This window comes from Desulfoluna sp. CLI2B (assembly GCF_056847375.1).
This window is the reverse complement of record NZ_CP186557.1, coordinates 5,904,986-6,019,985: the sequence shown is the minus strand read 5'-3', so window position 1 is coordinate 6,019,985 and position 115,000 is coordinate 5,904,986. Positions and strand designations below refer to the sequence as shown.

Annotated in this window: 101 protein-coding genes and 5 pseudogenes (1 of these 106 only partly in view); 49 read left to right on the top strand and 57 right to left on the bottom strand. The window is 58.7% G+C overall.

Annotated elements, in window-relative coordinates; translation table 11 throughout:
- The 5 genes from fabG to ACOYW2_RS27855 form a co-directional block, all read right to left on the bottom strand.
- Window positions 1-685 carry the 5' portion of a 3-oxoacyl-ACP reductase FabG gene (fabG, locus tag ACOYW2_RS27875; protein WP_482768705.1) on the bottom strand. 35 nt of this gene lie to the left of the window's left edge, so 685 of the gene's 720 nt are visible here — the first part of the coding sequence; the start codon lies at window positions 683-685; the stop codon falls past the left edge of the window.
- 17 nt (window positions 686-702) lie between these two features.
- Window positions 703-2,205: an acyl CoA:acetate/3-ketoacid CoA transferase gene (locus ACOYW2_RS27870; protein WP_482768704.1), complete on the bottom strand. Its 1,503-nt coding sequence runs from the start codon at window positions 2,203-2,205 to the stop codon at window positions 703-705.
- A 72-nt stretch (window positions 2,206-2,277) separates the two neighbouring features.
- Entirely contained in the window at window positions 2,278-3,633 is a 1,356-nt protein-coding gene (locus ACOYW2_RS27865) for a GntP family permease (RefSeq protein WP_482420889.1), read from the bottom strand.
- 267 nt (window positions 3,634-3,900) lie between these two features.
- On the bottom strand, window positions 3,901-4,413 hold the full coding sequence (locus tag ACOYW2_RS27860; protein ID WP_482768703.1) for a hypothetical protein: 513 nt from the start codon (window positions 4,411-4,413) through the stop codon (window positions 3,901-3,903).
- 243 nt (window positions 4,414-4,656) lie between these two features.
- Window positions 4,657-6,243 carry a sigma-54 interaction domain-containing protein gene (locus tag ACOYW2_RS27855; protein ID WP_482768702.1) on the bottom strand — a complete coding sequence of 529 codons (1,587 nt, stop codon included), beginning with the start codon at window positions 6,241-6,243 and terminating at the stop codon, window positions 4,657-4,659.
- Window positions 6,244-6,753: 510 nt separating this feature from the next.
- Between ACOYW2_RS27855 and ACOYW2_RS27850 the strand changes: the two genes are divergently transcribed.
- The 6 genes and pseudogenes from ACOYW2_RS27850 to ACOYW2_RS27825 all read left to right on the top strand — a co-directional run bounded on the left by ACOYW2_RS27850 (window position 6,754) and on the right by ACOYW2_RS27825 (window position 10,043).
- Window positions 6,754-7,077, top strand: a complete 324-nt coding sequence (locus ACOYW2_RS27850; RefSeq protein WP_482414458.1) for a LysO family transporter — start codon at window positions 6,754-6,756, stop codon at window positions 7,075-7,077.
- The gene (locus ACOYW2_RS27845) at window positions 7,067-7,567 is read left to right on the top strand and encodes a LysO family transporter (protein ID WP_482768701.1); all 501 of its coding nucleotides are present in this window, start codon (window positions 7,067-7,069) and stop codon (window positions 7,565-7,567) included. Before ACOYW2_RS27850 ends, ACOYW2_RS27845 begins: the two co-directional genes overlap by 11 nt.
- On the top strand, window positions 7,537-7,659 hold the full coding sequence (locus tag ACOYW2_RS27840; protein WP_482768700.1) for a LysO family transporter: 123 nt from the start codon (window positions 7,537-7,539) through the stop codon (window positions 7,657-7,659). The genes ACOYW2_RS27845 and ACOYW2_RS27840 overlap by 31 nt, the downstream gene beginning before the upstream one ends.
- Window positions 7,660-7,714: 55 nt before the next feature.
- A complete protein-coding gene (locus ACOYW2_RS27835; RefSeq protein ID WP_482768699.1) occupies window positions 7,715-8,542 on the top strand; it encodes an AraC family ligand binding domain-containing protein in 828 nt (275 codons plus the stop codon).
- A gap of 476 nt (window positions 8,543-9,018) precedes the next feature.
- A pseudogene (locus ACOYW2_RS27830) lies at window positions 9,019-9,471 on the top strand (AzlC family ABC transporter permease); the annotation flags it as partial.
- 251 nt (window positions 9,472-9,722) lie between these two features.
- On the top strand, window positions 9,723-10,043 hold the full coding sequence (locus ACOYW2_RS27825) for an AzlD family protein (protein ID WP_482771097.1): 321 nt from the start codon (window positions 9,723-9,725) through the stop codon (window positions 10,041-10,043).
- A 198-nt stretch (window positions 10,044-10,241) separates the two neighbouring features.
- Here ACOYW2_RS27825 and ACOYW2_RS27820 read toward each other — a convergent pair whose 3' ends face one another.
- From ACOYW2_RS27820 to ACOYW2_RS27800, 5 genes and pseudogenes are all read right to left on the bottom strand, one after another.
- Window positions 10,242-11,339, bottom strand: a complete 1,098-nt coding sequence (locus ACOYW2_RS27820) for an efflux transporter outer membrane subunit (RefSeq protein WP_482771096.1) — start codon at window positions 11,337-11,339, stop codon at window positions 10,242-10,244.
- Window positions 11,324-11,641 (bottom strand): hypothetical protein, encoded by a 318-nt coding sequence (locus tag ACOYW2_RS27815; protein WP_482768698.1) that lies wholly within the window; start codon window positions 11,639-11,641, stop codon window positions 11,324-11,326. Before ACOYW2_RS27815 ends, ACOYW2_RS27820 begins: the two co-directional genes overlap by 16 nt.
- Window positions 11,642-14,770: pseudogene (locus ACOYW2_RS27810) on the bottom strand (efflux RND transporter permease subunit).
- A gap of 119 nt (window positions 14,771-14,889) precedes the next feature.
- Entirely contained in the window at window positions 14,890-16,047 is a 1,158-nt protein-coding gene (locus ACOYW2_RS27805) for an efflux RND transporter periplasmic adaptor subunit (protein WP_482420879.1), read from the bottom strand.
- A gap of 351 nt (window positions 16,048-16,398) precedes the next feature.
- The gene (locus tag ACOYW2_RS27800) at window positions 16,399-16,809 is read right to left on the bottom strand and encodes a MarR family winged helix-turn-helix transcriptional regulator (protein WP_482414450.1); all 411 of its coding nucleotides are present in this window, start codon (window positions 16,807-16,809) and stop codon (window positions 16,399-16,401) included.
- Between the two features lie 373 nt (window positions 16,810-17,182).
- On the opposite strand from ACOYW2_RS27800, the gene ACOYW2_RS27795 reads away from it, so the two are divergent.
- Complete coding sequence (locus tag ACOYW2_RS27795; RefSeq protein ID WP_482768697.1) at window positions 17,183-18,088, top strand: alpha/beta fold hydrolase; 906 nt, start codon at window positions 17,183-17,185, stop codon at window positions 18,086-18,088.
- 59 nt (window positions 18,089-18,147) lie between these two features.
- Here ACOYW2_RS27795 and ACOYW2_RS27790 read toward each other — a convergent pair whose 3' ends face one another.
- The gene (locus ACOYW2_RS27790; protein WP_482771095.1) at window positions 18,148-19,263 is read right to left on the bottom strand and encodes an NYN domain-containing protein; all 1,116 of its coding nucleotides are present in this window, start codon (window positions 19,261-19,263) and stop codon (window positions 18,148-18,150) included.
- Between the two features lie 577 nt (window positions 19,264-19,840).
- Here ACOYW2_RS27790 and ACOYW2_RS27785 point away from each other — a divergent pair.
- Window positions 19,841-20,458, top strand: coding sequence for a LysE family translocator (locus tag ACOYW2_RS27785; RefSeq protein WP_482768696.1), 618 nt, complete (start codon window positions 19,841-19,843; stop codon window positions 20,456-20,458).
- Between the two features lie 6 nt (window positions 20,459-20,464).
- Entirely contained in the window at window positions 20,465-21,283 is an 819-nt protein-coding gene (locus ACOYW2_RS27780) for a hypothetical protein (protein WP_482768695.1), read from the top strand.
- On the opposite strand, the gene ACOYW2_RS27775 is transcribed toward ACOYW2_RS27780, so the two are convergent.
- The 3 genes from ACOYW2_RS27775 to ACOYW2_RS27765 all read right to left on the bottom strand — a co-directional run bounded on the left by ACOYW2_RS27775 (window position 21,246) and on the right by ACOYW2_RS27765 (window position 23,474).
- Window positions 21,246-22,052, bottom strand: coding sequence for an SDR family oxidoreductase (locus ACOYW2_RS27775; RefSeq protein WP_482768694.1), 807 nt, complete (start codon window positions 22,050-22,052; stop codon window positions 21,246-21,248). The genes ACOYW2_RS27780 and ACOYW2_RS27775 overlap by 38 nt on opposite strands.
- A gap of 112 nt (window positions 22,053-22,164) precedes the next feature.
- Window positions 22,165-22,878, bottom strand: a complete 714-nt coding sequence (locus ACOYW2_RS27770) for an enoyl-ACP reductase FabI (RefSeq protein ID WP_482423854.1) — start codon at window positions 22,876-22,878, stop codon at window positions 22,165-22,167.
- Window positions 22,794-23,474: an ecotin family protein gene (locus ACOYW2_RS27765; RefSeq protein WP_482420874.1), complete on the bottom strand. Its 681-nt coding sequence runs from the start codon at window positions 23,472-23,474 to the stop codon at window positions 22,794-22,796. Before ACOYW2_RS27765 ends, ACOYW2_RS27770 begins: the two co-directional genes overlap by 85 nt.
- Window positions 23,475-23,704: 230 nt before the next feature.
- Between ACOYW2_RS27765 and ACOYW2_RS27760 the strand changes: the two genes are divergently transcribed.
- On the top strand, window positions 23,705-25,117 hold the full coding sequence (locus ACOYW2_RS27760; RefSeq protein ID WP_482768693.1) for a hypothetical protein: 1,413 nt from the start codon (window positions 23,705-23,707) through the stop codon (window positions 25,115-25,117).
- Window positions 25,118-25,182: 65 nt separating this feature from the next.
- Here the strand turns inward: ACOYW2_RS27760 and ACOYW2_RS27755 are convergent, their stop codons facing one another.
- The gene (locus ACOYW2_RS27755; RefSeq protein ID WP_482768692.1) at window positions 25,183-26,034 is read right to left on the bottom strand and encodes an acid phosphatase; all 852 of its coding nucleotides are present in this window, start codon (window positions 26,032-26,034) and stop codon (window positions 25,183-25,185) included.
- An 849-nt stretch (window positions 26,035-26,883) separates the two neighbouring features.
- Between ACOYW2_RS27755 and ACOYW2_RS27750 the strand changes: the two genes are divergently transcribed.
- Window positions 26,884-27,543 (top strand): RIO1 family regulatory kinase/ATPase domain-containing protein, encoded by a 660-nt coding sequence (locus tag ACOYW2_RS27750; protein ID WP_482414440.1) that lies wholly within the window; start codon window positions 26,884-26,886, stop codon window positions 27,541-27,543.
- Between the two features lie 20 nt (window positions 27,544-27,563).
- On the opposite strand, the gene ACOYW2_RS27745 is transcribed toward ACOYW2_RS27750, so the two are convergent.
- Together ACOYW2_RS27745 and ACOYW2_RS27740 are read right to left on the bottom strand one after the other, a co-directional pair.
- Window positions 27,564-28,151: a methyltransferase family protein gene (locus ACOYW2_RS27745; protein WP_482768691.1), complete on the bottom strand. Its 588-nt coding sequence runs from the start codon at window positions 28,149-28,151 to the stop codon at window positions 27,564-27,566.
- A 231-nt stretch (window positions 28,152-28,382) separates the two neighbouring features.
- A complete protein-coding gene (locus ACOYW2_RS27740; RefSeq protein ID WP_482414438.1) occupies window positions 28,383-29,513 on the bottom strand; it encodes an alpha/beta fold hydrolase in 1,131 nt (376 codons plus the stop codon).
- Between the two features lie 872 nt (window positions 29,514-30,385).
- Between ACOYW2_RS27740 and aqpZ the strand changes: the two genes are divergently transcribed.
- From aqpZ to ACOYW2_RS27725, 3 genes are all read left to right on the top strand, one after another.
- Complete coding sequence (gene aqpZ, locus ACOYW2_RS27735) at window positions 30,386-31,075, top strand: aquaporin Z (RefSeq protein ID WP_482768690.1); 690 nt, start codon at window positions 30,386-30,388, stop codon at window positions 31,073-31,075.
- Window positions 31,076-31,150: 75 nt separating this feature from the next.
- A complete protein-coding gene (locus ACOYW2_RS27730) occupies window positions 31,151-32,800 on the top strand; it encodes a sulfatase-like hydrolase/transferase (RefSeq protein WP_482768689.1) in 1,650 nt (549 codons plus the stop codon).
- Window positions 32,801-33,057: 257 nt separating this feature from the next.
- Window positions 33,058-33,939, top strand: a complete 882-nt coding sequence (locus ACOYW2_RS27725) for a DMT family transporter (RefSeq protein WP_482768688.1) — start codon at window positions 33,058-33,060, stop codon at window positions 33,937-33,939.
- Between the two features lie 94 nt (window positions 33,940-34,033).
- Here the strand turns inward: ACOYW2_RS27725 and ACOYW2_RS27720 are convergent, their stop codons facing one another.
- Window positions 34,034-34,822 (bottom strand): iron-containing alcohol dehydrogenase, encoded by a 789-nt coding sequence (locus ACOYW2_RS27720; protein ID WP_482768687.1) that lies wholly within the window; start codon window positions 34,820-34,822, stop codon window positions 34,034-34,036.
- A 10-nt stretch (window positions 34,823-34,832) separates the two neighbouring features.
- A complete protein-coding gene (locus ACOYW2_RS27715; protein ID WP_482768686.1) occupies window positions 34,833-35,201 on the bottom strand; it encodes an iron-containing alcohol dehydrogenase in 369 nt (122 codons plus the stop codon).
- A gap of 188 nt (window positions 35,202-35,389) precedes the next feature.
- On the opposite strand from ACOYW2_RS27715, the gene ACOYW2_RS27710 reads away from it, so the two are divergent.
- Entirely contained in the window at window positions 35,390-36,301 is a 912-nt protein-coding gene (locus tag ACOYW2_RS27710) for an AraC family transcriptional regulator (protein WP_482768685.1), read from the top strand.
- On the opposite strand, the gene ACOYW2_RS27705 is transcribed toward ACOYW2_RS27710, so the two are convergent.
- The 6 genes from ACOYW2_RS27705 to ACOYW2_RS27680 all read right to left on the bottom strand — a co-directional run bounded on the left by ACOYW2_RS27705 (window position 36,250) and on the right by ACOYW2_RS27680 (window position 47,843).
- Entirely contained in the window at window positions 36,250-37,389 is a 1,140-nt protein-coding gene (locus tag ACOYW2_RS27705) for a YibE/F family protein (protein ID WP_482768684.1), read from the bottom strand. The two genes, ACOYW2_RS27710 and ACOYW2_RS27705, sit on opposite strands and share 52 nt — an antisense overlap.
- 285 nt (window positions 37,390-37,674) lie before the next feature.
- Window positions 37,675-39,126 carry an alkaline phosphatase gene (locus ACOYW2_RS27700; protein WP_482768683.1) on the bottom strand — a complete coding sequence of 484 codons (1,452 nt, stop codon included), beginning with the start codon at window positions 39,124-39,126 and terminating at the stop codon, window positions 37,675-37,677.
- Between the two features lie 193 nt (window positions 39,127-39,319).
- The gene (locus tag ACOYW2_RS27695) at window positions 39,320-41,338 is read right to left on the bottom strand and encodes a methyl-accepting chemotaxis protein (RefSeq protein WP_482768682.1); all 2,019 of its coding nucleotides are present in this window, start codon (window positions 41,336-41,338) and stop codon (window positions 39,320-39,322) included.
- Window positions 41,339-42,021: 683 nt separating this feature from the next.
- Complete coding sequence (locus tag ACOYW2_RS27690; protein ID WP_482768681.1) at window positions 42,022-44,040, bottom strand: methyl-accepting chemotaxis protein; 2,019 nt, start codon at window positions 44,038-44,040, stop codon at window positions 42,022-42,024.
- 363 nt (window positions 44,041-44,403) lie between these two features.
- Window positions 44,404-46,386, bottom strand: a complete 1,983-nt coding sequence (locus ACOYW2_RS27685; RefSeq protein ID WP_482768680.1) for an acyl CoA:acetate/3-ketoacid CoA transferase — start codon at window positions 46,384-46,386, stop codon at window positions 44,404-44,406.
- A gap of 215 nt (window positions 46,387-46,601) precedes the next feature.
- Window positions 46,602-47,843, bottom strand: coding sequence for a NupC/NupG family nucleoside CNT transporter (locus ACOYW2_RS27680; protein ID WP_482768679.1), 1,242 nt, complete (start codon window positions 47,841-47,843; stop codon window positions 46,602-46,604).
- Window positions 47,844-48,089: 246 nt separating this feature from the next.
- Between ACOYW2_RS27680 and ACOYW2_RS27675 the strand changes: the two genes are divergently transcribed.
- On the top strand, window positions 48,090-48,608 hold the full coding sequence (locus ACOYW2_RS27675; RefSeq protein WP_482768678.1) for a nitroreductase family protein: 519 nt from the start codon (window positions 48,090-48,092) through the stop codon (window positions 48,606-48,608).
- 396 nt (window positions 48,609-49,004) lie between these two features.
- Here ACOYW2_RS27675 and ACOYW2_RS27670 read toward each other — a convergent pair whose 3' ends face one another.
- The 7 genes from ACOYW2_RS27670 to ACOYW2_RS27640 all read right to left on the bottom strand — a co-directional run bounded on the left by ACOYW2_RS27670 (window position 49,005) and on the right by ACOYW2_RS27640 (window position 54,794).
- Entirely contained in the window at window positions 49,005-49,748 is a 744-nt protein-coding gene (locus tag ACOYW2_RS27670) for an IclR family transcriptional regulator (protein WP_482768677.1), read from the bottom strand.
- A 588-nt stretch (window positions 49,749-50,336) separates the two neighbouring features.
- Window positions 50,337-51,062 (bottom strand): aspartate/glutamate racemase family protein, encoded by a 726-nt coding sequence (locus tag ACOYW2_RS27665; protein WP_482768676.1) that lies wholly within the window; start codon window positions 51,060-51,062, stop codon window positions 50,337-50,339.
- A 469-nt stretch (window positions 51,063-51,531) separates the two neighbouring features.
- Complete coding sequence (locus ACOYW2_RS27660) at window positions 51,532-52,917, bottom strand: FAD-dependent oxidoreductase (RefSeq protein ID WP_482768675.1); 1,386 nt, start codon at window positions 52,915-52,917, stop codon at window positions 51,532-51,534.
- A complete protein-coding gene (locus tag ACOYW2_RS27655) occupies window positions 52,914-53,207 on the bottom strand; it encodes a (2Fe-2S)-binding protein (RefSeq protein ID WP_482768674.1) in 294 nt (97 codons plus the stop codon). The genes ACOYW2_RS27660 and ACOYW2_RS27655 overlap by 4 nt, the downstream gene beginning before the upstream one ends.
- Before the next feature lie 7 nt (window positions 53,208-53,214).
- Window positions 53,215-53,400 carry a hypothetical protein gene (locus ACOYW2_RS27650; RefSeq protein WP_482420853.1) on the bottom strand — a complete coding sequence of 62 codons (186 nt, stop codon included), beginning with the start codon at window positions 53,398-53,400 and terminating at the stop codon, window positions 53,215-53,217.
- The gene (locus ACOYW2_RS27645; RefSeq protein WP_482771094.1) at window positions 53,397-54,326 is read right to left on the bottom strand and encodes an NAD(P)/FAD-dependent oxidoreductase; all 930 of its coding nucleotides are present in this window, start codon (window positions 54,324-54,326) and stop codon (window positions 53,397-53,399) included. Before ACOYW2_RS27645 ends, ACOYW2_RS27650 begins: the two co-directional genes overlap by 4 nt.
- Window positions 54,327-54,413: 87 nt before the next feature.
- Window positions 54,414-54,794: a RidA family protein gene (locus tag ACOYW2_RS27640; RefSeq protein WP_180137486.1), complete on the bottom strand. Its 381-nt coding sequence runs from the start codon at window positions 54,792-54,794 to the stop codon at window positions 54,414-54,416.
- Between the two features lie 425 nt (window positions 54,795-55,219).
- Here ACOYW2_RS27640 and ACOYW2_RS27635 point away from each other — a divergent pair, with 425 nt between their 5' ends.
- Complete coding sequence (locus ACOYW2_RS27635) at window positions 55,220-56,662, top strand: sodium:solute symporter family protein (RefSeq protein WP_180137487.1); 1,443 nt, start codon at window positions 55,220-55,222, stop codon at window positions 56,660-56,662.
- A 475-nt stretch (window positions 56,663-57,137) separates the two neighbouring features.
- On the opposite strand, the gene ACOYW2_RS27630 is transcribed toward ACOYW2_RS27635, so the two are convergent.
- Window positions 57,138-58,064, bottom strand: coding sequence for a cation diffusion facilitator family transporter (locus ACOYW2_RS27630; RefSeq protein WP_482768673.1), 927 nt, complete (start codon window positions 58,062-58,064; stop codon window positions 57,138-57,140).
- A 288-nt stretch (window positions 58,065-58,352) separates the two neighbouring features.
- Here ACOYW2_RS27630 and ACOYW2_RS27625 point away from each other — a divergent pair, with 288 nt between their 5' ends.
- The 4 genes from ACOYW2_RS27625 to ACOYW2_RS27610 all read left to right on the top strand — a co-directional run bounded on the left by ACOYW2_RS27625 (window position 58,353) and on the right by ACOYW2_RS27610 (window position 61,823).
- Complete coding sequence (locus tag ACOYW2_RS27625) at window positions 58,353-58,826, top strand: beta/alpha barrel domain-containing protein (RefSeq protein ID WP_482768672.1); 474 nt, start codon at window positions 58,353-58,355, stop codon at window positions 58,824-58,826.
- Complete coding sequence (locus ACOYW2_RS27620) at window positions 58,711-59,571, top strand: oxidoreductase (RefSeq protein WP_482768671.1); 861 nt, start codon at window positions 58,711-58,713, stop codon at window positions 59,569-59,571. Before ACOYW2_RS27625 ends, ACOYW2_RS27620 begins: the two co-directional genes overlap by 116 nt.
- Window positions 59,572-59,729: 158 nt before the next feature.
- On the top strand, window positions 59,730-61,037 hold the full coding sequence (locus tag ACOYW2_RS27615) for a DUF945 family protein (protein WP_482420846.1): 1,308 nt from the start codon (window positions 59,730-59,732) through the stop codon (window positions 61,035-61,037).
- Between the two features lie 63 nt (window positions 61,038-61,100).
- A complete protein-coding gene (locus tag ACOYW2_RS27610) occupies window positions 61,101-61,823 on the top strand; it encodes an alpha/beta fold hydrolase (RefSeq protein ID WP_482768670.1) in 723 nt (240 codons plus the stop codon).
- Window positions 61,824-62,091: 268 nt separating this feature from the next.
- Here the strand turns inward: ACOYW2_RS27610 and ACOYW2_RS27605 are convergent, their stop codons facing one another.
- Window positions 62,092-64,029, bottom strand: a complete 1,938-nt coding sequence (locus tag ACOYW2_RS27605; RefSeq protein ID WP_482768669.1) for a [Fe-Fe] hydrogenase large subunit C-terminal domain-containing protein — start codon at window positions 64,027-64,029, stop codon at window positions 62,092-62,094.
- 250 nt (window positions 64,030-64,279) lie between these two features.
- On the opposite strand from ACOYW2_RS27605, the gene ACOYW2_RS27600 reads away from it, so the two are divergent.
- The 4 genes from ACOYW2_RS27600 (at window position 64,280) to ACOYW2_RS27585 (ending at window position 67,194) form a co-directional block, all read left to right on the top strand.
- On the top strand, window positions 64,280-65,137 hold the full coding sequence (locus ACOYW2_RS27600; RefSeq protein WP_482768668.1) for a rhomboid family intramembrane serine protease: 858 nt from the start codon (window positions 64,280-64,282) through the stop codon (window positions 65,135-65,137).
- A complete protein-coding gene (locus tag ACOYW2_RS27595) occupies window positions 65,134-65,961 on the top strand; it encodes an endonuclease/exonuclease/phosphatase family protein (RefSeq protein ID WP_482768667.1) in 828 nt (275 codons plus the stop codon). The genes ACOYW2_RS27600 and ACOYW2_RS27595 overlap by 4 nt, the downstream gene beginning before the upstream one ends.
- A 108-nt stretch (window positions 65,962-66,069) precedes the next feature.
- Entirely contained in the window at window positions 66,070-66,618 is a 549-nt protein-coding gene (locus ACOYW2_RS27590) for a YceD family protein (RefSeq protein ID WP_482414413.1), read from the top strand.
- Window positions 66,619-66,621: 3 nt separating this feature from the next.
- Window positions 66,622-67,194, top strand: a complete 573-nt coding sequence (locus tag ACOYW2_RS27585) for a hypothetical protein (RefSeq protein ID WP_482420842.1) — start codon at window positions 66,622-66,624, stop codon at window positions 67,192-67,194.
- A 58-nt stretch (window positions 67,195-67,252) separates the two neighbouring features.
- Here the strand turns inward: ACOYW2_RS27585 and ACOYW2_RS27580 are convergent, their stop codons facing one another.
- From ACOYW2_RS27580 to ACOYW2_RS27570, 3 genes are all read right to left on the bottom strand, one after another.
- Entirely contained in the window at window positions 67,253-68,152 is a 900-nt protein-coding gene (locus ACOYW2_RS27580; protein ID WP_482420841.1) for a TIGR01777 family oxidoreductase, read from the bottom strand.
- A 165-nt stretch (window positions 68,153-68,317) separates the two neighbouring features.
- On the bottom strand, window positions 68,318-68,509 hold the full coding sequence (locus ACOYW2_RS27575; protein WP_482420840.1) for a ferredoxin: 192 nt from the start codon (window positions 68,507-68,509) through the stop codon (window positions 68,318-68,320).
- 378 nt (window positions 68,510-68,887) lie between these two features.
- Window positions 68,888-69,121 (bottom strand): hypothetical protein, encoded by a 234-nt coding sequence (locus ACOYW2_RS27570; RefSeq protein WP_180137499.1) that lies wholly within the window; start codon window positions 69,119-69,121, stop codon window positions 68,888-68,890.
- Window positions 69,122-69,653: 532 nt separating this feature from the next.
- Between ACOYW2_RS27570 and ACOYW2_RS27565 the strand changes: the two genes are divergently transcribed.
- Window positions 69,654-71,099 carry an aspartate aminotransferase family protein gene (locus ACOYW2_RS27565; protein WP_482768666.1) on the top strand — a complete coding sequence of 482 codons (1,446 nt, stop codon included), beginning with the start codon at window positions 69,654-69,656 and terminating at the stop codon, window positions 71,097-71,099.
- Window positions 71,100-71,102: 3 nt separating this feature from the next.
- A complete protein-coding gene (locus ACOYW2_RS27560; protein WP_482768665.1) occupies window positions 71,103-72,344 on the top strand; it encodes a class-III pyridoxal-phosphate-dependent aminotransferase in 1,242 nt (413 codons plus the stop codon).
- Window positions 72,345-72,346: 2 nt separating this feature from the next.
- Here ACOYW2_RS27560 and lgt read toward each other — a convergent pair.
- The 5 genes and pseudogenes from lgt to radA all read right to left on the bottom strand — a co-directional run bounded on the left by lgt (window position 72,347) and on the right by radA (window position 77,047).
- Window positions 72,347-73,129, bottom strand: a pseudogene (gene lgt, locus ACOYW2_RS27555) (prolipoprotein diacylglyceryl transferase).
- Between the two features lie 694 nt (window positions 73,130-73,823).
- The gene (locus ACOYW2_RS27550) at window positions 73,824-74,063 is read right to left on the bottom strand and encodes a YebG family protein (protein WP_482768664.1); all 240 of its coding nucleotides are present in this window, start codon (window positions 74,061-74,063) and stop codon (window positions 73,824-73,826) included.
- 225 nt (window positions 74,064-74,288) lie between these two features.
- Complete coding sequence (locus ACOYW2_RS27545) at window positions 74,289-75,023, bottom strand: YebC/PmpR family DNA-binding transcriptional regulator (protein WP_180137504.1); 735 nt, start codon at window positions 75,021-75,023, stop codon at window positions 74,289-74,291.
- Between the two features lie 129 nt (window positions 75,024-75,152).
- On the bottom strand, window positions 75,153-75,779 hold the full coding sequence (locus ACOYW2_RS27540) for an RlmE family RNA methyltransferase (RefSeq protein WP_180137505.1): 627 nt from the start codon (window positions 75,777-75,779) through the stop codon (window positions 75,153-75,155).
- Entirely contained in the window at window positions 75,779-77,047 is a 1,269-nt protein-coding gene (radA, locus tag ACOYW2_RS27535) for a DNA repair protein RadA (protein ID WP_482768663.1), read from the bottom strand. Before radA ends, ACOYW2_RS27540 begins: the two co-directional genes overlap by 1 nt.
- 171 nt (window positions 77,048-77,218) lie before the next feature.
- Here radA and ACOYW2_RS27530 point away from each other — a divergent pair.
- The 4 genes and pseudogenes from ACOYW2_RS27530 to ACOYW2_RS27515 form a co-directional block, all read left to right on the top strand.
- A pseudogene (locus tag ACOYW2_RS27530) lies at window positions 77,219-77,509 on the top strand (PHP domain-containing protein); the annotation flags it as partial.
- Window positions 77,510-77,546: 37 nt separating this feature from the next.
- On the top strand, window positions 77,547-78,032 hold the full coding sequence (locus ACOYW2_RS27525; protein ID WP_482771113.1) for a PHP domain-containing protein: 486 nt from the start codon (window positions 77,547-77,549) through the stop codon (window positions 78,030-78,032).
- Window positions 78,029-78,937, top strand: coding sequence for a lytic murein transglycosylase (locus ACOYW2_RS27520; RefSeq protein WP_482768662.1), 909 nt, complete (start codon window positions 78,029-78,031; stop codon window positions 78,935-78,937). Before ACOYW2_RS27525 ends, ACOYW2_RS27520 begins: the two co-directional genes overlap by 4 nt.
- A gap of 65 nt (window positions 78,938-79,002) precedes the next feature.
- Window positions 79,003-79,152 carry a PLDc N-terminal domain-containing protein gene (locus tag ACOYW2_RS27515; protein ID WP_482768661.1) on the top strand — a complete coding sequence of 50 codons (150 nt, stop codon included), beginning with the start codon at window positions 79,003-79,005 and terminating at the stop codon, window positions 79,150-79,152.
- Window positions 79,153-79,378: 226 nt separating this feature from the next.
- Here the strand turns inward: ACOYW2_RS27515 and ACOYW2_RS27510 are convergent, their stop codons facing one another.
- The 8 genes from ACOYW2_RS27510 to yedF all read right to left on the bottom strand — a co-directional run bounded on the left by ACOYW2_RS27510 (window position 79,379) and on the right by yedF (window position 84,448).
- Window positions 79,379-79,909 (bottom strand): hypothetical protein, encoded by a 531-nt coding sequence (locus ACOYW2_RS27510; RefSeq protein ID WP_482768660.1) that lies wholly within the window; start codon window positions 79,907-79,909, stop codon window positions 79,379-79,381.
- A complete protein-coding gene (locus ACOYW2_RS27505) occupies window positions 79,867-80,340 on the bottom strand; it encodes a hypothetical protein (protein ID WP_482768659.1) in 474 nt (157 codons plus the stop codon). Before ACOYW2_RS27505 ends, ACOYW2_RS27510 begins: the two co-directional genes overlap by 43 nt.
- On the bottom strand, window positions 80,313-80,630 hold the full coding sequence (locus ACOYW2_RS27500; RefSeq protein WP_482768658.1) for a hypothetical protein: 318 nt from the start codon (window positions 80,628-80,630) through the stop codon (window positions 80,313-80,315). Before ACOYW2_RS27500 ends, ACOYW2_RS27505 begins: the two co-directional genes overlap by 28 nt.
- Window positions 80,631-80,756: 126 nt before the next feature.
- The gene (locus ACOYW2_RS27495) at window positions 80,757-81,017 is read right to left on the bottom strand and encodes an FmdB family zinc ribbon protein (RefSeq protein WP_482768657.1); all 261 of its coding nucleotides are present in this window, start codon (window positions 81,015-81,017) and stop codon (window positions 80,757-80,759) included.
- 376 nt (window positions 81,018-81,393) lie between these two features.
- On the bottom strand, window positions 81,394-81,735 hold the full coding sequence (locus ACOYW2_RS27490; protein WP_482768656.1) for a hypothetical protein: 342 nt from the start codon (window positions 81,733-81,735) through the stop codon (window positions 81,394-81,396).
- Window positions 81,732-83,093 (bottom strand): DNA repair protein RecN, encoded by a 1,362-nt coding sequence (locus tag ACOYW2_RS27485; protein WP_482768655.1) that lies wholly within the window; start codon window positions 83,091-83,093, stop codon window positions 81,732-81,734. Before ACOYW2_RS27485 ends, ACOYW2_RS27490 begins: the two co-directional genes overlap by 4 nt.
- A gap of 191 nt (window positions 83,094-83,284) precedes the next feature.
- Window positions 83,285-83,638, bottom strand: a complete 354-nt coding sequence (locus ACOYW2_RS27480; protein ID WP_180137512.1) for an Hpt domain-containing protein — start codon at window positions 83,636-83,638, stop codon at window positions 83,285-83,287.
- A 216-nt stretch (window positions 83,639-83,854) separates the two neighbouring features.
- Window positions 83,855-84,448, bottom strand: a complete 594-nt coding sequence (gene yedF / locus ACOYW2_RS27475; protein WP_482768654.1) for a sulfurtransferase-like selenium metabolism protein YedF — start codon at window positions 84,446-84,448, stop codon at window positions 83,855-83,857.
- A gap of 402 nt (window positions 84,449-84,850) precedes the next feature.
- Here yedF and ACOYW2_RS27470 point away from each other — a divergent pair, with 402 nt between their 5' ends.
- Both ACOYW2_RS27470 and ACOYW2_RS27465 read left to right on the top strand, forming a co-directional pair.
- Entirely contained in the window at window positions 84,851-85,783 is a 933-nt protein-coding gene (locus ACOYW2_RS27470; RefSeq protein WP_482768653.1) for a tetratricopeptide repeat protein, read from the top strand.
- Between the two features lie 46 nt (window positions 85,784-85,829).
- Window positions 85,830-87,008, top strand: coding sequence for a TraB/GumN family protein (locus tag ACOYW2_RS27465; protein WP_482414396.1), 1,179 nt, complete (start codon window positions 85,830-85,832; stop codon window positions 87,006-87,008).
- A gap of 199 nt (window positions 87,009-87,207) precedes the next feature.
- Here the strand turns inward: ACOYW2_RS27465 and purN are convergent.
- Window positions 87,208-87,873, bottom strand: a pseudogene (purN, locus tag ACOYW2_RS27460) (phosphoribosylglycinamide formyltransferase).
- A gap of 356 nt (window positions 87,874-88,229) precedes the next feature.
- On the opposite strand from purN, the gene ACOYW2_RS27455 reads away from it, so the two are divergent.
- The 8 genes from ACOYW2_RS27455 (at window position 88,230) to ACOYW2_RS27420 (ending at window position 97,203) form a co-directional block, all read left to right on the top strand.
- Window positions 88,230-89,348 (top strand): EAL and HDOD domain-containing protein, encoded by a 1,119-nt coding sequence (locus ACOYW2_RS27455; protein ID WP_482768652.1) that lies wholly within the window; start codon window positions 88,230-88,232, stop codon window positions 89,346-89,348.
- A gap of 508 nt (window positions 89,349-89,856) precedes the next feature.
- Window positions 89,857-90,183 (top strand): thioredoxin, encoded by a 327-nt coding sequence (gene trxA / locus ACOYW2_RS27450; RefSeq protein WP_482414393.1) that lies wholly within the window; start codon window positions 89,857-89,859, stop codon window positions 90,181-90,183.
- Between the two features lie 179 nt (window positions 90,184-90,362).
- Complete coding sequence (gene trxB, locus ACOYW2_RS27445; protein WP_482768651.1) at window positions 90,363-91,283, top strand: thioredoxin-disulfide reductase; 921 nt, start codon at window positions 90,363-90,365, stop codon at window positions 91,281-91,283.
- A gap of 3 nt (window positions 91,284-91,286) precedes the next feature.
- Window positions 91,287-91,955, top strand: a complete 669-nt coding sequence (locus ACOYW2_RS27440; RefSeq protein ID WP_482414391.1) for an outer membrane protein assembly factor BamD — start codon at window positions 91,287-91,289, stop codon at window positions 91,953-91,955.
- Between the two features lie 278 nt (window positions 91,956-92,233).
- On the top strand, window positions 92,234-92,428 hold the full coding sequence (gene rpmB / locus ACOYW2_RS27435) for a 50S ribosomal protein L28 (RefSeq protein WP_180137520.1): 195 nt from the start codon (window positions 92,234-92,236) through the stop codon (window positions 92,426-92,428).
- Window positions 92,429-92,946: 518 nt separating this feature from the next.
- The gene (parE, locus tag ACOYW2_RS27430) at window positions 92,947-94,860 is read left to right on the top strand and encodes a DNA topoisomerase IV subunit B (protein WP_482768650.1); all 1,914 of its coding nucleotides are present in this window, start codon (window positions 92,947-92,949) and stop codon (window positions 94,858-94,860) included.
- A gap of 64 nt (window positions 94,861-94,924) precedes the next feature.
- Window positions 94,925-96,283 (top strand): DNA topoisomerase IV subunit A, encoded by a 1,359-nt coding sequence (gene parC / locus ACOYW2_RS27425; protein ID WP_482768649.1) that lies wholly within the window; start codon window positions 94,925-94,927, stop codon window positions 96,281-96,283.
- Between the two features lie 95 nt (window positions 96,284-96,378).
- On the top strand, window positions 96,379-97,203 hold the full coding sequence (locus ACOYW2_RS27420; protein WP_482768648.1) for a DNA gyrase C-terminal beta-propeller domain-containing protein: 825 nt from the start codon (window positions 96,379-96,381) through the stop codon (window positions 97,201-97,203).
- Window positions 97,204-97,456: 253 nt separating this feature from the next.
- Here the strand turns inward: ACOYW2_RS27420 and ACOYW2_RS27415 are convergent, their stop codons facing one another.
- Window positions 97,457-98,347 (bottom strand): DMT family transporter, encoded by an 891-nt coding sequence (locus ACOYW2_RS27415; protein ID WP_482768647.1) that lies wholly within the window; start codon window positions 98,345-98,347, stop codon window positions 97,457-97,459.
- A gap of 411 nt (window positions 98,348-98,758) precedes the next feature.
- On the opposite strand from ACOYW2_RS27415, the gene ACOYW2_RS27410 reads away from it, so the two are divergent.
- The 3 genes from ACOYW2_RS27410 (at window position 98,759) to ACOYW2_RS27400 (ending at window position 102,450) form a co-directional block, all read left to right on the top strand.
- A complete protein-coding gene (locus tag ACOYW2_RS27410; protein ID WP_482768646.1) occupies window positions 98,759-100,957 on the top strand; it encodes a DUF4388 domain-containing protein in 2,199 nt (732 codons plus the stop codon).
- Between the two features lie 351 nt (window positions 100,958-101,308).
- On the top strand, window positions 101,309-101,599 hold the full coding sequence (locus ACOYW2_RS27405) for a DUF8180 domain-containing protein (protein WP_482768645.1): 291 nt from the start codon (window positions 101,309-101,311) through the stop codon (window positions 101,597-101,599).
- Window positions 101,596-102,450, top strand: coding sequence for a 50S ribosomal protein L11 methyltransferase (locus ACOYW2_RS27400; RefSeq protein WP_482768644.1), 855 nt, complete (start codon window positions 101,596-101,598; stop codon window positions 102,448-102,450). The genes ACOYW2_RS27405 and ACOYW2_RS27400 overlap by 4 nt, the downstream gene beginning before the upstream one ends.
- Here ACOYW2_RS27400 and ACOYW2_RS27395 read toward each other — a convergent pair.
- Complete coding sequence (locus ACOYW2_RS27395) at window positions 102,432-103,667, bottom strand: PAS domain-containing sensor histidine kinase (protein ID WP_482768643.1); 1,236 nt, start codon at window positions 103,665-103,667, stop codon at window positions 102,432-102,434. The two genes, ACOYW2_RS27400 and ACOYW2_RS27395, sit on opposite strands and share 19 nt — an antisense overlap.
- On the bottom strand, window positions 103,600-104,106 hold the full coding sequence (locus ACOYW2_RS27390; protein WP_482768642.1) for a hypothetical protein: 507 nt from the start codon (window positions 104,104-104,106) through the stop codon (window positions 103,600-103,602). Before ACOYW2_RS27390 ends, ACOYW2_RS27395 begins: the two co-directional genes overlap by 68 nt.
- A gap of 641 nt (window positions 104,107-104,747) precedes the next feature.
- On the opposite strand from ACOYW2_RS27390, the gene ACOYW2_RS27385 reads away from it, so the two are divergent.
- From ACOYW2_RS27385 to ACOYW2_RS27375, 3 genes are all read left to right on the top strand, one after another.
- Complete coding sequence (locus ACOYW2_RS27385) at window positions 104,748-106,247, top strand: DUF1254 domain-containing protein (RefSeq protein WP_482768641.1); 1,500 nt, start codon at window positions 104,748-104,750, stop codon at window positions 106,245-106,247.
- 168 nt (window positions 106,248-106,415) lie between these two features.
- Window positions 106,416-107,282, top strand: coding sequence for a hypothetical protein (locus ACOYW2_RS27380; RefSeq protein WP_482768640.1), 867 nt, complete (start codon window positions 106,416-106,418; stop codon window positions 107,280-107,282).
- 505 nt (window positions 107,283-107,787) lie between these two features.
- Window positions 107,788-109,110, top strand: a complete 1,323-nt coding sequence (locus ACOYW2_RS27375; RefSeq protein ID WP_482768639.1) for an MATE family efflux transporter — start codon at window positions 107,788-107,790, stop codon at window positions 109,108-109,110.
- 94 nt (window positions 109,111-109,204) lie between these two features.
- Here ACOYW2_RS27375 and ACOYW2_RS27370 read toward each other — a convergent pair whose 3' ends face one another.
- The 3 genes from ACOYW2_RS27370 to ACOYW2_RS27360 form a co-directional block, all read right to left on the bottom strand.
- Window positions 109,205-110,101, bottom strand: a complete 897-nt coding sequence (locus ACOYW2_RS27370) for a cyclase family protein (protein ID WP_482768638.1) — start codon at window positions 110,099-110,101, stop codon at window positions 109,205-109,207.
- A gap of 245 nt (window positions 110,102-110,346) precedes the next feature.
- Window positions 110,347-110,637 (bottom strand): type II toxin-antitoxin system RelE family toxin, encoded by a 291-nt coding sequence (locus tag ACOYW2_RS27365; RefSeq protein WP_482768637.1) that lies wholly within the window; start codon window positions 110,635-110,637, stop codon window positions 110,347-110,349.
- Complete coding sequence (locus ACOYW2_RS27360) at window positions 110,627-110,878, bottom strand: type II toxin-antitoxin system Phd/YefM family antitoxin (RefSeq protein ID WP_482414378.1); 252 nt, start codon at window positions 110,876-110,878, stop codon at window positions 110,627-110,629. Before ACOYW2_RS27360 ends, ACOYW2_RS27365 begins: the two co-directional genes overlap by 11 nt.
- 1,312 nt (window positions 110,879-112,190) lie before the next feature.
- Here ACOYW2_RS27360 and ACOYW2_RS27355 point away from each other — a divergent pair.
- Window positions 112,191-112,976: a hypothetical protein gene (locus tag ACOYW2_RS27355; protein WP_482768636.1), complete on the top strand. Its 786-nt coding sequence runs from the start codon at window positions 112,191-112,193 to the stop codon at window positions 112,974-112,976.
- 357 nt (window positions 112,977-113,333) lie between these two features.
- A complete protein-coding gene (gene dgt / locus ACOYW2_RS27350; RefSeq protein ID WP_482768635.1) occupies window positions 113,334-114,710 on the top strand; it encodes a dGTP triphosphohydrolase in 1,377 nt (458 codons plus the stop codon).
- The last annotated feature ends 290 nt before the right edge of the window (window positions 114,711-115,000 follow it).

Below are 115,000 nucleotides of genomic sequence, written 5' to 3'. Positions count from 1 at the left end.
GCCCCGTGATAAAGGAGGCCTCATCCGACGCCAGGAAGAGGCAGGCGCTGGCGATCTCTTCGGGCTCACCAAGACGGCCCAGCATGGTCTTCCGGCGAATGGGGTCCAGCACTTTATCGGGAACGGTCTTCATCATCTCGGTATTGATGTATCCCGGCGCCAGGGAGTTCACCCGCACGTTGGCGCCTTTTCGGGCAAACTCTTTGGCCCAGCTTTTGGCCATGGCGATGACGCCCGCTTTTGTGGCGGCGTAATTCGTCTGACCGACGTTGCCGTACTCGCCCACCACCGATGAAATGTTCACGATGGAGCCTGTGCCCTGGTCGATCATCAGGGGGCCCACCAGCTGGGTGAGGTTAAAGACCCCTTTCAGGTTCACGTCACACACCAGGTCCCACATCTCTTCCGTCATCTTCTGAAGCAGGGCGTCCCGTGTGATACCGGCGTTGTTGATGAGCACATCGACCTTGCCGAATGTCCCCACGATATCCTCCACAAAGGCTTTGAGGCCTTCCCGGTCGGTGACGTTGCAGGTGTATCCGAAGATGCCTTCGCAGTCGTAGTCGGGCTTGGTCATGTCCACCGCGATGACGGTGGCGCCTTCTCTTGCAAAGGTTTCTGCAATGACGCGGCCGATGCCTTGTGCGCCACCGGTGACGATGGCTGTTTTTCCACTCAATCTCATATCAACCTCCACGTGGGTTACTTGGATGGTGTGTCCAGGGTCAATCCCATGAGTCCCGGCTGAAAAATGGCCGGGTTCATGGTTTTCAGGGGATCGGCAATGGCGGGTTTGAACCCCATGTGCCGCAGAATGTCTTTTTCAAGGTCCATGCCCGGGGCGATCTCCGTTAAGGTGAGCCCCTCTTCCGTCAGTTCAAATACGGCCCGTTCGGTGACGTAGACCACCTTCTGGCCCATGCGGTGGGCATACTCACCCGAGAAGGTGACCTGTTCCACCGCCTCCAGAAACTTGCTGCCACGCCCCTCCTCCTCAATGATCAGCTTTCCATCGGCCACAGAGGTCTTCAAACCGCCCACGGTGAAGGTGCCGCAATAGACCACCTTTCCGGCATTCTGGGAAATGTTGATAAAGCCTCCGCAGCCGGCTACTTTCGTCCCGAACCGAGAGACATTCACATCCCCTTTGCCATCGCACTGGGCCAGGCCGAGAAAGGCCACATCCAGGCCACCGCCGTCGTAAAAATCAAACTGCGCCGGCTGATCGATAATGGCCGATGGGTTGATGGCGGCCCCAAAGCTCAGGCCGCCTGCGGGCACCCCTCCGATGGCCCCGGCCTCGGTGGTGAGCACCAGGTTGGTGACCCCCTCTTCATTGGCCACCATGGAGACCCCTTCGGGCATGCCGATGCCCAGGTTCACGATGGCATCGGGGACCAGCTCCATGGCCGCACGGCGGGCGATGATCTTGCGTTCTCCCAGGGGCAGGGGAGGAATGCTCTTGCTGGGAATGCGGATCTCGCGAGAGTAGGCGGGGTTGTACTGCTCGGCAAAGGTCTGCATGTGCTCGCGGGGTTCCGCCTCCACAATGGCATCCACATAAATGCCTGGAATGCCCACCCGGCTGTGATCCAGGGTCCCGTTTTCCACAACCCGCTCCACCTGAAGGATCACCTTTCCCCCGGAGTTTTTGGCGGCCTGGGCAATGGCCAGCATCTCAAGGGTCAGGGCCTCCTTCTCAAAGGTGCAGTTGCCCTCACTGTCCGCATAGGTCCCGCGGATCAGGGCCACATCGATGGGCAGGGCGTGGTAGAGGAGCCACTCTTCGCCATGGATACTCACCACCTCCACGAGGTCTTCTCGGGTCACCTCGTTGAGCTTGCCGCCATCCATGCGAGGGTCCACAAAGGTGTGCATGCCCACCTTGGTGAGCACCCCTGGCTTTCCGGCGGCAATCTCCCGGTAGAGATGGGAGATGGCCCCTTGGGGAAAGTTATAGGCCTCGATTTTGTTCTCAAGGGCCAGGGTTCCCAACTTGGGGGCAAGCCCCCAATGGCCGCCGATGACCCGGCGAACCAGCCCTTCGTGGCCGAAGTGGTTCAGGCCGCGCTCCTTTCCGTCGCCCTGCCCCGCTGCGTAGATCAGCGTTAAGTCCGTGGGCAACCCGGTGCTGAGAAACGCCTCCTTCACACCCCGGGACAGCGCCTCAGGATGCATGTTTCCCACAAACCCGCCTGTGGCCACCGTCTCCCGGATTGATCAGGACAACAGCATGGTTAGAGTTACCTGCTTAGACATCTCTATCTCCTTTGCGCTTTAAACCAAACCGGTGAGCAGGTGAAACACCATGACGCATGTCACCGCGATAAGGGGGGCGGCCACGGTCATGGCTGCCAGGTCAATATAACTCTGCTTGTGATCGAGTTTGCAGACAGACAACAGGGTGATGACGGCACCGCAATGGGGAAGGGAGTCCAGGCCGCCTGCCGCCATAATCATCACGCGGTGCAGCACCTCCGGGTGAATGCCCATGGCGAGGAAATCCTTGGAGAGCACCTCAAGGGCGATGGCGGTACCGCCGGAAGCTGAGCCAACGATGCCCGCAAGAAGCGTTGTGGAGATACCGACTTTAAACAGTGAGGGGATGGCCAGGGCCACAATCCCAAGCTTCAAGGTGGTAAATGCTGCCAGGGACTTGATGACACCGCCGTACCCCACCTCAGATGCGGTGTTGAAGATGGGCAACAGGGATCCCACAGCGCCATCGAAGATGGTCTTGTTGGACTCTCTCAGGTATCGATTCATGGAGATCAGGATGAACACAACCGCCACAGAAAGACCGATCACCACAGGCCAGGTGCCGTTTATGGCATAGCCGGCTGCGGTATACTTTGCCTTCACCGCGTCAGAGGCGAAGTAAAACTTGGTCAGGGCAAAATTCAATATAAAGACGATGGCGATGGGTGCCATGGCCAGACCAAAGCCCGGAGCGTCCCCTTCAAGGTCCTCGAGGCCTTCGTTCAGATGGACGCCGTACCCTTCTCCGGCCAGCTTGGCTTTTTTCGCACGATAATTCAGAAAACCGGTGCCACCAAAAAAGATGATCATGGAGCCCAGGAGCCCCAGAATGGGAGCGGCATAGATATCGGTGTCAAAGTAGACCGTGGGCATGGTGTTGATGTACTGGGGAGATCCGGGAAGGGCCGTCATGGTAAAGGTAAAAGCTCCCAGGGCAAGGCATGCGGGGAGAAGGCGCTTGGGGACATCCGCCTCCTTAAGCAACATGGAGCCGATGGGGTACATGGCAAAAACCACCACAAAGAGAGAGACCCCGCCGTAGGTGAGAAGGGAGGTGGCCACAACCACCGCATAGATGGCGTAGTCGGGCCCGATCTTCTCAGAGATAAAGTGGGCAATGGAACGGGCGGCTCCGGTGGCGCCCATGAGCTTGCCAAAGACAGCCCCTGCGATGAACACCGGAAAATACTTACTGATGTAGCTGGCAGCCGCAGGCATAAAGACATTGGACAGCGCAGACAAAGCGGGGATTTCGCCCGAAAGCAGTGCTGCGGTCATGGCAAGGATCGGTGCCAGAACAAGGACGGTAACACCACGGTAAGCGAAGTACATTAAAGCGAACAGCGTTAGGATAATTGCGATAACTCCCAGCATATTCATGCCTCCTTCGAAATTAGCCCGGATATGTCACGAGTCGAATGCACACATGGTCAAGGCATCAGAGCTGCAGATGGTTCGGCTTGGCTCAAGGCTCTGATAACGCAGAAGTGGGGTGCACCCGGCTCGCCCGAAGGGTGAGAAAATTGAGCAGAAAACCGTGAATGACATGTTGTGCTTTTGAAGTGCCTGATTCTTTCACAGTAACTGATCGTAACGATTTTCATTTTTTCAAATGAACCGTTTTCTCATAAACTACCCGGGTCAGGTGAGTTGCAGCAGGTATAGGATATAAAAGACAGCGAACAGCAGGCAGGTGACCATGCCCCATAACATTCCTTTCATGAAGCCAGGGCGTTTGCCGGCATGGGCCCTGTGATGCTCCGCGATGGAATCCAACCCGTCAGGGTCTCTGAATACGCTGATCAAACGATGAAGAAGGGCCACCGTGAGCAAGGCTTCCACGATGAGCATTGCAAGGTAGGCCGCTTCAAGATTGGAGGGTAACAGATGGTCTGCAACGGTCAGCAGGCTGCATGCCATGGCCGAAGCCAGCAGCAGGTAATCGTTCTTTCCGGACGTTGCAACGGGCGAGAGCAGATCTCTGAAGACCATATAGACAAACACCAGAGCAAGATGCAGGTATTTGTTGGGCTGAGGATAGTAAATCTGCTGGGCAAAGATCAGAACGAGAGCGCCCTTAAAAAGAAACTGAAACCACGAAGCCTCGTGTGCAAAGTAGCGTGGAACCCATGTGGTTGATCGGAAAGACGTCATATTGTTACCTCCTGCGAACCATAAAGCAGGAAGCATGCCACCTGAAAAAGCCCCTTAGAAAAACACAAACCGTGCGATTCAAGGACCTTACAGACATTCAATATCAGTATCGACGTTCACACCCGGGAACAGCACTGTAAAGATAAGTTTACGATATCATCCCATTTCTGAAATGCGTGTTAACTTACATTTACACATACAAGCCGATCTCCTGGAGTGTAAATCAAGGTTTACACCCCCTGCTCACTTCATGCTGTACTTCTCAAGTTTTTTGTGGAGAGCCACTCTGGAGATGCCGAGATCGGCAGCGGTCTTGGTTTTATTGCCGCTGTGGAGAATCAGGCGCTCGGTGATGACCTTCCGTTCCATGTTTTCCAGGATGTACTTGAGCGGCTCCTGGCTGGCGTTGATATTGCCGCCCCTCAAAAAATGGGGCAGGTGCCACGGCTGAATCAACTCTTCTCCCTCCATAATATGGTAGGCTCGCTCCACAACATTCTTCAGCTCCCGGATATTCCCCGGCCACGAATAGGCCTGAAGAAGGCAGCTCGCCTTTGGGGAGACCCCTTTAACCCCCCGTTTCATCTTTCGGTTCAGGGCGCAGATGGCATGGCCCGCGATGAGCTCAATATCTTCCCGCCGCCTTTTCAAAGGAGGGATGGTTAAGGTGAACACGTTGAGGCGGTAGAGGAGGTCTTCCCGAAACGTTTTCTTCTCCACCATCTCGGAAAGATTTTTGTTGGTGGCGGCAATCACGCGCACATCCACCTGTTTGGGCCGACTTGCACCGATGTGCTCCACTTCCCCTTCCTGGAGCACTCGCAGGATCTTGGCCTGCATCTGAAGCGGCATATCACCGATCTCATCCAAAAAAATGGTGCCGTTGTTGGCCAGCTCGAACTTGCCCAGTTTTGTACTGGCCGCTCCGGTGAAGGCCCCCTTTTCATGACCGAAGAGCTCCGACTCCAGAAGGTTTTCAGGAATGGCAGCGCAGTTGACCCTGATAAAGGGCTGAAAAGATCGGGGTGACTCCTGATGAATGGCATGGGCGAAGAGTTCTTTGCCCGTTCCGCTCTCCCCGAGAATCAAAACGTTGGAGTCTGATTGGGCGATGACGCGGGCATGATTCTTCAATGACTCCATGCGTGCGTTACGCGTGAAGATCACATCCATGCAATACCGTGCCTTATGAAGCTTGGAGATCTCATTTCGATACCGGTTCAGCTCTTTTTCCATGGTCTTGAGCTTCTTATTGATCTCGCCCAGTTCATCCACATCCTGGAAGATCACCTTGCCCACAACCCCGGCAAGCTTGCCGTCCACCGTATAAGGAATGCGGGAGGCGACCATGTGGTTGCCCTGTATCCTCTGGATATCGTTGAGTTCTGCCACCCCTGTCCTGGCGACAATATGAAGGCGCGTGTTCTCCACCACCTCAGTGACGTGTTTGCCCACAACCTCCTGGTCTCTGACTCCCAGAAAGCCTTTGTAGGCATTGGACATCATGGTGATGTGCCCATGGGCATCGGTGACCACCAGCCCGTCATAAGCCGTTTCAAGAATTTGCTTGAGCAGGGATGTCTCCCGCTGACACGCTTCAAACTGCCGGGATAATTCACCCGCCTGGCTGACATCCTCAACGAGGACCACCACCCTGTCGGGATGGCCCTTGGGCGCCATGGGGATGACGGAGACCTCATACGTCAAGTCACCCAGCATGGCTGTGGCGTTTTTATCTTCCCCTTCTGCAATGGCATCATCCACACCAAGCTTTGAGAGAAAATCACCGGCTTTTTCATGGGAATTGTAACCGGCAGAGCCTGAAATCAAGTAATACGCACTCGTATTCAGGCAAAAAAACTCCTTTTTCTTATTCATCAAAAAAACAGCATTTGAGATGGTATCGAGAATATGGTTCAGGGGTATCTGGCTGGTTTGCGACGGCTCTCCCACGGTCAAAACCTCCTTCTTTTCATACACTTAATATCATCCAGAGAAAGGCTGCCAATCGCATAAAGCGGTTAATCTGCAACGGAGTTTTGTCAATCCCATGTGTTTATGAAAAAACAGCGTACACCATCGAGTAAGGAATTTCAGGCCAATAAATGACACGACATAAAAAAACAGAACTTAGCAATGTGATACATGTCAGAGACGCTTGAAACCGGTTCTGTAGATCCACCTTGAAATCAAGCTATTTGGTTGACATTCCCCGGAGCTTCTTCTATATCCGCAGATGCGGTGACCGCGTGATTTCAGCAGGCGCCGCCCGGTGTAATAGTCGCAGAGAAGGCCACCGACCGGCAGGCGTGGTTCCTCGCATGATTTTTGGAGTGGGTTATGGTTGAAATTCTCGTCATCATGGCAGCAGGCATGCTCATCGGCTACCTGCTGCGCCGAAAAAAAGCTCTTTTTCCCATCCTTGACCGCATCGTCATGGCGGTCATCTTTCTCCTTCTCTTTGTCCTGGGGATCTCCGTGGGATTGAACGAGACCGTGGTAAGCAGCATCCACATGATCGGCGTGAAAGCCGTGGTCCTCACCTCAGGGGCGGTTTTCGGCAGCGTTCTGTGCTGCGCCCTGGCCTACCGCTTTTTCTTTGCCGACACCTTTGCACATGCCGCATCCGAATCAGCCGACAAGGAGGTGCCCCATGAAGGGTAGCCTCACCATCCTCTGCTGCTTTATCGCCGGGGTCCTGGCCGGGCTCTTTGCCGAGCTTCCCGCCTGGGTCACCCAATCGGACCTCACCCTCTGGGTCCTTTATGCCCTCATCTTTTTTGTGGGCATCGGCATCGGGGGCGACGCCACCACCTTCTCCGTGCTGAAAAAGAGCAACGTCCGCATCTTTCTGATCCCTAGCGCTATCATCGTCGGCTCCCTGGCCGGGGCCGCCGGGGCCTCCGTCTTTCTGGCGGACGTCTCCGTCAAAGATGCCATGGCCATCGGATCGGGCCTGGGCTACTACAGCCTCTCCTCCATCTACATCACCGAGATGCGCGGGGAGACCCTGGGCACCATTGCCCTGCTCTCCAACATCCTGCGGGAGATCTTCACCCTGCTAGCGCTTTGCTGGCGTGGTTCGGCAGGACCGCCCCCATTGCCTCGGCAGGGGCCACGGCCATGGACACCACCCTTCCCATCATCACCCTGAATTCCGGCAAGGACTTCGCCATTCTCGCCCTGTTCAGCGGTGTGGTCCTGACCATTGCCGTGCCCATTCTGGTGACCTTTATCCTGACGTAACGGATAGGCACAATTTCCCTTGCGATTACGGCCCAGTGGTGCTGACATAAAGGCCATGGCAAAAAAGACAAAAGACGACATACGGATCATCCGGCCCGAACAGCTTCCCGCGGTGGAGCTGCTCACCGGACGGATCCACGATCACGCCTACCGCCCCCACGCCCACGAGGAGTATGCCATCGGCGTGGTGGAAGCCGGTGTCCAGAGGTACCGGGAACCCGGGGGGACCTACCCCGCCCCGGCAGGGACCCTCTACACCCTCAATCCCGGGGACGTCCACGCCGGGGAAGCAGCCACCGAGGCGGGCTATCACTACCGCCTCGCCTATGTGCCGGAAAACCTCCTCCACAGCTACCTGGAGATCGAGCCAGGGGCCTTTCCAAGCCACCCCCACTTCCGGCAGCGCCTGACCCAGGACCCCGCCCTGGCCCGGGAATTCCACCGAGTGCTGGCCTCCCTGACCGATCCCGCCACCTGCCGCGTCAAGGCAGAATCCGAGCTGGTGCTCACCCTGCGCGCCCTGTTCCACCGACACGGTGAGCTGGCCCCAAAGGAGCTCCCCGACGCCGGAGCCCATGCCATCCGCCGGGTCAAGGAGTACATCAAGCAGCGCGCGGCCGAGCCCATCACCCTCACGGAGATGGCTGAACAGGCCGGGCTCTCCCGATACCACTTCATCCGGGTGTTCAAAAAACACACGGGCCTCGCCCCCCACGCCTACCTCACCCAGGTCCGGGTCTTCCAGGCCAAGGCCGCCATCGAATCCGGCCTCGCCCTGGCCGATGCGGCCCTTGCCTCAGGCTTTGCCGACCAGAGCCACATGACCCGTTCCTTCAAGGCCATCTTCGGCATCACCCCCGGCAAGGTTCAAAAACACCACTGAGAATAAGGCCAAAGCGTGCCTCCGGCGGCAAGGTGGGGGCACCTTGAAACCCTATTGCGAATGCATGATGGCTGCCATTCGGCCTGCGTTATCGGGGCATTCGCGTGATGTGTGACATCTGGCATCCGTCTTTGAAAGCGAGGCCCATGTCATTCTTCGAAAAAACACGATCCAGAACGTTAGTGATTCGCGAGTTTTTCATCATCATATCCAGGCTCCGCCGAACATGTCGGAATTGTTTCGGCGGAACCTATGAATGATTACTTGAGACCTGTTTATCAAACTTTTTAAAAGTTTGGCCCCCGGCAGGGCCGCCGGAGGCTTTTTTGATTTGAATAGTTGCCTTAGAAAACACAAACAAAAAAGCGACCGCAATTTTGTTCAAGCCACCGGGCGCCGGTGCGGCTATGCTTGCCGGGTAAACCTTCCGGGCGGCCCTGGGGACGGCCCGGCCTCTTATCCACGTTTTTTGCAGGATGTTGATGATGTCGCGATTTTATGAAGGATGCAGAGATGCGCTGCCCGTGTCGGTGAGTGTGCTGGCCTACGGCAGCGTGCTGGGGGTGCTGGCCGCCAGGAAAGGGGTCTCCCTGGCCCAGCTTGCCGTCATGAACACCGCCGTCTTTGCCGGGACAGCACAGTTCGTGATGCTGGAGATGTGGCATGACCACCTGCCCCTCATTGAAATAACCCTTGCTGTGCTGGTGATGAACCTGAGGTATCTTCTTGTGGGCGCTTCCCTGCGTTCCCTCTTTGCCGGGAGCCCCCTCTGGAAAAAACTGGCCTTCATGCACCTGGTGGCCGATGAGAACTGGGCCATGACCATGGCCGCCCAGCGGCGGGGCGAGGCGTCCGTGGGGCACCTTTTCGGCGGCGGGGTGTGCGTCTACCTCTTCTGGAGCGCCGGGACTCTGATGGGTCACACCATGGGAGCGGCCATCTCCAACCCCGAGGCCTTTGCCCTGGACTTTGCCTTTATCGCCGTGTTCCTGGCCCTGGTGGTTGGGCTCTGGCGCGGAGCCCGCAGCGACCTTTTCCCCTGGATCGTGGCTGCTGCGGCGGCCATCGCCTGCGAGAGGCTCTTTCCCGGCAAGTGGTACATCCTGGAGACTGTCCAGCGTTCCTCGGCCGCCGCCCTCACCGGACTCAAGCCCACAACGACACTCCTAGGGAGCCGCCCATGCCTGAGTTCACCATCCCCCAAGCCCTGGCCCCCTGGGTGGCCATCGCCCTGGCCGCCCTTGTCACCTACAGCCTCCGGGCCGGCGGCCTCTTTATCTCCCAATGGCTGCCCGAAACCGGGCCCATGCGCCGGTTCCTGGATGCCCTCCCCGGCACCCTGCTCCTCTCCCTGGTGGCCCCGGGCCTTGCCTCGGCAGGCCTCTCCGGCCTGGTGGCCGGGGGCGCTGTGGTGGGGGTCACCGTCAAAACCGGCAACGCCTTCATCGCCATGGTGGCGGGTACCGCCATCGTGGCCGGGTTCAGGGCCCTGGGGATCTGATCGATAAAAGCCTGCCTCCAGCGGTGAGGTGAGCCACCTCAAGAGCTTATTGCCGGAGGCAAGCTGAGCCGTTACACAAAAAAAAACGTTTGCCGCCCCCGGAAAACCGGGGACGGCAAACGTCTTATCGACAAGGAGATGTCGTATTCATGAATGCCGTTGCGGGTGCAGCGGCATTTTTTTATCGCTGCGCCTTGGTTATGAAGTCGCTTTCGCCTGCTCTTCAAGCCCTCCGCCCAGGACCTTGTAGAGGCTCACCCTGTTGGCCAGCTCCTGGCGCTGCAGGTCGATGAGGGTGGTCTGGGAGGCAAACAGGGAGCGCTGGGCGTCCAGGACGCTCAGGAAAGAGTCCACCCCTTCGGTGTAGCGCCTCAGGGAGAGGTCGTAGGCCTCCTGGCTTGCCTGAACCAGCATCCCCTGGGCCTCCAGCTGGCGCCCCAAAGTCTCCCGGGCTGCCAGGGCGTCGGCCACCTCTTTAAAGGCCACCTGCAGGGTTTTCTCATAATTCACCACGGCAATCTCCTGATCAATCTTCGCGGCTTTAAGCAGGGCTTTGTTCCGCCCGCCGTTGAAGATGGGAATGGAGATGGAGGGCCCAAGGCCCCAGGCACCGGCGTCCGAGGAGGAGAAGAGGTCTCCCAGGTCCGTGCTGGAGTAGCCGAGGCTGCCGGTGAGGGCAATACGCGGGTAAAAAGCAGCCCGCGCAGCCCCGATATTGGCGCCTGCCGCCTTCAGGGAAAACTCGGCCTGGAGGATATCCGGTCGATTCAGCAGCACCTCGGAGGAGAGTCCCACGGGGATCTCATCCATAACCGACGATTTTTCGAGGTTTGCCGCCATGGGGATCCCTTCCAGATTCCGGGTCCCCAGGATCAGCACCAGGGCGTTCTTGTCCAGCTGGACCAGCCGGGTGTACAGCACCGTGTTCACACGGGCGGACTCCAGGGCGATTCGTGCCTGGGAGAGATCCTGACGGGTGGCCACGCCGTTCCGATAGCTCTTGTCCACCAGCTCATAGGTCTGGCGACGCGTCTCCAGGGACTCCTTGGAGAGCGTCAGGGTCTCCATGTCGCTGGTGAGCTGCAGGTAGGCATTGGCCGCCTGCGCGATGAGCGAGATGGTGATGCTTTTCCTGGCCTCTTCGGTGGCCAGGTAGTTGTTCAGGGCCACCTGGCTCAGATTGTCCACCCGCCCAAACAGGTCAAGCTCATAGGCGGGCATGGCCAGGCCGGCGGTGTAGGTTTCGGCGGTATTGCCGCCAAAATCCTTTTTGTACTCCCCTAACTCGTCGTTGATCTCCGCAGGAGCTTGGAGCGCTCGATGCGGTAGAGGGCCTGGGTTTTCTGGACGTTCAGGGCCGCGGTCTTCAGGTCCCGGTTGTTGGCCAGGGCGGTCTCCACCACCTGCTGCAGGGCAGGGGACTGGAAAAAGCTCCGCCAGGGGATGTCGCTGGCAAGGCCTTGATCCCAACTCGAGGCGTTCTCCGAACCCAGGACCAGCTTTGTGCTCACCGAGTCCGGGCGCTTGTATGTCGGGGCCAGGGAGCAGCCCGACATCATCAGGGCCCCGGCCAGCACAACGGTTGCAATTCGTTTCATTTACTTCACCTCACCCTCGCCCAGCTCCAGGGCAGGCTTCTTTTTGCTTTTGAATGACGAGACACGCTCGACGAGAACGAAAAACAGGGGCACGAAGTAGATGGCCAGGAAGGTGGCCCCGAACATGCCGCCGATGATGGCCAGGCCGATGGCGTTCTGGCTGGCCGCCCCCGCCCCGCTGGACTTGGCCAGGGGGAGCACCCCGAGAACAAAGGCCATGGAGGTCATGATGATGGGTCGGAAACGCAGCTTGAACGACTCCAGGGCCGCTTCCATCAAGGGTGTGCCTGATTCGTAGAGTTCCTTGGCGAACTCCACGATGAGGATGGCGTTTTTCGCACACAGGCCCACGGTGGTCAAAAGGGCCACCTGAAAGTAGACGTCGTTGCTCAGGCCAAAGGCCAGGGCAGCCACAACCGACCCCACGACCCCCAGAGGCAGGGCCAGGAGTACGGAGAAGGGGATGGACCAGCTCTCATAAAGGGCCGCCAGGCTCAGGAACACGATGATGATGGAGATGGCATACAGCGCAGGGCCCTGGGACCCGGAGAGCTTCTCCTCATAGGAGGTGGTGGACCAGGCGTACCCGATGCCCTCGGGAAGCTCTTCGGCCAGTTTTTCCATCTCGGCCATGGCCTCACCTGTGGAGACGCCGGGGGCGTTGGCCCCCTGGATGTTGATGGAGGAGTATCCGTTGAACCGCTCCAGTCGGGGAGACCCGTAGGTCCAGTATCCCGTGGAGAAGGAGGTGAACGGCACCATCTTGCCCTGGCTGTTTTTCACGTACCACTTGTCGATGTCCGAAGGCTGCATGCGGTCTTCGGCCTGCCCCTGGACATAGACTTTTTTCACGCGGCCGTTGTCCATGAAGTCGTTGACGTACGCCGAGCCCCAGGCCGTCTGAAGGCTGGCGTTGATCTCGCCGATGGACAGGCCCAGTGCCCGAGCCTTTTCCATATCCAGCTCAATCTTGTACATGGGCACGTCGTCCAGTCCGTTGGGCCGTACACCCACCAGTTTCGGGTTCTGACGGGCCTTGGAGAGCAACTGGTCCCGGGCCTCCATGAGTTTCTCGTGCCCGGCGCCCACGTAGTCGATGAGCTGGAGGTCAAAGCCGGAAGCGTTACCAAGGTCGATAATGGCCGGCGGGAAAAAGGCGAAGATCATGGCGTCCTTCACCTGGGACATGGCCTGGGTGATCTGCCCGGCAATCTCCATCACCGTCATGTCCCTGTCTTCCCAGTCCTTGAGGTTGACAAAGGAGATGGCGGTGTTCTGGCCGTAGCCGGAGAAGCTGTACCCCACCACGGTCATGTACTCCCGGAACTGATCGGCCAGGTTGGCGTCCATGTAATCGGTGTACTTCTTCAGGGCCGTTGCGGTACGGGCTGCCGTGGCCGAAGCCGGGGTGGAGACCTGGACGATGAGCACGCCCTGGTCTTCGTCCGGCAGAAAGCCGGTGGGGATGCGTACGAACAGAACCCCGAGCCCCACAAAAATCAAGAGGTAGACCGCCATGGAACGTTTCCAGTTGCGAGCGATGCGGCCCGAAGCCATGTGGCTGCCCCCCCGGGCCTTGTTGAACACCCGGTTGAACCAACCGAAAAAGCCGGTGGTTTTCTCACCGTGCCCGGCGGCCACCGGTTTGAGGATGGTGGCGCAGAGAACAGGGGTCAGAATCAGGGCCACGATCACCGAAAAGGTCATGGCCGCCACGATGGTCAGGGAGAACTGACGGTAGATGGCCCCTGCCGATCCGGAGAAGAAGGCCATGGGGATAAACACGGCGGACAGCACCATGCCGATGCCCACCAGGGCGCCGGTGATCTGGTCCATGGATTTCCGGGTGGCCTCCAGGGGCGAGAGCCCCTCCTCGGCCATGACGCGCTCCACGTTCTCCACCACCACGATGGCGTCGTCCACCAGCAGGCCGATGGCAAGAACCATGGCAAACATGGTGAGGGTGTTGATGGTGAACCCGAACAGGTGCAGGGTCGCAAAGGTACCCAGCAGAACCACCGGCACCGCCAGGGTGGGGATGAGGGTGGCCCTGAAGTTCTGCAGGAACAGCAGCATCACGAAAAAGACGAGGACAATGGCCTCCAGAAGGGTGTGGACCACGGACTCGATGGAGATCTCCACAAAGGGGGTCGTGTCGTAGGGAAAGGAGTAGCTCACCCCGTCCGGCAGGTACTCGGAGAGCTCGGCCAGCTTATCCTTTACCCGCTTTGCCGTATCCAGGGCGTTGGCCCCGGTGGCCAGGCTCACGCCAAAGGCCGCTGCGGGCACCCCGTTGCGTTCCACCAGGGTGCCGTAGGTTTCCTCCCCCAGGGAAATCGTGGAGACGTCCTTCAGGCGCACCTGGGAGCCGTCCTCATTGACGCGCAGGATAATATCCCGGAACTGGTCCGCGGTTTTGAGCCGGGACTGGGCCAGGATGGTGGCGTTGATCTCCTGCCCCTCCACCGCAGGCGCCGATGGCCGCCCGCCACATCAGGGTTGTCTTTGATGGTCCTGTACCACCTCATTGGTGGAGATGTTGTAGGAGTAGAGACGGTCCGGGTCCAGCCACACCCGCATCGCGTAGGGCGAGCCAAAGGTGCTCACCGATCCCACGCCCTTGACGCGGGAGATGGGGTCCTGGATGCGGGAGGCCACCAGGTCGGCCAGGTAGGTCTGGTCGATGTCCGGGTTGGTGGAATGAAAACTGGTCACGAACAGAAAGGAGGTGGACGCTTTTTCCACCACCACCCCCTGGGACTGAACCGCAGAAGGGAGCTGGGGCATGGCGGTCTGCACCTTGTTCTGCACCTGGACCTGGGCGATGTCCGGGTCGGTGCCCGGCTCCAGGGTCACCTTGATCTCCACCTTGCCCGTGGCGTCGGAGGAGGAGCTGAAGTACCGGAGGTTGTCGATGCCGGTGAGCTGCTGCTCGATGACCTGGGTTACCGAGTTCTGAACCGTGTCCGCGGAAGCCCCCGGGTAAAAGGTGCTCACGGAGATCTGTGGCGGTGCCAGTGTGGGGTATTGTTCCACCGGCATCTGCGGAATGGACAAAACCCCTGCCAGCATGATGAGCAAAGCGACCACCCAGGCAAACACCGGGCGATCAAGGAAAAAACGAGACATGACTGTGTGTCCTTACATGACGTAAATCGGTAAGCCCGGTGCGGGTACAGTCCCCCCTTTGTCGGGGCGGACAGACACCGGCACCGGATCTGGATAATCTGCTGTCTGTGGAAGCGGCCCTAATCGACCAGGGCCAGTTTGGCGGGTGAGACCTCGACATCGGTGCCGGGTCGCAGGCGCTGGAAGCCCTCGGTCACAATGGATTCTCCTTCGGAGATGCCGCCTTTCACGATCCAGTTGTTCCCGTAGGCTCCGTCCACCTCGATGGGGCGGGGGTGCACCTTGCTCTCCTGATCCACCACCCACACGATCCGTTTCCCGCTGGGCTGGAGGATGGCTGCCTTCTGGGGCACCAGAATCACATCGGCCTTGTCCAGGTAGAGGGTGGCGCTGGCAAAAAAGCCGGGGTACAGCTCTTCATTGGGGTTGGGAAACAGGGCCCTTAAGACCACCGAGGCGGTGGTGGGATCCACAGTAACTTCGGAGAACTGGAGTTCCCCCTTGTGGCCGTAAGCCCCGTCCTTGTCCCCGTAATCCAGGGCCACCTCGACTTTTTCGGTATTAACGCTTTTTGCCTTGAACTCAAAGAGCTTCTCACGGGCCTGCTGCATGTCCACATAGATGGGGTCCAGCTGGGTAATCTTGGCCATCATCTGGGGCTGGTTGGCTGTAACCAGGGCCCCTTCCGTGACCGTTGACTTGCCGATGCGCCCGGTAATGGGGGCGTAGACACGGGTATAGTCCACGTTGATCTTGGCCTGGGCCACGGAAGCTTCGGCCACGGCAATGGCCGCGCGGGCCTTGAGCAGCGCGGCGTGGGCATCGTCGTACTCCTGACGGCTCACCGCCTTGTCCTCCACCAGCCGTCCGTAACGCTCCTCCCGGGCCCGGGTGGTCTCCAGCTGGGCCTTGGCCTGAAGGAGGTTGGCCATGGCCGAGGCATACACCGCCTGATAGGTGGACGGGTCAATCTGGTAGAGGGGCTGCCCCTTCTTCACCAGGCCGCCTTCCACGAAAAAGCGCTTGGTCACGATGCCCGTGACCTGGGGCCTGACTTCAGCCACCTTAAAGGCGTTGACCCGTGCGGGAACAGTCTGGGTGTACTGAATGGATGTTTTTTTCAATGACATGGCCGAAACGGGGGCCTTGGGGCCGGGCCCCTGGGCCAGGCTGACGGACGGTATCACGACGAGCCCCAGGATCACGGCGCCGATCACGGCCATGACCCCTGCGGGGCGATACGGGTTGCGCAATGCTGATGTTGATCGTTCACTCATGATGGTGTGTCTCCGAATCATACTTTTTTTTGACCTCTTCAGCCCCCGGACCAACCGGGGAACCATGATCGACCGCGCAGAGATAGCGGTCTTTATCCGGCGCGTAAACACGCAGATCGACTAAAAAAGCCCCAAAGGGGCAAGCCTTGGAAACAAGGCGGTTATCCTGATGGTTTTTGGCTCAGTGAAATAGTTAGGAAAACGAAGTGGCCCAAACCCTGCGGTTCGGGACGACAGGTTGGCCGCCCTTCCTGCCAGGGCCCGGCGTCGTCTCCGAATAACGGTGCCGCCTTGAAAAAAGGCAGCAGAATAAAGTGTGTGCCTCGGCATCGGGGGAGGCTTTGACGCCCCCTACACCTCGACTCCCAGGTTTGACAAAATCTGAAGGTGGATCCGTTGCATGGTCTCAAGCTCCTCATCGGACAGTCCGTCAAAGACCAGACTAGAAAACTCCGAGACAATGGGGGCATACTCATCCAGCACGCAACGCCCCTCACCGGTGAGGAACACAAGCTGTCGGCGTTTGTCACCGCCGTCGGAGCGACGCTGGACATAGCCCTTCTGCTCCAGGCAGGCGATGATGCGGGCCATGTTGTGCCGGTTTTTCCGGGTAAGCCGTGCCAGCTCGCTCTGGTGAACACCCTCCTGATTCACGAGCATGGCCAGTACCACGAAGTTCTCCGGTGTGATGGCGGCCCCGGCTGCTTCGAAACGCCGTCTGATCCCCGCTCCAATCTCAATATCCAGCAAATGAATAATCATGCCCCTAGCATCCCGGTTCGGAATCACGGGGTGATCGAACATCACAAATTCTTTGGGTCCTGTCTTTTTTGTTGCCATAGTAACGTTACCATAGCAACATAATTTTCACAGATCAATAGCCTGCCGCAGATTTTTGTCAGCCCGGCTGTCCCCAAAGCCAATCCGAAAAAATTATCTGTTTAAAATCAAGCAACTGCAGTTTTATTCCTCAACAAAAAAAACAACCGGTCCCATTTTTTGCATCGCCAGGGGAACAGGCAGAATTCCAGTGATCCAGATACATACTTTTGCTATAATGTCAAACAATTGCCATCCAACCGACGACCCGTTTGAGCCTGCAACCCACGACCAGCAACCCACAACGAGGTGACCCATGAAACAACCCCGGATAGTGACGGTGTGTTCCCTTTTGATTGTCGGCCTTGCCCTCCTGAACCTTTCCGCATGCACTCCTCCTAAAGAGAAAACCGACACCACCCCCCAGGCCACCCGGTCCATCACCCTGGGCTCCGGCCTCTGCCTTGAGTACCTGGAAGAGGGGTCCCCCGACGGCATCGCCGTTGTCTTTCTCCACGGCTACACCGACAGCCACGACTCCTTCAGCCGCGTTGCCCCCCTCATGCCCCGGGAGATCCGTGCCTTTTACCTCACCATGCGCGGCCACGGGAATTCGGGCAGGCCCGGGTCCTATGCCATGGAGCTCTTTGCATCGGACGTCACTGCATTCATGGACCGGGTCGGCATTGACAGGGCCGTGGTGGTGGGGCACTCCATGGGCAGCTTCATCGCCCAGGAGGTGGCCCTGTCCCATCCCGAGAGGGTCGCCGGGCTGGTCCTCATCGGCTCGGGGGCCTCGTGCAGCGACAACAAGGTACTGGCCGAACTGAAAGCCTATGTGGATACGTTGAAAGACCCCATCGACCGGGGGTTTGTTCGGGAATTTCAGGCAAGCACTGTGGCGGCCCCGGTCCCCGAGGCCTTTTTGGACCACGTGGTGGACGAGAGCATGAAGCTGAAGGCAGATGAGTGGCAGAAGATCCTGGGGGCGCTCATGGCCGTGGACCACCGAGAGCAGCTCAGCGCCATTGCCGCACCCACCCTGGTCCTGTGGGGAGAACAAGACGGGGTCTTCGGCGCGTCCGAGCAGCTCTTTTTGGGCACCCACATCCCGGATGCGACCCTGAAGCTCTACGCCGACACCGGCCACGGGCTCCAGTGGGAGCGCCCCCGACGCTTCGTGGCAGATCTCTCAGACTTTCTCCAGGCAACACAGCAATAAAAAACGCCCTGTGGTGAGTCACCACAGGGCGTCGTGTTCGTCGTACCGGATAACCGCTGTCAGGCGAACTTCTGGGGCAAGCGCCCCAGAATATGCTCGATATAGCTGTCGTCGTCTTCGGGCACCAGCTCCAGTAGCTTGGTGCAGATGTCGATGGCCTCGCTTCGGGAGGCGGGGAGCATCTCCTTGATCTTGTAGATCAGGCTGTACTCGAAGCGGCTGATAAAGGACTCGATGTCGTGGTACTCGGATTTCAGGGCGATGTCCCGGTCCCGGAAGGTGCCGGTGCCTGCAGGCTGCACCTGGAGCATGCTGGAGTGGTTGCACACCTTGATGTACCCGTCGAGTTTCCTGGAACTCACCACGCGCCCGTCGTCAAAGGTCATGCCCTCCAGGTCTTCGACGATGGAGTTGACGGTGAAGGTCTCGGCCCGGACCATGTTGTCGTGGATAAAGGCGAGCATGCCGTCCCGGGAAGCACGGTCCCAGTCGATGTTGAGTCCGCTGAGCTTGGCACGAAGCTTGGGGATAATGTCGTCGGCTTCGTCCCTTTTGGGAGCCCTGTTTTCATACCGGGCAGCCTTGATGTAAAAATCCCCCACGGTCTCGCTGCGCTCCACGGTGGCGACGTCGTCCAGGGCAAGGATCAGGTCGATGAACTTACGAAACCCGTACCGGGACTCGTCAAAGGACGAGGAGATATGGCGGCGGATCAGGGATTTGAGCTGAGCCCCCAGAATCCCCTGCTCCCCCACATGTCGCTCCAGAAGGTCTCGCAGCTGGGCCTTGAAGACGTTGAGCATTTCAGTGTTGCCGCCGCTGTGGGGCCTCAGCTCCGTATCAAAGATATCCTGCAGGCTCTCGTAGTTCACGAAGCGGTCACACAGCTCGGCCAGGTCTTCCGAGGCACAGTTCTCCGGGGAGACCCCCACGATCTCTTTGTTGTGCAGCTTCAGCTTTTTCAGGAGGTGGATAAAATCCCGGTCCCCGCTGACAATGACGTACCGGTCGATCTGGGGGCGCTCGTAGATCATCTCCATGGCATCCACGGCCATCCGCATATCCACGGCGTTTTTCTGGCCCTTGCCCAGAACGTGCACCAGCTCCACCCCGTGCTGGTAGAGCTTGAACTGGTGCTGGTTGTAGTCCCGGTGACGCCAGTCCGCATAGGCCAGGCCGTGGTGAGCTTGCCCTGGTCTTCGGAGATCTTCAGCAGAAGGGAGGGGTCAAACAGCCCTTCGTCGCTGTCCGCCGAGTTGTTGCCGCTCAACCCGCAGATGAGGTTTTCAAAATCGATAAGCAGTGCCGTATTTTTCAGTTTCATGCCCTTATGTTATTTCCCGATCGATGGTGGGTTCTTAAAAAAATCACGGCCCGTATCGTCCCGCAACCCCATCACCTTTAACACATGCGACAAAAAAAAACAGGGCGATCCGACACCGCCGCCAAGGCCAGCGCATGAAAAAATCCGTTGCCTCCGGCGGGTCGCTTTTTGAAAAAAGCTCCGCAAAAACGTTCCGCTAAACGTAAAAATCAAGATGGCCATGCAAGGTGGCTGTGCACACAAAAAAGCGAAGCCTGTTAGTCAAAAGTTTCAAAAGGTTGGTTCCCGACAGGTCCGCCGGATGCAACATTTAAAAGAGTCAGCCCTGACCTGCAGCCCCTTGCCCGGCACTCGCGCCTTGAAATTTGCCACAAAGGATGCTCCAATACAGGCTTTACTTCTTTTTCTCAGCATCGGAGCACTGAATCATGGACATCTTTTCCTTAGCAGGGCTGGCCGCCGCCATGGTCGTACTGGCCCTGACGCCGGGCCCGGGGGTCCTCACCACCGTGGCCACCGCCCTCTCACACGGATTTCGCGGTACCCTGAGCCTTATCGCCGGGCTGGTTACCGGAGACATCTGTTACCTTCTCTTCGCCGTCTTCGGCCTCTCCATGGTGGCCGAAGCCCTGGGCGAATGCTTTATCCTTATCAAGCTCTGTGCAGGGGCCTACCTGGCGTACCTCGGCATCCGCCTCCTTGCTGCGCGGCCCCATGAAACAGCCCGGGAATCCGCCCCATCCTCGCGCCGATCCTACACCAGCGGGCTCTTCATCACCCTGGCCAACCCCAAGGTGATCCTCTTTTACTGCGGGTTCCTCCCGGCCTTCATGGACCTTTCCGCCCTCACCCCCACAGGCATCGCCCTGACAACCCTTACCGTGGCCACGGTGGTCGCCTCGGTGCTTTGCGGCTACGCCCTGCTCGCGTCCCGGGCTCGGCAGGCCATGACCGGGCGCCATGCCGTTGCCGCCGTACAAAAAACAGCCGGAGGCCTGATGCTCGCCGCAGGCTTCAAACTCGCCACCGACGTCATCACGGAATAAGAGAAAATGAAAAAAACGACCCCGGTCCTCATGATCGCCGTTGCCCTCGTCCTCTGCACAGGGTGCACCACCATGATCTCACGGGTTGTGGAGAAAAGCGCCCTGTCCAGCATGAAGGATAAACCCATCCACGAAGCCTTCTACGTATCCCCAGCCACCCGCTGCGGAGATACCGTCTACCGATGGTACCACCATGACGAGCTGGACAGGGACTTCGGCTCCTGGATCGAAGTGCTGGAGATCAACGGAGAAGAAATCCATCTGGCCAGTTACCCAGAAGGAGATATTTTCCTGCACCGGGTCCACTACTGGGTAAAAAACCACAAGGTGGTCAGGGCAGAGCTGCACTACAAAAACGAGGTCTTTCCCCTGAAGGTGGAACCGGCCCGGCCAAACGGTATGTTCACCGCCTTCGAAGCCCTGGACCTTGCAGTCCCCCAGGAGCTGACCTTAGGTGATACCACATACAGGGTCCACCGCATCGAAACCCTGAGCGTCCACGCCGTCACCTCGGCCATGGGCACCACCCACGGCACCGACTACAAGTCCATCCGGTACATCTCCAACGATGTGTCCATCGGCGCGGTGAAGGAAGAGACCTTCTTCAGCACCCAGGTGCTCCGGGACAACTGGGAGTACGTCAAACTGGGCCTGAAGGCCCTGGACCCCATGCGCTCGTCTGCCGACACCCTCATGGGCCTGGTGCGCACCTTCCGGGAAAAAGAGAAAACCAATTTTCAGATTGAATTTTTTCAGGAAAAAAAAGAAAAACCGACGGGACCTGTGGTCACCGCCGGCCAGGCGAGCCGGAAGTGTAAAAGCTAGTCCCCTCACCGCTTCTTATGATCTCCACCCCGCAATCGATGGTGTAGACCATGCCGGAGATAGAGTTGTTTTCAAGAAGGCTCACCGACAGGCTCGCCACGTCCTCTTTTCTCACGTTGGTTTTCAAGGGGGAGGCGTCCCTTGCCTTTTCCAGCAGCTCCAGGGTGTTGCCCACCTTGGCAAGGGAGTATGTGGGAACAAAGCCGGGGGAGATGCCGTTGACCTTCATCTTCCTGGCCTTGCCCAGGGACTGGGCCAGGCCCCGCACCATGGACTCCAGGGCGGCCTTGGCCGCACAGACCACGTTGAAATTGGGCACCGCCACCCGCCCCCAGCGAAGGGAAACGGCCAGGATGGAGGCATCCTCCCGGAACACGTCCAGAAGCCTTCCCGAGACCTCCACCAGGGAAAAGGCCCCCACCCGGATGGCATCGGTGAACTCTCCCCATGCCACCTTCACCAGGGGCAAATTCAGCTTGGCCCCCGACGCCGTGGAGTAAGAGATCCCGTGGACCAGGGCGTCGAGCTTCACCCCTTCGGCCTTAAACGCCTCAACAAAGGCATCCAGGTCCTCGTCCTTTCTTGCGTCGTATTTAAAGAGCTTGCGGATTCCCAGGTCCTCGGCCACCTGTTCCACATCCTTTCGGGTCATCTCATCCTGATAGGTTGCATAGAGGGTGTAACCGGCTTTCTTCACCTCGGCGGCAATGGAGGTGCAGAGGCTCTCTGTGTTTCGAATCCCGATGATCAAGGCGTTTTTGTCCGTCATGGTCATGGTCTCCTTAAATAAAGCAGAAGCGCAAAAGAAGGGCGCCTCCGGCGGCCCTGCCGGGGGCCAAACGTTTGAAACATTTGACAAGCAGGTATTGAATGCACTCGACTCAGGTCTCCTTGCCCACACGGACCAGAACGCTGGACCCGCAATCCACCACATAGGAGCCCCCATTGATGGACGGGTTGGTGATCACCTCGTAGGCGATATTTCCGATGTCCTCCAAGGTGGCGGTGCGATCCAGGGGCGTGGCGCTGCGCACGTGGTTGATGAGGTCTGAAAACCCGCCGATGCCGCTGGCGGCCCGGGTCATGACAGGCCCCGGGGAGAGGGCGTTCACACGAATCCCCTTGCCCCCGAGCTCCGAGGCAAGGCCGCGGACCAGAGCCTCCAGAATGCTCTTGACCGGGCCCATCATGTTGTAACCCTCCACCGCCAGATGGGAACCGATATAGGAGAGGGTCAGGATGCTGCACCCCGGGTTCAAGACGTCCGCGTCCAGCATCCGGCGTGTGATCTCCACCAGGGAGAAGGCGGAAATCCGGGTCGAGTCCCGAAAACTCTTCCAGGATACCTCGTGAAGCTCTTTCCGTATCTCCGAGGCGTAGGCGATGCCGTGGAGAATGGCGTCAAGGCGCATGCCCCTGGCCCCCAGATACTCAACAATGGCATCCAGCTGCCCGGCATTGCCCACCTCAAAGGGCAGCAGGGCCTCTTCCTCCACCCCCAGGGGATCGGTCACTTCCCTGACATGGCGCAGGGCCTTTTCGTTAAGATAGGTTGCCACGATCCGATAGCCGTTGCGATGAAGCTCTTCAGCAATTCCGGCGCTGATACTCTCCCGGTTTGCGATACCGATGACCAGGGCGTTTTTCTTTCGCATAGGTTGTCACCTCGCTGTTGGTGAAAAGCGCGTTGAGCGAAGGGGGGATTCCCGAATTCATTCGCCGTCGAAACCGTCTCCGAGGCCGCCCAGATACGGTACCGCACCTCATACCCCTCCGGCGCATAAACCACGATGGGGAGCTTGCTGTTGTAGCGGACCTTCAAGGGGGTGCCCATGACAAAGGCCTCCACCTGGGGGGCGCCTTCGGGCGGAGCCATCATCGTGCTCATCATGGCCGACGACCCCGTCACCTCATAATAGGTGTACCCCCAGCCTTCAAGGGGGCGGGGCTCGATGCTGCTGCCCAGGCGCACCAGGTTGACCCCGTCGGTCATCATCATCTTGCCCGCCATGAGCTCCACCATGCTGGCGTCCTCTTCGTCTTTTGCCTTTTCCGGAAGCACGATCACAAAACGCTCCATGCCCTCCGAAGCTTCCGGAAAGGCTTTCAGCTGCCCGTGCCCGGCACAGGAGACAGACCCGAAGACCATGAGAAACCCCAGAATTCCCGACAACATCACTGTTTTTTTCATCTTGACTCACTCCTCTGCGATAACCGTTCACAGCACTGGCCGCCCCGGGCTCAGGACGACTCTTTCCTCCCCGTTTCCCCGGGAAAAATCCTTTATGCATTCGTACCATGCCATATCCCGAATCGGCGAACATTGATTTGCATCACAGACGTGATATAGCCTTTCCGGTATACAAACGATAAGTATGACGCCCGATCCGCAGAAACAACCACCAGGGGGCCCTGACCGCCATGAAAAAAATCGTCCTTCTTCTTCCCCTTCTTCTCCTGCTTAGTCCCCCCCTCCTCTCGGCCCGGGAGTATACCGGCACAGGCATCTGCCCCACCCGCAACCAGGCGGAAAAAAGAGGCCCTTCGCCTTCACCCTTTTGCGCCATCCACGTGGAGGTGGTCAGTGACTTCAGCTCCGTGGTCACCCAACGTGCCACCACGGCAGAGACCATGAAAACCAAGCACCTTCAGATCTCATCCCGCCTGCCCCTTCTGGGGGCAACAGTGTCCGTTGTGCCGTCAGGCACGGAATTTTCAGCCACGGCGCGCCTCTCCGAAGAGGCCCTGCCCCTGTATTCAAGCGAAATTGCAGTGACCCGCCGGGCCATCACACGGACCCTGGCCAAGGCAGACACCTGTAAAAGCCATGCGGAAAAAATCGCCGTGCTCGAAGAGGCCCTCACGGCCCTCGACCGGTTCCAGCGCCTCAGCCTCGTGGCCCGCCTGTTGGGAGGAGTCGCCCCTGCTGCTTCGGAGGTCACCGAAGCCGGTCTCAAAGCGCGGATCCGGAAACTGGAGCAGAAGGCGGATACCCTTGACGACGGCCTGAGGCGCATGGCCGGGCACTTCACCCAAAAAGGGATCTATATCTTTCCCCCCGCCACGGGAGCGTCCCGTGAGGTCACCCCCTTTGCAAGCGCCGTCAAAAACCACCTTTCGGTCTTCCTGGACACCTGCCCGACACCTGCCTCCGCCGCCTTCATTCTCATCGGTGAGTACACCGTCACGGGCCAGGGGATAGAGCTTACCTGCCACCTCATGGATCGGCAGCAGAACACCCTGCAAACCGCCATGGCCTGTTTTCTCCCCTCCGCCTGCCAGGGCTACCGCACGCAACCCGAGACCCTCGATTTTGAAAAGCTCATTGCCTCGGGGCTGGTGGTCTCCAGCGACTTTTCCGTGGATATCAAGACTGCCGACGGACGAACCGACCTCCTTTACACATCCGGTGAGTCCATCACCCTGCTCATCAGGATGAACCGGCCGGGCTACTTCTACCTCATGGGCCACGCCTTCAAGGAAAACCCGTACACCTACCTGGTGGAGCTCAACGATGCCCCGGGGGACCGCAGGTTCATCTCCTACGTGGGCCCGGACGATGCCGGGAAATGGATCGAACTCGGCGAATTCGAAGCTGTGGCCCCCTTTGGGGTGGAGACCGTTCAAATCTATGCCGCCACAGGCGACCTTGAAGCAAACGTCCCCAGCACCTTCCAAGACCCGACCACCGGCCTGTTCAAGGTCGGCAGCCCTGAAACGGGAGGCTCATCCCCTTCCAAGGCCGTGGCGGCCACCCGGGGCCTCATGCGAAAAAAGAAGAAAAAGGCCGCACACGCCGAAGCAAGCCTGACCATCACCACCATGGCACGATAACCCTTCTTTTTCATGAAAAAACGGCCACAGCAGGCGCAACAAACCGTTTCATTTACCGGTAACCATCAGGGAAGGGGATACCTTGTCAGGGTCTCGGCCTCGGCTTCGCAGTCGCCGGACGGGGCAAGTCCCTTGGCCACAGCCACGGCATACTCGGCCTTGGCCGCTGCCAGATCCGCGCAGAACGTCGGGTCGGCGTGCAGCTTCGCCACGGTAGCCGCCCCCATGAACCGCCCCTCCATCACGTCACTGTACCAATGATAGTTACAGATAACCCGACTCTCCCCAAAGGCCCTGCCGCGGGCAATGATCCTGTCGGAGCGTTCCGGGGCAATCTCGGTGAGAATCAGCGCCCAGGCCCACCCAATGGCGGTGTGACCCGACGGATAGGACCCGTCGTTTTTCAAATGGTCCTCATCCTTGGGAAAACAGGTGGGCTCTGCCTTCGCCGCAAAGGGGCGCACACGCTTGTAGTGGTCTTTGGCCGTGTAGGTGGACAGGCCCGCATCGGCCAGGCTTCGCCTCAACAGGCGATACAGATAGGGGGTTTCCTCTTTTGTAATGGCGATCCCCAGGGCACAGGAGAAGGTCTCGGCCGCGGCGGGAAACATCAACTCCGCATCCACGGCAGCCAGCTCCCAGCGAGGCGTATCCACAAATTTACTGCTTCGCTTCTGAACATCGGTGTCCAAGCCAAAGGCGGCGGAACCCTCTTCCGGGGGAAGGGGAATCAGGGCCAGACTGTTGGGCAGGGCTTCCGAGGGCAGGTACCCTTTAAGAATTCCCGGCTTTATCTCGGGAACGTCTGCCATGGGTGGGGGTGTGTCGGCCGTTGCACAGGCAGACAACAAAACAGCCCCCATCAGCAAAAGCATGGCACGTCGAAAGAACATCCGGAATCCGTCAGTCATCTTCATAGAAACCTCCAAGTCCTTTTTGTCATTCCATCGTGGATTCATGCATGCCTCCGATAAAGAGACAAAGAAAACGCAAAGACAGAGCACTCACGGATGCCGACGGGCAGCGTTCGGAAAATCGGCATGTGGTCTCCGCATGATGCAGGAAAGGCCGTCTCTCATGGACGGGCACACTCAGAATGGCCGCGTGAATGGGTTGTCAATGATTTGACAACAGGTTATGGCAGGAATAGCAGGATGATAAACAGAGTACCCTTAGTGCCTGATAAAAAACAACAAAAAAAGAAAGGCCGCCCCTGTGCGGGAAGTTCCCGATGAGAATGCGCCCCCGTTCTCGGGGGGTGCTTGAACCCGGATTAAAAGGAGGGTATAATACCCCCCATGGTGCCTTGGCCCCCGTCCCGTTTGGAAGCACAAGACAGCCAACGACACGGCAGCAAAAGGGCACCATAGACATACGGTTGGACACGAAATCAGAAGAGTGTTTCGGGCACGCCCGGGACGACGACCGTGCACCGCAAGGCACGCAACCTGCGTCATCGATCTTCAGCAATACCCTCCCAGCATGTAGGCACAGCCAGTACACACCGGACCTGACCGTTCATCAGGGTGACGCATCACCCATGGCAGGAGCCCATTTGCCTCGGTAACGAGTCGCCACCTTTTACCCGGCAGGTTTACCATGTTCTCTTTTAAAACCACGCAGTTTCAGGGCCTTCCCTGCGGTTCTGCCTCACGCCGCCGCACCTGCGGGCCAGGGCATGGAGCCGTTGTGCCGCTACTGACGGAAGACCATGAACCGATTTATATATCCAACCAACCACACCATGCAGAAAAAGGCCAAAAACCATGGGAAAATCGTTTACTCGACGAGATTTGGAATCCGGTGAGTACAAGGTCATTTCCAAAGGACGATGGGGCAATGCGCAGCTCTATCAATACACCCAGGGGCAAACCACCTGGGTTGTCAAAGACTTCTCCCGCTGCCCCCCGGTCATCAAAAAAACCTGGGGCCGCCTGATGGCCAAAAGGGAATTTCTGGCCCTGAAAAAACTCAAAGGCCTTGACGGCATCCCTGCCGACCCGTTTTTTCTGGATATGTATGCGGTGTGTTATCAGTACCAGCCCGGTACAACCTTGAAGGAAACGCCTGCGGAGTTGATCAGTGATGACTTCTTTTTTGAATTTGAAGACCTGGTGAAACGCATGCATCGGCACAACATGGTCCACCTGGATATCCGAAACCACCGGAACATCCTGGTGACGGACAAGGGGCGCCCTGCCCTTTTGGATTTCCAGTCCAGCCTGAACCTGGAAAACACCCCCCGGGCCCTGCACAAGCTCATGAAGGACATTGATTTGTCCGGGGTTTACAAAAACTGGCGCAAAAAGAAACCCGGCTCCCTGGACAGAGCCCGGCAGGAGCACCTGGACGCCTTGAATCGCATTCGCTTTTTATGGTTCCTCAAGGGCTACCCCTTGAGCACAAAAGCAGGCCGCAGGGCCTGACCTCGTCCCTGGGGCTCCCCTCAACCGGATTGGAGAAGAACAGAGACAAAGAGAAGGGCATAAAGCAGACAGGGAAAGGCAATGTTGGTCACCACGTTGTTCTGAACGATACTTTCCCTGTTGAAAGACCACAGCCCTGCCGGGTCAAACCGCTTCATCCCCGGGCGGTACGGGCGCACATCCCGGCAATAGGACGTGTACTCCTCCCCGAACAGATCTTCCAGAATCCGCTCTTCACGCCTTACCCTGTTGACCATGTAAAAATAGTAGACAATGGAAAACCCTGCCAGCCACCAGGGGCTCCCGGTTACCATCACGATGCCGAACACAAACAGAAACCGCCCCAGGTACATGGGGTTTCTTACAAACATATACGGTCCGGTGACCGTGAGACGTTTCCGGGTTTTGATGGTGGACATGCACCACAATTGAATCAGTTGCCCCACCACCGACACCAGCAGACCGGGCACAAACCAGCCGGGCTCGACCCGGACAAGCAGCAATACGAAAAGCAGCCCCCCCAGGGGGACCCGCAACGCAAGGAAGATTTTTCTCAATGACTTGTTGTTGAAAAGAACATGGATCGGGCCTGCGACATTTTCCGGCATGACACCCCCCTTAAATGGTGATTTTCGCTCTTTTTTCAACAGCACTGTTTTTATGATATCAATCCCTCAACAAGTCAAACTCTTTTTCGTAACGGCCTATTGCCCAGCGCACCGGAGCCGGTAGGTAACCAAAGAAAAGGGAGAAAAGATGGGGGGGGGCATGGAAGTCGGGTAACCACCCGGCCCGTGCGAAACTGGCGCACAGACCGGATGGTATGGGGAGGGGAAAAGTTATTCGAAGGACGCGATAAAGGACTTGATCCGTTCGATCGCCTTGGTGCGGATGGTGTCCTCTTCGCAGAGGATTTCATGGTATGCGGCATGCTTTCCGTTGATATCCGCATCAAACCGGACGTACTCCCTCAGCACACCGGGCCGGAGCCCGTCCGCGAAGGTCTCGTGGCCTTCGGATGTGGTAAAATGATCGTCCACCGCCTCAAACAGCAGAAGCGGCGTGTTGATTTTCCAGGCATTGCGACGGAGTTTGAAAATGGCGGCATAGCCCTCTTCCAGCCAGCGCCAGGTCACACCGATGATGGCTCCGCCCGCAAGGAGCTCCGGGTGCTCGGAAAGGTACTCCTCATTGACCAGCCATCGCTTGTAGCTGTGGGTGACAGCCTCGGTGAAAAACCGCTCCTGTCCCTCCTCGTAACCCACGTCCTGCCCGAAATCTTCGGGGGCCTCCTGCTTCAGGCCATACTCTTTTCCCTTGCCGGCAATGACCTTGCCCAGGGCCAGGGCGTATCCGGCTTCATCGGACATCTTGATGAAGTCTTCGGTGTTGATCCCCTGCATGGGCGCGCACAGCACGGCCCCGTCAAAGACGTTCGGGTACTTTTCCAGGTAAAGGCTCCCGATGCCCCCGCCCATGGAGTGGGCCACGAGAAAGAGTTTCTCATGCCCGTCCCGCCTCCGGACGATGTTGCTGATCAGGTAGTTTGCATCTTCCACGTAGTCGTCGAAATCCTTTACATACACCTTCATGGGGTCGGGAAGCAGCCGGCCTGAGGCTCCGTGTCCTCTGTGGTCCAGGAGATAGATGGCGCACCCCGTATCCTTCATGTCGTAGACAAACTCAGCGTACTTGGTGAGGTTCTCGGATTTGCCGTGAAAAATGACGATGGCCCCTTTGTCCGAGTCTGTCTGAAAGGCCCTGTAAGCGATGTCCACACCGTCGACACCAGTAAAGTACCCCTCTTCGCCCGTCTCGAAATACGGCATGACCGTTGATCTGTAATACTCCCTGTGGAGGGCAACCTCCTCCTGGGTATCGATGTCGAACACCTCTTTGCACCCTACGCCCGTGAACATGACACCCACCACGAGCAACACGGCGCACAACCTTGAAATACGATAATTCATGGACAATCCCTCTGTATTGCATTGATATATGGTTCTACATGCCGTCGGGGCGCGAGTTTACAGCCTCCGACGTTCTCCCTTATACGCAACCTTGTTCTTGCCTTGAACACATTCGCGCCGAAGGACTCAAGCGCCCTCAAACAAACAATGTTTTGCGGATAGCCAACAAAATCCACCCGGCCCGAATGTTCATAACTCAACATCCAATGTTCGTAATATTACATCACAACAGAAAGAGTGTGTATACTCGTTTTTTATCAATACGGGAACAAAAAAACGATATCACCCCACAGAAAAGATGAAAACAGCGCCACTCGAGCCATAGATAAAAGGGTATTTTCAGCGTCTGGAACCACGGAGAGAAAACCACAAAAAAACCTTTAGATTGGCAACGAAGACGATCCCAGGCGTCTCACCCAACACCCAGAGCATCGACAATTCCCCGCATCCGGCAACTAGTACACGCCTGCAGCGTGACAAAGGACTGATGTATAGCCAAGAACCGTCGCACCTTATTTTCGAATTCGAAAAAAGACGAGCCAACCTTCGGGCAAAGTGCGACACCGAACCATTGGCAGAAGGTGGGAAAACCCGGCAGCCCATATCACACCGCGGGATGCCCCACTCACCTGCGCCGGTAAGGCCTTGCCAAAACACACCCTTAAGTATAAAATATCATTCCAAATCAAACCGCCACACCGGCCTTCCCCAAGCGCCCCGGCGTAACACCTACCAAGCCCCATGCCCCAGAGCCCCTCCAGCCAACCGGCTGTCCGCCAGGCAGTGGCAACATCAAGGCACACCCCTTTTCTTTTTCCAGCCCAACCCTATGCATGTTTTTGTGAACACCCTTACCCGCAAAGGAGCACATCATGAAAGCGTACGGCGCAGAATTTATCGGCACATTCTGGCTGGTTCTCGGCGGATGCGGAAGCGCTGTCCTGGCAGCGGCATTCCCGAATGTGGGAATCGGCCTGCTGGGGGTCTCCCTGGCCTTCGGCCTCACGGTTCTGACCATGGCCTTTGCCATCGGCCACATCTCCGGGTGTCACCTCAACCCGGCTGTGTCCTTCGGCCTCTGGGCCGGGGGCCGGTTTTCGGGAAAAGAGCTGGTGCCCTACATCGTGGCCCAGGTTTTCGGCGCCATTGCCGCAGGAGGAATCCTTTACCTCATCGCCAGCGGCAAACCCGGCTTTTCCCTGGCCGACGGGTTTGCGTCCAACGGATACGGAGCGCACTCACCCGGAGGATACAGCCTGCCCTCGGCCCTGGTATGCGAAGTGGTCATGACCGCCATGTTCCTCATTGTCATCCTGGGTGCCACGGATCCGCGCGCCCCCAAAGGTTTTGCCCCCATTGCCATCGGCCTGTGCCTTACCCTGATTCACCTGATCAGCATCCCGGTGACCAACACCTCGGTGAACCCTGCCCGCAGCACGGGTGTGGCTGTGTTTGTGGGCGACTGGGCGGTGACCCAGTTGTGGCTCTTCTGGGTAGCCCCCATTATCGGCGGTATCCTCGGCGCCACACTGTATCGCCTTATCGGCCGCAACGATGCCTGAATGACGTGAGCCCTGCTGTAACCACCACGGTGAAAAAGCCACCCACCTTAACCTCAGACATACAAGGAGCGTATCATGCGACTCGCAAGACTAATCGGTTTGACAGTCATCGCTTTGTCCATGGGGACCTTTGCCTGCGCCAGCGGCATTGTGCATGACGGCGAATACAATTTCGTCAAAGCCCAACACGTTGACGCATGGGCGGAACAGGACAAGCAAATTGACACAAAGCTGGCAGAAATCAGGGAGAAAAATGGAGGAAAGCGGCCCAACATCCTCTACATCCTCATTGACGACGTGGGATTCGGGGAGTTCGGCATTCCCGAACTCAACTATGTGCGCGGTACCCAGACCCCGCGCATCAACAAGCTGGCCGACGAAGGGCTCTCTTTTATGCGCATGTACACCGAGCCATCATGCACACCGACCCGCACGGCGGTCATGACGGGGCGCCACCCCGTTCGAGCCGGACTCAAAGAGGTCAAGGTGGCCCTTATCGGCGAAGGGCTTCCCAAAAGCGAGGTAACCATTGCCGAGGTGCTCTCCAAGGCTGGGTATGCCACGGTTCATATCGGCAAATGGCATCTGGGCGACATCAAGGAGTCCTACCCCCACAACCAGGGATTCGATTTTGCCGCTTTCCCCCTGCATCAACAGGCACAGCTCTCCTTGATGACCGAAGACGCCGAGCAGGCCAACTCTTTGACCGGCCATGCAAAAAGCTCTTACACGGACAAATTTGCATTGGACAATAAATTCAAACCCGTTGGTCTTGTCACCGGCGTTGAAGCGTACAAGGGCAAGGATGCCCATGAGGTAGGGATGGAGGCCGGAGAGCAGTGGACCCAGAAGAAGTACAATGAAATGAACCAGCGCTACCAGACACAGGTGCTGGAGCAATTGCGAGCCCTTGCCAATCAGGAGAAACCGTTCTTCCTTCAGTACTGGCCCCTGATCCCGCTCAACTTCGTCCGCAGCGACCGAGAGCAGTTCCAAACGCTCAACGGCGGCACCATGGTGGAGAGCATGAACCAGCTTGACGGATGGGTGGGTCAAATCCTCGATGAACTGGACACCCTCGGCCTCGCAGACAACACGCTGGTAGTCCTCATGGGAGACAACGGTCCATTTCTGATGGGATACCAAGAAATCACGGGTATGAGCGACATGATCTACCGCGGTGGCAAATTGGACCACCTTGAAGGCGGGGTCCGAGTCAATGCCTTTGCCCGGTGGCCTGCGGGCATCAAACCCGACACCCTGGCAGGGGACATGATCCACGTCTGCGACCTGTATACGACCTTTGCCCGCTTAGGGGACGCCACCAAATACATCCCCACGGACAGGATCATCGACGGCATCGACCAGACCGCCCTGCTCATCGAAGGGGAAGGGAACGGCCGCAGGGACTATGTGTACATCTATGAGGGGGTTGTCCTGCGCTCCATCGTCAAACAAAAATTCAAGATGCACATGCCGGCCCCCGGCGTGCCAGGAGCCGCCGCACCGGTCTTTGACCTCGCACGGGACCCCCGCGAAATGACCCCGCTTATCAAGGCGGCATTGTGGTCGGGTGCCAGTTTTCAGGACATGCTCACACGGCACATGATGGGCATCAAAAAATACCCCCACGCCAAGATCGGCAAAGGCAAGCCCTATGAAGGCATAGACAACTTGCGGCCTGAATCCCTGGAGACCGTTGAAACCTTTATGTCATGGCATTGACATAGCCAGACCCGAAGGGGCGGGGAGGCCGCAAGTCGGGCTCTCCGCCCTTTTGCTTTTCGTGTGCCTGCGCCGGAGGCAGAACCGTAGAGCCCCCCACATCTCCCCACCCCCCGCAATTTTGTTCAAACCTCAACGATGGTTTCCTGTTATAGTCCCTTTCCACACCCCAGAGTTGCGCAATCCGCTTTCGAGGCTCACACCTCATCGCCGGAGGCGTGTTTTTTTTGCCTGAGCATTAGAAGGAACCACAAGCCATGACATCACACAAAAGCCACCTCCCCCTTCTCATTTTTGCTGTTTTGGGCGTTGTCTGGGGGAGCAACTTTATCTACATGAAAATGGCTGTGGACCTGATCACCCCCGGTCAGGTTGTGCTCTACCGGGTATGTTTCGGCTTCCTTCCTGTCCTGGCCTATGCAGGGGTCAGGCGGGACATGCGCCTTGCCCACGCCCGCCATGCGCACCACTTTCTGGTGATGTCGGTTCTGGCCACGGCGTTCTACTACTACTGCTTTGCCAAAGGGGCCAGCCTGCTGCTCTCGGGCATTGCCGGGGCCGTCAGCGGAGCCATCCCCCTCTTCGCCTTTGTCATGGCCATTGTCTTTATCCCCGAAGAAAAAGCCACGGTGCGCAAACTGTGCGGCGTGCTCGTGGCCCTTGCCGGGGTGGTGCTCATCGCAAGACCGTCGGGCCAGGAGGTGCTCACCACCAATCTGGAAGGAGTCGGCTACATGGTGGCAGGATCCCTGGGAGTGGGGGCGTCCTTTGTGTATGCCCGAAAATTCATCGTCCCCCTGCACATCCCGGCAGCCGCCCTCACCACCTATCAGCTCGGCTTCGGCCTTCTTATCCTGACCCTTGCCACGGACACCTCGGGCATCGGACGCATCTGGACCTCCCCCCACGCCTCAGCGGGTCTCGTCGTGGGCCTGGGCCTTTTGGGAACCGGCCTGGCCTACATCCTCTATTACTACATCGTGGACACCATGGGGGCGGTTGCGGCCTCTTCCGTCACCTACCTGCCCCCGGTGGTGGCCCTTTTTATCGGCGTTCTCCTCGTGGGCGAACCCATCACGCCCGCAGACTTTGCGGCCACGGGCATGATCTTTGTCGGAGTGTTTCTTCTTAAGGAATAACGATGGAACCCATAAAAACGAAAGAGCCTCAAGAGACATCTTTTTGTTTTTTTCCCCAGCCGCCAGGGACGCTTTGGCAGCCCTTTAAGAAGAACTATGCTCCGTTGAGGGCATGGGCCAGGATCTGGCGGCTCACCTCGGGGGTCACGTCCCCGGTCTCGGACAGGGCCACCATGCCGTGGGCTTCCAGGGCTTTCACCACGTCATCGATCTTGTCTTCGGTCACCCCGTAGTCGGAGAGCCGGGTGCGGATGCCCAGGGATTCGAAAAAGGCCCGGGTCCTTCCGATGGCTTCGTCAATGCGGCCCTCCTCATCCCCTTCGGTGATACCCCACACCCTTTCGGCATACTGGAGCAACTTGGCTCGCTTCTGCTCCTTTCTCAAGGTCCAGATGGAGGGCTGAAGCACAGCCAGGGTCTTGCCGTGGTCGATGCCGAACATGGCGGTGAGCTCGTGGCCGATCATGTGGGTGGTCCAGTCCTGGGGCACCCCTGCGCCAATGAGCCCGTTCAGGGCCATGGTGGCGCACCAGACAAGGTTGGCCCGGGCGTCGTAATCTTCGGGGTCTGCCAGGGTCTTTTCCCCCACCTCGATGAGGGTCTGGAGGATGCCTTCGGCGGTTCGGTCCTGAAAACCTGCCGATACGGGGTAGGTGACGTACTGCTCCACCGTATGGATAAAGGTGTCCACGATGCCGTTGGCCACCTGGGTGGGAGGCAGAGTAGCGGTCAGGGTAGGGTCCAGAATGGAAAATACGGGGAAAGACAGGGGACTGAACACAGGGAATTTACCCTTGTTATGGCTGATGACGCCGCCGGAGTTCATCTCCGATCCCGTTGCAGGAAGGGTCACCACCGTGCCCAGGGGAAGGGCCTTCTCCACCGGTACCGGGTCAACCTGCAGGCCGAGAGCTCTTCGGGTACTGCTTCTTAAAGCCGGAGGCCAGGGCCACGAACTTGGTGCCGTCCATCACCGAGCCGCCCCCCACAGCCAGAAGGAAATCGACCTTCTCGGCCCTGACAACCTCCACGGCCTTCATAAGGGTGGTATATTTAGGGTTCGGCTCGATGCCGCCAAAGGTCACCACGTCCCGCTCTTTCAGGGCTGTTGTTACTTTCTCCAGGGTCCCGAAGCGCTTTACGCTGCCGCCCCCGTAAAGGACCAGCACCTTGGCCCCTTTGGGGACGAGGGTGTCCAGTTCTGCCAGTCTGTCCTTGCCAAAAACAATACGTGTCGGGTTATAAAAATCAAAATCAAGCATGGATGCATTCTCCCATTGGGGTTTCAGTTTATTGCTGTAAATACAATAATACATCGCCTTTTTATTGGAATACACAATCCTCGCGAAATCATGCCCATTCCTGCTTATCAAAGCAGAACCAGGCTCTTTATGGTAGACTGTTTTTTATCCCGGACACCAGGCAACGGTCACAAGCGCAAGGAAGCACCATGACAAAAACCGCAGAACTCATGAACAGGCTCGCACCCTCGGTGGGGCTCAACGCCACCCGTCTTGACGGCGTGCGAATCTACAAAGCCACCCAAAGCTCACCACGTTCCCCCCTCCTCTACACCCAGGGCATCATCATCGTTGGGCAGGGGAAAAAACGGGTCTTCTTAGGGGAGACGGCCTACGAATACACCCCGGACCGCTATCTGGTCATGTCGGTTCCCATACCCGCGGAATGCGAAGCCCCGGCAACCGAAGAAGAGCCCTTTCTGGCCATGCTCATCGACATCAACCTCGCCCACGTGAGCACCGTCATCGGCAAAATGGGAGATCATCTTCCCCCCTTTGCCGACACCGGCGACACCAACCGGGGGCTTTTCCTGGCCGAGGCCGATGCCCCCTTCAAAGAGACCACCGCCCGCCTTCTCAGGGCCCTGACCTCTCCCATGGAGGCCGAAGTACTCGGAGACGCTCTCCTTAAGGAGCTGTTCTTCCGGGTCATGTGCGGAGACAACGCCGCCTCCCTCTACGCCCTGGCCGTAAAAAACACCCACCTGTCCCGCATCGACAAGGTCCTCAAACAGATCCACAGCCACTACCACCGCCCCATGGACGTGGACCAGCTCGCCGGGCTGGTGAACATGAGCCCGTCGGCCTTTCACCGCGCCTTCAAAGAGGTCACCGCCTCTTCCCCCATCCAGTACATCAAAAAGGTCCGACTCAACAAAGCCCGGGACCTGCTGGTCCTCTCCGGTGCACGGGTCAACGAAGCCGCCACCCGGGTCGGCTACGAGTCCCCCACCCAGTTCAGCCGGGAGTTCAAACGCTATTTCGGGGAGAGCCCGGTGGCCTTCAGCAATCAGGCGGCCCGCGCCACAGCGTCACAGGCTGGCGCAGCACCCCGCCTGTAGATCACCGCCCCGCACATGGCGGTAAAGGGGGCCACGGTCACAAGGCCGATGCTGCCGGAAAGGGTATGGATGATCTCGGAGGAGACCCACGGGGTGTTGAGCATGACGGACAGAGGCACGTTCTGGGCCATCATGGCCATAAGAAGGGAGGTAAAGCCGCCGGAGTAGGCCAAAAGCAGGGTGGTGGTCATGGTTCCGAGAACGGAGCGCCCCACCCGGAGACCGGAACCCATGAGGGCCACGGGAGAGAGGGTGGCGTCCACACGGGCGACCTCGGCCATGCTGGCAGAAATATCCATGGCAAGGTCCATCACGGCCCCGGATGAGGCAAGGAAAATCCCTCCGATAAAAATCAGGGAGAGGGAAAGATCGGCGTGCCCGGCGTAAAGCAGGGCCTCGGAAAAAGGTTTCACGGCCCCGTTGAGGTGAATGGCCTTGCCCGCCACAAGGGCAATAAGGCAGGTGGCAAGAATCCCCAGGGTGGCCCCGCAAAAGGCGGTGAGCCCCAGACGGTTGAGGCCGCCCACCAGAAAGATCACGGAAAAATTAAGGATCATCACCACCCCGAAGGAGACGAGTAGAGGGTTCCACCCCGCCAAAAGAGCTGGAATCATTGCCTTCCAGATCATGGCTCCCGTCAGCACAAAGGAGATCAGGGCCCGGGCTCCGGTCTCTCCCCCCGTGATGAGGAGCAGCCCGAAAAAAAGGGCCACCATCACCCAGAGCCCCGTAAGCCGGTAATGGTCCCGCGGGGTCACGTGAAGAATCTCTCCGTCTTCCCCCACGGTTAGGACGGCAAGCATGCTGTCCCCTTCCCCGTAAAAGGCGTCGAGCTCCAGCTTGCCCATGAGGTTGGAGGCGGCCGAAACAACCTCTCCGGCATAGGGCCCGTTTTCCACCCGCAACTCCAGCTTCTGGAACCCGGTCTTGATGAGCCCGTGCTGCAACACCTGGCCGTTGTCTGCGGAAAGCACCGTGGCCCTGCATCTCACCCCGCCGTCATCGGGCCTGTCCGCAGGCCAGAGAAGCAGCACCAGGGTCACCAGCACAAACACGCCCAGGGAAACCCGCTCCCGTTTTTTTGTCATCTTCACCACCCTTGGTTCGCGAATGCTCCAACCCTCGTGCCTCGGGTTGTCGCATTCGCTTACGGGCTGCGCCCGTGATTAAAGGAATTATTACGGATACAGTCACGCGAAGCCTCCGGCGGCCCTGCCGGGGGCCACACTTTTATAAAGTTTGACAAACAGGTCTAAAACAAGCCTTTCCAGGCTCCGTCGAAGCATTAGTCCAACAGGACAGTTTTTTGCTGAGCTTTTTTTCAAAAAAGCGACCCGCCGGAGGCAAGCTGAATGGTTTCCATCGGGTTTCCCTTAAAGATTCATGACGCGGGCGATCTTCCTGGCGATGTCGGTGTTGTCGTAGCTGCCGCCGAATAGGGTGGCCCCTGGGCCGGAGGCGGAGGTGAGGACGGGCACGCCGGTGTGGGAGTAGGTGGTCCAGCCGAGGCCTGCCTTGCGGTTGAGAAGGTGGGTCAGCTGCATGGTAAAGGGGTCGTAGCTGCCGTAAAGCATGTAGTCGGCCATGCCGGGTTTGAGGGTTTCGCCCCGGAGGCTGGCGTCAAAGGCACGCTTGAGTTCGGCCACTTCAAAGGGTTTCAGGGCAAGGGGGCCGTCGGCGTCCGGGGCCAGGCCGAAGTGGGCCTTGACCAGCTTCATGGCCGCCTCGAAGCTCCCCTTTTTCTTAAGGTGATCCGCAAAAACGTCGTCGAAAAAGGCCTGGTGGCTTTTGGTCTGGCGATTCATGAGGCTGTAGGAGGTGGCGTACTTGGTGCCGGAAAACCCTAAGGCAAGTCCCCCGCACTCATGGTCCCCGGTGACCACGATGAGGGTTTCGCCGGGGTGCATTTGGGCAAAGGAGGCGGCCACAGCCACGGCGTCGTCAAATGCCAGGGTGTCCTTGACGGCGGCGGCTGCGTCGTTGGCGTGGCAGGCCCAGTCGATCTTGCCCCCCTCCACCATGAGGAAAAAACCGGCCTCTCCGTCCAGGAGCTCCACGGCCTTTTCCGTGAACTCGGCAAGGCTCACGTCTTTTCGGTTCCGGTCCATGTCGTAGGGCAGGGCCTTGCCGTCGGGCAGGCGGGGGTTTACGGCGATGACTTTGCCCGAGCCCTTTTTAAGGTCCATGATTTCCCGCCTGGTGTCCGCCACGGTAAACCCGTTGGCCTTTGCCGCGGTCAGGGCATTGCCCCGGGGCGCCTCGGACTTTTTCCCCTCGGGGTCCTTCATGCCTCCCCCGCCAAAAAAATCCATGTCGCTTTCGGCCAGGGCGTGGTCGATCTCATGGTACATGCTCCGGGAGGGCTCGTGGGCGTAGAAGGCCGCAGGCGTGGCGTGATCGATGGAGACACTGGAGACGATCCCCACCTTATAGCCCCTGCCCTTGGCCCGCTCGGCCAGGGTGGCCACCGGCCGAAAGGAAGGGTCCACCCCGATGCACCCGATGTTGGTCTTCACCCCTGTGGCCATGGCCGTTCCTGCGGCGGCAGACCCCGTAATGAACCGATCCGCCGCATGGGTGGAGGTGACCCCGTGCACGGGCATGGCCTCCATGACCAGGCGCCTCTCTTTGCCGCAATCCTTGAGAAACTCCGTGGCTGCGGCGCGCTGGGGCATGCCCAGGCCGTCCCCGATAAACAGAAACACATATTTCGCCTTCTCCCCTTTGGCGCCCGGCAACGGAGCCGCTGTCGCTGAAACAGCAAAAAGCCCTGCGACAAGCACAGTGGTGGCGATGAGGATAGACAAACGACGACATGGTGACATGGGGTCCTCCCGTGATGGAATGGGTAAATAAAAGGAGCGCTGCCATGGGCTCATGCGCGCTCTTTTGTCACGGGAGACTATTATGAAAGGATGTTCGGATTGTGTGAGTGTTTGGTGATGATCCGTTGAAAAGAGCCATGGGCAGGGAACCGCTGGCCATGGGCTCCCTGCCGGTTGCAAAGTACTCCTGTTTTCAGACCTTGAACTGCCCCACCACCGAATTCAACCCACCGGCAAGCCGGGAGAGATCTTCCGAGCGGTCATGGACCGTGCTGCTGCCACCGGTAAGCTGATGTGCCGAGCGACTCACAGCCCCCATGTCCCGGGCAATCTCTTCGGCCACACCGGAGCTCCGGGCCACCTGGCTGTTCACCTCCTGAAGGCCCGCCGATGCCTGGGCCAGGTTTTCGGCTATCTCCCCCGTGGAGACGGACTGCTCTTCCACGGCTGCCGCGATGGCGGCCACCAGCTCACTGACCTCCTCAATGACCGTTGAGATGCGATTGATCCCCTCCACCGACTGCACGGATGAGGCCTGCACCCCGTCGATGCGGGAGCGAATCTCCCCGGTGGCCTCGGCGGTCTGAGCCGCCAGGGCTTTGATCTCTCCGGCCACCACGGCAAAGCCCTTGCCTGCCTCTCCGGCACGGGCCGCCTCGATGGTGGCGTTCAGGGCCAGGAGGTTGGTCTGCTCGGAGATCTCGGTGATGGTCTCCGTGACCTTGCCGATCTCTGCTGCGGCCTGGCCCAGGGCATCCATGTTTTCCCTGGCCCCATGGGCCTGATCAACCATGTCCGAGGTCACACCCCGTGCCTTTTCCGAGCGTTCGGCGATCTCGGCAATGGTGGATCGCATCTCTTCGGTGGCCGCTGCCACGGTGTTGACGTTGGTGGCCGTCTGCTCGGACGAAGCCGCGACACTCACCATGACGGCGCTCATCTCTTCGGCGGACCGGGTGACGCCCCCTGCAAGCTCATTCATCTCACCGGCTCCGCCGGACATCTCATCCGACAACCCGGAGAGCTCTGCCCCAGCCTCGGTGACCTTCTCCGCGTGCAGGGAGAGCTCCCGGATGATGGCATGGATCTTCTCCACAAAGGCATTGAACCACGTGGCAAGAGTCCCAAGCTCATCTTTGGATGACACCTCAAGGCGACGGGTCAGATCCCCTTCCCCTTCGGCGATATCCCGCAGCATGTCAGAGGTGCGGTTGAGGGGCCGGGTAATGGCATTGGCAAACAGAAAAGCAAGCCCCACAAACAGGGCGAGAAGGGCCCCGCCGATGGAAACCACCGCAACCACCATGTTGTGCCCGGAGGCCATCACTTCGTCCTTTTCGATAACCCCCACATACTTCCACCCCAGCCCGGGTGAGGTGTAGACACAGGCATAGTACACGATCCCGTTTTTCTCCAGCTCCGCATGCCCCCCGGACATGCGGCCAAGGGTATGAAAGACAGGGTGATCCAGCTCCGACATCTTTTTAAAATTCGTCTCCGGGGTCTTGGGATTGGCCAGGATGGTCCCGTCCTCCTGGGCGAGCATGGCAAACCCGCGCTTGCCGATCTTGATGTCCAGGACCATCTTTGTGAGGTTTGTCAGTGGTACATCGATCCCCGCCACCCCCACCAGCGCCCCCGATGGGTCAAAGGCCGGTGCCACCACAGAGATAACACCGGCCATGGTGCCGGTGCCGGTCAAACTCTGGTACGCCGGGGTAACAGAAGGAACCCTCTCCTCGACGGCACCCTGATACCAGCCCCTCTTGCGCGGATCGTAGCCGGCGGGCAAGGCGCCTTTATTCGACGACACAAACCCGCCCCAACGGGTTCCAAAAAACACCTCGTAAAACGCGTCGTTGGATGCCTGCACCCCCGTCAGGGCCCGATAGATCTCAGCATTGACCCGCCCCTCTTTTTCCGGGTCGGCGGAGTGCTCCGGAGCCCCCGGAAGATAGCTCAGCACCGAGCTGTCCGCCCCCTTCAACTCCGGCCTGGCCGCCACGTACGCCACCGATGTTTTCACCATGTCCGCGAACTGGACCATGGCGTTGTCCAGCTGCTTGAGCTCACGGGTTGTTGAATCGACGAAATTCGCCTCGGAGATGGTGTTCACTTTCACCACGGTCACCGCACAGATCACCGCCACGGGAATCAATGCCACGAGAGAAAACGCAGCAATCAACTTTGTCTTGATTGTCAGATAGCTCAAAAAAAACTCCTTCATTTCAAATCCATTGAACCTGTCGATATTCCCTAAGCATTAAGAAACACGACCCCTTCCCACGGGATGGCCCAATTTCATATCGGACCGGAGCTAGAATTCTTTAATATTATTTTGCACACCATACAAATCAATCAAATAAAACGCATGCGCTATGCATACAGGCACATAATCAAACCCTTGAGATACAGTAATTAAGCTATTTCGTTTTCACTGCGACACAAGCGAAACCCCTTCGCCCAACACCACGCACCGACGCAAAAAAAAGGCCCGGCGATTCTCAAAAATCACCGGGCCCTTCCACATGGACGCAGATATGTCTCTTTGCATGCGACCCCATGCAGCAATCAGGCAGGGGCCACCTTTTCCTGATCGCCTACAGGACGGTCAACGCATTTAAAAAATCAGTTGCCTCCGGCGGGTCGCTTTTTGAAAAAAGCTCCGCAAAAATTTTTCGGTAATCAAGTCGCTTATCTTCATCCCCGCAGGGGCTGAAGATAAGCGACTTGATAAGTTAGAAAAGAAGAGGGGCTATGCCCTGTAGGGACGCCTCCGCAAAAAACAAAACCTGTTTGTCAAACTTTTCAAAAGTTTGGCCCCCGGCAGGGCCGCCGGAGGCAAAAATCTAAATGCGTTAACCCTGCCTGCCAAACATCCCATCAGGCCATCCGTCACACCTTGAACTGCCCCACCACGGAATTCAGCCCACCGGCAAGCCTGGAGAGATCTTCCGACCGGTCATGGACCATGCCGCTGCCGTAGGACAGCTGATGTGCCGAGCGACTCACAGCCCCCATGTCCCGGGCAATCTCTTCAGCCACACCGGAGCTTCGGGCTACCTGGCTGTTCACCTCCTGGAGCCCGGCCGAGGCCTGGGCCAGGTTTTCGGCAATCTCCCCGGTGGACACAGATTGCTCTTCCACGGCTGCCGCAATGGCGGCCACCAGCTCACTGACCTCCTCGATGACCGTTGCGATGCGATTGATCCCCTCCACCGACCGCGCGGAAGAGGACTGCACCCCGTTGATACGCGAGCGGATCTCACCGGTGGCCTCGGCGGTCTGGGCCGCCAGGGCCTTGATCTCCCCTGCCACCACGGCAAACCCCTTGCCTGCCGATCCGGCTCGGGCCGCCTCAATGGTGGCGTTCAAGGCTAGAAGGTTGGTCTGCTCGGAGATCTCGGTGATGGTCTCCGTGACCTTGCCGATCTCTGTGGCGGCCTGGCCCAGGGCATCCATGTTTTCCCTGGCCCCATGGGCCTGATCAACCATGTCCGAGGTCACATCCCGTGCCTTTTCCGAACGCTTGGCGATCTCGGCGATGGTGGCCCGCATCTCTTCGGTGGCAGACGCCACCGTATTAACGTTGGTGGCCGTCTGCTCCGACGAAGCCGCCACACTCACCATGACGGCGCTCATCTCCTCGGCGGACCGGGTGACGCCCCCTGCAAGCTCATTCATCTCACCGGCTCCGCCGGACATCTCATCCGACAACCCGGAGAGCTCGCCCCCAGCCCCGGTAACCCTCTCAGCATGCTGGGAGAGCTCCCGAATAATGGTGTGGATCTTCTCCACAAAGGCGTTAAACCACGTGGCAAGGATCCCCAGCTCATCGCTGGAGTCAACCTCAAGGCGACGGGTCAGGTCCCCTTCCCCTTCGGCGATATCCCGCAGCATTTCGGAGGTGCGGTTGATGGGTCGGGTGATGGCGTTGGCGATGAAAAAGGCAACCCCCACGAACAGGGCAAGAAGCACACCGCCTATGGCAACCACCGCAACCACCAGCTTGTGCATGGAGGCCATGACCTCCTCTTTTTCGATGACGCCGACGTACTTCCATCCAAGCTCCGGCGACGTGTACACACAGGCGTCGTAGGCCACCCCATTCTCCTCCAGCTCCACCCGGCCCTCGGACATGCGGTCAAGGCTTGCGAACACCGGATGGTCCAGCTCCGACATCTTTTTGAAATTTGTCTCAGGGGCCTTGGGGTTGGCCAGGATGGTCCCGTCCCCCTGGGCAAGGAGGACAAACCCGCGCTTGCCGATCTTGATGTCCAGGGCCATGGTGGTCAGGTTTGTCAGCGGCACATCGATTCCCACAACGCCCACCAGCTCCCCCGAGGGGTCGAAGGCAGGTGCCACAAAGGAGATCCCCCCTGCCCGAACACCGTCAGCTCCCATGCTCTCGTACGCCGAAGTGACCGCTGCAGCCTTTGTCTCGGCGGCGGCCGTGTACCACTCCCTTTGACGCGGGTCATATCCCTTGGGCGGCACGGCTTTCTGGGACGACACAAAACCGCCCCACCGGCTCCCGAAGAACACCTCATGGAAGGCGGGGTTGGAGGCCTCGATCCCTGCCAGCATGTGATACATCGCGCTGTTCACCGGCCCTTCCCGCTCCGGGTCGTTGGAGTGGGCCACGGCCCCCGGAAGGTAGTTCAACACCGAACGATCCGCCCCCATAGCCTCCGGCCGCGACGCCGCATACCGCGCCGACGTCTTCACCATGTCGGCGAACTGCACCATGGCATTGTCCAGCTGCTTGAGTTCGCGGGTCGTGGAATCGACAAAATGGGCCTCGGAGATGGTGTTCACCTCCACCAGCGTCACCGCGCAGATCACTGCGACGGGAATAAGTGCCACGAGGGAAAACGATGCGATCAACTTTTTCTTGATGGTTAAATAGCTCAAAAAGAAACTCCTTTACATCGAATCAATTGGGCTCGCCGCCTTTCCCTGTGTCCCCGGAAAAGAGCTCCTGAACCGCGAGCCGGTCTCCATTCATATCGGACGAAAATAAAAATTTCTTAACCGCACCCTTATTCCTCAGACCTTAAAAGAGCACCCACTTTCGACAATAATAACAAGATATTTAAACGAGACACCCCTGCCACTCTTTTTTCTAACTACCCCGCCGCAACCTCAGAAAAACCCACCAAATTCCAATAAAAAATTATCACACCTCCATTTTCCTAATGCTCAACAAAAAAAAGCCCGGTGGTCTGCGATGACCACCGGGCTTGTGTGCTCCCTTCTTTTCGCAAGGCTCCTACTTCAGCGCGTCAGAAGCCTCCAAAAGTGTTTCGGGAACAGTACGGGCGAAAGATTTCTCGCCTTGAGGGAATCCCCCATCTTCATCCGCATAAAGGTACTGGTGGTGTAGCGCGTCACGTCGGAGTAGAAGCGGTTCATGAGGCTTTTCACCATGTCCATGTACTCATCAATGAGTTCGGGGGAGATATCGAAGTTGTCGTAATTCACGATGGCCTTGACCCTGTGCCCCACCGGCGACAAGATGGCCGCCACCTGCTCGTCGATGGTGTGGATTTCATGGCGGGACCGGATGGCCAGGCCCTCGAAGTTGACGTAAAAGACCTTCTGTTCCACGTCATAAACCAGCCGCTGATCAATGGGGATGGAGAGGAGTTCGTCCTTGAGCCCCATGGGCTCCGGGGCGAAAATCCGGGGATCCATGGTCCGGGGCGTCTCTGGGATCAGGGGCCGGAAATCCATCTGGGCCAGGATGTCCCGCTCCAGGTCGATGCCCGGGGCAATCTCCGTCAGCACCAGCCCCTCGGGGGACAGGGTGAACACGCATCGCTCGGTGACATACAGGACCGGGTTTCCGGTCTCTGTGGCGACATGCCCTGAAAAGGTGATCTGCTCCACGGCATCCACAAATTTTCTCACCTTCCCCTCCTGATCGATACACAGGGCCCCGTCACAGACAGACACCTTGAGCCCCCCTGCGGTGAAGGTGCCCACGAACACAATCTTCTTGGCGTTCTGGCTGATGTTGATAAACCCGCCGCACCCGGCGAGCCTCGGGCCGAACTTGCTGACGTTGAGGTTGCCGGCCCCATCGGCCTGGGCCAGGCCCAGGACCGTGATATCCAGGCCGCCCCCGTCGTAGTAATCGAACTGATAGGGCTGGTCAATGATGGCATCCACGTTGGCGGCGGCCCCGAAACTCAGACCGCCTGCAGGGATACCACCTATGACCCCCGGCTCTGCGGTGAGGGTCATGTAATCGAAGACGTTCTCCTCGGCGGCCACGTTGGCAACCCCCTCGGGCATACCGATCCCCAGGTTCACCACGCTGTTGGGGATCAGCTCAAAGGCGGCCCGCCGCGCAATGATCTTTCGCTCATCCAGGGCAAGGGGCTTGATGGAGGAGAGGGGTACCCGAAACTCCCCGGCAAAGGCGGGGTTGTAGGGGACGTCAAAGGTCTGCATGTGGTTTTCCGCCTGAGTCGCCACCACCACGCAGTCCACCATGATGCCCGGGATCTTCACGTCCCGCTGCCTCAAGGCCCCTTTTCCGGCGATGCGCTCCACCTGGGCGATGACGAAGCCGTCGTTGTTTTTCGCGGCGATGGCAAGGGAAAGGCTCTCCAGGGTCAGGGCCTCTTTTTCCATGCTGATGTTCCCGTCCGGGTCGGCGGTGGTGCCCCGGATAATGGCCACGTCAATGGGCTGGGTTTTGTAGGCCAGGTACTCTTTGCCGTCAAAGGTCACGAGCTCCACCAGCTCCTCGGTGGTGCGCCCGTTGATTTTGCCCCCGCCGTTGCGGGGGTCGATGTAGGTGCCAAGGCCCACCCGGGTGATGGTCCTCGGCTTGTGGGCCCCTGCGTCCCTCAGCATATGGGCCAGGCAGCCCTGGGGAAAGTTGTAGGCTTCGATCTTGTTGTCCATGGCCAGCTTCTGCAGCTTGGGGATCAACCCCCAGTGCCCGCCGATGGCCCGTTTCACAAGGCCCTCGTGGGCCAGGTGGTTGGCCCCCCGGTCCCTTCCGTCCCCCTGTCCCGCAGCAAAGTAGAGGGTCAGCGCCTCAGGGGACCCGGTGGAGAGGAAGCGCGACTCCAGGGCCATGGCCACCTCTTCGGCAAACCCGCTCCCCACGAAGCCACCCAGGCCGATCACGTCGCCGTTCTGGACGATCTCCACGGCTTCCCGGGCCGTCACCACCTTGTTTTTGTGAATAGGCCCAGGCTCCAGGCCGGCGTTAAAGGGATGAGACAGCGTGTTTTTTTCCATCCTGTTCTCTCCTTGTTTTGCACGTGAAGGCAAGCCACTTCAAAAACAGAAATCAACACATCCGACACCAACCGATCCGGTAGACCACGGGGCATCGCCCATAGCCACAACCAGAACAACACATTGATCATACACAAAAAATTCAACAGCGCAACAACCGAAGCCGGGATCCCGACCAGCCGGGTGCGTTCACACGCCCTTTAGGAAGAATCCTTTCATGACACCATGATCCCCACCATGGCTCCGGTCATCAAGGTGGTCAGGGTACCGGAGACAATGGACTTCAGACCGAGGCCCACAATCTCCTCCCGGCGCTCCGGGACCATGGCGTTGAGCCCGCCCAGCATGATGCCCAGGCTGCCGAAATTGGCAAACCCGCAAAGGGCATACGTCATGATGAGCTGGCTCCGGGGGGAGAGGGTCCCCTCGGGAAGGTTGGCCAGCCGGATGTAGGCCAGAAGCTCGTTGAGAACGGTCTTTACCCCCATGAGGCTCCCTGCCGCCGGGGCTTCGGACCAGGGAATGCCCATGAGCCAGACCAGGGGTGCCATGAGCCATCCCAGGACCCGCTGCAGGGTCAGGGGCTCGCCCCCCAGCCCCGGCAGAAATCCCATGCCCTGATTGATCAGGTGCACCAGGGCGATGAGAACCAGGAGCATGGCCGTGACATTGAGGAAAAGGGTCAGCCCGGCCTGGGTACCCTGATTGACGGCATCCATGCTGCTGGAGACGGTTTGCTCAGGGACAAGGGCACCCGACGTAACAGCCTCGGTTTCCGGCACCATGAGCCGTGCCACCATCAGGGCAGCAGGCACGCTGATAAGCGACGCAGTGAGGATATGCCCCAGGGCGCCGGGAAGAATGGTGCCCACAAACCCTGCGTAAAGGACAAGGACCGTGCCGGCCACGGTGGCCATGCCGCAGGTCATGACGGCAAAGAGCTCGCTTCGGGTGAGCTGGGCCAGATAGGGACGGATCAGCAGCGGGGCCTCCACCATGCCCACAAACACGTTGGCCGCAGCCCCCACCCCCAGGGCACCGCCCACGCCCATGCTGCGCGTCAGGAGCCAAGAGAACCCCTGCACAATCCTGGGCAGGATGCCCCAGTAGAAGAGCAGGGAGGAGAGGGCACTCATCACAAGAAGAATGGGAAGGGCCCGAAAGGCCAGGATAAAATCTGCTCCGGGCACGCCCGATTCAAAGGGAAGGGGCCCGCCCCCTAAGTACCCGAACACAAACCCCGTGCCCGCCTGGGTGGCCTCCTCCAGGGCCAGTACCACCCCGTTGAGGGCAATAAAAACATCCCGGAACACGGCCCATTTCAACAACAGAAAGGCCAGAGCCGCCTGAAGCCCCAGGCCCATGAGAATGTTGCGCCCCTGGGACACCCGGCGCTGTTCACTTATCCCCCAGGCCATGGCCGTCAATACCAGCACCCCAAACACACTTTGCAGCATATCCTCCCCCATCCCATACATGTCGCCCACAATTAACCTGCCAACTCCCCGGTATCCCGAAAAGCTTCCCTCCATGTGACCAAGGCACAAAAAAGTGCCTGCTTGTCCCGCGTCGCCCCGCTTCCTATACTGTCCACAGGAAACAAGACCGAGAACAGGCCCTCGGCCAAACGCATATCACACAAAAATAACATTGTACGCGCTGCGGCCGTATTATTCCCACCTTTTTTTATCAGGAGACAGCACATGGATCCCTTCAACATCTTTTATCAACGCAAAAGCGTCAGGAAATTTACAGAAGAAACCGTATCAAGGGAGACGTTGACGCAGCTCATCAAGGCCGGCATGGCCGCCCCCACCGCCGGCAACAAACAACCCTGGGCCTTTGTGGTGGTGGATGACCCCGAGGTGCTGGCCCGACTCGGTGCCGTGCTCCCCTACGCAGGGTTCGTCAAAGGGGCTCCCGCAGCCATTGTGGTCTGCGGCGATCTCTCCAAAGCGTTTGAGGGGGTGGAGGAACCCTTCTGGGTCCAGGACTGCTCCGCCGCCACCCAGAACATCCTGCTGGCCTGTGAAATGAAAGGGCTGGGAGCGGTCTGGACCGGCGTCTACCCCCTGCAGGAACGCATGGACGCCGTAAGCGACATCCTGAACCTGCCCGATCACATCGTCCCCCTCAACGTCATCCCCTTAGGAACCCCGTCAGGCAACCCCAAACCCAAAGAGAAATGGGCCCCTGAAAACCTCCACTGGCAGGCATGGTAAGGCACAGGGCTGGGACAGTACAAAAAAACATAGACAAATGGGTAGCTATTCCAGCCCCAAAAGACTGCCTCCGGCGGGAAGGCGGGCCACCTTGAAAGCCTATGGCGAATGCATGGAGGCTGTCGTTATACATGCGTTTTCGGAGCATTCGCGTGACGTGTGACATTGGGCAACCGTCTCTGCAGGAGATATCCACTTCATTCTTCAAAAAAGCACGATGCGAGGCTTTCTGGTTTAGCCTCCGGCAGGGCCGTCGGAGGCCAACTGAGCAGTTACATTTAGGGACCAGACAAAAAATCCTACGTGAATGCCGCTGCGATTTAACCCGAGGAACGAGGGGTAAAGCGCGGCGGCAACCAGCTTTCAAGGTGGCTCACCTTGCCGCCGGAGGCGTTTTTATTTTTTTGCAGGCTGGTTGAGGCGGGTTCGAAAGAAGGCGACCATGTCGTCGAGTTTGTTGTCCCATTCGGCGCCCTTTAAGGCATCCACGGTGACGGAGCCCACCACCTCGCCACCGGAACACAGGGGAAAGGCAAGGCCCACGGCCCCGTCCACGGCCAGGTCGTAGGCGTAGCCGTAGCCGCGGTTGCGGGAGATCTCGAGGAAGAGTTTAAGGGTATCCCAGCTTCCCACCATCCGCTCCTTGAGCTCGGCCTCGTTGCGGGCCAGGATGGCGTCCCCTTCCTCAACGGGGAGGACAGACAAAATGCCTAAGGTACAGGAGCCGAGGCCCAGGGGGCGTCGTTCCCCCACCCGGCTGGAGAACACCTGGATATTGTGGGTCCCTTCCACACGCTCCACGCAGGTGCAGTCGTCGTTGTCCCGGGAATAGAGGGAGGTGGTGTACCCGAAGGTTTGGGCCGCTTCGTGGGCCAGGGGGGAGAACCGGGAGAGAATCCGCTGGTCGCGGTCGAAATTGGGTCGGATAATGCACTCGTCACCCACCCGGTACCCCTTGGTGGCGGGGTCGCAGGAGACGAACCGGCACTCCTTGAGGACCGAGAGAAGCCGGTGCACGGTGGGGGCTGGAATGCCCAGCCGTTCGCTGATCTCCCGGGGTGAAACGGTCTCCTCGCTCTCCTCCACGATAAGGGTGAGGATGTTGAGGATCCGGTATGCGCTTTGAGCTCCTTTAATCATAATGGGGTGAATCTACCAGCTCCCCTTTCACGGGTCAACAGGGGTTCGCCAATGCACCGGGAAGTGGCCTTCTATGGTTAAAGTGGGTGAAAAAAAAGGCCTCCGGCGGCCAGGTGGGGGCACCTGGAAACCCCATGGCGAATGCATGGGTGCAGACATCCTGCAAACGGTTTCGGGGCATTCGCGTGGTGTATGACATGTGGCTGCCGTTTTGGCAGGAGAGACCCATTTCATTTTTCTGAAGACACGATGAAGGGCATTTGGGATTCACTTGACTTTAACCGGAATAACTCCGGCAGCAAGGCGTGCCACATTGAAAGCATATTGCCATTGCGATTTGCCCTTCAAACAAACGTCGCCCTGATCATCGTTTAAAGCATCGACGGATTTACATCCCCCCCCGGAACACCCTTGCCCCCTGGAGCGCCGCACTCCGGTGCGGCACGGGTAACGACGGACTATAATGCCGCACCGGAGTGCGGCGCTCCGTTTCGGTCGAGCTTTCTCGATTTTTTCAACGGTCACGGCAGGGCCGCCGGAGGCATCATTAAACGAGACGGTCCTTCCCATGGAAGTCACGTCAGGCCATTACAGCCCCTGGTACCTCTTGCGTTTCACGGCGTAGCGAGCGTACTCGATGAGGCCATCGATGTCGTAGACCGGGCAGCAGATGCGCTCCTGGATGCTCCGGGCAAAGGCGGAAAGATCGGTGCACTCCAGCACCAGGGCATCAAGGTTGTGCTCTGCCATCAGGGCCTCGGCTGCCCCGCAGATCTCCGCCTCCAGTCGGTCCATGTCAAAGTCGGTGCGCCTGGCCTCGATGATGGTCTCCCAGAACTCGGGGCAGCCCTCCATGCCCTTGATGACCACGTCGTTGATGTCTCCCCCCACCTGGGCAAAATGCATGGGGGTCAGGGCATCCCTGCTGGCTGTAAGCACCCCGATGACGGCATCCGGCCCGTGGAGCGTCCGCACCATGGGAATCTGGATGAGGCTGGAGACAAGGACCGGAATTCTCACCGCCTCGGTGAGCTCCTTCTGAAACCGGGCAAGAAACCCGCAACTGCCCGTGATGGCCATGGCCCCCTCCCGCTCCAGCGCCCTGGCCGCCTCGATAAAGGGCGCCACCAGATCCGGGGTGGGATTGAAAAGGAGCGTGGGCACATCGATCCCGCGCAACACCTTGTAGGTGACCGGAAAATCAAAGGTCACCGGATTCCTCAAATGCCCCGGGGGCTTGGGAAAATAAGACTCCAGACACAGCACACCAATGGGGGTGTCCGTATGAAGAAGACCGCCCTTTAAAATCATCATCCCTCCTTACTATGTTCGAAAAGCATGCCTCCGGCGGCGAGGTGAGCCACCTCGAAAGCTCATTGCCCTTGCGGTTTGTCCCTCGTTCCTCGGGCCAAACCGCAAGGGCCTTCGGCTCGGGCTTCGCCCGATATACTAAGTTGACGGCTGACACGGGGTGTCGCACAGGCTTTGAAATACCTGGATACGTTGCCGTGCCTTGAAGATTATCTGATTTTGCCTGTGTGCCCCAGATTCGGGAATATTTTTTCGCCAAAGGATCCGTATGAAGATGCCCTGCGATAAGCGAAACAGCGACCGAATTGCGATCCCTGACTTGCACGTGTACCCCCACATCAAAATCATCACGGGCGAAGCCCGTCAGCGAATGTAAAGGGCGAGGAACGAGCCCCGAGCATTCGCGCCCCTGGGGTCCAGGGATGTATCCCCTGGCCGCCGGAGGCACGCTTTTGCTTTTTCGTTTTTCGTCTTAGTCCCCGCCCCCGAGGCCACAAATCTCGCCGAAGAGGACCGGGCGCATGGGGGGGCGGATACGCAGGGAGCCCACGTCGGGGACCTCGCGTTCCAGGGCGTTTGCTGCGATCTCGGCCAGGGCCGGGCCGCACATGCGTCCCTGGCAGGGGCCCATGCCGCAGCGTGTCCTGACCTTGATGTCGTTGACCTCGTGGCATCCCTCTTTGACGGCCTCGCGGATGGCCGAGGCCGTAACCCCTTCGCAGCGGCAGACCAGGACATCGTCGTCCACCTCGTAGAGGTCTTTGCGGGGAGCGAACCAGCCATCCACGAACTTTCGCGGGGCCAGGGCCTTGCTCAGCACCTTGCGCGGGCGGGTACGCTTTCGTTTGGCGTCTTCATCGGTGAGCACCCGAAGGGAGCGGGCCACGTCGATGCCTGCCAGCTCGCCTTTGGCGGCGGCTGCGGCGGCGCCGTGGACAAAGACTCCGTCCCCGGCCACGTAGATGCCTTCCCGGCTGCTCTTTCCGTTTTCGTCGCACACCGGGTACCAGTAGCGCTGCACCGGGTTCCAGGCGTGGTCGAGGCCCAGGGCCCGGCTCATGTGGGTGCGGGGCAGAATCCCTTCATGGACCAGGAGGGTGGCGGCGCTCACGCTGCGGGGCGTGCCGTCCACGGCAAAGCTCACCCGCTCCAGGCGATCCTTGCCGAAGGCGGTGATATCAGAACCGTTGCGATAAATGGGCACGCGGCTTCGGGTCATCTTGGCCACCATCTTGAGCCCCTTGAAGAGAAAGGGGATGTCCCGGAGGGCCATGGGCATATGGGGAGCGGCTTTCATGATATTGGCCTTGGGGGTGGTGTCCACCACGGCGGCGATGTCGGCTCCAAGCTCCAGGAGATGGTTGGTGATCAGGGGAATCAAAGGCCCGTTCCCTGCTACCACGATGGGGCCTTTGGGCACCACCGAGGCGCTTTTGTAGAGGATATCGGCGGCACCGGCGGCCATGACCCCGGGCAGGGTCCATCCGCTGAAGGGCACGGGGCGCTCCATGGCCCCGGTGGCCACAACAATATTTTGGGTCTTGTACTCCTGGGTCTGGGCGTCCCGGGTGGCCAGGACGCGTCCGGGTTCTGCAAACCAGACGGTGCTGCGGGGTTCGTAGGCGGCCCCGCTCTTTTGAAAGCGTCTTAGAATCCGAAGCCCTTCGGCCCGGTCCTCCTTCTGGAGAAAGCGCCCCTTGGCGCCGGGGGCGTCCACGGAGCGATAGATCTGGCCGCCGGCAAAGGCCTGCTCGTCCAGGAGCACCACCTCCAGGCCGCACTCCGCTGCGGCGGCTGCGGCGGAGAGTCCCGCGGGTCCGGCCCCGATAACGACAAGGTCCCACTGCTGCTGGATCATTTCCCCTCCCGCTCCGCCGGTTCACGCCGGACGGTCATTCCCTCTTGGACGATGGTAACGCAGGACTGCTGGTTGGGCCTGCCGTTGATCTCCATCATGCACTCAAAGCAGACACCCATCATGCAGTAGGGGGCCCTGGGCTCGTTGGTTACGCTGTTCTTGCAGGTGTGCCTGTCGTGGGAGTGGCCCAGGACAGCGGCGGCAACGGAGATGCCCTCCGGAACCGTCATGGGCTCACCGTCCACGGTGATGGTGACGGTCTGCTCCGCCTTGGCTGGTTTCTTGCTCATGGTTTCCTCACTTGGCCCCGGTCTTGTTGAACCGTGAAAGGCTGAAAATCTTGCCGTCCTCGGGCAGCCCGTTGCCGAGCACGTAGTCGGGGAGGGTTGCCACGTGGATCCCGGAGAGGGTCACGGCGCTGTGACAGTTGAAAACAAAGACGTTGTCGTGACCGGGCACGGTGTCGTAGATGGGTAGTGTCATGGACATTCAGCAATTCGCAGGCAGCTCCAGCACCGGATCACGCGGAGCTTTGCCAGGTCGGGCCAGACAGAGACGGCCCACCGCCCTTCCGAAGCCACGGCCTCGGGGGTAAAGCCCGTGTCCGTGCCCACGTACTCATGCTTGTAGCCCACCATGATGGTCCCCCCGGGGGTCTGGGTAAGCCCCAGGATGGGAATGGGCAGCACGTTGTCCGCCACCCGCTCGGTGAGGAGATCCTGGGCGCGGTCCGGGGTCACGGGCACCTTGAGATCGAACCAGGCCCCCAGCTGCCGGTTGCTCAGGCCACCGGCCAGCACCAGCTTGTCGCAGGCGATCTCTCCCCGGCTGGTGGTGACAAGGTAGCCGGAGCCCTCGCGCCGGATGGAGTGGGCGCGGCATTCGGGCAGGAAGGTTCCCCCCAAATTCACCATGGCCTTGCGCATGGCAAACATCATCTTCAGGGGCTCTAAAAAGCCGTCCTCTTCGCACCAGGCCGCCCCGCATACCTTGTCGCCAAAAGAAATTTTCGGGAGCAGTTTTTCCAGCTCGGACCGGCTGATCATGGTGCCGCTGTAGCCAAAGTCCCCCGCCTCTTTGCGAAGCCCTTCGATGTACTCGGCCCTCCGGCCGTACTCTTCTTCTCCCACACAGGGGATGAGGCCGCCGGTGGGGTTGTAGGGGATGTGGATGCCCGAGGTCTCTTCGAGCTCGGCGATGAGCCCGGGGAAATGACGGGAGGAGTTAAAGCCCCAGCGCATGTACTTGGGGTACATCTGACAGGGCCTTGGACTGCACCCAGATAAGGCCCATGTTGCTGCGGGAGGCGCGGTCCACCACCGCGGGTGTCGTCCATGACGCACACGCGGACGCCTTTTCGCCAGGCCATGCACGCCGGCGCCGGTGACCCCGCCGCCGATGACGAGCACGTCCACCTGCCTGCGATCCGCCGATTTTTTTGATCGGTCTCGAATATCATCGTCTCTTGGCGATCCTGTACTCCGATGATGGCCTGGTTAGGACGCCTTAAAGGCGATGCAGTCCACTTCCACCTTGCAGTCGCACATCATGGAGGACTGGATGGTGACCCGCGCCGGTGCGTGGGCAGGTGAGAATCGGGCGGCGAACACCTTGTTGAACTCGGGGAAATCCCTGGGATCGTCGATCCACACCCCCACCCGGACCACGTTGTCCAGGGTGTATCCGGCGGTTTCAAGGACCTTCACCATGTTGTCAAAAGCGAGTTCCGCCTCTGCTTTCATGCTGCCGGCCAGCAGCTCACCCTTTTCGTTTCGCGGGACCTGACCGCTGACATAGAGCCAGCCGTCGGCCTCCACTGCCTTGGAGATGGGAAGCCCCCCGCCGGTGGGGGTGCCGTGGCGTTTGATGTCTGACATGCGACCTCCGATAAATCATATTATGAGAAAAGTTCATATTATGACCAAGTGTATACGCCACCGCTTTTCAAAGTTCAAGAGAAATCAATGCATTTGAAAAACGATCCCGCCAGCCACATTTTTATCATATAATGATAACAAGATCACATAATGAATATTTCCCATTGACAGAAATCAGATATATCAGATATTGTTCTGGAAATCGAAGCGACAAATGGCGTACACTTTTGAACATTGATGATGGCCCGACCCGCGGTTCAACCCAGGCAACGGCGCCTGCCGTACAGACCGAACCATCATCATCTTCTCCGGCCCCCACCAGGGAAACCGAGGTGTCTGTCGCTTTGATGAGAGTTCACCCGCACGGCCTTATTTAAGGCCGCGCCCGTCTCTTTCATCGAATCTACGTAGGAGGTAGAGGAAGTATGGCAGTATCCACGTTGGACATGATACTGATCTTCGGGTATTTCGCACTGGTACTCGGCATCGGCGTCTTTTCCATGAAAAACATCAAAGATTTTGACGACTACTCCGTAGCCGGCCGTTCCATCCCCATGGCCATCCTCTTTGCAACCGTTGCTGCCACCCTCTGCGGCGGCGGTTCCACCATCGGGCGTATCGCCTTTGTGCACAAGCAGGGCATCATCGTCCTCATGGGCATCTCGGGCATGGCCCTGGGCCAGGTTTTAAGCGGGCTCTACATCGCCCCGAAGGTGCGTGAGGCCGGGGCCAACGTCTACACGGTGGGCGACCTGTTCGGCAGGAGCTTCGGCCGAAGCGGCCGCCTGGCTTCAAGCATCGTGGCCTTCGCCTTTGTCATCGCCCTGTTCGGGGTGCAGATCCTGGCCATGGGCCGGATCCTCCAGACCGTCACCGGTATTCCCCTGATCCCGGCGGCCGTTATCTCCTCAGTGATCACCATCGCCTACACATGGGCAGGCGGCATGCTGGCCGTTATCCTCACCGACGCCATCCAGTTTGTGGTCCTGGCCCTGGGCATCACCCTCTGCGCCTTCCTCTCCCTGAACCAGGTGGGGGGCATCAACGAAGCGGTGCAGACCGTCATCGCCATGGGCCCCGAGTTTGCCGACAAGGTGGACTTCTTCCGCTCGGACTGGAGCACCACCAAGATCTTCGCCTTTTTCCTCACCTTCATGTTCGGTGAGATGGCCGCGCCCTACTTCATCCAGCGCTACGCCACCGGCGCCTCCCCCAAGGACAGCAAGTGGGGGGTCACCATCTTCGGCGGCTACTACATGTTCTTCCTCGTCACCACCCTGGTCATCGGCGTGTGTTCCCTGGTGATCCAGCCCGATGTAAGGCCCGACCTGGCTCTCACCACCCTGATCCGGGAGACCCTGCCCCCGGGCATCTCAGGCCTTGTCTTCGGCGCCCTGCTGGCGGCGGTCATGTCCACAGGCGACTCCTTTATCAACACCGCGGCGGTTATCTTCACCCGGGACATCTACAACGAGTTCATTAACCCCAAGGCCAGCCAGCAGGAGCTCCTCTCCTGGACCAAGAAGATCACCATCGTCATCGGTGTCGGCGGCGTGGGCATTGCCCTGGCCTTCCCCAAGATCTTCGAGTTGATGATCTACGTCTACAACCTCTGGGCTCCCGCCGTGATCCCGACCCTGCTCGTGGCCCTCTTCTGGAAGAGAGGAATCTCCCCTTACGTCGGCGCCCCGGCTGTGGTGGTGGGCCTTTTAACGGCCTTTATCTGGGGCCCCAAGGTCCTCGGCGATCCCCTGGGCCTGCCCTCCAACATCGTGGGCATGGCCGCCAACATCCTCACCATGGTCGTGGTGCACCAGATGACAAAGAACACGACACCGTCCCGAAACTTTCAACCGGAGTCTATCTAAAGGAGGGTGACCCATGCTTGAAGCCATTATCTACACATCCCTTGCCATCAACGTCCTTGCAGCGGGCTATGTGACCCTCGGCATCGTGAAATACATTCTCAGCATCAATAAATCCTGACCCCAGCCCCGAAGGCGCCCACCCCCTGAACGGGGCGCCTTCGGACTTCCTCCCCTGAGATGTGCAAAACGGGCGACCCATCACTACCGATGGTGTCGCCCGTTTTGCTTTGCAGCGAGTACCTGTAAAAAAGCCTCCGGCGGCCCTGCCGGGGGCCAAACTTTTGAAAAGTTTGATAAACAGGTTTTAAAAATCAATCCAGTTCAATTTGAATCAAAGACGAATGTGTTTTTCCCTGAGGAACGAAGGGGAAAACGCATTCGTAACCTGCTTTCGAGGTGGCACACCTCGCCGCCGGAGGCAGGCTTTTCCATGCACTATAACCATAGAAGTCAAGACGCCGGGGTGCAGATGTATTTAATGGTCATGGGGATCGCGCCTGCAGGACGCATCAGCGATGAGGGATTTGTCGTCGCAGACCTCCAGCTCGGGCTGCAACAGGACATGGGTAATGTGGAACCTTTGGCGCAGGCGCTCTTCCATGGCGGCAAGGATGGTGTTCACCCGACTCAAGGGGAGGTCTTCATGGAAGTCCACATGGGCCTCCAGGTGGATGTCGGTGTCGGTGAGCTGCCAGACGTGGAGATGATGGATGTTGCGCACCGCCTCCTCTTCGAGCATGGCCGCTTCCACCGTTGAAACGTCCACGGAAGGAGGGGAGAACTGCATGAGCACGGCCAGGCTCTGCATCACCAGGCCCCAGGAGGCGTAGATCAGGTACAGGGCGATGCCCACGGAGAGCAGGCTGTCCAGGCGGTGCACCCCGAACACGGCCACGGCAACGCCCCCTGCCAGGACGGCTACGGAGGTGATCATGTCCGTAAAAAGGTGCAGGGAGGCGGAGCGGATGTTGAGGCTGCCCTCGGCTTCTTCCTTTAACAAAAGGACACAGAGCCCGTTGAGGGCAATGCTCAGGATCGCCAGGAGGATCACCGGCCCAGCGGACACGGCCACCGGATGAATCAGGCGAACCACTGCCTCCTTGATAAGGAGCAGGGCAATGGCCATGAGGGTGACGCTGTTGATCATGGCGGCCACCACCCCGGCGCGTCGGTACCCAAAGGTTTTCTCCGGGGTAGAGGTTCGGGTGATGAGTTTTTCGGCGATGGCACTGATGATGAGGGCCACCACGTCGCTGGCGTTGTGAAGGGCGTCGGAGAGAAGGGCCAGGCTGCCTGAGAGAAGCCCCCCCGCCACCTGGGCAACGGTGATGACGACGTTGATGGCGATGGTGGCCCCCAGGCGGCTTCCGCTGGGGGCATGGTGATGGTGAGCGTGGCTCATGGAGACCTCCCGAAAAAGAAGAGTTGGGAGGGTCACCGACAGCCGTCGGCGGCAGTGCGCAGGAGCCCCGGCATGGGTGACCGCTGGACCAACCGCCTGATTGTGGAGAAAAAATTCTCGCTTATTGTACCGTGCATTCAAAAAAAGCGAAAGCGCCGATATTCGCGGGTTCCTGAAGCCACACCAAGGGGAACCCGACCACCTCTCCCACTTGCATTCCACGATTTCGGGCTTACGTTTCGTCAGAACGCAATCCCCACCCATCCATTTTGAATCAAGGGAGACCCCATGAAGACGGAACCCAACCCCCTGGCCGCCCCCCTCACCCTCCCGTGCGGAGCTGTTCTGAAAAACCGCATCGTCAAATCCGCCATGAGCGAAATCATGGGAGACCGTGGCCACGGCCCCACACCGGAGCTTCATCGCCTCTACAGCCGATGGGCCCGGGGAGGCACCGGTCTTCTGGTCACCGGAAACGTCATGGTGGACAGGCGAGCCCTGGGGGAGCCCAACAATGTGGTGATTGAAGACGACCGCCACCTGGAAGCCCTGTCCCGATGGGCCGAGTGCGGCAAGGCAAACGGAGCCCACATCTGGGGTGCACGTATATCCGGGTCGCCAGTCCCGCTTTCTCTCCCCGGAACCTGTGGCGCCTTCGGCCATCCCCTACGCATCGGACCTCAAGCGGGCCTTCAACACCCCGCGGGCCCTCACCGACGCCGAGATCCTGGAGATCATTCACCGATTTGCCAAAGCCGCTGAGACCGTCAAGCGCGCCGGTTTTACCGGGGTCCAGATCCACGGAGCCCACGGCTACCTGGTCAGCCAGTTCCTCTCGCCCCTGTACAACCACCGCACCGACCGCTGGGGTGGAGACATCACCGGGCGCATGCGCTTTGTCCTGGAGACCTACCGGGCCATCCGGCGGGAGGTAGGCCCTGAGTTTCCCGTGGGCATCAAGATCAATTCATCGGATTTCAAGCAAAACGGATTCACCGAGGAGGAGGCCCTTGTGGTGATCCGCGCCCTGGACGCGGAGGGCATCGACCTGGTGGAGGTCTCCGGGGGAAACTACGAGGCACCGGCCATGATGGGCGGGAGAAAAAAAGAGGGAAGCCCCTACTTCCTTGAGTTTGCCGATCAGGCGGCCCGAACCGTCACAGCGCCCCTGGTCCTCACCGGCGGCTTTCGATCCGACGAGATGATGAGGACGGCCCTTTACGAAACAGCCGTTGCCATGGTGGGCCTTGCCCGTCCCCTGGTGGTGGACCCCGAGCTGCCGGGCAAGGTGCTTAACGGGAACACAGTCACCAGCACGGTCCGGCGCCTGACCACCGGCGTCAAGCTTTTGGACCGCATCACCATGCTGGAGATCACCTGGTACGAAAACCAGCTGCGCTACCTGGGCATGGGCCAGGAGCCCAGGCCCCATGAAAACGTCTACAAGACGGTCTGGAAGATCCTCTCGGGCATGGGCACCATGGCCTTCAAGAGGCGTCGGGCCTGATCGCACCGGGCACCGCCATTGTAGCGCATATTCAACCACTTTTACGCTTCCGTCGCCCTTTTTTATTTTACTCCCAATCAATTGCTGATATGTTGACCATCATTGTTTTTGCAGTTATTTCAATCCCGAAACCCTGACACATATCTCACGGAGATTTTATGAAAAAAGTACTCGGCGGCATTATCCTTCTTGTTCTCGTTCTTCTGATGGGCGCCCCATGGTACATCGGCAAACAGGTCGAAACCTTCTACACCCAGCTTACCGATGAATCCCTGATGAATAACCCATCCATGGACATCAAGGACCTGGACTACCAGAGGGGCTGGTTCTCTTCTGTCATCACCGGGGACATCATCCTCAAGGCCATGGGGGAAGACCTGGCCCTTCCTGTAACGATCCGCTTCAAGAGCGAGGTCACCCACGGGCCCGTATTCTGGTCAGCTCTTTCTTCCGGTTCCCCCTTCGGCCTGGCCCTGGACCGTTCCTCCGCCTGGCTTGAGCCCGTTGCCGAGGAGGTGGATGAAAAGACCATGGCCAACGTCCGGGAGATCCCCTCCTTTGAGATGGAAAGCCACATCGGCTTCGACAAGACCATCTCCAGCGTCTACAGCATCGCAGCCTATGCCAAGGCCTTTGAGTCCGCCAGCAAACCCGCGACCATCGACTTTGCCGGACTCAACGGAAACGGCACGTACAACTGGGCCTCCAAGGACTTCGACTTTGAGGCGGAGATGCCCTCCTTTACCATCAAGGAAAATGAGACCGAAACCTTCATCGTGGACAAGATTCTCCTGTCCGCTGCCAAGGCGGGCGGCGACACCAACGCACGATACGACATCGACCGCATCGCCTTTACCAGTACGGAGTCCAACATCCGCTTCAACCTGGACAAGGCCTATGTGGCGGCCATGAGCAAGGAGGCCGAAGAAGTCTACAACTCCACCTTTGAAACCGGATTCGACAACCTGACCAACAACGACCTGAGCTTTGCCCCGGCCAAGCTCGAAATCATGCTGGACAACCTGGACAAAGCATCCATGGACACCCTCCGGGAGACCATAAACGATGTCGCAGCCTCCGGCAGCATGAACTCCGATATGTACGGCATGATGATCATGGGCAAGCTGATGGAACTGCTTCCCGAGATCCTCAAACGTGATCCCAAGCTCACCCTGGCCACCCTGAGCCTGGGCACCGGAAAAGACGAAACCCTCACCGCCACCGGCTATGCAGAGATCATCGGGGAGCAGGCCGCCAACCTCCCCTCCATGACCATGCTCATCCAGGCCGTGGACGCCGAGTTCGAGGCCTCCCTTCCCAAGGCGTTCCTCAACACCTTTATGGACCTGGGCCAGCTCATGCAGCTCATGGACCAGGGGCTCCTCGTCTCCGACGAAAACTACTATCGCACCAAGGCCACCATCAAAGAGGGACACGTCACCATCAACGGCAACACCATTATGTAGCGTCCCCATAAAAAAAGCCCCCGGCGTTTCGCCGGGGGCTGTTCCCGCAAGGGAGATCCCGCCATGCCACAGACCATCGTCAACGGCATTTCCATGCACTACCAATCCCACGGGGACGGCCCTCCCCTCCTCCTGATCCACGGCCTGGGCTCCAGCCTCAGGGACTGGGAGTATCAGGTGGACCACTTTGCCCCCCGGTTCCGGGTCCTCACCGTGGACCTGCGGGGCCACGGCAGAAGCGACAAACCCAAAGGGCCCTACGCCATGTCCCTGTTTGCAAAGGACGTGGCGGCCTTCCTCAAAAAAATCGCCGGGGAACCGGCCCATGTGGTGGGGCTCTCCATGGGAGGGGCCGTGGCCTTTCACCTCGCCCTGGACCACGCCCACCTCGTCAAATCCATTGTCATCGCCAACATGAGCGGCATGGTGCCGGTGGACACCTTCACCCGAAAGCACCTCTACTACAGCCGCCTGATCCTCTCAGCCCTCATGGGCCCGGGGGCCGTGGGCAAATTCATCGCAAAGCACGTCTTCCCCGCCCCGGAGATGGCACCCCTTCGGCACACCATGGAGGCCAGATGGGCGGAGAACCCCCGAATGCCTTACCTCGCAAGCCTCAGAGCCCTGAAAAACTGGAGCGTCATGGACCGGCTCCACCGCATCGCCTGCCCTTCCCTGCTCATCCACTCCGAGCACGACTACGCCCCCCTGGACCACAAAAAAGAGGTGGCCGCGCGCATGCAAAACGCCACCCTCGTGGTTAAGCCAGCACCCACCATGTGGTGAACGTGGAGGAGCCGGCCTCATTCAACGCCCTGGTCATGAATTTCCTCAAAAACCTGGAAGAGCGCCCCGCTGAGTAAAGGACGGGTTTACCAAACAGGTTTTAAAAACAGACTCAGTTCAATCTGAATCAATAGCGAATGTGATTTTCCCTGAGGAACGAAGGGGAAATCGCATTCGCAACCTGCTTTCGAGGTGGCACACCTCTCCGCCGGAGGCACGCTTTTTGAGCCGACTTTAACCATAGAAGGCATTTTTTCTGCGCGACCCTTTACCCTTCGGCCACACGGCTGAGGTTGGCGTGGATGTCCGCCACGGCCCCGGAGAGGTCCTGGAGGAGACCCGAAGCGTTGTGGGTGTTGGTGCTCTGCTGCTCCACGGCCGCGGCAATGGAGACCTGGTACTCTTCCAGGGTCGCCACGTAGCTGCGCAGGGCGTCCATGGCCTGGTTGACGTTCTTGGAGGCGGAGACGATCTTTTCCGTGATCTCGCGGATGCGCACCACGGCCCCGGCCGTGGAGTCGGCAAGGCCCTTGACCTCGGTGGCCACCACGTCAAAGCCCTTGCCTGCGTCCCCGGCCCGTGCGGCCTCTATCTTGGCGTTTAAGGCCAGCAGGGAGAGGTTGTCCACGGTGTCGTTGATAAACTGAAGGACGTCGGGAATTTCCTGGCTGGCAGCCTGCAGGCCGCTGAAGGCCTCCCCGGAATCGTCCACGTTGCGGGACGCCTCTTCGGCCACGGACTTGCTCTGCTGGACGTCCCGTGAAATCTCGGCGATGCTGGTGTTGAGCTCGTCAATGTTGCCGGAGATGCTCTGCATGTTGGTGGAAAGATCCCGGGTGGAGCGATCGATGGAGGCGATCTCTTCGTCCTGCATGGCCCGGGCGTTGATGCGGTCGATGAGCTTTTGGTTCTCATCCATGATAAAGTGGGCGCAGTGCTCCGGCTTGTTGATGCCGTTGAAGATGGCCAGGGCCATGCCTTCGCAGGAGTTGTAGCCGCAGGCAGAACAATTGTAGAGGTCCGCTGCTGTGTGCTTGCCCATGCTCCCGTAGACAGCCTTGAGTTCGGCCTCGGAAGGGGTGCGGATGATGTTGTCCGCGCTTCGGTCGGTGTAGCTCCGGGTGTAGAGTCCGGGCTCCCAGTAAGCGTCCAGAAGCTTCTCCAGGCTCTTTCTCGTCCTCGCCTCGGCCCCGGGACCTGATTTCCGGTAGCCCTCCTGCATGGCCCGGCTGCGTTTTTCCACCTCGTGCTCCAGGCGGTCCGGGGAGAGGTCCCGAGCCGGGGTCGCCGTGCCTCCGTTGCAGCCGTGGTCGCAGTTCAGGCAGTCCACCAGCTGGGGGGCCACCCCCTCTTTAACGCTCTGCTTCAAGGTCTTCAGGTACGGATAGACCACGGAGGGTCCTTCGATCTTCCGGGCCCGGGTGTCGGCCCCGCCCTTCCAGCGCGCCACCGTCCGAAGGAGGCCACCGGGACTGGAGAACAGCACGGCCCGCTCTGCGGGCGGGTTGGCAAACGCCACCTCAGGAAAATCCCCCAGGCGAATGCCTTCCCGCTGGAAAAAGTCGGAGAGCTCCGTCATGGTGACGTTGTAATCCCCCATGCCCACCTCTGCATACTCGCGCTTTTTGGCAAGGCAGGGAGAGATCACCACGATTTTATGGTGTGCCAGTTCCGGGTGAAACCGTTTGATCATCTTCATGGCATGGAGCATGGGGCTGTCTGCCGGGGCAAGGTGGGGAATCAGTTCGGGGGCGTAAAGCTCGATGAAGTTGACAATGGCCGGGCAGGGTTGGGCGATGACGCAGGAAGGGGAGTCGGCCTTCATGTGTTCCAGGTAGCTCTTAACGGTGAGCTCCGCCCCGAAGCTCACGTCAAACACCGCAGATACCCCTCGGGACCGGAGCCATCCGTTGAGGTTGAGGGTTCGCCCCGGAAAGGCGCACGCCACGGCAGGGGCCACCACGGCCACCATCTTCTCCCGCCCCAGGTCACGTAAAAAGGCCGGGGTATCATCCAACACGGTGCGGGCATCATGGGTACAGACCCGCACACACTCTCCACACCCGATGCACATGGCGTGATTCACAACCACCCCGTCCCCGGAGGCGTCATTACAAAACTTCACCGGACAGGCGGCGATACAGACATAACAGTTGACACATTTCTCCTGATCGATTGAAATCACTTCAGCAAGGGATGATCCCATATTTATATCGACTCCTTAATTCAGTTTTTCAAGACAGACCCCTCATATCAATTGACAAAAGCGAGCAGTATCGCCCAAACAGATCAACCGAGCCCCCCCGTGATCTTGGCCATCTATACCTTCATTAACGGCCGAATTTAAGCAGGCCTTAAGAAAAATAACGAAACGCGGTCCCCGAGAAGGTTACCGCTGCCCCCCGTTTCTGTGATAAAAACAGCATTAAACCGTTCACCCAACCCACAGGAACGCCATGGAACCTCTGCTGACGCACCTGACACGACAAAGGGCCAGGGAAATCGAGCTGCTGCTGACCACCGAAGGAATCGCCCACCGCATCGATGCCGAGCACGGGCGCCTGACCCTTCTGGTGGCCCCGGAGGACGCCCTGCGCTGCGAGTCCCTCATCGCCACTTACGACGCGGAGAACCGTCCACGGCCGGAGCGGACATGGACCCTTGCCCCCTCCTGGTCCGGTTTCTTCGCCGCCGCCGTGATCCTGGCCGTCTTCCTCAAGACGGGCCCCCTGGACAGCCTCCAGGAGCCGGTAAAGCTCTATGCCGCCTACTCCTCTCGAATCCTTGCCGGTGAGTGGTACCGGACCTTAACCGCCCTGTTTCTCCATTCGGACTGGCCCCACCTGCTGGGCAACATGGCCGGGCTCATCATTTTTTCCACGGGTGTGTTCCAGATCTGCGGAGACGGGGTGGGCTGGTTTCTCCTGCTGACGGCCTCGGCCCTGGCCAACGCGGTGAACGCCTTCTGGTTTGCCGGCATGGGACACATCTCCTTCGGAGCCTCCACCCTGGTCTTTGCCTCGGCAGGCCTTCTGGCCTCGGGCGGCACCCTCAAGCGCCTCCTCTCCCATGCCCCGCCCTGGCGGGCCCTGATGCCCCTGGGAGCTGGTCTGGCCATCCTTGCCTTCACCGGTGTGGGACCGGGCTCCGATATCTCCGGCCACCTGCTGGGGTTTGGCTTCGGCCTCGGGGCCGGGGTCCTTCCGGGCCTGATCCCGGAAAAACAGGGTCCCCTCCTCCAGGCCGCGGGCCTTGCCGTATCGGCCCTTGCCTGCAGCCTCGCCTTCTTTTCCGGCCAAGGGGGTGCCCTGTGAAAAAACGGATGTTCCCCCTTGTGGCCGTACTCCTCCTGCTCACCTCCTGCACCCTGCTTCAGGACCTCCAGGAGGCATCCCCCTATCCCGAGGGCCCTGCAGCACTGGGCCCAAAGTTCACCGTGGTTACCTGGAACGTGGCCAAGGGCAATGAGAGCTCCGGCCAGGAGGTCACCGAGGTGCTGAAAACCCTCAGCACAAACCTCACCTCCCCCATCATGGCCCTTCAGGAAGCCACCGGGGAGATGCTCGCCCTTCCGGGCCTGGGCGCCCACTTTGCCCGGAGCTTTCGCTGGTGGTGGAGCGATACAGACTCAGGGGTGGCCCTCATGGCCCCCGTAGCGCCCCTTTCCGCTCGTCCCATCGCGGTCAGGCCCCGTGAACTGGGGTTCATCACCCCCAAAATGGGGCTGGCGGCGGTTTACCCCATTGCAGGTGAAGACGGCACGCCCCGCAAACTCCTGATCATCACCCTCCACGGGCTTAACTTTGAGATATCCGCCCGGGGCCTCTCGGCCCAGATGGCAGCCGTCCGTGACGCGGTGGAGGCATTCAGGGGACCGGCCGTGGTGTGCGGGGACTTCAACACCTGGAGCAACCGTCGGCTCGCTGTGGTCACCGAGGCCCTCCCCGGCTTCACCGAGGCACCGGTTCGCGGCGCTCGCACCGGCACCTCACGCCTGGTGGTCCTCGCCGGAGGCGACAGCAAGCTGGCCATCGACCGCATTTTTTACCGCGGCCTTCGCCTTGACGGTCCAGCCACGGCCGTGCACACCACCCTCTCCGACCATGTGCCCGTCCGGGCACGATTCACCCTGCCGTGACATTTACAACAAGACGCCTTTCTGCTCTAATGAGCCATTGAACCGGTCGCTTGTTTGTCAGGCGGCCCTTCTCAACCATCAACACCCTTGCCACACATGGAGATCATCATGATCCTCAATATATCCGTTCTTTCAGAAAATTGGAGCGAGTTCTCCGCAAGCGAGCCCGCCACCCGTTTTTCCGTCCTCTCCGATCTGGAAAGCAAAGGCGAGGTTCGCTTCACGAGCCCCCTTGACATTGCCCTTTCAGCACGTACCCAAGGGGGCCAGGTGGAGGTCAAAGGGACCGTTTCCGTCACCGTGGAGCATCCCTGCGGGCGATGCCTCGAACCCTTCACCGAAGCCCTCACCGCCGATGTGGACCTGCGCTTTGTGGAAGAAGGGGTCCATGCATACGAGACCAAAGTGGCCGACGAGGTGGAGCTCACCGAAGAGGCCCTGACCCGGGAGACCTTCAGCGGAGATTCCATCGACCTCTCCGCCAACCTCCAGGACGAGGTGATCATGGCCCTTCCCCAGAACCCGATCTGCAACGCGACCTGCAAGGGCCTCTGCCGGGAGTGCGGGAAAAACCTCAACCAGGGAGCCTGTGACTGCGATGTGGCCACCGGGCACCCCGCCTTTGCCAAACTCAAAGTCCTGAAAGGGGGAAAGTAACCCATGGCGCAACTCCAGGGATTCTCCGACTACAAAAAAACGCACTACCACACCTCCAGCTTCGACGCCCTTGAGGCCGGCGGAGAGCCCACCCGGTTCCTCCTGCACGGCGGCGCGTCCCTCACCGGACCCGTCACCCGCCAGACCCCCTACGACATCTATGTCGCCGGGGATGAAGGGGAGACCCTGATCCCCAAGGTGGAAGTCAAGTGCCACTTTCCCGCCTCCTCCGAGGAGGCCCTCACCAAGCTCATCAAAGTCGACAAAAAAGTCAAAGCCATGGACCTGGGGCCCATTCACGCCCCTGCCCATCGCTACTTCATCAAGAACAAGACCCTTTACCCCCTCATCAAAGAGAGGCAGGTCATGTTCATCACCCTGCTGGAGGGGGAGATCATCAAAGGGCTTGTGGAGAATTTTTCCCGATATGATATCGAAATGCGGATGAAAGGCGGGGTGGCGATTACCGTGCTTCGCCACGCGGTCTATGATATGCGGGATAAAAAAGGGCGCTGCTACCTGAAGAGCTTTCAGAAGCAGGCAAGGGACTGGCAACGCAGCGAGCTGTTTGCCTGATAACGAGGGCATTCCCCATGGTGGGCAATGCCCCGGATACACTTGCCAGGCATGGGAATCACGCCAGGAGATCTTTCAAGGCCCCTTCCAGGGAAGGAAAGGCAAAGGAAAAACCCCAGGAAGATAGTTTTTCCGGGACCACGCGCTGGCTGGCGATAATCTCATCCCCCAGTTCACCCATGGCCATGCGCAGGGCAAAAAGCGGAACGGAAAAGGGAGCCGGACGCCCGAGGGCACCGGCCAGGGCCTTGGAAAAATCCCGGTTCCTCACCACATACGGGGCACAGAAGTTCACCGGGCCTTCGGCGCTCTCCTGCCCCATCAGAAAAAGAAGGGCCCCCACGAGATCGTCCATGTGGATCCATGGAAACCACTGATCCCCACCGGCCAAGGGCCCGCCCAGGCCCAGTTTGTACGGGGTGAGCATGGCATCCAGGGCACCGCCACCCAGGCCGAGGACCCCGCCGAACCGCATGATCACCACACGCCCGCCCTTTTTCGAAGCGGCCTGGGCTTCGGCTTCCCAGCGTCGGCTCACGTCGGCAAGGAACCCGTCACCGCCGGAGGCATCCTCGGCAAGCAGTGTGTCCCCCCTGTTTCCGTAGTACCCCACGGCAGAGGCGCTGAAGAGGGAGGTCTTCCCGTCGGAAGGCAGGGCCTTCACCACGTTTTCCGTGGTGAGCAGGCGACTGTTGACGATCTGCTCTTTTTTCTCTTTGTTCCAGCGGGTAAAGATGCTGCGGCCTGCAAGGTTAATCACCGCGTCGCTGCTCGCCACCGCCTCCTGCCAGGGTCCTTCCACGGTGGTGTCGCAGGCTATAGCGCGAAACATCTCCCCTTCGGGGATGGCTGACTTGCCGCTGCGCCCTGTCACCGTCACCTCGTGTCCTTCGTCCAAAAGGCGCCTTGCCACCGCCGTCCCTATAAAGCCGGTTCCCCCTGTGATCAGAACATGCATGCCGTCGCCTCCCATGGGTTTCGCCGGGGGAAAAGCCCCCCTTGAAAAACAATTCGCCGACAAATCGATCTCCGACCAAGAAAGGCCCCGGAAAGCAGCCGCCACCTTATCGGCAAGCGACGCCCCCAGGGCCCGTGACTCGTGCCGCCATGGTTTGCGGCATCACTATTCCCAGGTGATACAATCGGCGGGGCAGGCGTCCATGGCTTCTTCAATCAACCCCACGTCCCCTCCCTCGGCCATCACCACCAGGGCCTTTCCTGCGTCATCGTCAAATTCAAACACGTCCGGCGCGATCTCAACACAGGCCTCACATCCCATGCACTCCTCTTCGTCGATTACAACACGCTTTCCCATACTCTCCTCCTGTTGATAGTGAACTGCTGCTGTTTTTTCGATACCGGGAACACGGACACAGCGCATAAGCACCAGGCACGGACGCCATGCGCCGGAAAGGGAGTTCCCCCTTTCCGGTGTCCACTCACGAACGTCCGCGAGCGTATGCGGAATGCGCACTGCGTTCCCCGCGGGTTGTGATGCGCTTACGCCAGGGTGACACCCCACCCCACTCGAAAGCGTTTGCTGCATCTGGGACAAATCAAGATAATCTCAGCCCGTGGTGCCTTGAGGACAGAAAAAGAGACGTGAAATCCGTCTTCATACCCGCAGGCATCACAGCGACTGAACTCTTTTTCCACGTGGACGAATTCCGGGACATGGGCCCCGGTGTCTTGATCATTCATCAATCGGTACCGGGTTGCACACGTCTTTTTCACTGACGGCGCTTCTGCCGCAATCGTTGCAGAAAAACTTGAACTCCAGTATCTGGGGCTTACACACGTGCTTTTCGTTGGCCACCTGCTTGCCGCAGTGCTCGCAGGCATAAATCTTCCCCACCTCCGTCGGATCACAGAGGTGTCCTTTCTCCATGGTCACCTTACCGCAGGTTTTGCATTCGTAGGCTGTCATGATCGCTCCTTTCCCTTACTCCGCTGAGTCGGGGATATAGAAACATGGGGTCACGGGGCCTTTTGCCCCTTGCCCGGGGCCTGAACCCCTGTGGGCGGGAACACGGGGACGGCGCAAATCGCAAGAGATGGCCGCACACACCGCGCTGGAGGAAAAAACACCGAGCCACGCCATCTGAAAAACTGAGACGGGCCCGTCAAAATGCAGAATCAACTCCGGGGGATAACGCGATTTAAGCCTGTCTAAATCTGCACGAATCCCATACACTTGTCAACACCATGTTGCCCCTGATTCCTGGGGAATCGTCCCGGTTCCAGACCGCCTCTGCCAGCACGGCTTTTCAGAAAAATCCACAGGTTAGAAACGATTCCCTTGACTATCAGGACAAAACTAGCAAATAGTAGATTGGGAGTGGAAACGGTCCTTTCACCCGTCCATGCACAACGGCCCTCCCTTCCCCCCGGCCCACCCTGGCCTGTTTGGAACACCCCGATACCTGACGTTTACCCATCGCGATTCAGCTGGAGGTGCCATGCAGAAACCGTTGACGAGTCCCGCCCCGCAGCCACCCGATACCCCGGAACGCAACCCCTTGAAACCCGAAGAAAAACGGGCCATGGTCAAGCGTTTTTCAACACATCTCAACAAGGGCCAGATACGCTACCTCAGGGCCGGTCACCTGGATATCCTGGAGCGGCACCGCACCGACCTGGGCTTTACGGATCCGGAAACCGGACGCGTCATGGTGGACTGCTTTACCTCGGCCGGCTGCTTCAACGTCGGACGCAGCAACCCGGCCGTCCAACGCGCCATTGAGGAGGCCCTGACCACCTGCGACATGGGCAGCGGCCACCTCCTCTCCGAGGCCAAGATCCGCCTGGCAAGAAACCTGACCGCACGGGCCCCTGCCGGGCTCACCCACCTCTTCTTTGCCGCCGGGGGCGGCGAGGCCGTGGACTGCGCCCTGAAGCTGGCCCTGGGGGCTTCGGGCAAAACCGGGATCATCGCCACCCAAAAGGCCTACCACGGCCACACGGGCCTGGCCCTCTCCGTCAACGGCAAAGACCACTACAGACGCCACTTTGAGCCCCTCATGCCGGGGGTTCGCTTTGCCCCCTTCAACGACCTCGGGGCGGTGCGGGACATGGCCGGGCCCGATACAGCCGCCGTCATCATCGAACCGGTCCAGGGGGAGGCGGGCATTCATGTAGCAACCCAGGCCTATATGCAAGGCCTCAGGGAGCTGTGTGACGAGCTGGGGATTTTCCTTATTTTTGATGAAGTGCAGACGGGCTTCGGCCGCACCGGGGCCCTCTTTGCCGCGGAACACTACGGGGTCTCCCCCGATATCCTGGCCACGGCCAAATCCATGGGCGGGGGCCTTTTCCCCAACGGCGCCGTGCTCTACGCCATGAACGACAAGGTGACCCGGTTCCTGGAAGCCTGGCCCCCCTTTCACCTCTCCTACAGCGGAGGCAGCGACATCGGCTGCCGGGTCTCCCTGGCCGTGCTGGACGAAATCGAACGCCTGGATCTCTGCCGCAACGCACGGGAACGGGGAGACGAGTTCCGCCGAGCCCTGGAGGAGATCCGTGGGGAAAACCCCGGCATCATCCGGGAGGTGCGGGGCATCGGCCTCATGGTGGGCATCGAGTACCTCCACGAGTTCATGGGGCCCATGATGTCCAATGCCCTGGCCGAAGGGGGGATCTTTGCCGCCTACTCGGGAAACGCGCCACAGGTTATGCGCTTCATGCTGCCCCTGACCGTGAGCCAGGAAGAGATCGAGCAGGTGGTGGAGGTGATCCGCCGGGCCATCCGTACCATGAAAACCCTGCTCCCCGTGGCCCTGCCCGCCGCCAAGATCCCCGGGGTCCTTCCCCTTCTCAACAGCGAAAAAATCCAGACCGTCACCTTCAACTGGCTGCGCACCTTAGAGACCGCCGCCCACCTCATGACCCGAAAGCGCAGGAGGTAACCCATGGACCATGCATCCGAAACGCCACTCCCCTTCAACCCCGGCACCCTCAAGCGAATGAAGCGCCTCGGCCATGATTTCCTTGAAAGCGCCCCCGACGGCAGCTGGATAGAGAATTCGGAAGGGAAACGCCTCCTGGACGCCACATCAGCCGGTGGTATCTGCAACCTGGGCAGGCGGCCCCCGGCCCTTACCGAGGCGCTTAAAAAGGCCGCCTTTGCCACGGACCAGGGCAACTTCCCCCTCATCTCATCGGAAAAGGCGGACCTTGCAGAAGCCCTTGCGGGCTTTGCGCCGGAAGGGCTTTCGCGGGTCATGTTCAGCGTGGTGCGGGGCGAATCCGTGGATTTTTCCTGCAAGCTGGCCAGGGGAGCCACCCGGCGCACGGAGCTCATCTCCCTGTCGGGCTCCTGGTTCGGCCACACCGGTTTTGCCATGGCCCTGTCCGACCGCCGGGACAAGCACCTCTACGGCAGCCTGATCCCGGATACCCGCACCATCCCCTGGGGAGACCCGGCCCGCTCCGAAGAGGCCGTCACCGAAAAGACCGCCGCCCTTGTCCTGGAACCCGTGCAGGCGGAAAACCAGGGGCGCACCGCAACCAGAGAGTACCTTTCGGCCCTCCGGGCCATCACCCGCAACAAGGGCGCCCTGCTCATCTTCGACGAGACCCAGTCCGGCTTCGGCAGGTGTGGACACCGCTTTGCCAGCCAGGCCCTGGGGGTCACCCCGGACATCCTCATCACCGGGGAAGCCCTGGGCGCAGGAATTTTTCCCATCTGCGCCACCCTCTTCACCCCAAAGCTCCACCGCTTCCTCAACGCCCATCCATTGATTCACCTCTCCACCTTCGGAGGATCAGACGTGGGGTGCTGCGTGGCCCTTGCCGCCCTGCGGGAATACGAACGCCTCGCTCCCTGGGAAAACGCCCAGGCCATGGGAGACAGACTGAAAGAGGGCCTTACCCAGCTCCGGGCGCAGTTCCCGGACCTCCTCACCTCGGTGGACGGTATGGGCCTGCTCCTGGCCCTGACCTTTGCTTCCCAGCGAAAAGCCGTTGCCTTCTGCCGCATGGCAACAGGCAACGGGCTCTTTACGGTCCCCGGGGCCGTGGCCTGTGAAAGCGTGGTTCTGCGCCCCTCCCTCCTGCTCACAAAAGAGGAAGGGGACATTCTGCTGCATGCTGTGGAAACGTCACTTCAGGAATTGAAAGAGGCCTCCTCGGCGGAGGCCCCTGGGGGATGATATCAGGCGGAAGGTTTTGAGGCGGATAGCCTGCGAAGGCCGAGCACCAGAAGAATGAGGCCCGCAAGGACCATGGGGATGCTCAGCATCTGGCCCATGCTGAGAAAAAACCCTTCCACCCAGGGGGCCTGGCGGGTTTTCAGGGGTTCCAGGAGAATCCGGCTGGAAAAAATCACCACAAGGAACACACCCGACAAAATGCCCCGCCCCCGGCTCGCCCCGGCCCTGTCGCAGGTAAACAGAAGCAAAAAGGTTGCAAGGCAGACCAGGAATTCGTAAAGCTGGGACGGATGCCGTGGAAGCGTGTCCACCCGGGCAAACACAATGGCCCACGGCACCTCCGAGTAAAGGCCCACGATCTCGGAGTTAAAGAAATTCCCCAGGCGCACCAGGGCCCCGCCAAAGGCCGCAGGCACCGCCAGAACATCCAGGAGGAAGAAAAAAGGTGCCCCCTCCCGACGGGTAAAAAGCCACAACGAGAGAAGAAACCCCACGAGCCCCCTGACGGGCTAACTCCAGACCATGAGGATCTCCAGGGGGTGGGCAAAAAAGAACTCCGGCTCGTAAAAAAAGCAGTGGGCAAGGCGGGCCCCCGCAAGGGTCCCTACCATGAGGTATAAGAGCAGGGCATCGGTGTTGACCGCCATCCCGGCCCGGGCCGTTCGACGCTCCGTATAAAAAAATCCGAAAAGAAAGGCAGAGGCAAAAAAAAGGCCGTACCAGCGAACCGCCAACGGTCCGATGGACAAGAGCTCAGGGGAGATGTTCCAGACCAGATGGTCCATGGGATTCGTTCCTTCCGTTCAGTGAAGCAATGCTGAAAACTGCCTTATGGGGTTAAAGTAACTGGCAAAAAGCGTGCCTCCGGCGGCGAGGTGAGCCACCTCGAAAGCATATAGCCCTTGCGCTTTGTCCCTCGTTCCTCGGGCCAAAGCGCAAGGGCCTTCGGCTCGGGCTTCGCCCGACATAAACGCCGATGGTTTACGCGGGTTGGTTCACAAGCTTCGAGGTAACAGGAGGTGTTGTTGTTGCTTGTCCATTGTGAATCTAACCGCACGAACGTCTATGGTGAAAGTGAGTGAAAAAAGCAGGCCTCCGGCGGCCAGGGAATTTTTGGCCTAAGTGGCTTCGCCACCCTCGCCGCCGGAGTTATTCCGGTTAAAGTCAAGCGAATCACAATCGTTCTGTATCGTGTTTTTAGAAGAATGAAATGGGCCTCTTCGGCAAAGACGGTTGCCAAATGTCATACATCACGCGAATGCCCCGATAACGCGGGCAGAATGGTTGCCTTCATGCATTCGCCATAGGGTTTCAAGGTGCTCCCACCTTGCCGCCGGAGGCATGCGTTTTTCCAGCAACATTGACCATAGGAGGCAGAACTGTTTCCAAAAAGCAAAAAAGCCGGCCCCGAACACTGTCGGGAAGACCGGCCTTTTTCGGTAAAGGCCCAAGGCAGGTCCTTTACGGAAGAGCGTGCTGTTACGCTTTTTTCTTCGGGGTTCGGGGCGTCTTGGGTGCCGCCGTTTTCTTTGCAGGTTTCGGCGGTGCCTCGGCCTCGGGTTCCGCGGCTTTGGGGCGGGGAGAGGCGCCCTTGAGAATGGCCGCAACCTGATCCCTGTGTTCCGCGAGGTACATGGAGAGGCTCTCCAGGGTCTCGTCCGAGAGTTCCACGCCGGATGCACCGATGAAGCCGTTCAGGTTCTCGGCGATATCGAGCATGCGGGCATTCACCTCTTTTGGTGGTAAACGTCATCTTTTTTCGACCCCATCGCGAACCACAACATATTTTACGATGACTGCCATCTGTCTCCTCCGAAGGTCGGTTCGGGTCATGGCGGCGGGCTCAGCTGCCCGCCGTCGTCCACCCGCCGTCGGCACAGGTACCGAAAAAAGGAGTCACAGGGTCCGAGGCCTTAGGCCGAACCCGTCCCCTTGTCCGGGGCCTTATGCCAGGTCGTCGGGAATGTCTGCGTTGGTGTGGACGTTCTGGACGTCGTCGCAATCGTCCAGCATGTCCATCATGCGGACCATCTTCTCGGCGTCCTTGCCTTCCAGGTCGCTCATGTTCTGGGGGATCATGGTCACTTCGGACATGACGGTGGGGATGGAGGCAGCGTCGATGGCTTCCTTCACCTCGTTGTAGTCCTCGGGGGCGGTGATCACCTCGAAGTTCTCGCCTTCGTCCTTAACGTCCTCGGCGCCCGCTTCGATGGCGGTCTCCATGAGGGCCTCTTCATCCACGGCGTCCTTGGCCACCACGATGAGCCCTTTTTTGTCGAACATCCAGGAGACGCAGCCGTTGGCGCCGATGTTGCCGCCGCACTTGGTGAAGATGTGGCGGATCTCGGCGATGGCGCGGTTCTTGTTGTCGGTGAGGGACTCCACGATCACAGCTGCGCCGCCGGGGCCGTAGCCTTCGTAGACGATCTCTTCGTAGTTTACCCCTTCAAGTTCACCGGTGCCGCGCTTGATGGCGCGCTCCAGGGTGTCCTTGGGCATGTTTTCGGAACGTGCCGCTGCAACGGCGGAGCGCAGACGCGGGTTGGCGGAAGGATCGCCTCCGCCCATGCGTGCCGCCACGGTCACTTCCTTGATCAGCTTGGTAAAGATCTTGCCGCGCTTGGCGTCTTCGCGACCCTTCTTGTGCTTGATGTTGGCCCATTTACTGTGTCCAGCCATAAATCCTCCTATTGGTCATGCCTACTGCCAGGCCATCGTCACGCGTGTGCCTGATTCGCCATAAAGGCGGTGTGCATTCAATAATGTTTCGATATCGCTCTATGTCAAAAGGGCATGCAGACGCCCTGGTCACTCTTTCCTGCCGATGCCGATGACGTAAATTTCCTTGCTCTGCTTGCGGCAGCTCTCGGGCTTGAAGATCTTCACCTGCCGGAAGTGCCCCTTGACGTGGGTCACGTAGGCGTCAAAGTCGCCACCCTGGAAAATCTTGCAGACAAAGTGCCCCCCGGGAGTAAGCCGCTCAAGGGCCACGGTGAGGGCCATCTCGCAAAGCTCCAGGGAACGGGCCGCGTCCACGTCCTTCATGCCGGTGGTGGCCGGGGCCATGTCGCTGATCACCGCAGAAAAGCCGGAGGAGAAAGCCTCTTCCAGCTCCGGGGTCAACGCCAGGATGTCCCCCACAAGGGCCTCGGCATGGGAGGGCAGCTTAACGGTCACCGGCTTCAGGTCGATGCCCGTCACGTGCCCGCTGCCGCCGGTGAGCTCCGCAGCGTAGAGGAGCCAGGAACCCGGCGAGCATCCGAGATCCAGCACCTTAGCACCTTTTTTTATCAGAGTAAACTTGCGTTGTATTTCCTGAAGTTTATAGACACTTCGTGCCGGGTACTTCTCGTCCCTGGCCTTGCGGGTGTAATGATCTTCCCACTGTCCCTTCTTCTTGGGAGGCCTTGAAATTTTTGCTTTTTTTACTGCCATCAGAATAATATCTCCATGGCCTGGGCCACGTGGCGAACGCCGCTGACCTTGAGGCCGTCAATCTTTTTCAGGCGCTTGGCGCCCGATTCCGGCACGATGAAGTGTGTGAACCCCATTTTCCGTATTTCGGCGGCGCGCCCTTCCAGCTGGCTGATGCCCCGCACCTCGCCGGTGAGCCCCACCTCCCCCAGAACAACGGCCCCTTCAGGAAGGGGGCGGTCCAGAAAGCTGGAGGCTGCGGCAGCCAGAATGGCCAAATCCACGGCGGGCTCGGTGACACGCACCCCGCCGGCCACGTTCATGAAGATGTCCAGCCCGGCCAGGTTCATGCCGATCTTCTTTTCCATCACCGCCACCAGAAGGGCCACGCGGTTGCTGTCCAGACCCAGCACGGTGCGCCTGGGGGTTCCCAGGCCCGATCGGCTCACCAGGCCCTGGACTTCCACCAAAATGGGCCGGGTGCCCTCCATGCTGGCCGTCACCACGGATCCCGGCGCACTCTCCGGCCGCTCGGCAAGGAACAGGGCCGAGGGGTTGGGCACCTGGGCCAGGCCTCCGCCCCGCATCTCAAAGACACCGATCTCGTTGGTGGAGCCGAAACGGTTCTTCACGGCCCGCAGGACCCTGAAGATATGATTGGTATCCCCTTCAAAGTAGAGGACCGTGTCCACCATGTGCTCCATAACGCGCGGGCCTGCGATGGCTCCGTCCTTGGTCACGTGACCCACGAGGAAAATGGGGATCCCGCTCTTTTTGGCCGCCACCATGAGTTTCATGGTGGTCTCCCGCACCTGGCCCACGCTGCCCGGGGCCGATGCCAGCTCGGCGTTGTACATGGTCTGCACCGAGTCGATGACCACCGCCGCGGGTTTCTGGCTCTCCAAAAGGGCAAGGACGGCGTCCACGTGGATTTCGGTGACCACCATCAGGGAGCCTGACGAGACACCCAGGCGCTGGCTCCGCAAATGGATCTGGCCCTTGGACTCCTCCCCGGAAACGTAAAGGACCCGGCGGCCGTCCCGGGCCAGGCCGTCTAACGCCTGGAGCATGAGGGTGGACTTGCCGATGCCGGGGTCCCCCCCGATGAGCACCAGGGAGCCCGCCACGATGCCGCCCCCCAACACCCGATCGAACTCGGGAATGCCCGAAGGCATGCGGGGTTCCTCCTGGGTCTCGATGGCCAGGATGCTCTCGGGCTCCGGCGCGGCCACGCGCTTGGCAGACGGTGAGGCCTGGAAGCGATCCCCTTCGGTGACCACTTCCTCCACCAGGGTATCCCTAGCAGTTCCAAGGTGCCATCCGACTTGGGGATCTGATACCCGCACGACTGGCAGCTGTAGAGGCTTTTTCTTCTCTTTTTCACGGTGTCAATTCATCCCGGCTTCTGGTAAGATGGCTGGCCTGTAAAGGCCGTGGAATAATTATAGTTGGTAAAGGCAATGATTGACTACCACATCCATACATTGTTGTGCAACCACGCCGTCGGCGGCATCCGAAGCTACGTAGACGCCGCAGTCCGCGCCGGTTTGACCGAAATCTGCTTTCTCGAACACTTCACCCTGGATCGCACCGACGCCGCCGGCGCTTCCATGGCCCCCGGAGAGGTCCCCTTCTATGTCTACGCCGTCCGGGAGATGAAAGAGGCGTACAAAGACCGCATCACCATCCGCACCGGCCTGGAGGTGGACTTCTGCCCCGAGGCTGTCCCGGCCCTCACCGAGATCATCGACCGTTTCGACTTCGACCTCATCGGCTGCTCCATCCACTTTGTGGACGGCATCAACATCCACCAAACGCCTGGCCATTCCCGACAAAGACTTCGACGCCCTGTGCAGGCGCTATGTGGAAAGGGTCCGCCAGATGGTGGAGACGCCCTTCTTCGACGTGGTCTGCCATCTGGACGTCATCAAAAAAAGCGGTCGACCCCTGCCCGCCGATGTGGAAAAGGGCCTTGCCGAGGTCATCGACATCATGGCCCACCAGAACCTTGCCCTGGAGGTGAACACCGGTGGCCTGGCCCATCCTGCAAAGGACTATTATCCTTCCGAGGCCCTCATTGCCCGGGCCGTAACACAGGAAGTTCCCCTGACCACGGGCTCCGATGCCCACAAGGCCCAGGCCGTGGGCGCGGGAATTCCCGCTGCCATGAACACCCTCCGAAACCTGGGCGTTACCCATCTGGCCCGGTTTGACCGCCGACAACGCATTCTCGTCCCCATGGACACTCAACCGACCCCACAGGAGTCCCAATGACCCGTCGCCTGCTTGTCACGTTTTTCCTGGCCCTGATGCTCCTGGGGCTTGTGCCGCCCTCCGGCCATGCCGCCACCAAGAGCCCCGACCCGTTTAAATCGGTACGAGCAAGACTGGTCAAAGACGGATTCCCCGAAGAGAAGGTGGATATCTATTTTCAGGAAGGCCTGCGCCTCTTTGCCGTTAAAGGGGTCTCCGGCTACTTCATGCACAACGAAGGCAAGCTCAACTACGGCCGCTTCCTCACCAAAAGTTCCCTTGCCACGGGCCGGGCCTACCTGAAGCGCCACGCGGCATCCCTGGATGCGGCCGAGGCAGCCTACGGCGTGGACAAGGAGATCATCACCGCCGTCCTCATGGTGGAAACCGCCCTGGGCAATTACATCGGCAACCAGCGGGTCTTCAAGATCCTGGCCACCCTGGCCTCCCTGTCGGACAACACGGCCAAGGCACACCTCTGGCGGGAAGTCCCCCCCAATCGGCGCATCAGCCGCAAGCGCTTTGAGAAAAAGACAAAGGACAAGGCCCAGTGGGCCTACCGCGAACTCAAAGCCCTCCTGACCTACAGCGACCAGGTGGGCAAAGACCCAAGGAAGTTCATCGGCTCCTATGCCGGGGCCATGGGCATTCCCGTCGTACCCAGCACGGCATCCTCCAGCTTGGTGTGGACGGAGACGGACAAGGACGGCATCATGAGCCTCTACACCCACGAGGACGCCATCGCAAGTGTGGCCAACTACCTGCGCCACTTCGGCTGGAAACCCGGCATCGAACGCAAAAAAGCCATCAAAGTGCTCATGCGGTACAACCACAGCATCTATTACGCAAACACGCTCCACGACATCATGGATGCCCTGAAAAACCAACCCCCGACGCAACCAATCCGCCGAGGAAACACCCGCTGAACGGACTGACCAGCTCCACCCTCGGCACCTGGGTCGTCATCGGCTTCGTCTTCTTCACCCTCACCATGCTCGCCTTTGTGGATGTTGCCAGAAAAGACTTCGGCACCACCGGCAAAAAAGCCCTCTGGGCCATCGTCGCCCTCATCCCCTTTGTGGGATGGCTCCTCTACCTCGTCCTGGGAATGCGAAAGGGCTCCGTGACCAAAGCGGAGTAACAAAAAACAGCCTCCGGCGGCGAGGGTGGCGAAGCCACCATTGCGAAAACACCTCGAAAGCTGATTTGCCCTTGCGCTTTGTCCCTCGTTCCTCGGGCCAAAGCGCAAGGGCCTTCGGCTCGGGCTACGCCCGTCAGCGAATGTGATCGGCCTGAGGAACGAAGGCCGGGAGCATTCGCGTCCCTGGGGTGCAGGGGATTTATCCCCTGCCCGCCGGAGGCTTTCCTTATAGGCGTTGAAGCAAGTAGAAACAGACATGGCCCATGCGTTTGAGGGCGGTAAGTTCATTGAGGGTTGTGCGCCGGTCTGCGTGATCTTTCAGGGGCGAGAGGTAAAGGGGGGCGTCCAGGGTACGGCGGGAGGCCACGAACCGCGCCAGGGATGTGTGATGGGATTCGGGCAGGCCTGATCCGGTGACCATGTTAAGGGAGACCGACACCCCGCTGAACCGCCTGTTGACCTCGTCGGCCCGTGCCACGGCCTTGGAGACCAGGGACAGGGGAGTGGGCCGTCCCAGGTAATTCAGGGTGGTCTCATCCAGAGATTCGATCCCGGTATTGATCCGCACGTCAAAGGGCAAACGGTCCAGGGCCTGCCACTGGGCATCGGACACCTTCACAAGGGCATCAGGGCTTCCGAAGAGAAAGAGGCCCGGGGCATCCGCCACTTGTCGCCCTGTTGCAAAAAAGGGCTCGCAGGCTTCTGCGGCCCGGATCACGGCGTCTGCCCCTGCGGCAAGGGCATCATGCTCTCCCAAGAACACCCCACCCATGTCAGCCAGGTCGCCTTTGAAATAATCAGCCAGCCCCCGACCCCTTCCACCACATGTTCGCCTGTTTCCACGGAAAACGCATGCCGGGACTTCACCCCGCAGAACCGGCAATGGTAGAGACAGCCTTGGGCCAGTCGCAGGGGCAGGATATCGTAGTCCACATGGCGGCAGTCCGGGGGCAGAACAGTAACAGGCCCATGGGTCAGGCTGTGGAAGCGGTCTGCCAGGGCAGACAGGGCCTTTCGGGAGTTTTTCCGGGCCACGCGGCTCAGGAGTTCAGCCACTTCTGGTGGCGCCCCGCTGGCAGCGTCACCCGCCCAGGTTGTCAGCTCGTCCAGTGCATGCAGGGCTGTGTTCAGTGTCCCCTGGGGGTAGGCCTTTTCACCGATCACCCCGTTGCTGGAATAGGGAAACACCGGGATGTAGTGCTCGCCGATGGCCGAAAACGCCCCGTTGTCCCCACCGCCGAATCGTCAACCCCGACCACCCCCGCCGTGCGTTTGAACCAGTCCCCGTCGTTGGGCCGGGTTCCCCGGACGTCCCTCTTGGAGGGACTACGGATCACCCCTTCCGGGCTGAACTGAAACAGGTAGGCGGGTGTCCGGATCTCATGGTACAGACCGTACCTCACCGCCCAGCTCGCCTTGAGGTACCGCACCGCCCCCACAAGCCCCGTCCGCACCGTGATCCCGTCCCGTGAATACATCTTCCCCCCTTACCCAGCCGTTGCCCTATCCCCCACTCACCATTCACTACTTCTGTTTAAACAAAACACCATAAGCCGTGCCGGCGTCTGGGGCGTTTCAAAATCGTGCACTTAAACGGAAAGTCCTCAGTTACTCCTGGCCTCCCAGGGTGTCAGTGATCTCCAGGAACCGCTGGAGCACTGCTGCCGTTTCTGGATGCCGGACTGGTTTGTCGGGTTGCCGCCGGAGGCAGCCGCCCCCATTTTGAAATTGGTGGTGCTGATGACCCGCTCAAAGCTCTGGGAGCCGCACTTGGGGCACTTCAACTCCTCTTCGTCGTTGCTGCCCATAACGAGCAGTTCAAAGAACTCTTCACACTTGCTGCACTTAAATTCGTAAATGGGCATAGATTCCCCGCCTTTTCATCGTCTCACCGCGACAGCGTCGCGGAGTATATCCAAAAAACATCCCGCGCCATACGGGATCAAATCCTTCGTCAGTTCCGTACATTATGGGCACTTTTTAAGTGTTGTCAAGGTCGGTGCAGGGTTAACGCATTTAGATTTTTGCCTCCGGCGGCCCTGCCGGGGGCCAAACTTTTGAAAAGTTTGACAAACAGGTTTGTTTTTTTGAGGATGCGTCCCTACAAGGCATGGCCCCTCTTCATTTTTTATTACCGGAACGTTTTTGCGGAGCTTTTTTCAAAAAGCGACCCGCCGGAGGCAACTGAAGGTTTAAATGCGTTGCCCCCAAGACCGGTGCCTGCTTTTTAGGCCTTAGCCCTTACCCGGCTGTTTCCAGCATCTCGCGGGCATGCTCCAGGGTGGCGCGGGTCACTTCGACCCCGCCGAGCATGCGGGCCATCTCGCTTACGCGCCCCTCCTCGGAGAGGGGGGTGATGGAGGTGCAGGTGCGCCCGGCCACCACCTGCTTTTCGATGCGGTAGTGGTGGGTACCGAACTTGGCGATCTGGGGCAGGTGGGTGATGCAAAGCACCTGGTGGTGGCCTGCGATCTCCTTAATTTTCATGCCCACCACCTCGGCCACCCCGCCGCCGATGCCGGAGTCCACCTCGTCAAAGACCACGGTGCCCACGGCGTCCCCTTCGGCCAGGATGGTTTTCACGGCCAGGACCACGCGGGAGAGTTCCCCGCCCGAGGCGATCTTCCGGCAACTGCGTCCACGTTGGGGGCGATCATAAAGACTGCGCGGTCCATGCCGGTCTCTCCCATGCGGACCCCTGCAGGGCCTTCGGCGGTGCCGCCGGACTCCGCGCCCAGGGGGGCAACGGCCACATGGAACCTGGCCCGGGGCATCTCCAGGTTTTTCAGCTCTTTTTCCACCAGGGTGGAGAGCTTGCCCGCGGCCTTTTGCCGCTTTTCCGAAAGGGTCAGGCACAGGGCGTGGAGGGTTTCACGGGCCTCGCTGATGGCCGCCTCCAGGCCCTCCATCTCCACCTCCAGATTTTCCAGGGAGGCCAGTTCGGCCTCGATGGCCTGGCGGCGGTCGATGAGTTCCGAGAGATCGGCGGAGGCGCCCACGTACTTGCGTTTGAGTTTGTTGAGAAAGTCGAGGCGCTCTTCGGCGGCGTCCAGGGCCCGTTCGTCCACGGTGATGCCGTCGCGGTACTGCTGAAGGTTGCGAGAGAGGTCTTCCACCCGATAGCAGAGCTCTTCGGCTTCGGACAGAAGAGGCACCATGCCGCTGTCGGCTCCGGCCCCTTTCTCCAGCTCCTTTTTCAGCTGGGTAACCTGCTCGTAGACAGCGCCCTCGGCGGTATACAGGGTGGCCACCCCGTCGCCTGCCGTGCGCAACAGGGACTCGGCGTTTCTCAGGCGCACCCGTTCGGATTCGAGGAAAGTGTCCTCCCCCGGCTCCAGGGCTGCGGCGTCCAGCTCTTCCTTTTGAAAACGCAGGAGCTCTTCCTGCTCTTGCTGGCGCTGTTTCAGGGCCTCTTTTTTGCGGAGGGTTTCAAGGAGGGGCGCCAGGGCGTGGTAGGCCTTTGCCACCTTATCGCGCAGGGGCATGAGCCCTGCAAAACGGTCGAGGAAGAGGAGGTGGAGTTCCTCCTTTAAAAGGGCCTGGTGTGCGTGTTGACCGGAGATGCTGGCAAGGTTTTCCGTGAGTTCGGCCAGGAGCTGCATGGTGGCAAGGCGACCGTTGATATAGACCCGGTGACGGTCCGTGGCCGAGATTACCCGGCGCACGAGGAGCCCTTCGGCAGGGTCGTGCCCCATGGCGGTGAGCCTTTCGGCGGTGTCGCTCCCTTGCGGAACGGCAAAGTGCCCCTCCACCTCGGCTGCGGCCTCTCCGGTGCGTACAAGGGACGCGGAGGCCCGCCCTCCGAGAAGAAGGTTCAAGGCGTTGATGATGATCGACTTGCCCGCACCGGTTTCCCCGCTGAGAACGGTCAGTCCCTCGTCGAACGAGATGGATAGATCATCGATGATCGCGAAATGTCGAATGGAAAGTTCTGTGAGCATGGGCGATGCCTTCCCCCCCGGAATTGACGTGATGTCCACAATACACAGCAGCCCGCCCAAGGCATGGGGCGCCGGTATGTTATGTCACAGCATCCCGTCTTTGTAAAGCAGGCCCGGGGTGGACAACACAGGGAGGCCCATGAAAAAAGGTGGGACCAGCAGCAACGATAACCTCTTGAAACACCGGGTCTTCAGTTCATGAAGCCCTTGAGAAAGGCCCACAGCTTGCCGCACTCCAGCTCCAAATCCGCCAGCTTTGACTCCAGCTCGTTGAGCTGGCCTCCCCGGCCCGTTTTTTCCAGCTCAAAGGCCGCTGCGGCGGCGGGGCGTGCCGCGAGATAGGTGAGGCTCCCTTTCAAGGCGTGTGCGGCCCTCTCCAGGGACTCGCCGTCCCCTTTGGCCGAGGCATCACGGATGGCCGCAATCATTCCGTCGTATTCCCGGGAGAAATCCACAAGGCACTCCCGGATCAATGTCCGGTCGCCGCCCATGATGTCCATGAGCTCGTCAACGTCGATGGGAGCCTCGTCGTGGGTTCGTTTCATGGATGAGGGGGTTCCTTCGCGTAAAATCGCATAAAAGGGGGAGACCCGACGGGGCCAACCCGTTGAAACGTCAGACAACCATCCCTGCCACTTCCCTGAATATCTTTCTGGCAAAAAAGTATACCGAAGCCTTTTCACGGGGTCAAAACAAATCATGGGCGCGGCAGGAGCCGAACCCATGAAAGCAAACCCTCCCCCACCTTGCATCACCGGGGGTCAGATATTGATCACCTTGTCCGCCACCTGGAGGCTGGTGACGATATCAAGCATGTTGGTGGTAATGCCCGCGCCCTTGTCCTCCATGAGGCCGAAGTGTTCGAGGCAGGTGCCGCACACCAGGAGGCTGACTCCGCTTTTCTCCAGGGCGGAGAGCTCGGCCAGGGTCTCGGTGTCCCGGCAGACAAGCTTGACGCCCTCGTTGACGAGCATGATCCGCCAGAGGCCGTCCCCCATCTCGGGCAGGGTCTTCAGAAAGTTGAGCATGAGCTTGCCGCCCAGGTCCAGATCCCCGGTGCCGATGGTGTTGTGGGTGATCATCACAAGGACAGACCCTGTAGAAGCGGGTCCTTCGGAAGCCGCGGGTGACGCCCCGGTTTCGGTGCGTCGGCCGGAGACGGTAAAGAGGTCGTCCCCTCCTTCCGTGGCCACGGCAAAGCCCTGGCCTTCCAGAAAACGGGTCACATTTTCCGCCGCAGCCCTGTTGTCCACCTGTACGGCGAGATCAAGGCAGTCGGCGGTTTCTTCCAGATACGCCTTGGTGCGAATCACGGGCTGGGGACATGCCAGCCCTTTAAAATCGAGTGTTTCCATGATATTCCTTCATCGGGTGTCCGAAAACTGTCAACGCCATGTATCACGGGCACGACGCGGCCCGTCCGAATTGCATAATCTCCGCCCCAAAGGGCCCTGTCCAATTGTTTCTATCGATACAAATCCGCGTATCCATAGACAGCGTCCCTACCGGGTCCTCCGGAGTTTTTTGGTGACAGGGTCAACGTGATGGGTGTATATATGATGGCCTTGCATTGCAGGGTGTTGGAGCCCCACCACATACTATATACCGGGCTTCCCCGCATGCCGGGCGCATGATCTTGTAGAGAGTGGCCTTGGGATGCCCTATTACTTGAACCCATCGCCGCCCCGCTCGACGCCCGTGATGAGCCACACAAATCACTGCCTCGGTTCACGCTGATCACAGGAGGTAACATACCCATGAAACCCCTTGCGCTGTTCATATCGGTTGCGATCCTCGCCGGATGCTCTGCCTGCGCCACCGGCGGCAAGGCCCCTGCGCCCACAAACCCGTTTTATACCAAGGGCGCCCGCGCCGTGGAGACCGGCGACCGGCTCGCCATCCAGGGCTGTTCCCAGAAGGCGGTGGAGAGTTACTTCAAGGCAGTGGAACTCTTTACCCTGGCCGACGACCAGGACGCCCTGGCAGCCTGCTTCAACAACCTCGGCAACCTCTACCTGGAAAACGGGCAGGAAACAGAGGCCCTGGTCTATTACGAACAGGCCCTGTGGCTCCACGGCAACAGGGACAACACCCGGGGCGAAGTCCGGGTGCTGACGAACATGGCCGCCGCCCACCTGATGGGCGGGTCTGCGATTCTGGCGGAGAACCGGCTGGACCTGGCAGACAGCAGCGCCCTTGAGGCGGGGTTCTCCTGGCCCCAGGCACAGGTTGTGCGGGCCAACCTCATGCGGGAAACCGGTGACGCCCAAGGGGCACTGGTCATGCTTCAGGCCCTTGCCCAAAAAGAGCAAAACCCGCCCCCCGCGTTCGAGGCCTCCCTGAACGTGGCCCTCGGCAAATGCCACCTTTACCTGGGACGTTTTGACGAGGCTTTTACCGCCTTCTCCAACGCCCTCAAGGCGGACCAAAAACGGGGCGCCCTGCTCCGCATGGCCGGAGACCTTCGGGAAATGGGCCGCTGCCTGGCGCTCATGGAGCAATCCGAAGACGCGGCCTGGCACCTTCAACGGGCCCTTGGCATTGCCCTGCTCCTGGGCGACGAAACCGAACAGGAGATCACCGAAGCCATGCTGATCGACCTTCCCGGGGAAATAGGCAGCACGCCCGTCCCCGATTACTTTTTGGAGCGTTGGGCCCAGGGCGACAGCAGCGCATCGCCCTGCGACTGACCCGGAACCCCACTGACATGTGAACCACAAGGGATACCTTAGTATAATGGAATCGACGGAACAAAACACAGAGATGGTCAAACGCCTGACGCGCGACGGCAAGGAGTACATCATCATCGGCACCGCCCACGTCTCCCGCGAAAGCGCCGAACTCGTGGAGCGCGTCATCGAAGAGGAGAAGCCCAACGCCGTGTGCGTGGAGCTCTGTCAGGCCCGCTATCAGTCCATGACCGAACGGGACGCCTGGCGCAACATGGACATCATCAAGGTGATCCGGGAGAAGAAATCCTTTCTCCTCCTGGCCAACCTGCTGTTGGCCTCGTTCCAGAAAAAGGTGGCTGAAAAATTCGACATCCGCCCCGGGGAGGAGATGATCCGCGCGGTGGCCAAGGCAGACGAAGTGGAGGCTGAGCTGGTGCTCGCCGACCGGAACGTCCAGACCACGTTGTCCCGGGCCTGGCACTCCATGGGCTTTTTCAAGAAGGTTTCCCTGCTCTTCCAGATGCTTCTTTCCGTGGGCAGCGCCGACGACATCGAAGAAGAGGAGATCGAAAAGCTCAAGAACCAGGACATGCTGGAGAGCGTGCTGGAAGACGTGGGCAAATCCCACCCGGCCCTTCGGGAGATCCTCATCGACGAACGGGACCGCTACCTGGCCCACAACATCCGCCACGCGGCCGGAGACAAGGTCGTGGCCGTGGTGGGGGCAGGCCACCTGCCCGGCATCCTGCGCTACTTCGACAACACCATCGATATTACCACCTTAGATGAGGTCCCCCCGCCGGGAAAGACCGGTAAGGTCCTGAAGTGGGGCCTGCCCCTTCTGGTCACCGCCCTGATCATCTACGGGTTTTCCAGTGGCGGCGCCGAAGCCGGTGCCGGCATGATGGGCTGGTGGATCGCCGCCAACGGCATCCTGGCGGGTATCGGGGCCATCATCGCCTTCGGGCACCCCGCCACCATTGCCTCGGCGGTCCTTGCCGCCCCCCTGACCTCCCTGAACCCCATGGTGGCTGCAGGCTGGGTCTCCGGCCTCGTGGAGGCCTTTGTGCGCAAGCCCAAGGTCATGGACTTCGAGAGCCTGGGAGACGACATCCTCTCGGTCAAAGGCTTCTGGCGCAACAAGGTGACCCGGGTCCTCCTCGTGGTGGTCTTCACCAACCTGGGCAGCACCATCGGCACGGCCGTGGCCCTGCCCATGATGGCCCGAATCCTCAACGGATAAAGAGCAACAAATGCCTCCGGCGGCCCTGCCGGGGGCTAAACTTTTAAAAAGTTTAACAAACAGGTTTTAAGAGCCGTATCGATTCATTCGAAGAGGTTCGTATATTGATCGACATCGCCTTACAAAACACAAAAGGCCACGCCCATGCAGTCGCACGGACGTGGCCTTTTATATTTTTCTACCAAGCGTTTTCAGCAGATCAATCCTTCTCGGGGAGAATCTCCACCACGCGCGACCCTTCACGCTCCACAACGTTCAGGCGGCCTTCGGCGTAAAGACGGATACATTCGGGGAAAAGGCGCCACTCTTCGGCCAGGCCTTTTTTCTTGACGGCATCCAGGTCGTCTCCCGGTTCAATGGAAAAGCTGCTCTGGCCGATGATGGGGCCGGAGTCCTCGCCGTAGTCCACAAAATGAACGGTCACCCCCGCCTTTGCAGCCGTAACGGAAGGCTTTGTACCAGTAGCTGATACCGGGAAGGGCGGGGAGAAGGGCCGGGTGGATGTTCATCATGCGGGGCCGGTTCGGGTCGGTGTTGAGGGCATGGAGTCGGGGGTCAGGACCCGCATGAACCCGGCCAGCACAAGCAGGTCGATCTTGTAGGGTACCAGGGCGGCCAGCAGGGCCGATTCGGCCATGGCACGCTTCTCAAGGAAGGCCCTCAGGGAGTCCGGATCACTGCCTTTCATCAGGCTCTGGCGGGCGGCCACGGTCTCCAGACAGAAATCCTCGGGCAGGGGAGCCCCGTCCCGCCAGCGGCCAAAAAGGGCGCCGTAATCGGTGACAAAGGTGGGAATGCCCGCCTTATCGGCCCGTTGCAGGCCGCCTGCATCGGGGTTGTCCGAGCCCACACAGGCGATATTCACATCCAGGTCGCCCACGGCCGCCAACCAGTGACAAATCCGCACGTCGACCTTCCCCAAACCAACACACCGATGTTCATCTTAGAATTCCCTTTCATCCGACTCCTTTACCTGGTTTTATCGTGCGGTCCCGCAGCAAAACACCTCTCTCGGGAGCGACCATCTCTTTTTCTTTTGACCGCCCCTCGCTGTTTCCCTATACTTTCGGCTCTTGCACAGACACCAGGGTTCGACCAGGTTCAACGGCACACCGGGGAGTAACGACGAATCAGATCCATATAGCACGGCAACCGATCTTTGATACACGCACGCAGGTCTACGGTTATGAGCTTCTCTTTCGAAACGGCAGACACAATGCCATGCCCGAAGAAATGGACGGGGACATGGCCACGTCTCAGCTTCTCTCCAGCAGCTTCTTTACCATAGGCATCGACACCTTAACAAACGGAAAGTATGCCTTTATCAACTTCACCGAAAAACTGATAAACGACGGAATCCCAAGCCTTTTCCCCCTGAAACAGACCGTCATCGAGGTGCTGGAAACCGTACCCGCCACCCCCAAAGTCGTGCGCGCCCTGGCCGAAGCCCGGGCCCGGGGGTACACCGTGGCCCTGGATGATTTTGTGCTGGACGCCGCCTCCAGCCCTTTCCTCGAGGTGGCCGACATCATCAAGGTGGACCTTTTGGACACCCCGCCCGAGAAGGTGGAAGCCCTGGCGCGCTCCGCCCGGAAACGGGGAATCACCCTCCTGGCGGAAAAGGTGGAATCCCGTGAGGTGTTTGCCTGGGCCGCCGGACTGGGCTTCAGCCTTTTCCAGGGGTACTTCTTCTGTCGGCCGGAGATCATCTCCGGCAAAGAGATCCCCGCGTCCAACCTTACCCTGCTGCGGCTGGTGGCCGAGATCAACCGCTCCGACGTGGATGTGGAAGCTGTGGAACGCCTCGTGGTGACGGACGTGGCCATTGTGTTCAAGCTCCTCTCCCATTTGAACAGCGCCTGGTACGGCCTCAAGCATCCGGCCTCCTCCCTGCGGGAAGCCCTTCGCATGCTGGGCCTTGACGAGGTGCGCCGCCTGGTGGGCCTTATCGCCATGGGGAACATCGCCTCGGACGTCCCGGAAGAGCTGCTGCGCGTCTCAGCGGTGCGCGGGCGCATCTGCGAGCTTGCCGTGGGCCATTCCAGCCTGCGGACCGACCCTGCGGAGCTTTTCACCCTGGGGATCTTCTCCCTCATCGACACCATTTTGCATCGTCCCATGAAGGAGGTGCTCAGCCACCTGCCCCTCTCCCCGGCAACCGTGGCGGCCCTCACCAGCGGCACCGGCCCCCAGGCCCCCTTCCTTCGGTTTGCCAGGGCCTTTGAACAGGGCCAGTGGACTGAAATGGCCAGGGAGGCACGCGCCGTCAACCTTGCAGAACATCACATCGGAAAGATCATCACAGACACCCTCACCTGGAACCAAAGCCTTCCGGTGTAAGGGGAGCCGGTACAGGGCAAACGCATTTAGATTTTGCCTCCGGCGGCCCTGCCGGGGGCAAAACGTTTGAAAAGTTTGACACACAGGTTTCATTTTTTTGAGGCGCGTCTTGATTACCGGAACGTTTTTATGAAGCTTTTTTCAAAAAGCGACACGCCGGAGGCAACGGAATTGTTAAAGGCGCTGGCCCTGGAATCCGGTACAAGGGGCCTTTCCCATTCGCTCCAAAGAAGGTATACTCAATGAAATCCAGGCCCCGCAAAAGCCAGAGCGTGTAACAACATCGCCGGCCCGCAGCCCGGCACCAACGCCCACCCCATATCGAGGCCCCCCATCTACCGGGGATGCCGACGTTTTTTACGCTGCCTCAGGCCGCCCCGCCCGTCGAAGGATTCACCCACCCGGGATTCCCGAAGGGGGCCACTTGACAAGCCCGTGAAGCGTAAATATATTTCAACGCAAAGAAAATCATCGAAAAACAACCCATATCAAGTAAAGGAAAACGATCATGGCTGAAGGTATCCTCAATATTACAGATGACACGTTTGAAACTGAAGTGATGAGCGCCGACCTTCCCGTTGTTGTGGACTTCTGGGCCCCCTGGTGCGGCCCCTGTCGAGCCATCGGTCCCATCATCGAAGAGCTCTCCGGCACGTACGACGGCAAAGTAAAGTTCGTAAAATGCAACGTGGACGACAACCCCCTTTCCCCCAGCCGCTATGAAGTGCGCGCCATCCCCACCCTGCTCTTTATCAAGGGCGGCGAGGTTGTGGACACCATCACCGGCATGACGGCCAAGGCAAAGCTGGAAGAGACCATCGGCAAGCTTCTCTAAGACTGACCCGATGACCGCGCCCTGCACAGCGCCCCGGCCCGGGGCATGATCCGCAGAACACGCGCAGGCATCATACGGACGGAGCACGTCCGGGCGTATACGCGGCCCGCTCTTTTCGCCGGATGGCAAAGGAACGGGCCGCACCGTCATCAGTGCCCCGTCGATTCTGGATGGAAGACATGGCAGAAAACAACTACGACCTGATCATCATCGGCGGTGGCCCCGCCGGCCTCACCGCAGGCATGTACGCATCCCGCGCACGCCTCAACACCGTCCTGGTTGAGAAAGCCGCCACCGGCGGCCAGGTTCTCATCACCGATTGGATTGAAAACTATCCCGGCTTTCCCGAGGGCATCAGCGGTCCCGACCTCTCCGACAAGATGCTGGAGCAGGCCCGCCAGTTCGACCTCAAATTCGAATACGGCGAGGTGGAAAAGGCCGAACTCGAAGGCGAGGTAAAGTCCATCACCGTCGGGGGCAAGGTCCTCACGGCAAAGACCGTCATCATCACCACCGGGGCTTCCCCCCGCACCCTGCACGTGGGCGAGGATAAATTCCACGGCAAGGGCGTCTCTTATTGCGGCACCTGCGACGGCCCCTTCTTCAAAGACAAAACCGTCGTGGCCGTGGGCGGGGGCGACACCGCCGTCCAGGAGAGCCTCTACCTCACCAAGTTTGCCAAAAAGGTCTACCTGGTCCACCGACGCGACCAGCTCCGGGCCGCCAAGATCCTTCAGGAGCGGGCCCTGGCCAGCGACAAGATCGAAATGGTCTGGGACTCCGTGGTCACCGGCCTGGACGGATTCTTCGGGCTTGAAGGCGTCACCGTGAAAAACGTGAAGACCGAAGAAGAGACGAGGATCGCCGCGGAAGGCTGCTTCATCTGGATCGGTATTCTGCCCAACACCGACTTTCTGGGCACTGCCCTGGACATGGATGAGTGGAATTTCATCAAGACCGACGCCAACATGGCCACCAACATCCCCGGTGTGTTTGCCGCAGGCGACGTCCGGAGCACCCCCCTGCGCCAGATTGCCACGGCAGTGGGCGACAGCGCCATTGCCGCCACCTCGGCTGAACACTACATAGAAGGGCACTGATCCATGAAGCGTCTGATCTCCCTCGTACTCATCGCCTTTGTTACGCTTGCCTTTGTCTCCTGCGGTTCCAAGACCAAAGAAGAGAAGCTGGCCCCGGAGCTGGCCGAAGACGCCAGGGTCCAGTTTGAAAAGGAACGCTACGAAGAGGCCATCAAGATCTACACCAAACTCAGGGACTGGTACCCCTTTGACAAGCTGGCCGTGGAGGCGGAGTTCAACATCGCCGAGGCCCACTTCAAAATGGAAGCCTACGACGAGGCCGCCATTGCCTACGAAGAGTTTGAAAAGCTCCACCCCCGGCACGAGTCCATTGACTACATCATCAACCAGCAGGCCCTTTGTTACTTCAACCGGCTGGACACGGTGGACAGGGACCAGGCCCAGGCCATCAAGGCGATCTCCATCTTTACGCGCCTGATCAGGCAGTACCCCGAGAGCGCCTATGTGGATGAGGCGAAGAAAAAGAGGGAGGTCTGCCTGAAGAGCCTTGCCGGTCACGAAATGTACGTCGGCCGCTATTACCTGAAGAACAAAAAGTACAAAAGCGCCCTTCACCGTTTCCAGACGGTGATCGACGCCTACGCCGGTCTCGGGTATGACGAAGAAGCCCAGAAGCTGGCGACTCAGTCCCGGGAAAAGCTGGCCGAAGAGGAAGCCAAGGACGCCGAATAGGCCTGTTTCCCCGTGCGGTCACCCCCGTAAGCAACCCGCAGGAAGCAAAAGGGCGGGCGCTGAAGCGCCGGCCCTTCTTCCCGTTTGATTCGAAGCGATAAAAAGGCTTTACACGGCCTGACTTTTGTTTTATACAGACTCGTTATTTTTTTACGTCACCTGACGCCTTGACGGGTTCGTAAAAAAGAGCCGGTAAACCACTTGTGTCTTGCCGAATGGATATCCGGCCCTACCGGCCGTTTTACAAAGCCATCAACGTGAAAAAAGGAGTGTGCAACATGTCCAAGATGTGTGAAATATGTGGCAAAAAGCCGATGGTTGGCAACAACGTGAGCCACGCCCACAATGTCAACAAGCGCCGTTTCAATCCCAACCTTCAGAACGTTCGTGCCCTCAAAAACGGCACCGTGAAGAAGATGACCGTATGCACCAGCTGCATCAAGTCCGGCAACGTGATCAAAGCCGCCAAGTAGTGGTTTTCGCTCAGGCTTGATTGACCGGTTCATAACGCGTTCGGTGGGTGGGTCCCGACTCCGGCACAAAGAATTTGCCGCGCCGGCAGACCTGCCTTTTTGCCGTTGGAACACCGCCTGACACCGACCGCCGCCGATCCCGTCATCATCCCACGTACCGCCCGCAGAAGACCTCAGGCTCTCTTGACGCCATCAGCACCCATTCGAGAGAGCCTGTAGTGTTTTCATCCGCCCTTCCCAGCTTCACAACCCGTCGTTATGTCTCACGATAGGTCCCTGCCCTCCCCGCCCCCACAAAAAAATTGCGAAAACTTCAAAAAAGGTTATGATACCGAAACCGGAGCGCCATGGCGGCCATCTTTGGTGCTGCCTTCCACGGCCGGCCTTCGTCACCAGCGGCCCATCTTCCGGTATCGGCAAACCCCACGGCACACGCGGCACGCGCCGCCCCTGCCGGATGTATCCCTTGCGTTTAAAAGACGTTGAATCGGATTTTCTAGGAGTGTTGTTTCACCACTATGGACTTGCATGAAAAACGATATGATGCGGATGCCATCGAGGTCCTCAAGGGCCTTGACCCCGTCAGGCGCCGTCCGGGCATGTACACCGACACCGACCGCCCCAACCACCTGGCCCAGGAGGCCATCGACAACAGCGTGGACGAGGCCATCGCCGGGTACGCGGACAAGGTCTCGGTGGTGCTCTATGAGGACGGCTCCCTGGAGGTAAGCGACAACGGACGCGGCATGCCCGTGGACATCCACCCCGAAGAGGGGATCACCGGTGTGGAGCTCATCATGACCCGTCTCCATGCCGGCGCCAAGTTTTCCGGCAAGAACTACACCTTTTCAGGCGGCCTTCACGGCGTGGGTGTCTCGGTGGTCAACGCCCTGTGTACCCGGGTGGAAGTAGAGATCCGGCGGGACGGCAAGAAGTACGCCATCGCCTTTGAGCACGGAGAGACAGTCTCTCCCCTGACCCAGGTGGGGGAAGTGGGCCGGAGAAACACCGGCACCACAGTCCGGTTCTGGCCCGACGCCAGCTACTTCGACAGCGCCAAATTCTCGGTGAGGCGACTCATCCACATCCTCAAGGCCAAGGCCGTTCTCTGCAAAGGCCTCACCGTCTGCTTCCGGGACATCCCCGGGGGAGAAAAGCACCGCTGGTATTATGAGGACGGCCTCTCCGCTTACCTCACCGAAAGCCTGGGCGACTTGGAGCAGGTCCCCTCCCCGCCCTTTATCGGAGAGCTGGAAGGGGACAGCGAAGCCGCCTCCTGGGCCGTCACCTGGCTCCCCGAAGGGGGCACAGTGGTGGCCGAGAGCTACGTCAACCTCATCCCCACGGCCCAGGGCGGTACCCACGTCAACGGCCTGAGGAGCGGCCTGCTTGCCGCCTTGAGGGAATTCTGCGACATCCACAAGCTGCTGCCCCGGGGCGTGCGCCTTGCCCCTGAAGACATCTGGGAAAACTGCGCCTACGTTCTCTCCGTAAAAATGGCTGACCCGCAGTTCTCTGGCCAGACCAAGGAGCGCCTCTCCTCGCGTCAGGTCGCCGCCTATGTCTCGGGCATTGCCAAGGACGCCTTCAGCCTCTGGCTCAACCAGAACACGGTTGAAGGGGAGTTCCTGGCCGAGATGGCCCTGGCCAGGGCCCAGAAGCGCATGAAAGCCGGTAAAAAGGTGGCGCGCAAGAAGATCACCCAGGGCCCGGCTCTTCCCGGTAAGCTGGCCGACTGCGTGGAGACCGACATCGCCCGCACCGAGCTCTTTCTGGTGGAGGGTGATTCCGCAGGGGGCTCGGCCAAACAGGCCCGAGATCGCCAGACCCAGGCCATCATGCCCCTGCGCGGCAAGATCCTCAACACCTGGGAGGTGGAGCCTGAGATGGTCCTGAACTCCAAGGAGATCCACGACATTGCCGTGGCCCTTGGCGTGGACCCCGGCTCCGACGACCTTAAGCAGCTGCGCTACGGCAAGGTGTGCATCCTGGCCGATGCGGACTCCGACGGCCTTCATATTGCCACCCTGCTCTGCGCCCTGTTCCTCAAGCACTTCCGCCCCCTGGTGGAAGAGGGCCATGTGTATGTGGCCATGCCGCCCCTCTTCCGTATCGACATCGGCAAGGAGGTGCACTACGCCCTGGACGAGTCGGAAAAACAGGTCATCCTGGACCGCATTGCCAAGGAGAAAAAGCGCGGCACCGTCAACGTAGTGCGATTCAAGGGCCTGGGCGAGATGAACCCCTTGCAGCTCCGGGAGACCACCATGGCCGAGGACACCCGGCGGCTTCTCCAGCTCACCACAGGGGACGAAGACGACGCTCCGGACGCCCTGTTCGACATGCTCCTGGCCAAAAAGCGCGCCTCGGACCGCCGCAACTGGCTGGAGACCAAAGGCGACCTCGCCGAAGCCAACACCCTGGTGATATAAGTATCCCCTGAGGCCGAACGCCCGCTTTTGCAAACGGTTTTCTCCATAGAAGGCATTTTTCTAAATGAAGCACGAAACACATTTCACCGAAGAGGGTGGCGAGCAGCAGCCCATTAAATATTTTGCCGAGGATGCGTACCTGGAGTACTCCATGTACGTCATCCTCGACCGCGCCCTGCCCCACATCGGGGACGGGCTCAAGCCGGTCCAGCGACGAATTGTCTACGCCATGAGCGAGCTGGGGCTCAAGGCCACGGCCAAGTACAAGAAGTCGGCCCGTACCGTGGGCGACGTCCTGGGCAAGTTCCACCCCCACGGGGACTCGGCCTGTTACGAGGCCATGGTGCTCATGGCCCAGGATTTTTCCTACCGCTACCCCCTGGTGGACGGCCAGGGAAACTGGGGAGCCCCTGACGACCCCAAATCCTTTGCCGCCATGCGATACACCGAGTCCCGCCTCTCCCCTTACGCCCAGGTGCTTTTGGACGAGGTGGGCCACGGCACGGTGAACTGGATCCCCAACTTCGACGGCACCCTTCAGGAGCCGGCCGTGCTTCCGGCCCGGCTGCCCAACCTGCTTTTGAACGGCACCACGGGTATTGCCGTGGGCATGTCCACGGACATCCCGCCCCACAACCTCCGGGAGGTGGCCGATGCCTGCGTGCACCTTCTCTCCCACCCCGAGGCCGATACCCGGGACCTCCTTGAACACATCAAGGGCCCTGACTTTCCCACGGAGGCCGAGATCATCACCCCGGCCGAGGACCTGCGCAAGCTCTACGTCACGGGCCACGGCTCCGTGAAGATGCGGGCGGTGTGGAGCCGGGAAAACGGGGATATAGTCATCACGGCCCTGCCTTACCAGGTCTCAGGAGCCAAGGTCATCGAGCAGATCGCCGCCCAGATGCAGGCCAAAAAGCTGCCCATGGTGGCGGACTTAAGGGACGAATCCGACCACGAAGCCCCCACCCGCATCGTGGTGGTGCCCCGTTCCAACCGTATCGACAGAGAGGCCCTCATGGACCACCTCTTTGCCACCACGGACCTGGAGCGCAACTACCGGGTGAACATGAACGTCATCGGCACCTCGGGCAAGCCCCAGGTCAAAGGGCTTGTGCAGCTCCTCTCCGAATGGCTGGAGTTCCGTAAAGACACGGTCACCCGCCGCCTCACCTATCGCCTGGAGAAGGTGAGAAAGCGCCTCCACATCTTGGACGGCCTGTTGGTGGCCTTCCTCAACATCGACGAGGTCATCGCCATCATCAGAAACGAGGACAAGCCCAAGCCCGCCCTCATGGAGCGCTTCGGACTCACCGACCAGCAGGCAGAAGCCATCCTGGAGCTGCGCCTGCGCCACCTGGCCAAGCTCGAAGAGATGAAGATCCCGGGGCGAGCAGGAAGAACCGCAAGAGCGGCAGGCTGAAGGTAGCCAGTTCAGGCAAGCGCCTGGTCAAGCTCATCCAGAAAGAGATCAAGGCCGACGCCAAGCTCTACGGCGACGACCGCAGGTCCCCTGTGGTGGAACGCCAGGAAGCCCAGGCCCTCTCGGAAAAGGACCTCATGCCCACGGAGCCCGTGACCCTGATCCTCTCCAAGAACGGATGGGTCCGCTCGGCCAAGGGCCACGACGTGGATCTGTCCCGCATCAAGTACAAGGCAGGGGACGAGCTCCTCTGCGCCGCCGAAGGCAAAAGCTCCCAATTCGCCGCCTTCATCGACTCCACAGGGCGAAGCTACAGCCTGGAGTCCCATACCCTGCCCTCGGCCAGGAGCCATGGCGAGCCCCTCACCGGCCGCTTTGCACCGCCTTCTGGGGCCACCTTCCGCCACATGGTCACCGGAAGCCGCAAGGACCTTCTCCTGATGGCCTCGGACGCCGGGTACGGGTTTATTGCCAAATTCGGCGACCTCCTGAGCAAGAACAGAGCGGGCAAGGCCCTTCTCACCCTGCCTGCCGCAGCTTCGCCCATTCCGCCCCTTGCCGTCCCCACGCTGGACGACACCCTGCTGGCCGCCATTACCAGCGAGGGCCGCATGATCATCTTCCCCTTGCGGGACCTGCCCATGCTCCCCAAGGGCAAAGGCAACAAGATCATCAACATCCCGTCGGCAAAAGCCAAGGCCGGAGAAGAGCTGGTCATCCGCCTGTTCACCCTGCAGAAAGAGAGCAGCATCATCATCTACGCGGGCAAGCGCCACCTCACCCTCAAGCCCGGCAACGTGGCCGAATACATGAGCTCCCGTGGCTTACGGGGCAAAAAACTCCCCCGCGGCTACCAGAAGGTGGACTGCGTGGAAGTCAAGGAACCGGAACAGCCCATGCTCCTCACAGACCCGGATTGATCCAGCCCTCCGCTCCCCCCCCCTTTCAACAAATAACGCCCTGCCCCCCACCGGCAGGGCGTTTCTTTTCCCCTTTTCCCCTTTTCCCCTTTTCCCCTTTCCCCTTTAGCCTTTCCCCTTTAGCCTTTAGCCTTTAGCCTTTTGCCTTTTGCCTTTTGCCCTTCACCTCCACGACCCCAACAAAAAACGCCCCGTCAACACCGACGGAGCGCTTACACTCACTATTCACTATTCACCCTTTAGCCCTTCGCCTTTAGCCTTTAGCCTTAGCCCTCCCCCCCTTCCACCTCTCCGACACCACCATCCCCAAAAGAATCAGCGCCGCCCCCCCGTACTCCATGCGTCCCATGGCCTCACCGGCCAGGACCCAGGCAAACAGGGCGGCAAAGACCGGCTCCAGGCAAAAGATCAGGGCAGTATCCGAAGGGGAGACCCATTTCTGGACCGTGGTCTGGATAAGAAAGGGAAGGACAGTGGCCAGAAAGGAGCACAAAATCAGGGCCACGGCGATCTCCGGTTTCCAGGAGAACAGAGGCTGGCCCTTGGCAAGGGCTGCGCCCCCGCAGAGCACGCCGATGGTCCCCAGTTGGACCACGGCAAGCCAGTAGCTGTCGCACCGGGACGCATAGCGGCCGGTGTAGAGGATGTGCAGGGCGAAAAACACGGAACAGGCCAGGGCAAGGAGGTCCCCCCGGTTCACATGGGCGAGGCCTTCGCCGCCCAGGAGGCCGCACATCAGGTAGATTCCACCCACGGCCAGGACCGCGCCCACGGCCTTGGGGGCTTCCAGGCGACGTTTGAGCAGTGGCACGGCCAGGATGGGTACCCACACCACGTTCAGACCCGTCAGAAAGGCAGTGTTGGATGCTGTGGTGTCGATGAGGGCCACGGTCTGGAGAGCATAGCCCATCACCACCAGCCCCCCCAGAAGCACGCCGCGTCCCAAGGTGTATGCGTTCAGAGGGGCCTTGGCCAGGGGCCGCGCCACAAACAGAAGCCCAAAGGCCAGAAGGAACCGCTGGGCCAGGAAAAAGGCGACCGGGACATCGTCCAGCGCCTCTTTAATCACGGTAAAGGTCATTCCCCAGAAGAAGGCCACCAAAACCAACCCGGCCATACCCACGAGACGTTTGTTGCCGTTCATGCATCACTCCATCAAAAATCAACTGACTGTATATCAACGCTGCGCTGTGCCGGGGGCCCGAGAGCGCCCCGCAAAAACGTACCCGGCCCCTCCCATACACCATGGAAGGGGCCCGAAAGAATTGAGTCTACACCATCTTTGGCCGTGGCTGTTAACCAATTTTCATCCTGCCGCCCATGGCGGTGGACCGATTGACACCAACATGCCGATCTGATAGTTTATTTCCGCAACCTTATCAACCCGCAGATCCTGCCCAACAGCCCAGGATTTTGAGCCCAAGACACACCGGGACGGATTCTCGCCAGAATTCCTGCATCGTAACCCACCGGGATACCGCTGCAAAACCGGATTTTTTCTTTCCCCCCCAGCCACAAGGGGATTCACGCGTCATTCAAGGTGGTAACCGAATCGATGAAGATTGAAGTTGGAGGCCAGATACAGGGGATTTCCCTCAGCTCATTTCTGCAGATCGTCCAGATGGACAAGACATCCTGCACGCTGAAAATCTACGCCAATGATGACGTCGGCTACCTCTGGATCAACGACGGCAACCTCGTGGCCGCCGAATCCGGAGCCCTCCACGGTCTCGACGCGGTGTACGAAATCATCTGCTGGGACGACACCGTCATTGTCATCGACAACGCCCCGGCCCCCGAGCACAATATCACCACCCCCCTTCTCACCATCCTCATGGAGGGCCTCAAGCTCCGCGACGACAAGGCGGCCAAAGCCGCCGCAGAAGGAACACCACCCGGCCCCACAGCCCCTTCCGTGGACGACCAGATCGCCATGGAATTTGTCATGGAGGAGAAGCCCGAACCCGCAGCTCCTCCGGGTGACCTCCCTCCCCTGCCGGACCTGCCCTCCATGTCCGATGCGACACCGCCTGCCATGCCGGTGACCGCCTCGCTCTCTCCGGGCGTGGACCTGGAGCTGGACGAAGATCCCGGGGACGAGGAGGCCGAGGAAGAGGGCGACGGCTCCTGGGTCTATGAATACGAGGATGAGGACCTGGAGGAGCCGTCCAGCCCCATCCGCACCATTCTCATTGTCTTCCTTGCCTGTGTCGTCATCGGCGGCGGCGCCTTCGGCGGCTACATCTGGTACCGTGCCCACACCCTGGAGACAGAATTCAACACCCTCATGGCCGACCTGGCCTCCATGAAGCAGTTCCGGCAGCAGAAGGCCCTTCTGGAATCCTATCTCAACAGCCATGTGATCAACCGGTTCACCCTGCAGGTCACCGAGCGCCTCAACGAAGCAAATGCCCTTATGGAGATGGACCGCCGCATCGACACCCTGCCGCGGGACGGGGAATTTATCGACACCTCCGTGGGCATGATGAAAAAACACCTGAAGGAGAACCAGGGCACCCCCTTTGCCACGGCCATCCGATCCAAAATAAAGAGCCTTCCCGCCCAGCTGGACGATCTGGATTACCAGAAACTCCGCCAGGCAGAAGACCGCAGCGCCCAGGAGCGACTGGGGCTCTACCGGGCCTATCTCTCCGATCACCCCAACGGCAAACACATCCGACCGGTCACCAACCTGGTGGCATCGGTGAGCGACGACTATTACCTGATGCTCAAAACCAAGGCCCCAACCTGTTACAAAACGGAGAACTGGGAACCCTGCATTGCCCTGGCCGACACATTCACTGCCGAGTTCCCCGAAGACAGCCGCTTCAACGAAGTGTGGCTGATGCGCGGCGAGATGATCGACACCATCGAGTTCAGCAGGCTGCAACGTGAGACTGCGGGCCTCTCCTTTGAAGACGCCCGGGCCATGTACATCTCCTTCCTCCAGAACAATCCCCACACCACCCAGGCCTCGGAGATCAGACAAGAGATCGCCTCCCTCGCCCGAAAAGCGGACCAGCAGGGTCAGTGGAAAGAGGTCAGGGCGGTTGCGGACAACCCCAAGAAGCCCATCTCTGTTCGCATTCAGGAGGTGGAGCTCTACATGGACCGCTACCCGGACGGCGCCTTTATCAAGGAGGCACGGGCCTTAAAGGGTGAGCTGGAGTCCCAGAGGGGGCGCCTCCTGGCAGAGGAACAGGCCTCCCGCCAGACCCTCCTGGCCCGCCAGGCAGAGGCCCGGCGCCTGGAAGAAGAGAAGAACCGCCTCCTGGCCCAGCAGCAGGCCCAGGCCGACGCCCGGCGCAGACAGGAGGCTGCCGCTCGCATTGCCACACGGGAAGCCGAGATCCGCACCCTTCTCCGGGACAAGGGCAACCGATTCCTGGACCACAGGAACGGCACCTTCACGGACACCCAGTCCGGCCTCACCTGGATGATCCTGGACTCCAGGAACTTGGGGAATGGCTGCATGCCCTTTGCCTCGGCCAAGGCCTGGGTGGAGCGCCTCTCCATCGGCGGATTCACCGACTGGCGCATTCCCCTGCCCAACGAGCTGGCCCTGCTTTACAACGGCAAACCCTACTACCCCACCAGCGGAGCCCCGTGGTACTGGACCTCGGAGCTGGAGACCGGGGCCTGGGGCACCAGCACTGAAGCCGTCACCTTCAACCCCAACAACAAAGAGAGCTACGTCCGGGAAGCCCATCCCCTGACCGGCTGCGGCTTTGTTCATGCCGTTCGGACCCCCTGACCCCCTATTCAACGCGCTGATAATGCGGAAAAGGGGGACAGTCGATCCGCCTGAGGCGTGAAAAGGACAAGCTGAAAACCGTGAATTAAATTTTCATTTTTGGAAATATCTGCGTTTCACACGGGAACCGGACCCCATGATGCTTTATTCATTCTCCCGGCCCGTCTTTTCATGAAATCTCCGGACGAACGCTTTTGTTTGACACCCTCCTTCAAGTGTGAAAAAGTTTTTGCCCAAGGGCCTTGTCCCCATCCCCTGCCACCGGCCACACCGTGCGCGCCACGGGGAATTCCCACCATTCGGTCTGTTATGCGAAGCCGCCATTATAAAAAATACTTTTAGGAGGGTTGCATGCCACACGATCACGATCATCATCACGACCACCACCACAGCCACGATCACAGTCACGACCACCAGAACGACTCCGCCCCCCTTTCCTTGCAGGAACAGCTGGCCACCCTGCTCACCCACTGGGTCAATCACAACGACGCCCACAAGGGCAATTACCTCACATGGGCAGAACGTGCCCGGGAAGGCGGCTACGAGAACGTGTGCCGACTGCTGGAAGAGGTTGTAGGGCTCACAGAGGCTGTCTCGGAAAAACTCAAAGAGGCTCAAAAGGAGGTCGACACCGCCCCATGACGCCTCCTGTCTCCGACATGAAAAAAGCGCACCCGGAGGCCTCGGATGCGCTTTTTATCTATTACATCGAAGGGGTGATCCACCCGGCCACGCCCGTGGATCATCCCGACTTTCTCGGCAACTGGGTGGAGGACGCCTCCACCTTCCTCTTTTTCGGGAGCCCCGCCGACGAGGTGGTGGAGCGCCTGACCCGGAACGCTGCCCACCTCACCCTCATCGACCGCTACGACATGACCTACGACCAGTGGCAGGGAGGAGACGCCGAACCCTTCACCGCGGGGCCCCTTACGGTGCGGCCCTTTCGGCGGGGTGCAGCCCCTGGGGGCAGCCCCGCCCCCGATGAAATCTTCCTTGATGCCGGGGTGGTCTTCGGCAACGGAGCGCACCCCACCACCAGCTGCTGCCTCTCGCTGCTGGCGGAGATGGGCCCGGGGCTTTCCGGCAAAACCGTTCAGGACCTGGGCACGGGAACCGGCCTTCTGGCCCTGGGCGCCGCACGCTTAGGGGCAAGCCGGGTCCTGGCCGTGGACCTGAACCACCTTGCCGTGCGCACAACCCTTGAAAATGCCCGGGTCAACGGGCTCTCGCACCGAATCCTGGCCGTCCAGGGACGTGCCGAGGAGATGGTGCACGCACCGGCGGATCTCGTGGTGGCCAACATCCACTACGACATCATGAAACACCTGGTTGTCTCGGAAGGGTTTCTCGGAAAACGGGAGGCGATCCTCTCCGGCCTTCTTACCACCGAAGCCGGAAAGATCGAAGCACAGCTTGTCTCACAGGGGTACACCATTGCCGCCCACCATGCACAGGATGGGATCTGGCACACCTTTCACGTAAAAAGAGGGTAATACTGGTCTCTCTCCTTGCGGTCGTTCATCTCCTCGATCTGTTCGGCGGGGATCTCAAAAAAGAGGTGGGTGCCGTCACCGGGAGCGGACTCGATGCGTGCCCTCCCCTTGATCAGCCTCACCCGGTTCTCCATGCCCCTTAACCCCATACGCTTCTCCCTGAGACCATCTTCCATGCGGCGAGCCACATCAAATCCCGTGCCGTCGTCATCGATGCGCAGGATCACGTGGGGGTGGGCCGCCACCAGCCGGATAATCACCCCGGCTGCACCGGCATGTTTGCGCACGTTGTTCAGGGCCTCCTGGATGATCCGCTGGATGTGGTGCTGCTGCTCCTTGTCCAGGTTCACATTGTGCATCCCGGCCGTGTAAAAATCCACCGTGATACCGAACCGCTCGCTGAACTCATCGCAATAGTTGTAGATGGTGTCCACCAGGCTCATATTGCCCGTGGTGGGGGGCTGCAGCTCGTAGGCCATTTCACGGACCGTGTTGATGGAGCTCTGGAGGATCCCTGAAAACCCGCTGACGGTCTTTTCAAACTCCGACGGGGATTTCCGGGCCGCGTCCACCAGGGTGTCGCAGCTGATCTTCAAGGTGGCCAGCTCCTGGGCCACGTTGTCGTGCAGGTCGTAGGCAATGCGCTGGCGTTCGCCTTCCTGGGCCAGAACCAGCTCTCCGGTCAGGGTCCGGATGCTCTGCTCGGCGTCTTTTAACGGGGTGATGTCGTGGGAGTAGAAGGCCACCTGCTCCACCACGCCCCGGGTATCGAAGACCGGGTAGATAACGTTGGAGAGCACCAGGCCGTTGTTGTCGTCTTCAAAATGAACGGGGTGGCCGCTTTTCACCACGGCCTTCACCTGCTTGCGTCGAGGGCGGCATGGGGAAAAGAAGTCGTAAAACGGTTTGCCCTTGGCGTGGTTCTGGCTGATCTTGAGCCGACGGGAAAAGGAGCTGTTGATGGCCAGAATATTGCCTTCGATGTCCAGCAGCGCCGCCGAGTCTCTGGTGGCGTTGAGAAGGGCCGAGGCCAGGGCCTCCCTTTTCTTGAGTTCCATGGTCAGCTCCACCTGGCGCATGGAGCTGATGAAGAGCCCCTCCACGGTTTTCAGGAACCGGGTAATCATCTCCTCGGGCCACAGGTACTCCTCATCCGGCCCTCCGAACAGGAAAATCCCCCCCTCCTTGCCGTCCCGGCTGTTGAGATAAAGCCCCACCAGCGCCCTGAACCCATAATCCGACTGCCGCTGCTCGAACGTGGAATATGGTGATTTCTGACTTCTGACTCAAGATAGTGATTTTCTCTTCACGCATGGGAGGGAGGAAAACAGAAAAAGCCCGGGGCGAGATGGACTCGAAGCTCCCTTCGGGATCTTCCTCGGAGATCCACTCAAAAAACAGGGCACACTCCACCTGGCCCTGGGGCATGATAAAGGCAACGCCCCGCTTGGCCCCGGCAAACCGGGCCACCCGTTTCAGGGCCTTTTCAATAACATCGCCGGTCCATTCCCCGGTTACGTTCATAAAGTCAGACGACACAGCAGCAAGCATCTGATCCAATGCCCTGCGGTCGTTGAGCGTCTCCCGAAGTGCCTCGTTTTCGGTGATAATATCGGCCAGGGACTGGCCTGTCGGCAGTTGAATCACTTCCGTCATGATTTCCTCCAACTCGTGTCAGGGGCCATCGGAAGGGAAAGATACAACACTCCCATCAGCCTTGGAAAAAAGGTGAACCGGCAAACCGGTACCAACGGAATGTCACTTGGAAAGACTCGATTCGACTCGAGGAGAAAAGATGAAACACACCAGAGGTTCATGTGATGAACTCAGACATAGTACAAAATCATCATGGTGTCAACATCACATATCCTGATCAACCATTTTAACACACTGATTCAAATAAAGAATCGCCATTCCCCAAAACCCGAGCCCGCACAGACGCCCTAATCAAGAAACAAACCGAGAAAATCCAACCGAAACACCAGGCCCGAATTTAACCACCTGAAAAGGCACACAATGAAACCATGATACAAAAAACAGCAGTTAGAATATTAATGAGGAATCGGGCAAAAAGGCAATCCACGGCAACCCAACGGGATAACGCCTGCAATCGTTCCTTGCGGCATATCGTTGTAAAAGGCGTTCTCACGCCCAAAACAATCTGATACAATATCAAGAATATACCACACCCCCACCCCTCATCTTCAGCCCCCTTCCGGCAGCATCCGGAGACAAACCGACCCGCCGGGCACCCACCCAACAACCTGCTTCATGCTCCCAACCAAGGAGGATACCCCATGGTCCACCTCTACCGTCGGTCTTTGTGGATAAAAACGGTTCCCGCAATACTCCTGGCCCTTCTTCTCACGGCCTGCGCCACAACGTCAGGCAAGGAGGCCACGGCTCCCCCCGCAGGAGAGACCATTGAGACTCGCATCGGTGCGCTTGAATTTACCCATGACTTTGCCAATGGCTACCCCACGGCCGAGACCCAGGCGCTTCTCCTGGAAGAGATGGACTTCCAGCGGGCCTGCCAGGCTTACCTTTGGGCCATCCCCCTCATTGGCATGGAGCAGTGGCAGCACGCACACCTCCGGCAGCTCGGCGCGGAAAACGGGCAAATCGTTTTTATGGAGTCCTACGAAGACAAGCTCGGGGGGCTGACCTTCAACACCACGACGCCCTACGTCGTCGTCTTCATCGACTTAAACGAGGGTCCCTGGATCATGGTCATACCTGAAGGCGAGGTGCGTGGCGCGGCCAACGATTTCTGGCAGATCGGGGTCATGCAGATGACCAAACCGGGAAAATACCTCTTTGTCGGGCCGGGCCAGGAGTCGCCCGAAGGCGCGGAAGACGGAGAGTATACCGTGGTACGGATGCCCACCATGAACATCATGCCGGGCGTCCGCCTGATGTCCCAGGACCGCAGCGAGCGCATGGCCATCCTGGAAAAAATCGACGTGTACCCTTACGCCGAACGGATGGATCCCCGACCCCGCGGCTACATCACCCCCGACGGAAAAGCCTGGCAGGCCTGGCACCCACGTGGCATCGCCTACTGGGAACGACTGGCCGACATCATCAACAGGGAGCCGGTTCACGAACGGGATCGCTTCTGGCTGGCCATGCTCAAACCTTTAGGCATTGAGAAGGGAAAACCCTTTGCCCCCACGCCGAACCAGAAAAGGCTCCTGATCGAGGCCACCCTGGTGGGTGAAGCAATGGCCAAGGCCAATGACTTCTTCAACCCGCGTCTGGAGGACGCGCATTACATGGACGGCTCCCACTGGGAGTTTGCCACCGTCTGCACACCGGAACAACGCCGGGAGCATTACGATGACCTTGATGAGCGCGCCGCCTGGTTCTACGAAGCCGTCACCAACGATCCCATGATGCACGGACAGAAAACCGGCAAAGGCCAGGTGTACCTGGCGGCCTATCGCGACGGCGACGGGGACTGGCTGGACGGTGCCGTCAACTACACCCTGCATGTTCCGCCCAACGTTCCGGTCAAGGCGTTCTGGTCCCTCACCGTCTATGATGTCTCGACCCGTACCATCATCGTTAACGACACCAGGCTGGCCGACCGCTCCTCCCGCATGGACCTGCACGAAAACGCAGATGGCTCCGTCGATCTGGCCATCGGCCCGAACAAACCGGAAGGCGATAAGGCAAAAAACTGGATACAGACCATGCCCGGCAAAGCCTGGTTCCCCTACTTCAGGCTCTACTCCCCCGACCAGGCCTTCCTTGACAGAAGCTGGGTCCTGCCGGATATCGAAAAGGCGAAGTGACCAAACCACCAGGAGGAAAACTGGCTCCCGACCCCGGATGGCCCTTTCTGAGCCGCCGGAGCCAGAGTTCCTTCCCGTGAAGAATTGAAAGGTCATGAATCACATGCCTGACTGCCCCTGCACCTGGCAAAATGAATAAAAACGGAGGGAACCGCAATGATGTCACACATGACACATCGTAAGGCCGACAGAGCCCCGGCGCGTTTTTTGATTCATGCCGTCAGGGCAGCGCTATTTGCATGCATCCTGATGGGTGTCCACCTCCAGGCAGCCCTGGCGGAACCGGAAGGCCAGGACGAGGCCGGAGCCTCCGCATCCAACGCAGAGGCGCAGGCCAACAACCCCCTGGCCAACATGAAGGCCTTCAACCTCCAGAACTATTACATCGGCAAGATCACCGAGTCCGACGAAGACGCCAACCAGTTTGTGTTCCGCTATGCCCAGCCCATCAGTATCGGGGACACCTCCTGGCTGATGCGGGCCTCGCTGCCGGTCAACACCTTTCCGACACCGCCCGACGGAAGCAAAGAGACCGGCCTGGGGGATTTCAACATTTTTGCAGCCTACCTTTTCGATACAGGCAACCCCGGGATCAGCGTGGGTTTAGGGCCGCAGCTCACCGCACCCACGGCAACAGACGATGACCTGGGCTCTGAGCAGTGGTCGGCCGGGCTGGCCCAGGTCACCTTTGTGGCCACCTCCCCTGTGTTCCAGTACGGCTACCTGCTGACCTGGCAGGCCAGTTTTGCAGGGGAAGACGACCGGGATGATCTCAACGTCGGGGTGTTGCAGCCCTTTGCGTTCTTCCAGCTGGGGGACGGCATCTACCTGCGGGCGGCGCCCCTGTGGGTCTACAACTTTGAAAAAGACTATTATTCCGTCCCCATGGGCGTCGGTATCGGGAAAGTCATCAAGAAAGGCACAACGGTATACAACTTCTTTGTCGAACCGCAATACTCCGTAGCCGACGACGGCCCCGGCCAACCCCAATGGCAGATCTTCTTTGCCCTGAACATGCAGTTTCTGGGCGGATAAATCCCCCATGGCGCCCTCTTGACAGCATCATGTTAAGCGGCCCCCTTGTTGTCAGCCATTCAACACACAAAGTGCTTGATTCCATCCGGCATTCAAGCAACCCCAAAGCATGCCTCGGTGCTTTGAATTATCAGGAAGGTATTCCAGGCCCTGCACCTTCACAAAGAGGCGTTATAGGCGCTTGTGTGCCCATTGGAAGCACAGGCCCTCCAATGACACGCAAAAATCAAGAGGATGCGCCGATCGCACTGTCATGATGTATCGCAGGCGACCGTTTCAGGCGGTACCCCTTCAACAAGTCTCCTTTCTTACCCTCCCATCTTTTGGTAATCCTTCAACTTAAAATAAAATCCTTTTGCTTTTTTAAGTAAAAGCCATTGACCTTCCCCTTACGGGAAGGTTTACGGTTTCGCTGGCTCGCACCATATATCTGGCAAGACATGGGCAGGCCCTATTGTGTGTCCCGAAAAGGTGTTGCAGGAAAATGATGATGGGGAGGTGGTAGGTGGAGCAGAAGAACATGGCCAATCAATTCATCAGGTATGTCATCCCGTCCATGATGTCCATGGTCCTGGTGGGGATGTACATGATCGTGGACGGATACTTCCTGTGCCGGGCCATGGGCGACGACGGCCTGACGGCCATCAACCTGGCCTGGCCCCTGCTGGCACTGATGACAGCCATCGGTACGGGAATCGGCACCGGCGGTTCCATTATCATGACCATCCGCAGCGCCGGAGGCGACGAAACCGGGGCCCTGAGAGCAAAGTCATCCACCCTGGTGCTTCTCTTCACCATCTCCCTTGCCCTCATGCCCCTGTACTTTTTCCTCATCGACGACCTGCTGACCCTGCTGGGCGCCAGGGGCAACATCCACGAATACGGCCTCGACTACATGCTCGTCATCACCTTCGGGTCCCTGTTTCAGGTGATGGGGGCAGGCCTTGTGCCGGTGATGAAAAATATCGGGATGCCCGTCTACGCCATGGTGATGATGGTGGTGGGGATGCTGATCAACATTGTCCTGGATGCCTGGTTCATGCTGGGCCTTGGCATGGGGCTGGAAGGGGTTGCCTGGGCCACGTGCATCGCCCAGGCCGTTGTGGCGCTGATGGGTATCGGCCCCATCTTGAAATCCAAACTGGGCCCGGCCTGGTATCGCCTGGAGAGAGACACCATCCTCGAAATGCTGAAAATAGGTATCTCCCCCTTCGGGCTGACCATCGCACCGGCCATCGTCATCATCCTGACCAACTACCAGTGCCTGAACTACGGCGGCAATGCAGCCGTTGCCGTCTATACGGTCATGTCTTACGCAGCCTATGTCATCTACAGCATCATGCAGGGCCTTGCCGACGGCATCCAGCCCCTCATCAGCCACTGCACGGGTGCAAAGGATAAAAAGGGTCTTGAAACCGTGTTGAGAAAAGGCCTGATCCTGGGCTTTGCCCTCAGCGGCTTTTTCATGGTGGCTTTTTATGCCACACGGTACAGCTTTCCTATTTTCTACGGCGTCTCCCACGAGGTGGCCACGGCATGCATGTCTGCCATGGTGGCGGTGGTTGTCTCCGCCCCTTTCATCGTGGTTGCTCGGGTGATGTCTGCCTATTTCTACGCCATGGACGACGGTAAAAACGCTTCGATCCTCGTCTACGCCGACCCCTTGGTCTTCACGCCCTTTTTTGTTGTCACCCTGCCCATGGTCATGGGCGTTGAGGGGATCTGGTACTCCTACCCGGCAACCCAGGTGGCCCTGACCGTCCTTGCCCTGGCACTGAAAGCCACGGCCGGTACCCAGCAAAAAGCCGTTCTGGCAAATCCGATTTAGGGAACGCCGTGCGCTCGGCATGACGAGGCAACCTGGGTTAAAGCAACCCTGAGGGCCTATGGCGTTGGCCGCATCACACCGTTTTTATCCCGCTTCAACGGATGGGCCTGGACAGGCAGCGGTGCGCCGGGAACCTCCGTAACTGAAACGCCATGGGGCCACTGTTTTGGAGCAACGGCAATATATCGCGCGTAGCCGCCTGTGCCCCCCTGTGGCTTTGCAAACCCGATGTATTGGTGCCCCGCCCCTCCGGGACTTTATCGAGGTTGGCAACCCCTTCTGCCTGGGCAAAATGGTTGTGCATCAGCCAGTATTCCCCTTCGAGTGTGTGCGTCGTATCCGTGTCCAGGGGCTCATGGCCGTGGAACAGAATGTGCCGCTCCAGGTGAAGAAACTTGAGCGCCTCAAGGCCGACCCCGGGGAAAGGTTTTTTGTTGAACCGCTCGGTATCCGACCACTGTTTGTACCAGTCCGACCGCACCATCACCACAGCCCCTTCTGGAATGCGCCCATACGTCTTTTCCCAAGCTTTGATGTCTTCGACCTGAAGGTGGTAGCCATTGTCTTTTTTTACTTTGTCATGGATATCAATGACCACCAGAGGGCGAATGGCATAGGTCGCCGGAATGTCGCTTATGGTCGCCCCGAGTTTGTCCCAGTGGGCCGGTGGGTCAAGCTGGGTTCCGTACTGATCCGTCGTGAGCATGTACGCCGTGGCCACGAAGCCGTGTTTGTCGTAGGTAAATTCCTGCCCGGCGTCCACGTACCCGTCGATGCCTTTGCCCGCCCTGGCCGGTTTGAATGAGGCATTGGCAAACCCCGGCCACACCGGCTGCTCTGGTTCAAAAGCATGGGTAAGGTCGATGTACTTGGCGCTTTCAAACACATCGGAATAGACACCCCAAAGCCCCGGGGCTGCCCCACCGGCAGACGCAGGAAGACCGGCAAACACAGCGATACAGAAAACCACCACACAGCCCAGCTTTTTCATGATGCTTCCCCCTTCAACGTGAATGGATTTGGGAGGCCTGCGACAAAGCCCCCTGGTCGGAATACGTGCTCTTCTCTTCAATGAAATAATGCGCACTGCCATGGGATGTGAACATCATAAAGCCCTATCAGCTCTCGATCTATTGCTCACGAGCCCCAGCGCATGCTTTCACTCGTAGGGTGGGCAAAGCGCCAGCGTGCCCACCTCCCCCCTCAATAACCGGAAAAAGTCGGCCTGCCTCTCCATTACACGCCAGACCTCAGTTTGGCGACTTCATAGATCTTGTTGCCCTCACGTTTGCCTATGGCGATTACCAAAACGACAATTTCATCATCAATCACCTCATAGACCAAACGATAGCCGGAGGTTCTGAGTTTAATTTTATAATGGTTATCGAATTTCCTAAGTTGATTTGCTTGAATTTTAGGGCTCTCAAGAACCTCTTCCAGCTTTTTCTTGAACTGGATCCTGATGCTGTTATCGAGCTTTTTCCACTCCTTCAAGGCTGTTGGCAGGAACTTGAGTTTATAGGTCATCTAATGATACCTCGACAGCACCACCTTTTTCTGATTTTCGCTCAAGAACAATTTTTCCGAGTTCATAGTCTTCGATTTTATCGAGGAGAGCCTCGTATGTCGCAGCCGGGACCAGATAGGCCGTCGGCTTGTTATGATTCAGAATGGTAATTGCGCTGCCCTCGGCCTCTTGGATAAGGGCACTCGGATTTTTCTTGAGCTCAGAGATGCTTGCCGAAAACTTAGCGTATATGGGCTCCATGGATAGCCTCCTCGGCCATATGACCATTTAAAGGTTCTTATTATTGGTCATATTATAGCGCCATAATTCAGTCCAGGTAAAGTTCCAAAACACTTTAATAATGACAAAAAGGCCCTATCAAGCATCCCAATACAAATAACAGAGGGTGCTAACGTCAAATGTCATTTTTAACGTCAACTATAGCCTGGATATTTCACGAATCGATCGCCCCCATATCCAAAGCATCAAAGCGGCAGATGTAGCGTTCTACCTCAAAGTTCTGATAACGCAGAAGATGGGTGCACTCGGATCGCCCGAAGAGTGAATAAATAAAACAGCAAACCCTGATTTACACTTTGCATTTTCAAAAATGCTGACATTTTCGTTATAGCATTCTGAAATCATATAGCTTTCATCTTGGCTGTTTATTTTCTCGTGAAATATCCTGAATAAGGTCTCCCACCTTTTGCTCACGATCCCCAGCGCATGCTTTCACTCGTAGGATGGGCAAAGCGCCAGCGTGCCCATCGTTGTCCAAAGCCATAGCCATCAATTGACATAACACCCGAATAAGAATATACATACAGTCACACACTGCGACACCTAAGCGAATGCATAAACTCTCAAAATGCTTCCTTGCATAATTCAATCTCAATGTGTCTAACCCGGATATTTCACGAGCCGAGTGCACCCATATTCAAGGCATCAGAGCTGCAGAAGTCGTGGTTTTATAAAAGCTCTGATAACGCAGAAGATGGGCGCACTCGGCTCGCCCGAAGGGTGAGAAAATCAAACAGCAAACGTCGATTTACATTTTGCATTTTCGAAATAGCTGACATTTTTATTACAGCTATCCGAAATAGTGGCATTTTCCTTTTGAATAGTTGCTTTCTCATGAAATATCCGGGCTAAAAACCTCTGATAAAGACGAATGATGGCATTACAACTCGACCTGCATGATGTCCACCTGGAGGCTTGCTGCGTCCGCTCCATTGAGAAGATAAATGAAATCCTAAGTTCCAACAAGTTACTACAAAATCTATTGATACCGACTGTTTTTGCATCTTGCTTTGTGGGTCCCAACAAAGGCTCAAGTGTTACGACATTTTATTCCATCGGCTCAACAGATTGGGCTCTACTGGCTGAGGCTTCGGCAAGACTGGGGAATTTTGCACAACATCAAATCGCAACCATCTGTTGCCATGAATGTGTGTTGTTACACTCCTCTGGAAAACTGCACAAATTCTGGAGAGCGATGTACGAGTCTTTTTCCTGAAGAGACTCTTAATCGGGCACCCGCAACCCAGAAATACCAAATGATACCGGAGACTTTATGAACAAGCTAAAAATACCCCACCTGCTTCTCATGCCGCTGTTCCTGTTACTCTCATCATATGCGACAGCAGATACACAAAATACAATCGAACCAATACCGCAAGAAGAAGCGTTGGGCTATTTGACTCTACGGGATGCCCCTATGCCTGGGATTCAAAAGGCCTGGAGGCAACACATTGATGCTTACTCGGGCATGCCCCTTTCCGAGTACAGAGAGGTTATCAAGGCACTTTACCATGACCTGACCCTCTCCTACGAGGCATACGATGCGTGCCTTCAACAGGTCAAGGAACGACGGGAGAAAGCTTCAGATATCTGGATTAAAGAGTTGCAAAAACGGATCCCCAGGGAAGAAATCATAGAACATAAGGCGGTCATAAAAAAAGCCCTCGGCGCAATGCATTTAATGGCCATGACCCGGGCTTGCCATGAGGAAGAGAAAACCGTCGTAACCAAGGAATCCTACCTCACCCATGCCATATCAGAAATATTGAAAAGTCAACTGGTTTTCATTAAATCACAGAGCACCGATACCCAGAATGCATTACAAGAATATACTGAAAAGATCGGCACTCGTCTCCAGTCGTTGGGGCACCCTGTTGTAAGAACAACCGTTGCAGCAAACGGATTCAACGCTCACATATACGAGCGAACCTTAGAGACATGCCAAAAACAAAGCCCCGAGATCGTCGGTCTCCTTCGAGAGATGCCTTCCCTTCAGGAGCCCTTTGATGTCTTCGGGGCCATGGATGACCTTGACAACTTGTCCCTCTCGAGACATTAACCCAAAACACTGGGTTATTTTCCCCTTCTCTCAATGAAGCGCGGAAACAAGGAGGCTCCGTTATGGGGGGACAAATCATAAACAAAATTCATATCGCGGGCCACAAAATATGACTGTAATACAGACTCTAAAATAACAATTTTACTGAAATACAATTCTGCACAGCCCTTCCCTGGATATTACAGATACGAAGCATCTCCCCGTCTAAACCACAATCGTGTCCAGTTGAATATAGATTGCGCACTCTACAAAAACATTATATTATTTAAAAAAATCCAGCACATACCTTACCAAAAAAGTTCCATAACATAAATTCAAAACCATTGAGTTGTTTGCTTTCCAAGAAGGTGAATCAAAATGAACAACATCCCCCTACAGCCATACGCAATTTCTGAAAATAATACTCGTGGAAGAATATCAGAAGAGGAATATCATCATTCGGATATTCGAGGTGATTTCCAGCATGACAGGGACAGAATACTTCATTCAATGGCATTCCGACGACTTGAGGCTAAGACCCAAGTAGTCCTAACTCACGAAAATGATCATAGCAGGACAAGACTTACCCACTCATTAGAAGTAGCTCAAATATCTGAATCAATCGCCATACATTTCGGACTGAACAGATTTGCTACTATTGCAATCGCATTAGGACATGATATTGGCCATGCCCCATTCGGCCACATCGGTGAAAGAACATTCAGCAAAATCCTTCGAGACTTTGGACTCAAACCTTTCAAACATAACTATCAAGGTATTCTGATTACCAATAGGTTAGAAGAAAGGTATCATTGTCAGAATGGTCTAAATTTAATGTGGGAAACAAGAGACGGTATCCTGAAACACTCAAGTATCGATAAAAAATATGACATTTCATACTATGATAAGAGCTTAACAGAAACTCCCGGATGGCCGTCGACACTTGAAGGACAAGTTGTCCGGCTGGCAGACGAAATTGCGCAACGAACGCATGACACAGATGATGCTCTTAGGACTGGTAGGGTAACAATTGATGAATTGTTAAAGCAACCAATTATTCGAAAAGCCATACAAATGAACACGTCATCAAATCATCGAGATCTATCCTCTAAGTTCAAAGAAAATGAAAATTTAATAATTTCAACAGTTGTTGTTTACCTTACAAAGTACTATATAGGCAAAACAATTAAAAACATTAGACACAACCTCAAACACCTAAAAATCAATAACTACGATGACGTTCAAAAGTCTAATGAATTAATCATTGACTGGGATGACGAGCTTAAAGAGATCGATAATCTTTTCTATGTAAAATTTCTGAAGCCCAGATTTTATGAGCATTATGAGATTAAAAGAATGGATTCCAGAGCAGAATATTTTTTAACACAAATATTCAAAGCTCTTCGCAAAAATCCGAAACAGTTACCCAAAAACATATATAAAGAATACAAAAAAAGTATTACAGATTCTTTGTCAAAAAAGATCACATCTGAGAATAGTGACTTATCAAAAGAAATCATTCGATTCCTTAATAAAAAGGAACTCGATTGCGCTGATGTATGTACATATATCCCTAAATCAGAGCACCCAAACTATGGAGAAAGACACTACGCTCCATGCCCTTTGGTGAAATTTAATGAAAACGCGTGTGAGGGTATTCGAGTAATAATAAATTATATTGGATGTATGACAGATCGTTTCGCACACAGACAATTTTCAAACCTTTATTTACCACCTGAAATATCAAGGTTATAGTATTTGGCAGGCCCCTTTCAAGTATGCCAAAGCGTTAAGAAACATTTTTCTGAGCAAACAATAAAATTGAAAACAGAACACGACCAGGCCTACAATACTCCTTTCACAGAAAATTCTTGGAAAAGCTGAACCCGGACATTACCCAGATTAAATACCTCTATATTCAAAGTATCACAGTTATCAGTGCAGTTGTTTTACCTCAAAACCCTCATAGTGTAGAAAATAAATGCCTCCGGCCCGGCCAAAGGGGAATAGCCCTGAGCAAAAAACAGCAAATTACATGCTATTGC

Coding starts and splice junctions, on each gene's coding strand:
- ACOYW2_RS27665 (WP_482768676.1), bottom strand. CDS start 51,062: ATGATGATTTTAAAGGGCGGTCTTCTTCATACGGACACCCCCATTGGT.
- ACOYW2_RS27785 (WP_482768696.1), top strand. CDS start 19,841: ATGGACATCTTTTCCTTAGCAGGGCTGGCCGCCGCCATGGTCGTACTG.
- yedF (WP_482768654.1), bottom strand. CDS start 84,448: ATGGAAACACTCGATTTTAAAGGGCTGGCATGTCCCCAGCCCGTGATT.
- ACOYW2_RS27745 (WP_482768691.1), bottom strand. CDS start 28,151: ATGCCGGAAAATGTCGCAGGCCCGATCCATGTTCTTTTCAACAACAAG.
- ACOYW2_RS27385 (WP_482768641.1), top strand. CDS start 104,748: ATGGTCCACCTCTACCGTCGGTCTTTGTGGATAAAAACGGTTCCCGCA.
- ACOYW2_RS27710 (WP_482768685.1), top strand. CDS start 35,390: ATGACAAAAACCGCAGAACTCATGAACAGGCTCGCACCCTCGGTGGGG.
- ACOYW2_RS27415 (WP_482768647.1), bottom strand. CDS start 98,347: ATGAACGGCAACAAACGTCTCGTGGGTATGGCCGGGTTGGTTTTGGTG.
- ACOYW2_RS27495 (WP_482768657.1), bottom strand. CDS start 81,017: ATGCCCATTTACGAATTTAAGTGCAGCAAGTGTGAAGAGTTCTTTGAA.
- ACOYW2_RS27835 (WP_482768699.1), top strand. CDS start 7,715: ATGGCAAAAAAGACAAAAGACGACATACGGATCATCCGGCCCGAACAG.
- ACOYW2_RS27605 (WP_482768669.1), bottom strand. CDS start 64,029: ATGGGATCATCCCTTGCTGAAGTGATTTCAATCGATCAGGAGAAATGT.
- ACOYW2_RS27750 (WP_482414440.1), top strand. CDS start 26,884: ATGGGAAAATCGTTTACTCGACGAGATTTGGAATCCGGTGAGTACAAG.
- ACOYW2_RS27575 (WP_482420840.1), bottom strand. CDS start 68,509: ATGGGAAAGCGTGTTGTAATCGACGAAGAGGAGTGCATGGGATGTGAG.
- ACOYW2_RS27805 (WP_482420879.1), bottom strand. CDS start 16,047: ATGAGTGAACGATCAACATCAGCATTGCGCAACCCGTATCGCCCCGCA.
- ACOYW2_RS27600 (WP_482768668.1), top strand. CDS start 64,280: ATGGAACCTCTGCTGACGCACCTGACACGACAAAGGGCCAGGGAAATC.
- ACOYW2_RS27615 (WP_482420846.1), top strand. CDS start 59,730: ATGAAAAAAGTACTCGGCGGCATTATCCTTCTTGTTCTCGTTCTTCTG.
- ACOYW2_RS27660 (WP_482768675.1), bottom strand. CDS start 52,917: ATGATCCAGCAGCAGTGGGACCTTGTCGTTATCGGGGCCGGACCCGCG.
- ACOYW2_RS27610 (WP_482768670.1), top strand. CDS start 61,101: ATGCCACAGACCATCGTCAACGGCATTTCCATGCACTACCAATCCCAC.
- ACOYW2_RS27545 (WP_180137504.1), bottom strand. CDS start 75,023: ATGGCTGGACACAGTAAATGGGCCAACATCAAGCACAAGAAGGGTCGC.
- ACOYW2_RS27625 (WP_482768672.1), top strand. CDS start 58,353: ATGAAGACGGAACCCAACCCCCTGGCCGCCCCCCTCACCCTCCCGTGC.
- ACOYW2_RS27775 (WP_482768694.1), bottom strand. CDS start 22,052: ATGACGGACAAAAACGCCTTGATCATCGGGATTCGAAACACAGAGAGC.
- ACOYW2_RS27380 (WP_482768640.1), top strand. CDS start 106,416: ATGACACATCGTAAGGCCGACAGAGCCCCGGCGCGTTTTTTGATTCAT.
- ACOYW2_RS27705 (WP_482768684.1), bottom strand. CDS start 37,389: ATGACAAAAAAACGGGAGCGGGTTTCCCTGGGCGTGTTTGTGCTGGTG.
- ACOYW2_RS27635 (WP_180137487.1), top strand. CDS start 55,220: ATGGCAGTATCCACGTTGGACATGATACTGATCTTCGGGTATTTCGCA.
- ACOYW2_RS27540 (WP_180137505.1), bottom strand. CDS start 75,779: ATGGCAGTAAAAAAAGCAAAAATTTCAAGGCCTCCCAAGAAGAAGGGA.
- ACOYW2_RS27515 (WP_482768661.1), top strand. CDS start 79,003: ATGCTCGCCTTTGTGGATGTTGCCAGAAAAGACTTCGGCACCACCGGC.
- ACOYW2_RS27840 (WP_482768700.1), top strand. CDS start 7,537: ATGGACACCACCCTTCCCATCATCACCCTGAATTCCGGCAAGGACTTC.
- ACOYW2_RS27470 (WP_482768653.1), top strand. CDS start 84,851: ATGAAACCCCTTGCGCTGTTCATATCGGTTGCGATCCTCGCCGGATGC.
- ACOYW2_RS27500 (WP_482768658.1), bottom strand. CDS start 80,630: ATGTATTCACGGGACGGGATCACGGTGCGGACGGGGCTTGTGGGGGCG.
- ACOYW2_RS27730 (WP_482768689.1), top strand. CDS start 31,151: ATGCGACTCGCAAGACTAATCGGTTTGACAGTCATCGCTTTGTCCATG.
- ACOYW2_RS27755 (WP_482768692.1), bottom strand. CDS start 26,034: ATGAAGATGACTGACGGATTCCGGATGTTCTTTCGACGTGCCATGCTT.
- ACOYW2_RS27590 (WP_482414413.1), top strand. CDS start 66,070: ATGATCCTCAATATATCCGTTCTTTCAGAAAATTGGAGCGAGTTCTCC.
- ACOYW2_RS27685 (WP_482768680.1), bottom strand. CDS start 46,386: ATGGAAAAAAACACGCTGTCTCATCCCTTTAACGCCGGCCTGGAGCCT.
- ACOYW2_RS27365 (WP_482768637.1), bottom strand. CDS start 110,637: ATGACCTATAAACTCAAGTTCCTGCCAACAGCCTTGAAGGAGTGGAAA.
- ACOYW2_RS27650 (WP_482420853.1), bottom strand. CDS start 53,400: ATGACACTACCCATCTACGACACCGTGCCCGGTCACGACAACGTCTTT.
- ACOYW2_RS27355 (WP_482768636.1), top strand. CDS start 112,191: ATGAACAAGCTAAAAATACCCCACCTGCTTCTCATGCCGCTGTTCCTG.
- ACOYW2_RS27585 (WP_482420842.1), top strand. CDS start 66,622: ATGGCGCAACTCCAGGGATTCTCCGACTACAAAAAAACGCACTACCAC.
- ACOYW2_RS27760 (WP_482768693.1), top strand. CDS start 23,705: ATGAAAAAAATCGTCCTTCTTCTTCCCCTTCTTCTCCTGCTTAGTCCC.
- ACOYW2_RS27765 (WP_482420874.1), bottom strand. CDS start 23,474: ATGAAAAAAACAGTGATGTTGTCGGGAATTCTGGGGTTTCTCATGGTC.
- ACOYW2_RS27655 (WP_482768674.1), bottom strand. CDS start 53,207: ATGAGCAAGAAACCAGCCAAGGCGGAGCAGACCGTCACCATCACCGTG.
- ACOYW2_RS27550 (WP_482768664.1), bottom strand. CDS start 74,063: ATGCTCGATATCGCCGAGAACCTGAACGGCTTCATCGGTGCATCCGGC.
- ACOYW2_RS27455 (WP_482768652.1), top strand. CDS start 88,230: ATGCCCGAAGAAATGGACGGGGACATGGCCACGTCTCAGCTTCTCTCC.
- ACOYW2_RS27640 (WP_180137486.1), bottom strand. CDS start 54,794: ATGTCAGACATCAAACGCCACGGCACCCCCACCGGCGGGGGGCTTCCC.
- ACOYW2_RS27865 (WP_482420889.1), bottom strand. CDS start 3,633: ATGCTGGGAGTTATCGCAATTATCCTAACGCTGTTCGCTTTAATGTAC.
- ACOYW2_RS27410 (WP_482768646.1), top strand. CDS start 98,759: ATGAAGATTGAAGTTGGAGGCCAGATACAGGGGATTTCCCTCAGCTCA.
- ACOYW2_RS27390 (WP_482768642.1), bottom strand. CDS start 104,106: ATGACGGAAGTGATTCAACTGCCGACAGGCCAGTCCCTGGCCGATATT.
- ACOYW2_RS27860 (WP_482768703.1), bottom strand. CDS start 4,413: ATGACGTCTTTCCGATCAACCACATGGGTTCCACGCTACTTTGCACAC.
- ACOYW2_RS27405 (WP_482768645.1), top strand. CDS start 101,309: ATGCCACACGATCACGATCATCATCACGACCACCACCACAGCCACGAT.
- ACOYW2_RS27680 (WP_482768679.1), bottom strand. CDS start 47,843: ATGCTGCAAAGTGTGTTTGGGGTGCTGGTATTGACGGCCATGGCCTGG.
- ACOYW2_RS27480 (WP_180137512.1), bottom strand. CDS start 83,638: ATGAAACGAACCCACGACGAGGCTCCCATCGACGTTGACGAGCTCATG.
- ACOYW2_RS27670 (WP_482768677.1), bottom strand. CDS start 49,748: ATGATTAAAGGAGCTCAAAGCGCATACCGGATCCTCAACATCCTCACC.
- dgt (WP_482768635.1), top strand. CDS start 113,334: ATGAACAACATCCCCCTACAGCCATACGCAATTTCTGAAAATAATACT.
- ACOYW2_RS27440 (WP_482414391.1), top strand. CDS start 91,287: ATGAAGCGTCTGATCTCCCTCGTACTCATCGCCTTTGTTACGCTTGCC.
- ACOYW2_RS27715 (WP_482768686.1), bottom strand. CDS start 35,201: ATGCTTGATTTTGATTTTTATAACCCGACACGTATTGTTTTTGGCAAG.
- ACOYW2_RS27520 (WP_482768662.1), top strand. CDS start 78,029: ATGACCCGTCGCCTGCTTGTCACGTTTTTCCTGGCCCTGATGCTCCTG.
- ACOYW2_RS27400 (WP_482768644.1), top strand. CDS start 101,596: ATGACGCCTCCTGTCTCCGACATGAAAAAAGCGCACCCGGAGGCCTCG.
- ACOYW2_RS27560 (WP_482768665.1), top strand. CDS start 71,103: ATGGACCATGCATCCGAAACGCCACTCCCCTTCAACCCCGGCACCCTC.
- ACOYW2_RS27780 (WP_482768695.1), top strand. CDS start 20,465: ATGAAAAAAACGACCCCGGTCCTCATGATCGCCGTTGCCCTCGTCCTC.
- trxB (WP_482768651.1), top strand. CDS start 90,363: ATGGCAGAAAACAACTACGACCTGATCATCATCGGCGGTGGCCCCGCC.
- ACOYW2_RS27795 (WP_482768697.1), top strand. CDS start 17,183: ATGAAACAACCCCGGATAGTGACGGTGTGTTCCCTTTTGATTGTCGGC.
- ACOYW2_RS27800 (WP_482414450.1), bottom strand. CDS start 16,809: ATGATTATTCATTTGCTGGATATTGAGATTGGAGCGGGGATCAGACGG.
- ACOYW2_RS27845 (WP_482768701.1), top strand. CDS start 7,067: ATGAAGGGTAGCCTCACCATCCTCTGCTGCTTTATCGCCGGGGTCCTG.
- ACOYW2_RS27740 (WP_482414438.1), bottom strand. CDS start 29,513: ATGAATTATCGTATTTCAAGGTTGTGCGCCGTGTTGCTCGTGGTGGGT.
- ACOYW2_RS27825 (WP_482771097.1), top strand. CDS start 9,723: ATGCCTGAGTTCACCATCCCCCAAGCCCTGGCCCCCTGGGTGGCCATC.
- trxA (WP_482414393.1), top strand. CDS start 89,857: ATGGCTGAAGGTATCCTCAATATTACAGATGACACGTTTGAAACTGAA.
- ACOYW2_RS27360 (WP_482414378.1), bottom strand. CDS start 110,878: ATGGAGCCCATATACGCTAAGTTTTCGGCAAGCATCTCTGAGCTCAAG.
- ACOYW2_RS27485 (WP_482768655.1), bottom strand. CDS start 83,093: ATGCTCACAGAACTTTCCATTCGACATTTCGCGATCATCGATGATCTA.
- rpmB (WP_180137520.1), top strand. CDS start 92,234: ATGTCCAAGATGTGTGAAATATGTGGCAAAAAGCCGATGGTTGGCAAC.
- ACOYW2_RS27725 (WP_482768688.1), top strand. CDS start 33,058: ATGACATCACACAAAAGCCACCTCCCCCTTCTCATTTTTGCTGTTTTG.
- parC (WP_482768649.1), top strand. CDS start 94,925: ATGAAGCACGAAACACATTTCACCGAAGAGGGTGGCGAGCAGCAGCCC.
- ACOYW2_RS27630 (WP_482768673.1), bottom strand. CDS start 58,064: ATGAGCCACGCTCACCATCACCATGCCCCCAGCGGAAGCCGCCTGGGG.
- ACOYW2_RS27815 (WP_482768698.1), bottom strand. CDS start 11,641: ATGAAACGAATTGCAACCGTTGTGCTGGCCGGGGCCCTGATGATGTCG.
- ACOYW2_RS27850 (WP_482414458.1), top strand. CDS start 6,754: ATGGTTGAAATTCTCGTCATCATGGCAGCAGGCATGCTCATCGGCTAC.
- aqpZ (WP_482768690.1), top strand. CDS start 30,386: ATGAAAGCGTACGGCGCAGAATTTATCGGCACATTCTGGCTGGTTCTC.
- ACOYW2_RS27465 (WP_482414396.1), top strand. CDS start 85,830: ATGGAATCGACGGAACAAAACACAGAGATGGTCAAACGCCTGACGCGC.
- parE (WP_482768650.1), top strand. CDS start 92,947: ATGGACTTGCATGAAAAACGATATGATGCGGATGCCATCGAGGTCCTC.
- ACOYW2_RS27675 (WP_482768678.1), top strand. CDS start 48,090: ATGGATCCCTTCAACATCTTTTATCAACGCAAAAGCGTCAGGAAATTT.
- ACOYW2_RS27370 (WP_482768638.1), bottom strand. CDS start 110,101: ATGAAAAAGCTGGGCTGTGTGGTGGTTTTCTGTATCGCTGTGTTTGCC.
- ACOYW2_RS27700 (WP_482768683.1), bottom strand. CDS start 39,126: ATGTCACCATGTCGTCGTTTGTCTATCCTCATCGCCACCACTGTGCTT.
- ACOYW2_RS27570 (WP_180137499.1), bottom strand. CDS start 69,121: ATGACAGCCTACGAATGCAAAACCTGCGGTAAGGTGACCATGGAGAAA.
- ACOYW2_RS27580 (WP_482420841.1), bottom strand. CDS start 68,152: ATGCATGTTCTGATCACAGGGGGAACCGGCTTTATAGGGACGGCGGTG.
- ACOYW2_RS27565 (WP_482768666.1), top strand. CDS start 69,654: ATGCAGAAACCGTTGACGAGTCCCGCCCCGCAGCCACCCGATACCCCG.